Origin of the sequence: Paraburkholderia sp. GAS41 (genome assembly GCF_050436545.1) — a bacterium.
GTDB lineage: Bacteria > Pseudomonadota > Gammaproteobacteria > Burkholderiales > Burkholderiaceae > Paraburkholderia.
Window position 1 is genome coordinate 57,672 of record NZ_JBNDMK010000011.1, and the last position, 113,987, is coordinate 171,658.

At 63.0% G+C, this 113,987-nt stretch carries 105 protein-coding genes and 1 tRNA gene (2 of these 106 cut by a window edge); 48 read left to right on the forward strand and 58 right to left on the reverse strand.

Translation table 11 applies throughout. The features are described 5' to 3' along the window. From P3T43_RS16880 to P3T43_RS16890, 3 genes are all read left to right on the forward strand, one after another. Positions 1-465, forward strand: partial view of a PLP-dependent aminotransferase family protein gene (locus P3T43_RS16880; protein WP_429282178.1) — the final stretch only. 948 nt of this gene lie to the left of the window's left edge; only the last 465 of its 1,413 coding nucleotides appear in the window; the start codon falls outside the window, past its left edge; its stop codon occupies positions 463-465. A gap of 5 nt (positions 466-470) precedes the next feature. After that, entirely contained in the window at positions 471-1,910 is a 1,440-nt protein-coding gene (gene mdtD, locus P3T43_RS16885; RefSeq protein ID WP_429282179.1) for a multidrug transporter subunit MdtD, read from the forward strand. Between the two features lie 262 nt (positions 1,911-2,172). Next, positions 2,173-3,447 carry an EAL domain-containing protein gene (locus tag P3T43_RS16890; protein ID WP_429282318.1) on the forward strand — a complete coding sequence of 425 codons (1,275 nt, stop codon included), beginning with the start codon at positions 2,173-2,175 and terminating at the stop codon, positions 3,445-3,447. On the opposite strand, the gene P3T43_RS16895 is transcribed toward P3T43_RS16890, so the two are convergent. After that, a complete protein-coding gene (locus P3T43_RS16895; RefSeq protein WP_429282180.1) occupies positions 3,403-4,425 on the reverse strand; it encodes a sigma-70 family RNA polymerase sigma factor in 1,023 nt (340 codons plus the stop codon). The genes P3T43_RS16890 and P3T43_RS16895 overlap by 45 nt on opposite strands. Positions 4,426-4,665: 240 nt before the next feature. Between P3T43_RS16895 and clpP the strand changes: the two genes are divergently transcribed. Next, positions 4,666-5,313, forward strand: a complete 648-nt coding sequence (clpP, locus tag P3T43_RS16900; RefSeq protein WP_429282181.1) for an ATP-dependent Clp endopeptidase proteolytic subunit ClpP — start codon at positions 4,666-4,668, stop codon at positions 5,311-5,313. Between the two features lie 76 nt (positions 5,314-5,389). Here the strand turns inward: clpP and P3T43_RS16905 are convergent, their stop codons facing one another. Next, positions 5,390-6,901 carry a purine-cytosine permease family protein gene (locus P3T43_RS16905; protein WP_429282182.1) on the reverse strand — a complete coding sequence of 504 codons (1,512 nt, stop codon included), beginning with the start codon at positions 6,899-6,901 and terminating at the stop codon, positions 5,390-5,392. 280 nt (positions 6,902-7,181) lie between these two features. On the opposite strand from P3T43_RS16905, the gene P3T43_RS16910 reads away from it, so the two are divergent. Continuing rightward, positions 7,182-8,657, forward strand: a complete 1,476-nt coding sequence (locus tag P3T43_RS16910) for an NYN domain-containing protein (protein WP_429282183.1) — start codon at positions 7,182-7,184, stop codon at positions 8,655-8,657. A 280-nt stretch (positions 8,658-8,937) separates the two neighbouring features. Here the strand turns inward: P3T43_RS16910 and sodB are convergent, their stop codons facing one another. Continuing rightward, positions 8,938-9,516: a superoxide dismutase [Fe] gene (gene sodB / locus P3T43_RS16915; RefSeq protein WP_429282184.1), complete on the reverse strand. Its 579-nt coding sequence runs from the start codon at positions 9,514-9,516 to the stop codon at positions 8,938-8,940. Between the two features lie 196 nt (positions 9,517-9,712). After that, on the reverse strand, positions 9,713-11,092 hold the full coding sequence (xseA, locus tag P3T43_RS16920; RefSeq protein ID WP_429282185.1) for an exodeoxyribonuclease VII large subunit: 1,380 nt from the start codon (positions 11,090-11,092) through the stop codon (positions 9,713-9,715). 518 nt (positions 11,093-11,610) lie between these two features. On the opposite strand from xseA, the gene lpxK reads away from it, so the two are divergent. The 5 genes from lpxK to P3T43_RS16945 all read left to right on the forward strand — a co-directional run bounded on the left by lpxK (position 11,611) and on the right by P3T43_RS16945 (position 15,604). Next, complete coding sequence (gene lpxK, locus P3T43_RS16925; protein ID WP_429282186.1) at positions 11,611-12,627, forward strand: tetraacyldisaccharide 4'-kinase; 1,017 nt, start codon at positions 11,611-11,613, stop codon at positions 12,625-12,627. After that, a complete protein-coding gene (locus P3T43_RS16930) occupies positions 12,608-12,829 on the forward strand; it encodes a Trm112 family protein (RefSeq protein ID WP_429282187.1) in 222 nt (73 codons plus the stop codon). Before lpxK ends, P3T43_RS16930 begins: the two co-directional genes overlap by 20 nt. Positions 12,830-12,845: 16 nt before the next feature. After that, positions 12,846-13,655 carry a 3-deoxy-manno-octulosonate cytidylyltransferase gene (kdsB, locus tag P3T43_RS16935; protein ID WP_429282188.1) on the forward strand — a complete coding sequence of 270 codons (810 nt, stop codon included), beginning with the start codon at positions 12,846-12,848 and terminating at the stop codon, positions 13,653-13,655. Between the two features lie 231 nt (positions 13,656-13,886). Next, positions 13,887-14,552 carry an adenylate kinase gene (gene adk / locus P3T43_RS16940; protein WP_429282189.1) on the forward strand — a complete coding sequence of 222 codons (666 nt, stop codon included), beginning with the start codon at positions 13,887-13,889 and terminating at the stop codon, positions 14,550-14,552. Between the two features lie 293 nt (positions 14,553-14,845). Beyond that, a complete protein-coding gene (locus P3T43_RS16945) occupies positions 14,846-15,604 on the forward strand; it encodes a 3-hydroxyacyl-CoA dehydrogenase (RefSeq protein WP_429282190.1) in 759 nt (252 codons plus the stop codon). A 119-nt stretch (positions 15,605-15,723) separates the two neighbouring features. Here the strand turns inward: P3T43_RS16945 and P3T43_RS16950 are convergent, their stop codons facing one another. Together P3T43_RS16950 and murJ are read right to left on the reverse strand one after the other, a co-directional pair. Beyond that, entirely contained in the window at positions 15,724-16,575 is an 852-nt protein-coding gene (locus P3T43_RS16950) for a SirB1 family protein (RefSeq protein WP_429282191.1), read from the reverse strand. Then, positions 16,572-18,122: a murein biosynthesis integral membrane protein MurJ gene (murJ, locus tag P3T43_RS16955; protein ID WP_429282192.1), complete on the reverse strand. Its 1,551-nt coding sequence runs from the start codon at positions 18,120-18,122 to the stop codon at positions 16,572-16,574. The genes P3T43_RS16950 and murJ overlap by 4 nt, the downstream gene beginning before the upstream one ends. A gap of 402 nt (positions 18,123-18,524) precedes the next feature. On the opposite strand from murJ, the gene rpsT reads away from it, so the two are divergent. Next, on the forward strand, positions 18,525-18,803 hold the full coding sequence (gene rpsT, locus P3T43_RS16960) for a 30S ribosomal protein S20 (RefSeq protein WP_429282193.1): 279 nt from the start codon (positions 18,525-18,527) through the stop codon (positions 18,801-18,803). 245 nt (positions 18,804-19,048) lie between these two features. On the opposite strand, the gene P3T43_RS16965 is transcribed toward rpsT, so the two are convergent. Then, on the reverse strand, positions 19,049-19,393 hold the full coding sequence (locus P3T43_RS16965) for a DUF3579 domain-containing protein (protein WP_429282194.1): 345 nt from the start codon (positions 19,391-19,393) through the stop codon (positions 19,049-19,051). Positions 19,394-19,823: 430 nt separating this feature from the next. Here P3T43_RS16965 and argF point away from each other — a divergent pair, with 430 nt between their 5' ends. Then, the gene (gene argF / locus P3T43_RS16970; RefSeq protein WP_429282195.1) at positions 19,824-20,753 is read left to right on the forward strand and encodes an ornithine carbamoyltransferase; all 930 of its coding nucleotides are present in this window, start codon (positions 19,824-19,826) and stop codon (positions 20,751-20,753) included. A 151-nt stretch (positions 20,754-20,904) separates the two neighbouring features. Here argF and murB read toward each other — a convergent pair whose 3' ends face one another. After that, positions 20,905-21,948: a UDP-N-acetylmuramate dehydrogenase gene (murB, locus tag P3T43_RS16975; RefSeq protein WP_429282196.1), complete on the reverse strand. Its 1,044-nt coding sequence runs from the start codon at positions 21,946-21,948 to the stop codon at positions 20,905-20,907. Positions 21,949-22,113: 165 nt separating this feature from the next. Between murB and P3T43_RS16980 the strand changes: the two genes are divergently transcribed. After that, positions 22,114-22,599 (forward strand): YajQ family cyclic di-GMP-binding protein, encoded by a 486-nt coding sequence (locus P3T43_RS16980; RefSeq protein ID WP_074300623.1) that lies wholly within the window; start codon positions 22,114-22,116, stop codon positions 22,597-22,599. Positions 22,600-22,822: 223 nt separating this feature from the next. Here the strand turns inward: P3T43_RS16980 and plsY are convergent, their stop codons facing one another. Both plsY and P3T43_RS16990 read right to left on the reverse strand, forming a co-directional pair. Then, positions 22,823-23,458, reverse strand: a complete 636-nt coding sequence (plsY, locus tag P3T43_RS16985; protein WP_429282197.1) for a glycerol-3-phosphate 1-O-acyltransferase PlsY — start codon at positions 23,456-23,458, stop codon at positions 22,823-22,825. A gap of 129 nt (positions 23,459-23,587) precedes the next feature. Then, the gene (locus P3T43_RS16990; RefSeq protein ID WP_429282198.1) at positions 23,588-24,079 is read right to left on the reverse strand and encodes an aminoacyl-tRNA deacylase; all 492 of its coding nucleotides are present in this window, start codon (positions 24,077-24,079) and stop codon (positions 23,588-23,590) included. Between the two features lie 131 nt (positions 24,080-24,210). Here P3T43_RS16990 and P3T43_RS16995 point away from each other — a divergent pair, with 131 nt between their 5' ends. Beyond that, a complete protein-coding gene (locus P3T43_RS16995; protein ID WP_429282199.1) occupies positions 24,211-25,779 on the forward strand; it encodes a class I adenylate-forming enzyme family protein in 1,569 nt (522 codons plus the stop codon). A gap of 3 nt (positions 25,780-25,782) precedes the next feature. On the opposite strand, the gene xerD is transcribed toward P3T43_RS16995, so the two are convergent. From xerD to queG, 3 genes are all read right to left on the reverse strand, one after another. Continuing rightward, positions 25,783-26,736 (reverse strand): site-specific tyrosine recombinase XerD, encoded by a 954-nt coding sequence (gene xerD, locus P3T43_RS17000; RefSeq protein WP_429282200.1) that lies wholly within the window; start codon positions 26,734-26,736, stop codon positions 25,783-25,785. Beyond that, a complete protein-coding gene (locus tag P3T43_RS17005; RefSeq protein ID WP_429282201.1) occupies positions 26,733-27,203 on the reverse strand; it encodes a methylated-DNA--[protein]-cysteine S-methyltransferase in 471 nt (156 codons plus the stop codon). Before P3T43_RS17005 ends, xerD begins: the two co-directional genes overlap by 4 nt. Before the next feature lie 94 nt (positions 27,204-27,297). Then, positions 27,298-28,551 (reverse strand): tRNA epoxyqueuosine(34) reductase QueG, encoded by a 1,254-nt coding sequence (queG, locus tag P3T43_RS17010; protein WP_429282202.1) that lies wholly within the window; start codon positions 28,549-28,551, stop codon positions 27,298-27,300. A gap of 17 nt (positions 28,552-28,568) precedes the next feature. On the opposite strand from queG, the gene tsaE reads away from it, so the two are divergent. After that, positions 28,569-29,126: a tRNA (adenosine(37)-N6)-threonylcarbamoyltransferase complex ATPase subunit type 1 TsaE gene (gene tsaE / locus P3T43_RS17015; RefSeq protein ID WP_429282203.1), complete on the forward strand. Its 558-nt coding sequence runs from the start codon at positions 28,569-28,571 to the stop codon at positions 29,124-29,126. Then, positions 29,108-30,670, forward strand: coding sequence for an N-acetylmuramoyl-L-alanine amidase (locus P3T43_RS17020; RefSeq protein ID WP_429282204.1), 1,563 nt, complete (start codon positions 29,108-29,110; stop codon positions 30,668-30,670). Before tsaE ends, P3T43_RS17020 begins: the two co-directional genes overlap by 19 nt. An 84-nt stretch (positions 30,671-30,754) precedes the next feature. On the opposite strand, the gene P3T43_RS17025 is transcribed toward P3T43_RS17020, so the two are convergent. Continuing rightward, complete coding sequence (locus P3T43_RS17025) at positions 30,755-31,636, reverse strand: EamA family transporter (protein ID WP_429282205.1); 882 nt, start codon at positions 31,634-31,636, stop codon at positions 30,755-30,757. A 117-nt stretch (positions 31,637-31,753) separates the two neighbouring features. Between P3T43_RS17025 and P3T43_RS17030 the strand changes: the two genes are divergently transcribed. Both P3T43_RS17030 and trxA read left to right on the forward strand, forming a co-directional pair. Beyond that, positions 31,754-32,635, forward strand: a complete 882-nt coding sequence (locus P3T43_RS17030; protein WP_429282206.1) for a pirin family protein — start codon at positions 31,754-31,756, stop codon at positions 32,633-32,635. Between the two features lie 130 nt (positions 32,636-32,765). Beyond that, positions 32,766-33,614, forward strand: coding sequence for a thioredoxin (gene trxA, locus P3T43_RS17035; RefSeq protein ID WP_429282207.1), 849 nt, complete (start codon positions 32,766-32,768; stop codon positions 33,612-33,614). Positions 33,615-33,710: 96 nt separating this feature from the next. Here the strand turns inward: trxA and tcdA are convergent, their stop codons facing one another. Further along, positions 33,711-34,565, reverse strand: coding sequence for a tRNA cyclic N6-threonylcarbamoyladenosine(37) synthase TcdA (gene tcdA, locus P3T43_RS17040; RefSeq protein ID WP_429282208.1), 855 nt, complete (start codon positions 34,563-34,565; stop codon positions 33,711-33,713). A gap of 327 nt (positions 34,566-34,892) precedes the next feature. Between tcdA and pdxH the strand changes: the two genes are divergently transcribed. From pdxH to P3T43_RS17055, 3 genes are all read left to right on the forward strand, one after another. After that, the gene (pdxH, locus tag P3T43_RS17045; RefSeq protein WP_429282209.1) at positions 34,893-35,534 is read left to right on the forward strand and encodes a pyridoxamine 5'-phosphate oxidase; all 642 of its coding nucleotides are present in this window, start codon (positions 34,893-34,895) and stop codon (positions 35,532-35,534) included. 150 nt (positions 35,535-35,684) lie between these two features. Then, the gene (locus P3T43_RS17050) at positions 35,685-36,899 is read left to right on the forward strand and encodes a class I SAM-dependent methyltransferase (RefSeq protein ID WP_429282210.1); all 1,215 of its coding nucleotides are present in this window, start codon (positions 35,685-35,687) and stop codon (positions 36,897-36,899) included. Positions 36,900-36,969: 70 nt separating this feature from the next. Continuing rightward, entirely contained in the window at positions 36,970-38,184 is a 1,215-nt protein-coding gene (locus tag P3T43_RS17055) for a DUF72 domain-containing protein (protein WP_429282211.1), read from the forward strand. Positions 38,185-38,214: 30 nt separating this feature from the next. Here P3T43_RS17055 and msrA read toward each other — a convergent pair whose 3' ends face one another. Then, positions 38,215-38,763 carry a peptide-methionine (S)-S-oxide reductase MsrA gene (msrA, locus tag P3T43_RS17060; RefSeq protein WP_429282212.1) on the reverse strand — a complete coding sequence of 183 codons (549 nt, stop codon included), beginning with the start codon at positions 38,761-38,763 and terminating at the stop codon, positions 38,215-38,217. A 373-nt stretch (positions 38,764-39,136) separates the two neighbouring features. Here msrA and P3T43_RS17065 point away from each other — a divergent pair, with 373 nt between their 5' ends. Continuing rightward, on the forward strand, positions 39,137-39,646 hold the full coding sequence (locus P3T43_RS17065; protein ID WP_429282213.1) for a flavin reductase family protein: 510 nt from the start codon (positions 39,137-39,139) through the stop codon (positions 39,644-39,646). Positions 39,647-39,697: 51 nt separating this feature from the next. Here P3T43_RS17065 and P3T43_RS17070 read toward each other — a convergent pair whose 3' ends face one another. Then, a complete protein-coding gene (locus P3T43_RS17070; protein ID WP_429267841.1) occupies positions 39,698-40,213 on the reverse strand; it encodes an Lrp/AsnC family transcriptional regulator in 516 nt (171 codons plus the stop codon). Between the two features lie 130 nt (positions 40,214-40,343). On the opposite strand from P3T43_RS17070, the gene kynB reads away from it, so the two are divergent. From kynB to kynA, 3 genes are read left to right on the forward strand one after another with little or no spacing between them, the layout of a single operon-like run. After that, positions 40,344-40,991, forward strand: coding sequence for an arylformamidase (gene kynB, locus P3T43_RS17075; RefSeq protein WP_429282214.1), 648 nt, complete (start codon positions 40,344-40,346; stop codon positions 40,989-40,991). 27 nt (positions 40,992-41,018) lie between these two features. After that, a complete protein-coding gene (gene kynU / locus P3T43_RS17080; RefSeq protein WP_429282215.1) occupies positions 41,019-42,269 on the forward strand; it encodes a kynureninase in 1,251 nt (416 codons plus the stop codon). A gap of 10 nt (positions 42,270-42,279) precedes the next feature. Continuing rightward, a complete protein-coding gene (gene kynA, locus P3T43_RS17085; protein ID WP_429282216.1) occupies positions 42,280-43,248 on the forward strand; it encodes a tryptophan 2,3-dioxygenase in 969 nt (322 codons plus the stop codon). A gap of 112 nt (positions 43,249-43,360) precedes the next feature. On the opposite strand, the gene P3T43_RS17090 is transcribed toward kynA, so the two are convergent. Next, positions 43,361-44,098: an SDR family oxidoreductase gene (locus P3T43_RS17090; protein WP_429282217.1), complete on the reverse strand. Its 738-nt coding sequence runs from the start codon at positions 44,096-44,098 to the stop codon at positions 43,361-43,363. Between the two features lie 392 nt (positions 44,099-44,490). Here P3T43_RS17090 and dalD point away from each other — a divergent pair, with 392 nt between their 5' ends. The 3 genes from dalD to P3T43_RS17105 all read left to right on the forward strand — a co-directional run bounded on the left by dalD (position 44,491) and on the right by P3T43_RS17105 (position 48,572). Then, complete coding sequence (gene dalD, locus P3T43_RS17095) at positions 44,491-45,897, forward strand: D-arabinitol 4-dehydrogenase (protein WP_429282218.1); 1,407 nt, start codon at positions 44,491-44,493, stop codon at positions 45,895-45,897. A gap of 164 nt (positions 45,898-46,061) precedes the next feature. Next, positions 46,062-47,543 (forward strand): xylulokinase, encoded by a 1,482-nt coding sequence (gene xylB, locus P3T43_RS17100; protein ID WP_429282219.1) that lies wholly within the window; start codon positions 46,062-46,064, stop codon positions 47,541-47,543. An 81-nt stretch (positions 47,544-47,624) separates the two neighbouring features. Beyond that, positions 47,625-48,572: a sugar-binding transcriptional regulator gene (locus P3T43_RS17105; RefSeq protein ID WP_429282220.1), complete on the forward strand. Its 948-nt coding sequence runs from the start codon at positions 47,625-47,627 to the stop codon at positions 48,570-48,572. 144 nt (positions 48,573-48,716) lie between these two features. Here the strand turns inward: P3T43_RS17105 and P3T43_RS17110 are convergent, their stop codons facing one another. From P3T43_RS17110 to P3T43_RS17135, 6 genes are all read right to left on the reverse strand, one after another. Continuing rightward, positions 48,717-49,826, reverse strand: coding sequence for an ABC transporter ATP-binding protein (locus P3T43_RS17110; RefSeq protein ID WP_429282221.1), 1,110 nt, complete (start codon positions 49,824-49,826; stop codon positions 48,717-48,719). 91 nt (positions 49,827-49,917) lie between these two features. Further along, positions 49,918-50,613 carry an HAD family hydrolase gene (locus P3T43_RS17115; RefSeq protein ID WP_429282222.1) on the reverse strand — a complete coding sequence of 232 codons (696 nt, stop codon included), beginning with the start codon at positions 50,611-50,613 and terminating at the stop codon, positions 49,918-49,920. After that, a complete protein-coding gene (locus P3T43_RS17120; RefSeq protein ID WP_429282223.1) occupies positions 50,610-51,479 on the reverse strand; it encodes a carbohydrate ABC transporter permease in 870 nt (289 codons plus the stop codon). The genes P3T43_RS17115 and P3T43_RS17120 overlap by 4 nt, the downstream gene beginning before the upstream one ends. Continuing rightward, complete coding sequence (locus tag P3T43_RS17125) at positions 51,476-52,411, reverse strand: carbohydrate ABC transporter permease (protein WP_429282224.1); 936 nt, start codon at positions 52,409-52,411, stop codon at positions 51,476-51,478. Before P3T43_RS17125 ends, P3T43_RS17120 begins: the two co-directional genes overlap by 4 nt. 165 nt (positions 52,412-52,576) lie before the next feature. After that, the gene (locus P3T43_RS17130; RefSeq protein WP_429282225.1) at positions 52,577-53,899 is read right to left on the reverse strand and encodes an ABC transporter substrate-binding protein; all 1,323 of its coding nucleotides are present in this window, start codon (positions 53,897-53,899) and stop codon (positions 52,577-52,579) included. 80 nt (positions 53,900-53,979) lie between these two features. Next, positions 53,980-54,765 carry an L-iditol 2-dehydrogenase gene (locus P3T43_RS17135; protein ID WP_429282226.1) on the reverse strand — a complete coding sequence of 262 codons (786 nt, stop codon included), beginning with the start codon at positions 54,763-54,765 and terminating at the stop codon, positions 53,980-53,982. Between the two features lie 352 nt (positions 54,766-55,117). On the opposite strand from P3T43_RS17135, the gene P3T43_RS17140 reads away from it, so the two are divergent. The 3 genes from P3T43_RS17140 to P3T43_RS17150 are packed head-to-tail and all read left to right on the forward strand — an operon-like array spanning position 55,118 to position 57,754. Continuing rightward, entirely contained in the window at positions 55,118-56,056 is a 939-nt protein-coding gene (locus tag P3T43_RS17140; RefSeq protein WP_429282227.1) for a metal ABC transporter solute-binding protein, read from the forward strand. After that, complete coding sequence (locus P3T43_RS17145; RefSeq protein ID WP_429282228.1) at positions 56,053-56,979, forward strand: ATP-binding cassette domain-containing protein; 927 nt, start codon at positions 56,053-56,055, stop codon at positions 56,977-56,979. The genes P3T43_RS17140 and P3T43_RS17145 overlap by 4 nt, the downstream gene beginning before the upstream one ends. Continuing rightward, positions 56,972-57,754, forward strand: coding sequence for a metal ABC transporter permease (locus P3T43_RS17150; RefSeq protein ID WP_429282229.1), 783 nt, complete (start codon positions 56,972-56,974; stop codon positions 57,752-57,754). The genes P3T43_RS17145 and P3T43_RS17150 overlap by 8 nt, the downstream gene beginning before the upstream one ends. A 51-nt stretch (positions 57,755-57,805) precedes the next feature. On the opposite strand, the gene fghA is transcribed toward P3T43_RS17150, so the two are convergent. Next, positions 57,806-58,669, reverse strand: a complete 864-nt coding sequence (gene fghA, locus P3T43_RS17155; protein ID WP_429282230.1) for an S-formylglutathione hydrolase — start codon at positions 58,667-58,669, stop codon at positions 57,806-57,808. Positions 58,670-58,703: 34 nt separating this feature from the next. Then, on the reverse strand, positions 58,704-59,810 hold the full coding sequence (locus P3T43_RS17160) for an S-(hydroxymethyl)glutathione dehydrogenase/class III alcohol dehydrogenase (RefSeq protein ID WP_429282231.1): 1,107 nt from the start codon (positions 59,808-59,810) through the stop codon (positions 58,704-58,706). Positions 59,811-60,274: 464 nt separating this feature from the next. Here P3T43_RS17160 and P3T43_RS17165 point away from each other — a divergent pair, with 464 nt between their 5' ends. Next, positions 60,275-61,690 (forward strand): nucleobase:cation symporter-2 family protein, encoded by a 1,416-nt coding sequence (locus tag P3T43_RS17165; protein WP_429282232.1) that lies wholly within the window; start codon positions 60,275-60,277, stop codon positions 61,688-61,690. Between the two features lie 227 nt (positions 61,691-61,917). On the opposite strand, the gene P3T43_RS17170 is transcribed toward P3T43_RS17165, so the two are convergent. The 9 genes from P3T43_RS17170 to P3T43_RS17210 all read right to left on the reverse strand — a co-directional run bounded on the left by P3T43_RS17170 (position 61,918) and on the right by P3T43_RS17210 (position 71,033). Then, positions 61,918-62,214, reverse strand: coding sequence for an RHS repeat-associated core domain-containing protein (locus tag P3T43_RS17170; RefSeq protein WP_429282233.1), 297 nt, complete (start codon positions 62,212-62,214; stop codon positions 61,918-61,920). Next, positions 62,211-62,567 carry a hypothetical protein gene (locus tag P3T43_RS17175; protein WP_429282234.1) on the reverse strand — a complete coding sequence of 119 codons (357 nt, stop codon included), beginning with the start codon at positions 62,565-62,567 and terminating at the stop codon, positions 62,211-62,213. Before P3T43_RS17175 ends, P3T43_RS17170 begins: the two co-directional genes overlap by 4 nt. A gap of 66 nt (positions 62,568-62,633) precedes the next feature. After that, positions 62,634-62,957: a hypothetical protein gene (locus P3T43_RS17180; protein ID WP_429282235.1), complete on the reverse strand. Its 324-nt coding sequence runs from the start codon at positions 62,955-62,957 to the stop codon at positions 62,634-62,636. Next, complete coding sequence (locus tag P3T43_RS17185) at positions 62,857-63,288, reverse strand: RHS repeat-associated core domain-containing protein (protein WP_429282319.1); 432 nt, start codon at positions 63,286-63,288, stop codon at positions 62,857-62,859. Before P3T43_RS17185 ends, P3T43_RS17180 begins: the two co-directional genes overlap by 101 nt. Positions 63,289-63,463: 175 nt before the next feature. Then, complete coding sequence (locus tag P3T43_RS17190) at positions 63,464-63,730, reverse strand: hypothetical protein (protein WP_429282236.1); 267 nt, start codon at positions 63,728-63,730, stop codon at positions 63,464-63,466. Positions 63,731-64,549: 819 nt separating this feature from the next. Then, positions 64,550-65,014: a tyrosine-type recombinase/integrase gene (locus tag P3T43_RS17195; protein ID WP_429282237.1), complete on the reverse strand. Its 465-nt coding sequence runs from the start codon at positions 65,012-65,014 to the stop codon at positions 64,550-64,552. 51 nt (positions 65,015-65,065) lie between these two features. Beyond that, on the reverse strand, positions 65,066-66,574 hold the full coding sequence (locus tag P3T43_RS17200; protein ID WP_429282238.1) for an efflux transporter outer membrane subunit: 1,509 nt from the start codon (positions 66,572-66,574) through the stop codon (positions 65,066-65,068). Between the two features lies 1 nt (position 66,575). After that, positions 66,576-69,785, reverse strand: a complete 3,210-nt coding sequence (locus P3T43_RS17205) for an efflux RND transporter permease subunit (RefSeq protein ID WP_429282239.1) — start codon at positions 69,783-69,785, stop codon at positions 66,576-66,578. Positions 69,786-69,803: 18 nt separating this feature from the next. Further along, positions 69,804-71,033 (reverse strand): efflux RND transporter periplasmic adaptor subunit, encoded by a 1,230-nt coding sequence (locus tag P3T43_RS17210; protein WP_429282240.1) that lies wholly within the window; start codon positions 71,031-71,033, stop codon positions 69,804-69,806. Positions 71,034-71,463: 430 nt separating this feature from the next. On the opposite strand from P3T43_RS17210, the gene P3T43_RS17215 reads away from it, so the two are divergent. Beyond that, positions 71,464-72,111: a TetR family transcriptional regulator gene (locus tag P3T43_RS17215; RefSeq protein ID WP_429282241.1), complete on the forward strand. Its 648-nt coding sequence runs from the start codon at positions 71,464-71,466 to the stop codon at positions 72,109-72,111. Between the two features lie 29 nt (positions 72,112-72,140). Here P3T43_RS17215 and P3T43_RS17220 read toward each other — a convergent pair whose 3' ends face one another. The 6 genes from P3T43_RS17220 to P3T43_RS17245 form a co-directional block, all read right to left on the reverse strand. Then, the gene (locus tag P3T43_RS17220; protein ID WP_429282242.1) at positions 72,141-72,893 is read right to left on the reverse strand and encodes a CoxG family protein; all 753 of its coding nucleotides are present in this window, start codon (positions 72,891-72,893) and stop codon (positions 72,141-72,143) included. Positions 72,894-72,926: 33 nt separating this feature from the next. After that, the gene (locus P3T43_RS17225; RefSeq protein ID WP_429282243.1) at positions 72,927-73,355 is read right to left on the reverse strand and encodes a DUF427 domain-containing protein; all 429 of its coding nucleotides are present in this window, start codon (positions 73,353-73,355) and stop codon (positions 72,927-72,929) included. Between the two features lie 255 nt (positions 73,356-73,610). Then, positions 73,611-74,108 (reverse strand): carboxypeptidase regulatory-like domain-containing protein, encoded by a 498-nt coding sequence (locus tag P3T43_RS17230; RefSeq protein WP_429282244.1) that lies wholly within the window; start codon positions 74,106-74,108, stop codon positions 73,611-73,613. A 218-nt stretch (positions 74,109-74,326) separates the two neighbouring features. Further along, complete coding sequence (locus P3T43_RS17235; protein WP_429282245.1) at positions 74,327-75,850, reverse strand: DegQ family serine endoprotease; 1,524 nt, start codon at positions 75,848-75,850, stop codon at positions 74,327-74,329. Positions 75,851-75,980: 130 nt separating this feature from the next. Then, the gene (locus P3T43_RS17240; protein WP_429282246.1) at positions 75,981-77,282 is read right to left on the reverse strand and encodes an ATP-binding protein; all 1,302 of its coding nucleotides are present in this window, start codon (positions 77,280-77,282) and stop codon (positions 75,981-75,983) included. Between the two features lie 4 nt (positions 77,283-77,286). Then, entirely contained in the window at positions 77,287-77,949 is a 663-nt protein-coding gene (locus tag P3T43_RS17245; RefSeq protein ID WP_429282247.1) for a response regulator, read from the reverse strand. A gap of 426 nt (positions 77,950-78,375) precedes the next feature. On the opposite strand from P3T43_RS17245, the gene dacB reads away from it, so the two are divergent. From dacB to P3T43_RS17260, 3 genes are all read left to right on the forward strand, one after another. Continuing rightward, the gene (dacB, locus tag P3T43_RS17250; protein WP_429282248.1) at positions 78,376-79,938 is read left to right on the forward strand and encodes a D-alanyl-D-alanine carboxypeptidase/D-alanyl-D-alanine endopeptidase; all 1,563 of its coding nucleotides are present in this window, start codon (positions 78,376-78,378) and stop codon (positions 79,936-79,938) included. Between the two features lie 194 nt (positions 79,939-80,132). Continuing rightward, entirely contained in the window at positions 80,133-81,170 is a 1,038-nt protein-coding gene (locus P3T43_RS17255) for a sterol desaturase family protein (protein WP_429282249.1), read from the forward strand. Positions 81,171-81,252: 82 nt separating this feature from the next. Continuing rightward, positions 81,253-82,485 (forward strand): SGNH/GDSL hydrolase family protein, encoded by a 1,233-nt coding sequence (locus tag P3T43_RS17260; RefSeq protein WP_429282250.1) that lies wholly within the window; start codon positions 81,253-81,255, stop codon positions 82,483-82,485. A 299-nt stretch (positions 82,486-82,784) separates the two neighbouring features. Here P3T43_RS17260 and P3T43_RS17265 read toward each other — a convergent pair whose 3' ends face one another. The 7 genes from P3T43_RS17265 to P3T43_RS17295 all read right to left on the reverse strand — a co-directional run bounded on the left by P3T43_RS17265 (position 82,785) and on the right by P3T43_RS17295 (position 91,063). Further along, positions 82,785-83,927, reverse strand: a complete 1,143-nt coding sequence (locus P3T43_RS17265) for an L-threonylcarbamoyladenylate synthase (RefSeq protein ID WP_429282251.1) — start codon at positions 83,925-83,927, stop codon at positions 82,785-82,787. A 13-nt stretch (positions 83,928-83,940) separates the two neighbouring features. Continuing rightward, on the reverse strand, positions 83,941-85,137 hold the full coding sequence (locus P3T43_RS17270) for a 5-(carboxyamino)imidazole ribonucleotide synthase (protein WP_429282252.1): 1,197 nt from the start codon (positions 85,135-85,137) through the stop codon (positions 83,941-83,943). A gap of 82 nt (positions 85,138-85,219) precedes the next feature. Further along, positions 85,220-85,756 carry a 5-(carboxyamino)imidazole ribonucleotide mutase gene (purE, locus tag P3T43_RS17275; protein WP_429282253.1) on the reverse strand — a complete coding sequence of 179 codons (537 nt, stop codon included), beginning with the start codon at positions 85,754-85,756 and terminating at the stop codon, positions 85,220-85,222. Between the two features lie 31 nt (positions 85,757-85,787). Further along, positions 85,788-86,678, reverse strand: coding sequence for a phosphoribosylaminoimidazolesuccinocarboxamide synthase (locus tag P3T43_RS17280; protein ID WP_429282254.1), 891 nt, complete (start codon positions 86,676-86,678; stop codon positions 85,788-85,790). A 132-nt stretch (positions 86,679-86,810) separates the two neighbouring features. Then, entirely contained in the window at positions 86,811-87,875 is a 1,065-nt protein-coding gene (fba, locus tag P3T43_RS17285) for a class II fructose-bisphosphate aldolase (protein WP_429282255.1), read from the reverse strand. A 193-nt stretch (positions 87,876-88,068) separates the two neighbouring features. Then, a complete protein-coding gene (pyk, locus tag P3T43_RS17290) occupies positions 88,069-89,505 on the reverse strand; it encodes a pyruvate kinase (RefSeq protein WP_429282256.1) in 1,437 nt (478 codons plus the stop codon). 364 nt (positions 89,506-89,869) lie between these two features. After that, a complete protein-coding gene (locus P3T43_RS17295) occupies positions 89,870-91,063 on the reverse strand; it encodes a phosphoglycerate kinase (RefSeq protein ID WP_429282320.1) in 1,194 nt (397 codons plus the stop codon). Positions 91,064-91,544: 481 nt separating this feature from the next. On the opposite strand from P3T43_RS17295, the gene P3T43_RS17300 reads away from it, so the two are divergent. The 7 genes from P3T43_RS17300 to moaC all read left to right on the forward strand — a co-directional run bounded on the left by P3T43_RS17300 (position 91,545) and on the right by moaC (position 96,779). Continuing rightward, positions 91,545-92,468: a branched-chain amino acid transaminase gene (locus tag P3T43_RS17300; protein WP_429282257.1), complete on the forward strand. Its 924-nt coding sequence runs from the start codon at positions 91,545-91,547 to the stop codon at positions 92,466-92,468. Between the two features lie 65 nt (positions 92,469-92,533). Next, positions 92,534-92,728 carry a zinc-finger domain-containing protein gene (locus P3T43_RS17305; RefSeq protein ID WP_429282258.1) on the forward strand — a complete coding sequence of 65 codons (195 nt, stop codon included), beginning with the start codon at positions 92,534-92,536 and terminating at the stop codon, positions 92,726-92,728. 163 nt (positions 92,729-92,891) lie between these two features. Then, on the forward strand, positions 92,892-93,917 hold the full coding sequence (gene waaF / locus P3T43_RS17310; RefSeq protein WP_429282259.1) for a lipopolysaccharide heptosyltransferase II: 1,026 nt from the start codon (positions 92,892-92,894) through the stop codon (positions 93,915-93,917). Between the two features lie 165 nt (positions 93,918-94,082). Continuing rightward, positions 94,083-94,529, forward strand: coding sequence for a nuclear transport factor 2 family protein (locus P3T43_RS17315; RefSeq protein ID WP_429282260.1), 447 nt, complete (start codon positions 94,083-94,085; stop codon positions 94,527-94,529). 40 nt (positions 94,530-94,569) lie between these two features. After that, complete coding sequence (locus P3T43_RS17320) at positions 94,570-95,625, forward strand: hydrolase (RefSeq protein WP_429282261.1); 1,056 nt, start codon at positions 94,570-94,572, stop codon at positions 95,623-95,625. Further along, positions 95,618-96,232 carry a DUF2946 family protein gene (locus P3T43_RS17325; protein WP_429282262.1) on the forward strand — a complete coding sequence of 205 codons (615 nt, stop codon included), beginning with the start codon at positions 95,618-95,620 and terminating at the stop codon, positions 96,230-96,232. Before P3T43_RS17320 ends, P3T43_RS17325 begins: the two co-directional genes overlap by 8 nt. Before the next feature lie 70 nt (positions 96,233-96,302). Beyond that, the gene (gene moaC / locus P3T43_RS17330; protein ID WP_429282263.1) at positions 96,303-96,779 is read left to right on the forward strand and encodes a cyclic pyranopterin monophosphate synthase MoaC; all 477 of its coding nucleotides are present in this window, start codon (positions 96,303-96,305) and stop codon (positions 96,777-96,779) included. A gap of 54 nt (positions 96,780-96,833) precedes the next feature. On the opposite strand, the gene P3T43_RS17335 is transcribed toward moaC, so the two are convergent. The 8 genes from P3T43_RS17335 to recA all read right to left on the reverse strand — a co-directional run bounded on the left by P3T43_RS17335 (position 96,834) and on the right by recA (position 105,438). Continuing rightward, on the reverse strand, positions 96,834-98,618 hold the full coding sequence (locus P3T43_RS17335) for a PglL family O-oligosaccharyltransferase (RefSeq protein ID WP_429282264.1): 1,785 nt from the start codon (positions 98,616-98,618) through the stop codon (positions 96,834-96,836). Positions 98,619-98,728: 110 nt separating this feature from the next. Continuing rightward, positions 98,729-99,367, reverse strand: coding sequence for a pilin (locus P3T43_RS17340; RefSeq protein WP_429282265.1), 639 nt, complete (start codon positions 99,365-99,367; stop codon positions 98,729-98,731). Between the two features lie 141 nt (positions 99,368-99,508). After that, positions 99,509-100,246: a TerC family protein gene (locus tag P3T43_RS17345; RefSeq protein WP_429282266.1), complete on the reverse strand. Its 738-nt coding sequence runs from the start codon at positions 100,244-100,246 to the stop codon at positions 99,509-99,511. A gap of 161 nt (positions 100,247-100,407) precedes the next feature. Then, positions 100,408-101,289, reverse strand: a complete 882-nt coding sequence (gene sucD / locus P3T43_RS17350; protein WP_429282267.1) for a succinate--CoA ligase subunit alpha — start codon at positions 101,287-101,289, stop codon at positions 100,408-100,410. 169 nt (positions 101,290-101,458) lie between these two features. Beyond that, positions 101,459-102,628 carry an ADP-forming succinate--CoA ligase subunit beta gene (sucC, locus tag P3T43_RS17355; RefSeq protein WP_429282268.1) on the reverse strand — a complete coding sequence of 390 codons (1,170 nt, stop codon included), beginning with the start codon at positions 102,626-102,628 and terminating at the stop codon, positions 101,459-101,461. Then, the gene (locus tag P3T43_RS17360; protein WP_429282269.1) at positions 102,625-103,380 is read right to left on the reverse strand and encodes a DUF2889 domain-containing protein; all 756 of its coding nucleotides are present in this window, start codon (positions 103,378-103,380) and stop codon (positions 102,625-102,627) included. Before P3T43_RS17360 ends, sucC begins: the two co-directional genes overlap by 4 nt. Before the next feature lie 263 nt (positions 103,381-103,643). Then, entirely contained in the window at positions 103,644-104,354 is a 711-nt protein-coding gene (gene recX / locus P3T43_RS17365) for a recombination regulator RecX (protein ID WP_429282270.1), read from the reverse strand. Between the two features lie 7 nt (positions 104,355-104,361). Continuing rightward, positions 104,362-105,438 carry a recombinase RecA gene (gene recA / locus P3T43_RS17370; RefSeq protein ID WP_429282271.1) on the reverse strand — a complete coding sequence of 359 codons (1,077 nt, stop codon included), beginning with the start codon at positions 105,436-105,438 and terminating at the stop codon, positions 104,362-104,364. A gap of 231 nt (positions 105,439-105,669) precedes the next feature. Here recA and P3T43_RS17375 point away from each other — a divergent pair, with 231 nt between their 5' ends. From P3T43_RS17375 to P3T43_RS17395, 5 genes are all read left to right on the forward strand, one after another. Next, complete coding sequence (locus P3T43_RS17375) at positions 105,670-106,443, forward strand: response regulator (protein ID WP_429282272.1); 774 nt, start codon at positions 105,670-105,672, stop codon at positions 106,441-106,443. 9 nt (positions 106,444-106,452) lie between these two features. Continuing rightward, positions 106,453-107,994, forward strand: coding sequence for a sensor histidine kinase N-terminal domain-containing protein (locus P3T43_RS17380; RefSeq protein ID WP_429282273.1), 1,542 nt, complete (start codon positions 106,453-106,455; stop codon positions 107,992-107,994). Positions 107,995-108,220: 226 nt separating this feature from the next. Continuing rightward, positions 108,221-109,879 carry an MFS transporter gene (locus P3T43_RS17385; protein ID WP_429282274.1) on the forward strand — a complete coding sequence of 553 codons (1,659 nt, stop codon included), beginning with the start codon at positions 108,221-108,223 and terminating at the stop codon, positions 109,877-109,879. Between the two features lie 110 nt (positions 109,880-109,989). Next, positions 109,990-110,066, forward strand: a tRNA-Met gene (locus P3T43_RS17390). Between the two features lie 16 nt (positions 110,067-110,082). Beyond that, on the forward strand, positions 110,083-111,561 hold the full coding sequence (locus P3T43_RS17395; protein ID WP_429282275.1) for a DUF6538 domain-containing protein: 1,479 nt from the start codon (positions 110,083-110,085) through the stop codon (positions 111,559-111,561). A gap of 228 nt (positions 111,562-111,789) precedes the next feature. Here P3T43_RS17395 and P3T43_RS17400 read toward each other — a convergent pair whose 3' ends face one another. Beyond that, entirely contained in the window at positions 111,790-113,286 is a 1,497-nt protein-coding gene (locus P3T43_RS17400; RefSeq protein ID WP_429282276.1) for a caspase family protein, read from the reverse strand. A gap of 24 nt (positions 113,287-113,310) precedes the next feature. Further along, on the reverse strand, positions 113,311-113,987 hold the 3' portion of the coding sequence (locus P3T43_RS17405) for a hypothetical protein (RefSeq protein WP_429282277.1). 535 nt of this gene lie beyond the right edge of the window; the window shows 677 of its 1,212 coding nt (coding positions 536-1,212); the start codon falls outside the window, past its right edge — the gene reads right to left on this strand; its stop codon occupies positions 113,311-113,313.

Below are 113,987 nucleotides of genomic sequence, written 5' to 3' on the forward strand. Positions count from 1 at the left end.
TCGAAGACGCTGTCGTCGTCGTTGCGGATCGGCGTGGTGGTCGCCGACCACGCGACCATCAAGGATCTCGCCGACATCAAGATGCTGACGAGCATCGGCGGTTCACGCTTTGCCGAAGCGGTAGCCGTCGCCATGCTCGAACGCGGCACTTACCGTAAGTACCTCGAACGGTTGCGCCGGCGCATGCGCGAGGCCCTCGGCGCGACCGTGCAGGCGCTTGAAGCGAGCGGCTGGGAAGTGTTCGAAACGCCACTCGGCGGCAAGTTCGTGTGGGCGCGCGTGCCGCACGTGGAGGACTCGGCGCGGCTGGTCGAATGCGGCATACCGCTTGGCGTCACCGTCGCGCCGGGCAGCTATTTCCGCCCGAACGCGGAGATCAGCCCGTGGATCCGCATCAACGTCGCGTATACCGGCGACCCGCGGGCGAAGGCATTCTTCGACGCGGCAGCGAAGCTCGCACCGTGAAAGTCATGTCCAATCCGCCGCCCACCACCGTCCAGCCCACCGCACGCTCGCTCACCGTGATGCTGTGGATCGTCGCCACCGGCTTTTTCATGCAGACGCTCGACTCCACCATCGTCAATACGGCCCTGCCGGCCATGGCGACGAGTCTCGGCGAGCTGCCGCTGCAAATGCAGTCGGTGGTGATCGCCTACTCGCTGACGATGGCGGTGATGATTCCGGTGTCCGGCTGGCTCGCGGACAAGCTCGGCACGCGCAAGGTGTTCTTCAGCGCGATCCTCGTGTTCACCATCGGTTCGCTGTTCTGCGCCAACGCGCACACGCTGACCCAGCTGGTGCTGTATCGCGTGATGCAAGGCGTGGGCGGCGCGATGCTGCTGCCGGTCGGACGCCTCGCCGTGCTGCGGACCTTCCCCGCCGAACGCTATCTGCCGGCTCTCGCGTTCGTCGCCATTCCCGGTCTGATCGGCCCGCTGATCGGCCCGACGCTCGGCGGCTGGCTCGTCAAGATCGCCTCGTGGCACTGGATCTTTCTGATTAACGTGCCGGTCGGCATCATCGGCTGCGTGGCGACTTTCATCTTCATGCAGGACAGCCGCAACCCCGACACGCCGAGGTTCGACATCAAGGGCTATATCCTGCTGGTGGTGGGCATGGTGGCGATCTCGTTCGCGCTCGACGGCCGCACGGAGCTCGGCATCCAGCAAGCCACCGTGCTGGTGCTGCTGATTCTGAGTCTGGCCTGCTTCGTCGCCTACGCACTGCACGCGGTGCGCGAGCCGCACCCGCTGTTCCCGCTCGATCTGTTCAGGATCAACACCTTCAGCGTCGGCCTGCTCGGCAATCTGTTCGCGCGTATCGGCAGCGGCGCGATGCCGTACCTGATTCCGCTGCTGCTGCAGGTGAGCCTCGGCTACAGCGCCTTCGAAGCCGGTCTGATGATGCTGCCGGTGGCCGCCGCCGGCATGAGCTCCAAACGGCTTGCGACCCGCCTGATCACGCAATATGGCTATCGCCGCGTGCTCGTGACCAACACGGTGCTGGTCGGCCTCGCCATGGCGAGCTTCTCGCTGACAAGCGCCGGCCAGCCGCTCTGGCTGCGGCTCGTGCAGCTCGCGTTCTTCGGCGGCGTAAATTCGATGCAGTTCACCGCCATGAACACGCTCACCCTGAAGGATCTCGGCACCGGCGGGGCCAGCAGCGGCAACAGCCTGTTTTCGCTGGTGCAAATGCTCTCGATGAGCCTCGGCGTCACCGTCGCGGGTGCCTTGCTGACGACCTTCACCGGGCTGATCCACAAGGTCACCGAAGCGAACTCGCTGCCCGCCTTCCATGCGACGTTCCTGTGCGTCGGCATCATCACGTCCTGCTCGTCGTGGATCTTCGCGCAACTGTCCGCGGACATCCGCAGCACGGCGAAGAAAACCGATCCGTCCGAACGGACCTGAAACCTGACACATGAAGCCGGTATAAGTCGCCGCAGCAGCCGTTCCGGCACCGCTGCGCAATGGCTCGCCCGACCCGCAACAGGGCGCGCGGCGCACCAAGGCTGTGCGCGGCGTAGCCGCAGCGCGTATCCCGGCGCACAATGAGCGGTTGACAACGTGCGCAGCGCATTTCCGGCGTGCGCACGGTTCTTGCTCGTCTATCCTGTAAACTTGCGCGTAATGCGTGCCCGCCAGGCCGCCACTCCTCACTCGACTGACCATGATGAGCATGATCGAACTCGATCCTCCCGGCTTCCAGTCCCCGCGCCCAATGGCCGGCGACGAAGGCTCCCGGCGCACCGTCCTGTACGGCGGCTACACGGTGTTCAGCGTGTTCCAGCCCGTGTTTTCGGTGTCGCACCGGCGCGCGATCGGTTATCACGCCTCGCTGCGCGCCCGTGACGAACATGTGCTGCAAGTGCCGTCGCATGAAGTATTCACCCAGGCCGCGCGGCGCGGCGATCTACTGGAGCTTGGCCGGCTTGCGGAATCGCTGCATCTGGGCAACTTCAACGCGTTCGACAGCCACGACGAATGGCTTTTTCTGAGCCTGCATCCCGCCGCGCTGATGGACACCAGCTACGGTGACGCGCTGCTGGCCGGGCTGAAGGCGTTGGGCCTGCCACCGCAACGGGTGGTGCTGGAGGTGTCGGAGCAGGCAGGCGGCGAAACCACGCGCTTTGCGGAGATCGTCGACGCGCTGCGTAAATCGGGCTTCCTGATCGCGTTGGACGGGTTCGGCGCCAAACATTCGAACATCGACCGGGTCTGGAATCTGCGGCCCGATATCGTCACGCTCGACCGCTGCATTCTGGCGCAGGCGAGCGAACATTCGCATATCGAACGCGTGCTGCCTGGGCTCGTCTCGCTGCTGCACGAGTCCGGGCAACTGGTGTTGATGGGCGGCCTGTCGACCGAGCGCGACGCGCTGATCGCACTCGAATGCAACGTGGACTTCGTGCAGGGTGCGTATTTCGCCGGACCGAGCGTGGATCCGGTGAAGCCGCAGGCCGCCGCCGGTTTGATGGATGCGCTGTCGGCCGCGTTGCGCGAGCGCGTGGCTGCGCGCGAACGGGCCCAAGCCACCCGGCTCGCGCCGTATGTGAAGGCGCTCGAGACGGCAAGCGCGCAACTCGTGGCGGGCGAATCGGTGGCGCACGCCACCGCGCCGCTCCTCGCACTCGGCGAAACCGCACGCTGCTTCGTGCTGGACGGCTCCGGCCGGCAGATCGGCGACAACGTACTACCGCCCGGACGCGCATCGCAACGCGCCAAGCGGTTTCGTCCGCTGCTGCATTCGGAAGGCGCAAGTTGGGAGCGTCGGCCGTATTTCATCGGCGCGATGCGCACGCCCGGTCAGGTGCATGTGACGCCGCCCTATCTGTCGATCAACGAAGCGCACCTGTGCGTGACCGCATCGATCGCCGCGCAGACACCGCAAGGCATGCACGTGCTATGCGTCGATATCAACTGGGAAGTCGCCGCACATCGCAACTGAGGTGCGTGGCTCGCGCCCTATGCTGGTGTCGCGGCCACGCAGCGCGTGCAGCAGACGCACTACGGCAGACAAGCCAAAGCGCTGCCGTGCGGCCCGCAGATGCGCGCCATGCGTGACGATACGCAGCGACACGATCCGGCCGCCGCTCGTCGATATATCGAGCAGCGCGGCGATTTCCCCCTCCTGCAGCAAAGCGATGCCCAGCACGCCGTCGATCGATAGCACTTCGGCGTGCGTGACTCTGCTGGCGAACATGGCGTGGGTGGCATGCGTCGGCGCGCCCACCATCGACGTCACCGTGTCCACCCAGTCCGCCGCTGCCACGACCGGTTCGTTCAACCGCAGCGGCGCATCGCTGACAACTTCCGGCGCGTCGCTGAAGAGTCGCAGCAGGCCGGCTCGATCCTGTGTCTCCAGCGCCGCGCGCAGACGCTCCACGAGTCGCGCATGCGCCGCCGGATCCGTCCGCTGCAACGGCGCGCCTTCGCGCCGCAAACGCGTTTTCGCGCGATGCACGATCTGGCGGCAAGCGGCGGGCGAGCGTTCGAGAATTCGTCCAATCTCCGCATAGTCGCAATCGAAGGCCTCGTGCAACACGAAGGCGGCCCGCTCATCGGGCTTCAAACGCTCGAGCAGCAGCATCAGTCCGTACGACATTTCCGCCGAGCGCAGCGCCAGTTCTTCCGCCGACGGCACCAGTTCGTCGACCCAGGGCTCCGGCAACCAGCCCGCGGCGCGCGCAGTGTGCTCGCGTTGCAGATGACGCAGCCGGTCGATTGCGAGCCGCGTCGTGATGGTGGTCAGCCACGCCACCGGCGTACGTAGCTCGCGGGTATCGGCGAGATCCCATTTGAGCCAGACATCCTGCACCACGTCTTCGGCTTCCGCGCGGCTGCCCAACATGCGGTACGCGAGCGCAATGAGCCGCGCGCGGGCGGCCTCGAAAGCCGATGCCTTGTCGATTCCCTGTTCCGTCATTCGCGATGCTCCCAGAAACGTGAAGAATGCCGCGCCTGCCGTGTTCGGGACAGGCGCCGCAACCTGCATCCTCTGTTCGTTGACGTTTGAACAACGTCCGGCGTGACAGCCTCTCGCAAATATTTCTCTGTCACACCGGGGCACGCGTCTTCGTCATACGGGCAGACACTTTGCGACCGCAACGACCGCAACGATGGCCGCGGGTGGTGGTCCGTTCATCCAACAGCAAACGAGGCGCGCATGCATTCCCTTTACCCTTCCTTTTCCGGTCTCGGCCTCGTGCCCACCGTCATCGAACAGTCCGGACGCGGCGAGCGCGCCTACGACATCTATTCGCGGCTGCTGCGCGAGCGCATCGTGTTTCTGGTGGGCCCGGTGAACGAGCAGTCGGCGAGCCTGATCGTTGCGCAGTTACTGTTTCTCGAGTCCGAGAATCCCGACAAGGATATTTCTTTTTATATTAACTCGCCGGGCGGCTCGGTCTACGACGGTCTCGCCATCTACGACACCATGCAGTTCATCAAGCCGGAAGTGTCGACGCTCTGCACGGGATTCGCCGCCAGCATGGGGACGTTTTTGTTGACCGCAGGCCAGCACGGCAAGCGCTACGCGTTACCGAATGCGCGGATCATGATTCATCAGCCCTCGGGCGGCAGCCAAGGCACCGCCGCCGATGTCGAAATCCAGGCACGCGAGGTTCTGTACCAGCGCGAGCGCCTCAACGCGATGATGGCGCAACATACCGGGCGCAGCATCGAGCAGGTCGTGAAGGACACCGACCGCGACAACTTCATGTCGGCGGCCGACGCAAGGACGTACGGCCTGATCGACGATGTGCTGCTGACACGCGACGCGGCAACTGTTGCAGCGAATCGCAATACGATGTGAGCTGGCGGCCACAAACGCGGTCGCGTTTGCAGAGAGCGCGTCGTGCGCCGTCACCACGACGGCGCACTTGCATCGCTTAACGCTCGCCTTGCACGCGCTGTGCAATCGCCGCGAAGTCGCTTTCCTTCATACTCCGAATGATTTTCTCTTCGGCCCGCAGATCGAGCGAGCGGCTCAGCAGCCAGTACACGCCACCCGAGACGATCAGCCCAACCAGCCACGCGATATCCACCCCGCCCAGCAGCCGCGCAAAGTAGCCTACGAACACCTCTTTCTGCGCTTCGGCGTCGTACACGAAGAAGAACGGAATCATCGCGGCGAACCCGATGACATAGGCCCCAATGCCGCGCATCTGCCACGCCCCGTAGATGCCCTTCGGCGTAAAGAAATGCGGAATCGCGTAACGACCTTTGCGCACGAAGAAGTAGTCGACCAGATTGACCGCCGTCCAGGGCACGAGGAAATACAGCATCAACACGAGGAACGTGTTGAGCAGCGCGATGCCGTTGCCCTTGATCGCCAGCACGCAAATCAGCACGACCGCGCTGATGGCCACGATGGACAGGATCCGCGCGCCGCGCGTCGGTTTGACCTTGCGGATCGAATCGACGCCGGTCAGCAGCGTCAACATGGCGCTATACGTGTTGAGCGCGATGATCGGCAGGAAGCCCGCTACCGACACCATCACAATCACGTGGCCGAGACCCGGCAGCATCGACGACCCCACCTGATTCAGCGCCACCAGTGCGTCCTCGGCCTTCAGTTGCTGCGCGAGCCATGCGCCGAGGCCGATCATCCACGTGCCGGAGAGCGACGCGCCGAGAAAGATGGCGGTGATCAGCTTGCGGCGACTGGTGTGCTTAGGCAGATAACGGGAATAGTCCGACACGTACGGTGCATACGAGATGTTGTAGCTGGCGCCGATGGCAAACTGCGTCGCAAAGGCAATCCAGTTGAAGCCCAGCGCCGGCGCCGCCGGCGCTGCTGCCGCTGCAGCCGGTACGCTGTGACCAGCGCCGAACATCAGTGCCAGCGTCACCAGCGCATAGAGCGGCAGGGTTGCAATCAGCGCCCACTTGAATGCCTTGTGCATCAGATCGTGCCCGTAGATCGACAGCAGCGCGCCGGCGGCGATCGCCACCACGGCGGCCAGCGTGGTATTCAGGCCGAACACGTGCTTGAGGCCGTCGGTAATCAGCGAGACGTTGACGACGTTAAAGCCCACGAATACGAACAGCGTGGCGAGCAAGGCGAGAATCACGCCGCGATAGCCGAACTGCGCGCGCGACTGGATCATCTGCGGCAGTCCCATCTCCGGTCCCTGCGAACCGTGAAAGGCCATGAAGATCGTGCCGAACATGATCCCCAGCGCGCCGGCCAACGTCGTCCAACCGGCCGACAGCCCCATGCCCGGGCCCACGAAGCCGATCGAAATCGTGAAGAAATGGAAATTGCCAAGGAACCAGAACGGTCCCTGACTGCCGAGGCGCGCATGCCGCTCCGTCTCGGGAATGTAGTCGATCGACCGGCTCTCGACCTCGATGCCCGCGCCGCCTCCCGCGAGGTTGATCGCTTCTGGTTGATTCATGTGAACCTGTCTCCTGCTTGTCCCGGCTGTTCAATCGCACCGCCGACCTGTCGCGCAAGGCGAGGTCTGCAAGCGTACTTAGTCCTGCTTGTATGGATGACGCCGAATTCTTCCAATGCGGCGACAGGCGTAGTTGTAAGCGGTCAAAAGTCAGAAATGAATAGCGAATTGGGCACGTTTACTTTGATACACGACGATGTATTGGAGGAAGAAAACCGCAGGAGTCGCTATCATGGTCGCGATCCGTCGGGTTTGACGGATGGCCTCATTGGAGAAACACATGGCGTCAGCCAACGAAACCATCAGCATGGCGCTGTTCTGCGATTTCGAAAACGTCGCCCTTGGCGTACGCGATGCGAAGTTCGAGAAATTCGACATCAAGCTGGTCCTGGAGCGCCTGCTGCTCAAGGGCAGCATCGTCGTCAAGAAAGCGTACTGCGACTGGGAACGCTACAAGAGCTTCAAAGGCACGATGCATGAGGCCAACTTCGAGTTGATCGAAATCCCGCACGTGCGTCAGTCCGGCAAGAACTCGGCGGACATCCGCCTCGTCGTCGACGCGCTCGACCTCTGCTATACCAAATCGCACGTCAACACCTTCGTCATCATTAGCGGCGATTCCGACTTTTCGCCACTGGTTTCGAAGCTGCGCGAAAACGCCAAACAGGTGATTGGCGTCGGCGTGCAGCAATCTACCTCAGACCTCCTGATTGCGAACTGCGACGAATTCATTTTCTACGACGATCTGGTGCGCGAAAGTCAGCGGACCGTCGTGAAGCGCGAGACCACACGTCCGGCGCAGCAGCCGGCGGCCGCCGCCAAACGCGCAGCAAATGAAGAAAAGCGCCCTAGGGAAGACCTCGAATCGCGCCGCACCAAAGCTGTGGAAATCGCCGTCGAGACCTTCGATGCGCTTGCATCGGAGCGCGGCGACAGCGGCAAGATCTGGGCCTCGGTGCTGAAAAACGCCATCAAGCGGCGCAAGCCCGACTTCAACGAAACGTATTATGGCTTTCGCGCGTTCGGCAATCTGCTCGAGGAGGCGCAAGCGCGCGGGCTGCTCGAATTCGGTCGCGACGAAAAATCGGGCGCGTATGTGTATCGCAGTACTGCGGCGGTTGCTACGACTGTCAGCGAGTCCGTAAGCGAGGTGACCGAGCAAGCCGAGGATAGCGCAGTCGCGGAACCGGCCGCAGCGGCAGAAGCGGGCCAGAAGAGCGACGCGCGCCGTCGCGGTCGCGGCAATCGCAAGACCGGACGGGAACTGCCAGCCGAGCCGGCGCGCGCAGAAGCTGTGGCTAGCCACGACACGCCAGCAACGCTGGCCAATGAGCCGGAGATGTTCGCCGACGAGCCGGATGTGCAGCGCAATTACGGCGGCCGGTCGCCCTTCGCGTACGAAGAGCCGGTTGAGGAGCAGGTTGGGGACCTGGAGCAGGAGGCGCCCGAACCGGCGATGTTCACGTTCGGCCCGGAACCGGTCGCCGAGGTCGACATCGAGCCGGCCAGCAATCAGCCGATCCAGGAAACCGCAGAGAAGCGCCGCACGGGACGTGGCGGCCGCAAGCCTGCAGCCAAGAAAACCAGGAAAGCAGCCGCACCGGCGGTCGAAGCGGCGCCCGCCAGCGAAGCGCCACAGGAAGCACCCGCTCAACCTGCAGCCGCTGATAAACCCGCTGCCCGTAAGACGGCGCGCAAGTCAGCCACGCGCAGCCGTCGACCGAAGAAAACCACGGCGACGTCGGACGCGGAATAAGCGGACGCCACCGGCGCTGCGCGGTGAATGCAGGCGATTCCCCGTGGCGTCGGCATTTGATTTGGTATCCGAATGATTTTCGCTGTTGCCGAGGTCCCGGATAAACGCGTCAGTCATTCCGTACCACGTCACATGAGAGGCCAGTCCGCCGCGCCAGAAAAACAGAAAGCCCTCGCGATGGAGGGCTTTCGTTGTTACTACCGGTCGCAAACCTCGCGACAACGGCGCAGCGGAATACGGAACATTACCGCTGTTCGCTCACACCGCGCCGCCTGAAACCTTACGCGAAATTCTTCTCAGCAAAGTCCCAGTTCACGATGTTCCAGTAGGCTTCGACGAACTTCGGACGTGCATTGCGATAGTCGATATAGTACGCGTGTTCCCACACGTCGATCGTCAGCAGTGCTTTCGCGTCCGTGGTCAGCGGCGTAGCAGCGTTGCTGGTCGACACGAGGTCCAGCGAGCCGTCTGCCTTCTTCACGAGCCATGCCCAGCCCGAGCCGAACGTGCCGACTGCGGTCTTGGCGAACTCTTCCTTGAATTTGTCGTAGGAGCCCCACTTCGCGTTGATCGCGTCGGCGAGTGCGCCCTTCGGTGCGCCGCCACCTTGCGGCGACAGGCTGTTCCAGAAGAACGTGTGGTTCCACACTTGAGCCGCATTGTTGAACAAGCCGCCCGATGCCTTCTTGACGATCTCTTCGAGCGACAGGTTCTCGTACTCCGTGCCCTTGATCAGATTGTTCAGGTTAGTCACATAGGTCTGGTGGTGCTTGCCGTAGTGAAACTCGAGCGTCTCTTCCGACATGTTCGGAGCAAGGGCGTTCTTTGCAAACGGTAGCGGCGGGAGCGTATGTTCCATGGTGCTTTCCTTCTATCTGTTTGTGGGGGGTCAGTCTGAGGACGACGCTGTAGAGCACTCGATTGTAGGCGAGTTGGAATAACCCCGCAAACCCGCGGACTTTATGTCAGGCATGCTGGAAAGCGCCGCTCAAAGGGCGTAATTAGTGCTGGCGCAACGCCCTTGTCACGGTCAAATGTACGGCTTGCCATCAGCGCTAAAAACCGTCCGCGAGACGTGCCTGCACATCGGCCAACGTGATATCCGCAGCGCCTTCGGCAAGATGCACGGTCAACCGCCGTCCGGGTTTCAGCGAGGCCGGTGCACGCACGGCGCGGCCGTTGCCGGCGTCGAGCAACGCGGCATAGCCGCGCTCCAGCGTGCGTTGCGGACTCAGTACCTCGAGCCGCGCGGCGAGCGTCGTCACGCGTGCGCTCTGGCGCTCATGCTGGCGCAGCACGGCAGCGTCCAGGCGCTCGGCCAACGTCTGCAAGCCCGCACGATGGGCGGCGAGATCAGGACGCCAGCGCTGCCAGCGCATCTGCAGCAGCGCAAACCGCGCTTGGGCGTCGCGCACCGGACGCGCGCCCGCAGAGGCGAGACGCACGCTCAATTGCTGCAGATGGGTGTGTTGCCGCGCGAGCCGCTCGGCCGGCGAGACGAGCCGGCGCGCGAGCCAGTCGAGTTGTTGCGCGCGCCGCTCCATCATGCGACCGAAGCCGCGTGCCAGCGTCGCATGACGGTGATCGAGATCGCGCAACAGCAGCACGCGTTGCGGACTGACGAGTTCGGCTGCGCCGGTCGGGGTGGGAGCGCGCACGTCGGCGGCGAAATCGGCAATCGTGAAATCGGTTTCGTGACCGACACCGCTCACCACCGGCACCCGGCTTTCCGCAATCGCGCGAGCCAGCACTTCTTCGTTGAACGCCCACAGGTCTTCGATCGACCCTCCGCCGCGACACACGATCAGCACGTCGATCTCACGCCGTGCGTTAGCCGTCTCGACCATCGCCGCGAGTTTCGCGCTCACGCCCGCGCCCTGCACCGGCGCCGGATAGACGATCACGGGAATATGCGGGGCACGCCGTTGCAGCGTGGTCAGCACGTCGCGCAACGCCGCGGCCTGCAGCGACGTGACGATGCCGATCGAGCGCGGATGAGCCGGCAACGGCCGTTTGCGCTCGGGGGCAAAAAGCCCCTCCGCTTCGAGCTGGGCTTTCAGTTTCAGGAACGCTTCGTAAAGTCTCCCTTGGCCCGTGCGGCGCACGGCCTCGACATTGAGCTGCAACTCGCCGCGCGGCTCGTACATCGTGACGAGCGCGCGCACTTCGATGCGGTCGCCTTCGCGCGGCGTGAACTCGGCGTGCTGGGCGCGGCCGCGGAACATGACGCAGCGCATCTGCGCCTGCGCGTCCTTGATCGAAAAATACCAGTGACCGCTCGCGGCGCGCGTGAAGTTCGACACTTCGCCCGCCACCCAGACGAGCGGAAAGGAACGTTCGAGCATCGTGCCGATCGCACGGTTGAGTGCCGACACCGGCACGACGACGTCGCCGCCCGACGTGGCAGAGGACGAAAAAGGACTTTCGGAGTTCATGCGAGGAATAGGGGTGACAGGCCGGACAGACGATAGACCGAGCGGCCATCCACGTCCAGCACGTCGTAGGAATTGTCAAAAGTGTCCACATGCCAGGAGAATCTTTCGAAGTGCTGTCAAAGCCAGTGCCAAACCCAATAACATCGAATCAAGCTATTGATTTATATGGATTTTATATCTCATTAATACCGATGAACGCCGACAAGACCCGCGCAGAATGGCCCTCCCCGCCTCGTCGATGCCGGGTTCTCCACAAAGTTATCCACAGGCTGCAGAGACCTCAGGCGTGCCGGCCGGGCGCCTGGGTGCAACCCTGGCGACTTGCCCCGGACGACACCGGCAGGCTAGAGTGCCGGGTTTAAGGGGCATCATGAGTTGCGCGCGGCTGTTGCTGCTCCGCTGTTGAAGCAGCCGCCCTGTTCTGTTGGTTTCGCGTGGAGAAACGCGTTGGTCCTTACCCCTTGTATCGCGTCATCTGAACAGCTGTTGGCGTCGCGACGTGCGCGAGCGTTGAGCGCATGAGCGACATCAAATACCAGATCGAAGCCCGCCTCGCGCGCGAGTGGCAGCAGCGCGGCCCGCTTGCCTGGACGCTGCTGCCGTTCGCCGGCGTGTTCGCTCTCATCGCCGCGGCGCGGCGCGCCGCCTTTGCGCTCGGCTGGCTCAAGCGGGTGAGAGTCGGCGTGCCGGTGGTGGTGGTGGGCAATGTGACGGTCGGCGGCACCGGCAAGACGCCCACGGTAATCGCGCTCGTCGAAGCGTTACGCGGCGCCGGCTTTCATCCCGGCGTCGTATCGCGTGGCTACGGTGCGCGCGTGCGCCGGCCGACCGCGATCACGCCCGCCTCGGCACCGCAGGACGGCGGCGACGAGCCCCTGCTGATCGCCCGTCGCACCGGCGCGCCGGTCTGGGTTTGCCCGGATCGCGTGGCGGCCGCGCAGGCGCTGTGCGCCGCGCATCGCGAGGTCGACGTGATCGTCAGCGACGACGGTTTGCAGCATTACCGCCTCGCCCGCGACGCCGAAATCGTGGTGTTCGACCATCGGCTCGGCGGCAACGGTTTCCCGCTACCGGCGGGCCCGTTGCGCGAGCCGCTGGCGCGCCGCCGCGACGCGACGCTGGTCAATAGCCCCTACGAACGCACGCTGCCGCCCTGGCCAAACACCTTCGCGCTCGCCCTCACACCCGGCGACGCCTGGCACCTCGGCAATCCGGCGTTGCGCCGCCCACTCGCCCAGTTCGGCGGCGACCGCGTGCTGGCAGCCGCCGGCATCGGCGCGCCGGAGCGCTTTTTCGCGACGCTGCGCGCGGCCGGCCTGACGCCCGCCACCCGCGCGCTGCCGGATCACTATGCGTTCAGCAGCAATCCATTCGTCGATGTCGACGCCGACGCGATCCTGATCACCGAAAAGGATGCGGTAAAATTAGGGTCCTGGCACGATGCGCGCATCTGGGTGGTTCCAGTTGAAGCTGCGCTCGATCATCGCCTCATTGCATTAGTTGTGGAGAAACTCCGTGGACGCTCGCCTGCTTGAAATTCTCGTCTGCCCGATCTGCAAGGGCCCGCTCAGCTACGATCGTCCGGCGCAGGAGCTCATCTGTCACGCAGACAAGCTGGCGTATCCGATCCGCGACGGCATCCCCGTCATGCTGGTGGACGAAGCCCGTCAAACGGTCGAAGGCACGCCGGTCGAGCCGCTGAATCCCGGCGCCGGCCAGCCGGCCTCCGGCGTGTGACGCCGCGACCCGTCCGATGAGCCACGCCACCGCTGCGGCTACCCCGCCCTTTATCGCCGTCGTTCCGGCACGACTCGCCTCGACCCGCCTGCCCAACAAGCCGCTCGCCGACATCGGCGGCAAACCGATGGTCGTACGCGTCGCCGAACGCGCGCTTGCCTCCGGCGCGCAGCACGTGCTGATTGCATCGGATGCGCAGTCGGTGCTCGACGTCGCCCGCGAACACGGTATCGAAGCCATGCTCACGCGTGCCGATCATCCGTCCGGTACCGACCGCCTCGCGGAAGTGGCGGCGCATTTCGGCTGGAGCGACGACACCATCGTGGTCAACGTGCAGGGCGACGAGCCGCTGATCGATCCGGCGCTGGTGTGCGGCGTTGCGTCGCACCTCGCCGCGAGTCACGGCTGCGCGATCGCCACCGCCGCTCATCCGATTACCGACCCCGCCGAGATTTTCAACCCGAACGTCGTCAAGGTCGTCCTCGACGCCCGCGGCGTCGCGCTGTATTTCTCCCGCGCGCCGATTCCCTGGGCTCGCGACGCCTATCAGCCGCACTGGCCGGAGATCGCCTCGATGCCCGCGCCGCCGGCTCCGGCAACGGTCTACCGGCATATCGGACTGTACGCATACCGTGCAAAGTTTCTGCGCTCCTACTCGAGTCTCACGCTCTCGCCGATCGAACAGGTCGAGGCACTCGAGCAGTTGCGCGCCATGTGGCACGGCGAGCGGATTGCAGTACTCGTCACTGACGAAGCGCCGCTGCCGGGCGTCGACACGCCCGCCGATCTCGCCCGCGTAAGGTCGTTATTCGGTCCGTCAGCATAAAAACCCATGGCATAATCAAACGACTGTGCGCACCATCTGCAATGATCGTTCGTCAGGGTTTGCCCGGTCGTCCCGCTATCCCCCTTGCAGCGCCGTCGTCTGAGACGTGCCGCGTGAGGCGTATTGCGGTCGGTTCGATGCGGTCTCCCTGAATCTAACGCGCAGATAAGCTCGCAAATGAGCTTCAGGCGTCGCGCCGCGAAAGAATTCACATAGATCTGGAGATATCACATGCGTTTGATCCTGTTGGGTGCTCCCGGAGCGGGCAAGGGCACTCAGGCGACCTTCATCAAAGAGAAGTTCGGCATTCCCCAAATTTCCACTGGCGACATGCTGCGTGCGGCCGTCAAGGCTGGCTCGCCGCTCGGCGTCGAAGCAAAGCGTTTCATGGATGCCGGCGAGCTGGTTCCCGACCAGTTGATCATCAACCTCGTCAAGGAGCGCCTGCAGGACTGCGATTGCGAGAACGGTTATCTGTTCGACGGCTTCCCGCGCACGCTGCCGCAAGCGGAAGCCATGAAGCAGGCCGGCGTCGCAATCGACTACGTGCTGGAAATCGACGTGCCGTTCGACGAGATCATCGTGCGTATGAGCGGCCGCCGCGTCCACGCCGCATCGGGCCGCACGTATCACATCAAGTTCAATCCGCCGAAGGTCGAGAATGTCGACGACGTCACGGGTGAACCGCTGATCCAGCGCGACGACGACAAGGAAGAAACCGTCAAGAAGCGCCTCGACGTCTACGTGGCACAAACCAAGCCGCTGATCGAGTACTACACGACGTGGGCGAAGAACGGCGATGCATCGAGCAGCCTGAAGGCGCCGCAGTATCGCGCTATTTCCGGCCTCGGCAGTGTCGACGAAATCCGCTCACGCGCATTCGATGCGCTGAAATAAGCGACGTGGCGTGTCTGGCTGCGGCCGCGTCGGCTGACGCTGTTGCACGTCGGTCAGATCACACGCCGCAGCAAGCGTTACTAAAGAAAACCCGTCGGAATCGGCGGGTTTTTTACGCCTGTCACCGGTCGATTTACTCAGTTATCCAAATCAAACAGCCTGCGCGGCGGACGCACCGCGCCGATCCGTGCGCCCTTCCCTTGTGCTTTCCGCGCTGCAACACAGCCGTTACAATCGATCATCGAAAAGATATTCGATCATGACGATTACCGAACTGAAGCAAAGGAGAAGACATGGAGATTCGTGACAATGTGTTCCTGATCACCGGCGGTGCATCCGGTCTCGGAGCCGCCACTGCGCGCCTGTTCGCCGCAGAAGGCGGCAGGATCGTGGTCGCCGACCTCAATCAGGACGCCGGCATAGCGCTCGCTCAGGAACTGGGCGGCGTGTTCGTCAAGTGCGATGTGAGCCGTGAAGAAGACGGTATTCAGGCCGTCGAGGCCGCCACGAAGCTCGGCACGCTACGCGGCCTGATCAATTGCGCGGGCGTGGCGCCGGCCATCAAGACCGTCGGCAAGGACGGCCCGCATCCGCTCGACTCGTTCACGCGGACGATCTCGATCAATCTGATCGGCACCTTCAACATGATCCGTCTCGCCGCTGCGGCGATGGCGAAGAACGAGCCGAATGCGCTGGGCGAGCGCGGCGTCATCATCAACACGGCGTCGGTCGCGGCCTTCGACGGGCAGATCGGCCAGGCAGCGTATGCGGCATCGAAGAGCGGCGTGGTGGGTATGACGTTGCCTATCGCGCGCGATCTGTCGCGCAACGCCATCCGCGTAATGACGATTGCACCGGGCATCTTCGAAACGCCGATGCTGCTCGGCATGCCGCAGGACGTGCAGGACGCCCTCGGTGCGATGGTGCCGTTCCCGCCGCGTCTCGGCAAGCCAGCCGAATACGCCATGCTCGCCAAGCAGATTTTCGACAATCCGATGCTCAACGGCGAAGTGATCCGTCTGGACGGCGCAATTCGGATGCAGCCGAAGTAATACGGTGGGTCGGGTGCGGTGCAACCCGCGCATCAGTAAAAACGCCTGCGGTGCGCTCGATGCGCGTCGCAGGCGTTGTGCTTTCGGGACTTGCGTAGGGGGTGAGCGGCGACTCGCCCTCAATCGCGATCGTTATGCTGCGTGCGCTGACGCAACTCGTGCAACTGCGATTCGACCACGGTTGCGTCGTCGGCATCGGGCCGGTCGCCCAGGTAGCGCTCGAGATCTTCCAGCGCCGGGCGGAGGTAATCGAGCCGCGCATACGCAAATCCGCGGTCGCGTATTTCCTCGATGTTCTCCGGCAACAGAATCACGAGGCGTTGCTGAACCGCCAGCAGGCGCTGCCAGCGTTCCGTCTGAAGATAGGTGGACTTCAGATTGCCCAGCATCCGCGCGATGATCTCGCGACGCGTAGCCGGTTGCAGCAGCATCCGCAAGGCGCGGCTGACCGATTCGCCCGCCGACGCCACATAAGGCTCGAGCATTTCGACCATCTCCGATTCGGACAGCGAGTGCCCCGTGGTCGGATCGAGCATCACGTCGCCATCGGGCGTCGTCACGCGTAGCAGAAAATGGCCAGGAAACGCGACCCCGCGCACCGGCACGCCGATCTGCTCGGCCATCTCCAGATACAGCACCGCGAGCGAAATGGGAATGCCGCGGCGCCGTTTGAGGACGGCATTCAGATGGCTGTTGTCGGGGTCGTAGTAGTCGTTGAGGTTGCTGCCAAAGCCCAACTCGCGGAAGAAAAAGCGATTGAGGATGCCGACTTTCTGCTTGATGTCGGCGTCCGCGGGCATGCGGCGCTGCAGGCGCACCACCAGTTCGTCGATCTCGGCGAGCGTGCCCTGCAGATCGAGATCCGGATAGGCATCCTGGGCAAGCGACAGCGCCGCCTCGGTGAGCGGCAGACTGTCGTCTTCTGCGACCAGCGTGCCAAAATAGTCGAGAACCCGCGTCGTCGTGATCACTTCACTCGCCTTCTGAAATACGCGTACTTGAAGCCCATCAGCCAGAGCATACCGAAATATAACGCAGCGAACAGAACGAGGCACGCAGCGAGCAAAACGATCCGCGCCAGCGGCTGGGCATGCAAGCCGATCCAGTCGAAGCTGATGGCAAACCAGTGCATCACGCCCGCGAGGACAAGGCATGCGCCGATCATCTGCACGAAGAACACCGGCCAGCCGCTCGACGGCGTGTAGATGCCGCGCCGGCGCAAACCGATGAACAGCAGCAGTGCGTTCATGCAGGCGCCGAGCCCGACGCTCAACGTCAAACCGGCATGCGCAAAAATCGGCACAAAAATAAAGTTACTCAACTGCGTGACAATCAGCACGCCGACGCCAATCTTGACCGGCGTCTTGATGTCCTGCTTCGCATAGAAACCCGGCGCGAGAATCTTGATGAGAATGAGCCCGATCAGGCCGACACCGTACGCCGCCAGCGCGCGGCCCACCATCACGACCGAGTGGGCGTCGAATTTGCCGTAGTGGAACAGCGTGGCCGTGAGCGGCTCGGCAAAGAAGAACAGCGCGATGGCACTGGGCGCGGCGAGCAGAAACGTGACCCGCAGCCCCCAGTCGAGCAGCGAGGAATACTCGTGCGTGTCGGCATCCACGTGTGCCCTGGAGAGGCTCGGCAGCAGGATCGTGCCGAGCGCGACGCCCAGCAGCGCGGTGGGGAACTCCATCAGCCGGTCGGCGTAATTGATCCACGACACGGCGCCCGGCCCGATGCGCGACGCAATGTTGGTGTTGATGATCAGGCTGATCTGCGCCACCGACACCGCGAACATGGCCGGCACCATCTTCGAGAGCACCCGCTTGACGCCGCGATGCGCGAGAGCGCGCACCGGGTTCCAGCCGATACGCGGCACCATGTCGATCTTCTTGAGGCCCGGCAACTGCACGAGAAACTGCAGCACACCACCGACGATCACCGCCCAGGCCAGTGCGTACACCGGCGTCTTCATATGCGGCGCGACGAACAGCGCCGCGACGATGAACGCCACGTTCAGCAATACCGGCGCGAACGCGGGCAGCGAAAAGTTCTTGTAAGTATTCAGCACGCCGGACGCCAGCGACGTCAGCGAGATGAACACGATGTACGGAAACATGATGCGCGTCATCGTGACGGCGAGCGGATACGCCTGGCCGTCATGCGCGAGGCCCGACGCCACCACGAAGACCACGCCGGAGGCGCCCACCACGCCGATCAGCGACAGGATGGCCAGCGCCCAGGCGAGCACGGTCGACGTGGCGTCGACGAGCGCCTTGGTCGCGTCGTGTCCCTGCTGATTCTTGAACTCGGCAAGAATGGGCACGAACGCCTGCGAAAACGCACCTTCAGCGGAAATGCGCCGCAGCAGGTTGGGAATGCGGAAGGCGACGTAAAACGCGTCGGTGAATTGGCTGGCGCCGAACGCGCGGGCGATCAGCGTTTCGCGGGCCAGTCCGGTCACGCGAGACAGCAACGTGAAGCCGCTGACCGTCAGAAGGGCTCGGAATAGATTCATGGGGCGCTTATTATACGGGTGCCGCGGGTGCGGACGATGAGCCAGGACGCGAGTCGGACCTATTTATGGCGCAGACGTTCGCTTTGCGTGACACCGGGCAGGCCTCGACGCGCGGCGCGCGCCGCCGCCCTACGCGCCGGCCCACGCATTTCCGTTTGCCACGTGCCTGTTTTTGTTGCTATAATCGCCGGTTTCGACGCTCGATCAATTTTCGGACGGCATTGGGGTGCACCTTCAGCCCCCTTTCGGTGCCTGCTGATACGAGCCTCATTTGCGTCGTTGAATCAATAATTTCGACACTTTTTGCGCTCTTGGGCAATCGCTTCCAAGGGTTCGATCTAAAGCAGCGCCCGGCCACTTGAAGGTCAGGTACTGGAAACAGGAACAGGATAAGGAACCGTCATGGCTAACACAGCACAAGCACGCAAGCGCGCCCGTCAGGCCGCGAAAGCAAACTCGCACAACTCGGCGCTGCGCTCGAAGTTCCGCACGGCAATCAAGGCTGTCCGCAAGGCGATCGACGCCGGCGACAAGGCTAAGGCCGCCGAGATCTTCACGGCATCGTCGAAGACGATCGACATCATCGCCGACAAGAAAATCGTTCACAAGAACAAGGCAGCTCGCCATAAGAGCCGCCTCGCTGCAGCCATCAAGGGTCTGCAAGCGCCTGCAGCGCAGTAAATCCGGCCAGCCCGCTTCGGTGGGCTACCTCCTGTTTCCGCTGCGTCATGAAAGCCCGCCTCGGTGGGCTTTTTTGTTTGGCCTTTGTTTGGCGCGATCGGCCCGCATGCCGATCAGGTACAAAAAAACCCGCTGCTGCGGGTTTTTGTCGTTTTGGTTCGGGGTTTTTTTAGCCTCTTCGTAGCGCTTGTTGCCCTAACCCCATCTCGCCCGATCAGATCTGCCTGCCGGCGCCGCACTCCACCCTACTTATTGGCCTTCAGCGCCTGTTGCGTGCCATGTTCCGGGGGCAATTCGCAGGCTTCGGTCACCAGCAGGTCATTGTCTTTGGCGAAGTTCATGACGAAATCAAATGCCATGGGTTCGATGTCGCGCAACCGGGAGTCGAGAATAACGCACTTGAGATCGTCGAACATCGTAGGGCGAACGTAAAGCGAGTACTGCATGTAGGCGTTCGGCCCTTTTCTCACACCCGGCCCGAACATGGACATGACCCCGGCGAGGCGCTCCGACCAGTCGCTCGGCCGAAACTTCTTTCCGTTCGAGGTAATGCCCTGAATGAAATATTCCGTTGGAACTGATTCGGCCATGTAGGGATACCTGTGTGACTGCCCAGCAAAATGCCAGCGAATGCGGCTGCCTGAACGGCTAACTGGACACGTTGTGCCCGAGACCTCGCGAACTTTTCCGCAAGGGCCGCGGCGCCGACAAAGGCCACCCCGGCAATCGTCATGACGGCGCGCCGCGAGGAAAAGCGTGCCGGGCGCGCGAGCCGTGTCCAGCAAGCGTTAAACCCACTTGCCGGGCTTTAGGGAAACCCCGCGATTATAGCTCAGTGGACCTATTTCCGCACCGCACACAGGCCCTCTCCTACACGTCGCCTGCGCGTCGACGCATGAGCACCCGGCCGTCCGGCTGGCTCGTCAAACGGGTCAAAATCCTTTATGCTGCATTGGGTTACCACAAGCGACGGCGGCGCCGTCCGGCAATTTTGCCGGGTGAGAGCGCCGCATTTGTTTCATGACCGCCAAGAAAATTCGTCATTACCTGCAGTTCAACGATTTCTCGCTGGAAGACTACGAGTACGTGCTTGAACGCGCGCGCATCCTGAAGCGCAAGTTCAAGAACTACGAGACTTACCACCCGCTGCACGACCGAACGCTCGCCATGATCTTCGAGAAGAACTCGACGCGTACGCGGCTGTCGTTCGAAGCGGGCATCTTCCAGCTCGGCGGTCACGCCGTCTTCATGAGCACGCGCGACACCCAGCTGGGGCGCGGCGAGCCGATCGAAGACGCAGCGCAAGTGATCTCGCGCATGGTGGACATCATCATGATCCGCACGTTCGGCCAGGACATTCTCAAGCGCTTTGCCGAGAATTCGCGCGTACCGGTCATCAACGGTCTGACCAACGAATATCACCCGTGCCAGGTGCTGGCTGACATCTTCACGTATTTCGAACATCGCGGTCCGATTCGCGACAAGACGGTGGCGTGGGTCGGCGACGCCAACAATATGCTCTACACGTGGATCGAGGCAGCGCAGATTCTCGGTTTCAAATTGCGCCTGTCCACACCGCCGGGCTACAAGCTCGACCATGCCATGGTGGCAGCGGAAAGCGCCCCGTTCTATCAGGAGTTCGACGATCCGAACGAGGCCTGCACCGGCGCCGATCTGGTCACCACGGACGTCTGGACCAGCATGGGTTTCGAGGCGGAGAACGAAGCACGCAAGAAGGCGTTTGCCGATTGGTGTGTGGACGCCGACATGATGGCACGCGCCAATTCAGATGCGCTCTTCATGCACTGTCTGCCGGCCCACCGCGGCGAGGAAGTCAGCGCGGAAGTGATCGACGGACCGCAAAGCGTCGTGTGGGACGAAGCGGAAAACCGTCTGCATGTGCAAAAAGCCTTGATGGAATTTCTCTTGCTCGGCAAGCTGAACCACTAAGCAAGCGCTGCGCGACGCGCGGTGGGGCCGGTTTTCGAGGCTGCCACCCGCGTGCGTGCCGCGAATTCCGGGACGATGCCGTGAAAGCAAACTGACGGCGAGTAACCCGGTGACGCGTGGCTTTGCCTGAACGAAGTCACGCGCTGTCGCCCTACAAACAGACCGGCTCCGCCTCCAGCTCGACCCCAAACCGCTCGCGCACGTCGTGCTGGATAGCGCGTGCCAGCGCGAGCACCTCAGCGCCGCTCGCTCCGCCCTGATTCACCAGCACCAGTGCCTGACGTTCATGCACAGCCGCAGCGCCCATGGCACGTCCTTTCCAGCCGCAGCGGTCGATCAGCCAGCCAGCCGCGAGTTTCACCGCCCCATCCGCTTGTGGGTAGGACACGATCTCGGGCTCGCGCTGCCGCAACGCTTCGAACTGGTCAGCACCGATCACTGGATTCTTGAAGAAACTTCCCGCATTGCCGAGTTGCGCCGGATCGGGCAATTTGGCGCGCCGCACGGCGACGACCGCATCGAATATCGCCTGCGCGCTCGGCGATGTGTCACCATGACCTTCGGCGGCCAGTTCTCGCGCGATGTCCGCATAGGTCGCCCGCGGTACCCAAGCCTTCGGCAAACGGAAGGTCACCGACGTAATCACAAAGCGGTCACGCCCTTCGCGCTTGAAGAAACTGTCGCGATAGCCGAATCGGCAAGCCGCCGCGTCGAGCTCGAGCACCTCGCCGGTGGCCAGTTCGACGGCGCGCAGCGACGCGAAGCGCTCGCACATTTCCAGGCCATAAGCGCCGATGTTCTGGATTGGCGCCGCGCCCACCGTACCCGGGATCAGCGCAAGGTTTTCGAGCCCGGGCATCTCCTGCGCGAGGGTCCAGGCCACGAAGTCGTGCCAGTTTTCGCCGGCGGCCGCTTCGACGTACCACGCCTCATCGTCTTCGCGCGCGACACGGCGGCCGTGCAGCGCCACCAGCAGGACGAGGCCGTCGAAGTCGCCGGTCAGCACGACGTTGCTGCCGCCGCCCAGCACCAGCCGGCGCAGTCCCGCCGCCCGCGGGTCGCGCACGGCGGCCAGCAGTTGCGCCTCGTGCTCGATGCGGTACAGCAGGCGCGCGCGGACATCGAAGCCGAACGTGTTGTGCTGGCGCAGGGGATAGTCGGTGAGGAAAGAACTCGAGTGGGGCTGGTGGGACATCGAAGTGTGAAACACGTCAGCAACAGGCCGAGGCAGTAATCCGCAGCAGCCTTGGGCAAATGAGAACGGCGTCGGTAAAATGACGTCAGGTTCGTGATTATAGCGAGTGCATCGTGCGCAGCCGTCCGGCGGCGCCGTGCATCGCGGCACTATTGGGAGAGAGCAATGCCATCGTTTGACGTTGTCTGTGAAGCGAACATGATCGAAGTCAAGAACGCGATCGAGCAGTCCAACAAGGAAATTTCCACCCGTTTCGACTTCAAGGGGTCGGACGCGCGCGTCGAGCACAAGGAACACGAGCTGACGCTTTACGCGGATGACGACTTCAAGCTCGGCCAGGTCAAGGACGTGATGGTGTCGAAAATGGCCAAGCGCAATGTGGACGTGCGCTTTCTCGACTACGGCAAGATCGAGAAAATCGGCGGCGACAAGGTCAAGCAGGTCGTCACCGTGAAGAAAGGCGTTTCGGGCGATCTGGCCAAGAAAATCGTCCGCCTCGTGAAAGACAGCAAGATCAAGGTGCAGGCGAGCATTCAGGGCGACGCGGTGCGCGTGAACGGCACCAAGCGCGACGACTTGCAAAGCGTCATCGCGCTGCTGCGCAAGGATGTCACGGATACGCCACTCGACTTCAACAACTTCCGCGACTAAACGGGGCAAACTCGAAGGGAACGAAGCCACAGCGCGTTCATTTCGCTCGTGCGCTGGCGTTCCTGAGCAGCGCGCTTGCGCTGGTGTTCCCGAGCACCACCTTGTGCTCGCGTCCCCAAGCCACGCGCTTGCACTGACGCGCCGGAGCAGCGCCCTTACGTCGGCGCCGCGCGGGCCCCGCGTTGGGATCTCGTCGGCGTGCCCTTACGTTGACGCGGCCGCATCAATGCCGCTTCGCGGCCGTCTGGGCTTGAGCCTTCTTCTTGTCGCCGATGCGACTTTCCTGCCCCGCCATCAGCTTGGCGATATTGCCGCGATGGCGCCAGACTAGCAGCGAACTCATCACGACGATGGCAAGTGCAATGACGTTTTCGCCGAACAGAAAGCCGTCGAAGAGCGGCGCGAACACCGCCGCCGCCAGCGCCGCCAGCGACGAATAGCGCGTAAAGAACGCGACGATCAGCCACGTCAGCAACGTGGCGATGCCGAGCACCGGGTTGATTGCCAGCAGCACGCCCGCAGCCGTCGCAACGCCCTTGCCGCCCTTGAAACGAAAGAAAACCGGATACAGGTGGCCGAGGAAAACCGCAATCGCGGCGAGCGCGATCGACGTATCGTCGAGGCCATAGTGCGGCCCGAAGTGACTGACGAGCCAGACGGCGACCCAGCCTTTGAAGGCATCGCCGATCAGCGTCAGAATCGCGGCCGTCTTGTTGCCGCTCCTCAGTACGTTGGTGGCGCCGGGATTTTTCGAGCCGTAGGAGCGCGGGTCGGCCAGACCCATCACGGAACTGACGATCACGGCAAACGACACCGAACCGATCAGATAAGCGACGACGGCAACGATCAGGTTTTGCATCTGGAGACTCTTATAAGTATCGGAAAGCGCAACAGGTGCAACAGCTGCTTGATGCACCCCACCGCACGAACGAAATGGCGAACATTCTACCGAACCCGACCGGCCCAGCCAGCCACTTTCGCTGAGGCTTCAATCCACACTCGCGCATTGGACCGGCTTCGCTTGCAATAACGTGGTCAGCACAGCCGGTGCGATGCTGACGAGAAACCCGCGCCGCCCGCCGTTCAGCCAGATCTGCTCCATTTCGAGGATACTCGACTCGACATACACCGGCATCGCTTTACGGGTGCCGAAGGGCGACGTGCCCCCGATCAGGAAGCCCGAATGGCGGTTTGCCACTTCGGGCTTGCACGGTTCGACCCGCTTCGCGCCGATCTGCCGCGCGAGGTTCTTGGTGGAGACCGTACGGTCGCCGTGCATCAGCACGATCAGCGGCTTGGCATGCTCGTCTTCCATGACGAGCGTCTTGACGACCTGATGCTCGTCGACACCGAGTTGGCGCGCCGATTCCGCAGTGCCGCCGTGCTCCACATAATCGTACGGATGTTCGCCGAACGCGACGCCGTGACGGCGCAAAAACTGGGTCGCGGGGGTTTCGGAGACGTGTCTGGATTTGCTCATCGGCGCATTGTAATAGCGTCGTCGAGCAACGGCTATTTGCCGAATGGCCAATTGTGCGCCCCTGCTTGCTGTGGCACGATCGTTCGCAAATCATCCGGCGTGCGGACCCCTCATCTTTCAAGGAGACAGCGTTGCCCCTCCACTCGCCTGTGCGTAGTGCCATCCACGTTCCTAGCCTGCTGGCCGCGCTGCCCCGGCGCATCTCCGAGATCCCGGCGCTGGCAGCGGCACGCGATCCGCAGCACGTCGCCCTGATCGAAGACACGCGCCGCCTGACCTGCGCGCAATTGCTCGAAGCCGTCGAGGCCACCGCCACGCTGCTGCGCGACTGGGGCGTGCGGGCGGGCGACCGGGTGATGATCGTGGCCGAAAACAGCATCGTGCAGGTTGTACTGCTGTTCGCCACCGCCAGGCTCGACGCGTGGGCCCTCGTGTCGAACGCGCGCCTGTCCGGTGCCGAGCTCGACGCGATCCGCGCTCACGCCAGGCCCCGCCTCGTCGCCTACGCGGTCGAAACCTCGCATGACGCGCAGCAGCATGCGCAGCGCCATGACGCGATGCCGGCGCCCGCGCCCGCGCACCTGCCCGAGATCGGCACATGGGCCTATACCTTCGACGACACCGTCACGGCAGAACCGGTCGAGGCCGCAAGTGAGCATCAATGCGCCGCGCTGATCTACACCACCGGCACCACCGGCGCGCCCAAAGGCGTGATGCTCTCGCACCGTAACCTGCTGTTCATCGCCGCACTTTCGAGCCGCCTGCGCGGCGTGGGCCCGGAAGACGTGGTGTATGCCGTCTTGCCGATGTCGCACGTCTACGGCTTCGCTTCGGTCTGTCTCGGTAGCCTGTATGCCGGAGCCACCTTGCGGCTTGCCCCGCGTTTCGCACCGGAAGCCGTGCGCCGCGCGCTGGCCGACGAAGGCGTATCGATCTTCCAGGGCGTCCCCGCGATGCATGCCAAGCTGCTCGAACATTTGCAGACGCACGGACATGCGTGGCGTGCGCCACGGCTGCGTTTTGCCTACTCGGGCGGCTCGCCGCTCGACGCCGCGCTCAAGGCCCAGGTCGAAAACGTCTATGGCCTCACGCTGCACAACGGCTATGGGATGACCGAAAGCAGCCCGACCGTCGCACAGACCCTGCTCGACGAACCACGGAGCGATTGTTCGGTTGGTCAGGTGATTCCCGGCGTCGAGGTGCGGTTCGTCACGCTCGAAGGTAGGGATGCCGCGCCGGGCGAGATCGGCGAGTTGTGGGTGCGAGGTCCAAACGTAATGCTCGGCTATTACCGCAGCCCGGAGCAGACCCGCGCGGCAGTGACCGAAAACGGCTGGCTCAAGACCGGCGATCTCGCGCGCCAGGATGTCGACGGCGCCCTGCACATCGTCGGACGCAGCAAGGAGTTGATTATCCGCTCGGGATTCAACGTGTATCCCGCGGAAGTCGAGCACGTACTGAATGCGCATCCCGACGTCGTGCAATCCGCGGTGGTCGGGCGCGCGGTCGAAGGCAACGAGGAAGTAATCGCCTTTGTCGAACTCAGGGCGGGCGCCAAGGTGAGCCCGGCGGAGTTGATCGCGTGGTGCGGCGAGCGTCTTGCCCCGTACAAGCGTCCTGCCGAGGTCAGACCGCTCGCGGCCTTGCCGGCCGCATCAACCGGCAAGATCCTCAAGCATCGGCTGCGCGATCTGGTTTGAACCTCACCCGCGCGGATGATGCGCCGCATGTAGCGACTTCAGCCGCTCACGCGCGACGTGCGTGTAGATCTGCGTCGTCGAGATATCCGTATGCCCAAGCAGCAGTTGCACCACGCGCAAATCGGCGCCGTGATTCAACAGGTGCGTTGCAAACGCGTGCCTCAGCGTATGTGGCGAGAGCGGCGCATGCACCTCGGCGGCCGCGGCATGGCGCTTGATGATGTTCCAGAACTGCTGGCGCGTCATGCCTTCGGCGCGCGTCGTCACGAACAGTGCGTCGGTTGCGCGCGCGCCCAGCAACGCAGGCCGCGCCTCGCGCAGATAGCGCTCGATCCACGCATGCGCCTCTTCGCCGAATGGAATCAGCCGCTCTTTCGAGCCCTTGCCCATCACCCGTACAACGCCTTCGTTGAGACCGACTTCCACGGTCTTCAATGTGACAAGTTCGGTGACGCGCAGGCCGCTGGCGTACATCAGTTCCAGCATCGTGCGATCGCGCAGGCCGAGCGGCGTGTCGATATCCGGCGCGCCGAGCAGCGCTTCGACCTGCGCTTCGCTCAGCGTGGCGGGAAAGCGCGCCGGCTGTTTGGCCGAGCGGATGCGCAATGTCGGGTCCACCTGCGCACGATGCTCGCGCACGGCCCAGGCGTAGTAGCGCCGGAACACAGAGAGGCGCCGGTTCGATGAAGTGGACTTGTCTTTCTGGCGCACCACGCTATACGCGGTGAGATCGGCTTCGCTGGCGGTATCGAGCGAGGCATGACGGCTTGGTGCCAGCCATTCGCAAAAGAGGCGCAGGTCGCGCCGGTACGCATCGAGCGTGTTGCGCGACAGGCCATGTTCGAGCCATAGCGCGTCGCAGAACGCATCGATCGAGGCGTTGCTCGCCATGAATAGCGGCGACGCTGCGGGCGTAGTGGATTCGTCAGCAGGATGGGCAAGGATGGCTTCGCTCATGCGTAGGGCACGCCTTCGTGCGCCAGCAGCCAGCGCTTCACGTTACGGAAAAAGTCGTCGTCCGCGTGATGCGCGAAGCCGCCCAGGCCGCTTGACGACACCACGCGATGACACGGAATCACCAGCGGAAAATAGTTCGACCCGCACGCCTGCCCGACCGCACGCGGCGCGCTGGCGACCTCCCTGGCAAGCTGCCCGTAGGTCAAGACCACCCCGGGCGGAATCTCGCAGATCGCCGCCCACACGCGCTTCTGAAATGCCGTGCCGACCGTGGCGAGCGGCAAGTCGAAAGGCGCCGATGCGCGCTCCAGATAGCGTTCGATCTGCTGCGCCGCTTGCCGCGCCAACGCCGTCTCAGGTGCGATGTTGCACACCGATTCCGGCAAATAAACGATCTCCCGCACCCTCTCGGCCTGAAGCCGGATGCCGATCCTGCCGAACGGTGCGTCGATCACTGCATTGAACATGATGTGTCTGCCCGATTTGCTTACCCAACTCGCCCAATCCAGCAGCGGCACAGCGCGCTGCCATGCGCGGACCCCGCTACTGTACGCTGCCTGCTTACGCGGCTTCAAGCGCCCATTCGACGTGCTCGCGCACGAGCGGCGACGGATCGTCAGCACGCCGGCGCAAAGCGTCGACCATCGCTACGCGCGCGTCCGCGGAGAGGCTCGGCGTATTGGCGCGCAGCGCATTGCCCATGCCGACCGCGAGATTGCGCAGCCACGACTCGTAGCCGATGCGGCGAATCGCGCTGCCCTGCATACGCGTGTCGAAGTCGTCGGCGCTCCAGGCGAACAGATCGACCAGCGTCGCGCGATCGAGACCGTGCCGCACGTCGAAATCGGCGACCGGCGCGGCCTGTGCAAACTTGTTCCACGGACAGACCAGCTGGCAATCGTCGCAGCCGTACACGCGATTGCCGATCAGCGGGCGCAGATCGCGGGGAATGCTGCCTTTCAGTTCGATGGTCAGATAGGAAATGCACAGGCGGGCGTCGACCTTATAAGGCGCGACGATCGCACCCGTGGGACACGCCGCGATGCAGCGCGTGCAACTGCCGCAATGCGCACCCGGCGTCTGCGGTGCCTGCTCGGGCGTGGTGTCGGCGTCGGTCGGCAACGGCACGTCGACGTAGATTTCGCCGAGGAAAAACAGCGATCCCGCGTCGCGCTGCAGCAGCAAAGTATGCTTGCCGCGCCAGCCGACGCCCGCCTTCTGCGCGAGCTCCACCTCCAGAACCGGGGCGGAATCGGTGAACACGCGGTAGCCATACGCGCCGATTTCCGCCTCGATCTTTTCAGCGAGCTGTTGCAGGCGATTGCGCATGACCTTGTGATAATCGCGGCCCCGCGCATAGATCGAGACGACCGCTGCGGCTGGATCGGCCAGCCGCGCCTCTTCGTGAGCGCGCCAGTCGAGCGGTTCCGGCAGCGCGCTTGCGCCGACCTCTTCCCCCTCTCCTGCAGCAGGCGCATGTGCGGCGGCAGGAGAGGGCAAATAGGCCATCCGCGCACTTATCACACGTCGCGTATGGGCCACAAGCTCAGCGGGCCTCGCGCGTTTCATGCCATGTTTGGCCATATAATCCATCTCGCCGTGGCAGCCCTCTTCGAGCCATGCGGCAAGATTTGCCTCGGCAGCGGAGAGATCGGTATCGCTGATACCAATCGCCCCGAAACCTAGTTCGCGGCCCCACGTTTTGATACGCAGGGCAAGCGCCGCCAGCGCCACTTCATCGAAATGACGCGTGACGGGCGCATCGTCATCGGACGCAGGCGTGCTGGAAACGGGGGACTCCGGACTTCGGTTCATCACGCCATTTTACGAGAATGCCCGACAACTCCGATCTCCCGATCCAACCGCCCGCCGTCGTCCCGCTCGAGCGTCGCTTTGCGCTCGCGGACGAAGCCGCCACCAGTGCGTTCGGCGTGCGCTTCGCGGAAGCGATCGAGGGCGTGCGTCGAGCACACCGGTCACAGCACGGCGATGCGGCATTTCACGGCCTGCAAGTCCAACTGACCGGCGACCTCGGCGCCGGCAAAACCACCCTCGTGCGCGCCACCTTGCGCGGTCTCGGTCACACCGGGCGGGTGCGCAGTCCCACCTATACGCTGGTTGAACCGTACGCGGTCGAACGACCCGATGGGGAACTTGCGCTCTATCACTTCGATCTGTACCGATTCACCGATCCGGCTGAGTGGGCCGACGCCGGCTTTCGCGAGTACTTCGACGCCGGTGCGGTTTGCCTCGTCGAATGGCCGCAGCGCGCAGGCCGTCTACTAGGCGTGCCGGATCTTGTTTTCTCGCTCGATGTCGACGGTGACGGCCGGTTGCTGATTGCCCGGGCGTACAGCGAATCAGGAAAAGCATGTCTAGAAAGATGTTGATCAAACCATTTCGCTCGATCGAATCTGCTGCTACCGCCACGCATAACTGGCGGCGCCGGCAGATTCTGTGCGCCGGCGCCTCGTCGCTCGTGCTCGGGCTCGTCGCACCGCGGCTTGCCTGGGCCAGTTCGGTGCTCGGCGTGCGGGTCTGGCCGGCGCGCGACTACACCCGCGTCACGATCGAATCCGATCAGCCCCTGCAGAACAGTCAGCAACTGCTGCAAGGCCCGGACCGGCTGGTGGTCGATCTGGACGGTCTCGATCTCGACCAGGCGCTCAAGGAACTGGTATCGAAGATCACGCCGAACGATCCGCAGATCCAGGCCGTGCGCGTCGGCCAATATCAACCGCACGTGGTGCGAATGGTGTTCGATCTGAAAGGCTCGGTCAAGCCGCAGGTTTTCACCTTGCCGCCGGTCGGCTCGTACAAGTACCGGCTGGTGTTCGACCTTTATCCGGCTGTCGCGCCGGATCCGATGATGGACCTGCTCGCGCAGAGCGAGCGCAAGCAGCAGCGCCTCGATGAAAATAGCGCGCCGCCCAGCACGCTGAGCGGCCCCGGCACCACACCGCCCGCCGCCGACAACAGTGAGGCGTTTTTCGACCGCTACGCGCAGGACAACGGTGCCGCGCAGCAAGCGCCTGATCTGCCGCATCCCACGATCCACGCGGCGCCGCTGCCCGTTCCCGCGCCGCACGCCCTCGCTCAGGCGCCGACACCCAGCAAGCCGCTGGCGCCACCGCCGGCCGCACTCGCCAAAAACCAGGGCGACGACAGTGCCGACGACACCTACGCCTTCACTACGCCGAAGTCGGGCAAGGGCGGCAATACGGTGCGCCTGTTGACCGTGGCGATCGACCCGGGCCATGGCGGTGAAGATCCGGGCGCCATTGGCAGCGCGGGGACGTACGAGAAGCACGTTGCGCTCGACATCGCGAAGAAGCTGCGCGCGAAAATCGACGCGCAACCCAACATGCGCTCCATGATGACGCGCGACGACGACTTCTTCGTGCCGCTCAACGTGCGCGTGCAGAAGGCCCGGCGCGTCGGCGCCGATCTGTTCGTGTCGATCCATGCGGATGCCTTTACCACGCCGGATGCGCGCGGCTCGTCGGTGTTCGCGTTGTCGGAGCATGGCGCTTCGAGTGCCGCGGCACGCTGGATGGCGAACAAGGAGAACTCGTCGGACCAGATCGGCGGCATCAACATCAAATCCGACGATGCCGCGGTGAACCGCGCGTTGTTCGACATGTCCACGACTGCGCAGATCCGCGATTCGATGCGTTACGGCAACTTCGTGCTGAACGAAATCGGCGGCATCAACAAGCTGCACAAAGGCTCGGTCGAACAGGCCGGCTTCGCGGTGCTGAAGGCGCCGGACATTCCGTCCATCCTCGTCGAGACGGCCTTCATCAGCAACCCGGACGAAGAGAAACATCTCAACGACGACGCCTATCGCGACCAGATGGCATCGGCGATCCTGAAGGGTATCAAGCGATATTTCGCGGCGAATCCGCCACTGGCGAAGAACCGCATGACGTGAGGTGCTTGCGTCGGCGCAGCAAAACGGCCGCTACGTGCGGCCGTTTTGCATGGTAAGCGGTGCGCGCGGGTCTTGCCACGCGGCTCAGCGCGCCGGCGCGAACCGTCGCACGAACCAGCCGCCGAACACGTTCACCGCAAGCCCTGCCATCACCAGCGCCGCGCCGGCAATCTGCGGCGCGGACAAATGCTCATCGAGAAACACCGAAGCGGACGCGAGGCCGACGATCGGCACGAGCAACGAGAACGGTGCGACCTGACTCGCCGGATAACGCGCCAGCAGGCGGCTCCACAGACCGTAGCCGAGCAGTGTCGCCACGAAGGCGAGATAGACCACGGCGAAGATCGATGTCGCGCCGATGCCCGACAACGCCGCCGCGATCCGTTGCGGTCCCTCGAACGCATAGGACAGCGCCAGAAAAGGCAGCGGCGGAATCAGGCTTCCCCACACGACGAGCCCCGTCAGATCGACCTTGCCCACCTTCTTCGTGACGATATTGCCGAGCGCCCACGAACCGGCCGCACATAAGGTCAGCACGAAGCCCGCGAGCGTCATCGCGTGTCCGCCTTGCACGCCGATCACCGCGAGGCCGCCGGAAGCGATGGCCAGCCCGACGACGTTCGGCATGCGAAAGCGTTCGTGCAGGAAGATCCCGGCAAAGATCAAGGTGAAGAAGGCTTGCGCCTGCAGCACCAGCGAAGCAAGCCCGGCCGGCATGCCGACATACATGGCGGAAAAGAGAAACGCAAACTGGCCGAGCGAAATCGTCGCGCCGTAAGCGATCAGCCAGCGCCACGGCATCTGCGGACGTTTGACGAAAAATACCGCGGGGAGCCCGGCAAGGGTGAAGCGCAGCGCACCGAGCAACATGGGCGGGACGCCGTGCAGGCCCACCTTGATAACCACGAAGTTGATGCCCCAGGCGATCACCACGACCAGCGCCAGCAGCAGGTCTTTCGGCGCCATCGCTGTCTCCTTGCGTTGTTGTAGGAAGGGGGAGTTTAACGGAGCGACCCGGCCCCCACAGCACCATCTCCGGCACACCAGTAGAATGAGCCCATCCACCACCCACCGAGCCTGCCCATGTCCTCCTCGATCAAAGCAGTCCTCAAGCCCCATTTGCGCGACATAGGCAGCCTGACGGTACGCCGCGTGCTGCCCGCGCTGGCGGCACGCCTGATCGGACCGTTCATCTTCTTCGACCACATGGGCCCCGCCACCCTCGAACCCGGCGTCGGTCTCGACGTGCGCCCGCACCCGCACATCGGGCTCGCCACCGTGACCTACCTGTTCGAAGGCGCGATCATGCATCGCGACAGTCTCGGCTCCGAGCAGAAAATCGTCCCCGGCGACGTCAACTGGATGACCGCCGGCCGCGGCATCGTCCATTCGGAGCGTTCGCCCGCCGAAGACCGCCCGATCAGCCAGGCCATACACGGCATCCAGACCTGGATCGCCTTGCCGCTCGACGCCGAAGACGTCGAACCGTCCTTCGAACATCACGCTGCCGCCACGCTGCCCGAGATCGAACGTAACGGCGTCACCCTGCGTGTCATCGCTGGCACCGCGTTCGGCCAGACCGCGCCCGTGACGACATTCTCGGGCACGCTGTACGTGGCCGCGCATTTCACGCCGGGCGGCGCCTTCGCGCTCGAACCTGAGCACGAGGAACGCGGCGTCTACCTCGTGGACGGCGATCTGGAAATCGACGGCACGCCGCTCGAAGCCGGTCAGATGGCCGTCCTGGCGCTCGACGAAACCGTGACGCTCGCCAGCAGCGGCGGCGCCACCGTCATGTTGCTGGGCGGCGAAAAGCTGGACGGCGAGCGCTTCATCGAATGGAATTTCGTCGCCAGTTCACGCGAGAAAATCGAGCAGGCCAAGCTCGCCTGGACGAATCAGGAAATGGGCAAAGTCCCCGGCGAAACGGAGTGGATTCCCCTGCCCGAGCGCCCATCGCACTGACCGGCAGGCGCACAAAAAGACCACTTGAGCCGGGCTCGCGCGAATGGCGCCGCAAACGCGGGGGCGTGCATTGAACCCGCCGCGTTCGCCCCCATGTAGAGGCTCGAACCGTCATACCGATGAGGATGCAATGGAAACAACGCTGGCCACTTTCGAACAAGACGTCATCGCCGCTTCGACGCTGGCGCCAGTGCTGGTCGACTTCTGGGCGCCGTGGTGCGGACCGTGCAAGACGCTCGGCCCGATGCTGGAAAAACTCGAAGCCGAATATGCCGGCAAGTGGCGCCTCGTCAAAGTGAACGTCGACGAGAATCAGGAACTTGCCGCCCATTTCCAGGTGCGCAGCATTCCGCACGTGATGGCGTTTGCTGACGGCCAGGCGGTCGACCAGTTTGTCGGTGTGTTGCCGGAAAGCCAGTTGCGCGCGTTTCTCGACCGGCTCGTGCCGCAAGGTGCCGACGCCGCACGCGCCGAAGCGCAGGCCGCGCTCGCCGAAGGACGCCGCGAAGACGCTTACGACGCGCTCAAAGCCGCACTGGCCTACGACCCGGGCTACGACGACGCGCGTCTCGATCTGATCGAACTGCTGCTGGAAGACAACCGCGTCGACGAGGCACGCAACGAGGTCGATCTGCTGTCGCCGAAGACCACCCAGGGTATCGACGCACGCTTCAACGCAATCAAGACCCGCCTCGACGCCATGGACGCGGCCTCCGACCTGCCGCCCACCGATGCGCTGGAAGCACGCGTCGCCGCAGAACCGGGCGATCTCGAAGCCCGCTTCGACCTCGCCAGCGCGTTGATTGCGCGCCGCAACTATGCCGGTGCGCTGGAACATCTGCTGACCATCGTGCAGCGCGACCGCACGTTCCGCGACGACATCGGCCGCAAGACCATGCTGTCGGTGTTCGATCTGGCCGCCCATCAGCCGGAAGTGGTTTCACAATGGCGCCGCAAGTTGAGCGCGACGCTGTTCTGATCCGCGCGGATCTTCGAGCGCGGTCCGCGCGCCGCGCTCGAGCCGCCGCACGCTTCCTCGGTTCCTCGCCTTAGCCTCTCGACTTAGCCCTTCCAATCAACCCGCCGCGCGCTGCGCCAGCGCGCGCAGCACATGCGCGGCGGCGGCAAATCCGAAGCTCGCCGTCACGCACACGCTCGAACCGAATCCCGCACAGTTCAGCCCCACCGGCCCGACCTGCGTCAGTGAAGACGTGGCGGGCTCGTCGGTGTCGTCGACCGCCGCTTCCGGATAGATCAGCGGTTCATCCGAATACACCGCGCTCACCTTGAATTTCGCCTTCGGTCCGCGCGGGAAACCATGCTGCTTGCGCAATTGCGCGCGCACTTTCGAAAGCAGCGGATCCTGAATCGTCAGCGCGAGATCGTCGATGCGGATGCGCGTCGGATCGAGTTGGCCGCCCGCTCCGCCCACCGTGATCAACGGTTGCTGCTGCTCGACACACCATGCGATCAACGCGGTCTTGGTGCGCACGCTGTCGATTGCGTCGATCACGTAGTCGAAGCCACCGCCCAGCACTGCCGCGAAGTTATCCGGCTCGATGAAATCTTCCACCCGACGCACGTCGCACAGCGGATTGATCTGCGCGATCCGCTCAGCCATCGCGTCGACCTTCGGCTTACCGTAGTTGCCCTCGAGCGCGTGAATCTGCCGGTTCGTATTGCTCTCCGCGACGTTGTCGAGGTCGACCAGCGTCAGGCTGCCTATCGCGCTGCGCGCCAGCGCCTCGACCACCCATGAACCCACGCCGCCAATGCCGATCACCGCCACCCTGGCACCTTCAAACGCGGCGAGCGCCGGCGCGCCATACAGCCGCGCGATGCCGCCAAACCGCCGTGCATGGTCGGCGGTTTCAAAGCCACCGGGGCTGGTAGTAAGATCGGAAGAGGCGGTAGAACGGGGTGCGGACATGGTCAGGGGCTCGTCGGAAACGGACAAAAGGCAGGCAAAAGGCGGGCAAACATCGGATAAAGACGCGGATTAAAGCGCCGCGGGCAAAAACAAGGTACGAGACAAACTAGAATCAGACAAAATCTGTCGAGGCGCATACAGACGGTATTTGGAAACACCGGCGTTAAACACAGGTAGACGCCAATCCGCTATTTTGCCTGATCGCGTCATTACCCATGCTGAAGCGCTACATGAGCCTTGGCTCGAGGCGCCACGCGGGTGTCACGCCGCACGCAGGAAATTTATTCCTTAGCTATACTGACTCAACTGTAGCGTTCGCATAAGAGCATGACCTCACTCGCCGAACTTCGAAAAAACTATTCGCTGGGTTCACTGGACGTGGCCGATGCCGACCGCAACCCGTTTCGTCAATTTGACGCGTGGTTCGCGCAAGCCGTCGATGCCAAACTACCCGAGCCGAATACGATGACGCTTGCCACGGTCGATTCGCGTGGCCGGCCTTCAGCACGCATCGTGCTGATCAAGGGCGTCGACGAACGCGGGTTCATGTTCTTCACCAACTACGAAAGCCGCAAGGGCCGCGAACTCGCGGACAACCCGCATGCGAGCCTGCTGTTTTACTGGATCGAACTGGAGCGTCAGGTACGGATTGAAGGTCTCGTCGTCAAGGCGAGCCCTGCCGAAAGCGACCGGTATTTCGAATCCCGGCCGCTCGGTTCGCGGATTGGCGCCTGGGCGTCGGAACAGAGTCAGGTAATTGAAAGCCGCGCTGTACTCGAAGCGCGGGAGCAGGAAATCAGCGCGAAATATGGCGAGCATCCGCCGCGCCCGCCGCATTGGGGCGGCTATCGCCTGATTCCCGAAGCCATCGAATTCTGGCAAGGTAGGCCGTCGCGTCTGCATGACCGACTGCTTTACACACGTGCGGTAGAAGGAGGCGATTGGCAGATCGCCCGCTTATCGCCCTGAACGTATCTGAACGCCGGGGCGCCCGACCTGCCATAGAAGCAGCGCGCGCACCGGCAAGGTCGCGTGGCCATCGAGGTCCCGGAGTGACGCTACGGCACGCAGCGGCCTGAACAGCTTTGCTTTGTATTTCGTCGGACACGGAGAAATCACATGTTCTGGGAAAAGAAGCTGGCGCAGTGGGTGGAAGACGTCAAAATCAAGGCCAACCTGCCTGCACGTCTGGTGCTATGGGATGGTCAGCAACACGACTTTGGACAGTTTGCCGCGCCCCAGGTCACGTTGCACGTGAAGAGCGCGACCGCGCTGCCTTACCTGCTCGAACCGAGCCTCGACAATCTGGGCGAGGCGTACGTCAAGGGCAAGATCGATATCGAAGGCAAGCTGTCCGACATCATCAATATCGGCTACTCCCTTGCCCGCAGCACGGTGACGAGTGCCAGCAAGCTGGCGCGCGTGCGACGCTACTTCAGTCACTCGAAATCGTCGGACAAGAAAGCCATCCAGTATCACTACGACGTCTCGAACGAGTTCTACAAGCTGTGGCTCGACGAGAATATGGTGTACTCGTGCGCCTACTTCGAGAACGGCGATGAAGATCTCGCTACCGCGCAGATCAAGAAGATCGACCACATCCTTACCAAGATCCAGTTGCAACCCGGTCAGCGTCTGCTCGACATCGGCTGCGGCTGGGGCGCGCTCGTGCTGCGGGCGGCCTCGAAATTCGGCGCCCGGTGCGTGGGCGTGACGCTGTCGCAGAACCAGTTCGATCTGGCTACCGCGCGCGTGAAAGCCGCTGGTCTCGAAGACCGGATCGAGATCCGTCTGCAAGATTATCGCGACGTGCAGGGCCAGTTCGATCGCATCACGAGCGTCGGCATGTTCGAGCACGTCGGCCGCAAAAATCTGCCGGGCTATTTCCAGAAGATGCACGATCTGCTGGTCGACGACGGCATTGCCATGAACCACGGCATCACGTCGAGCGATTCGGACAGTGGCGAAACGGCACTGGGCGGCGGCGAGTTCATCGACCGCTACGTGTTCCCGGACGGCGAGCTGCCGCACATCAGCCTGGCGCTCGAATCGATGCAGCGTGGCGGCCTCGAAGCGGTGGACGTCGAAAGCCTGCGCCATCACTATGCGCACACGCTCGATATCTGGGCGGAGAATTTCGAAACACACGCGGAAGAAGCCCGTACGCTCGTCGACGATGAGAAATTCCGCATCTGGCGCGTGTATCTGGCCGGTTGCGCGTATGCCTTCGAGAACGACGAAGTGTCGATCTACCAGGTGGTGTGCCGCAAGGCGGGCCGCAGCGCGAAGACCTTGCCGTGGTCGCGCCGCTACATGTACGACAAACCGCTGTGACGCGGTCGCGCCGGAGCACTGCACCGTCGCGCTGCCGCTCCGGCGCAACTTTTGACAGCATAAGAAATCGATGGACGAAGGCGGAGCAAGTGAATCCCCGCTGCTGACGAGTGTCGCAGCGGACAAGCTGGACATTGCGGCGGGGCAACTGGATCTGTTCGGCATGCCGGTCGAGGCGCCAGAGCCTGACGCGGCCGGCGCGCTCGACGGCGACACCACCATCATCGAAGCGCAAGCGGCCTTGACGCCCTCATCGCGTGGCGCCGCGCCGGCCAAAAAGCGTCGCGCTCGCGACGTCCTCGCGGCCGAAGCCTCGGCTGAAGTTCTTGAATTCGCCCGCGCGTTGCCGCCGCACATCCGTCTGGGCAGTTCGACGTGGTCGTTCCCGGGCTGGAAAGACATCGTCTACGGCGACGACTACAGCAATAGCAAACTGTCGCGCGACGGCCTCACGGCGTATGGCGCGCATCCGCTGCTACGCACGGTGAGCATCGACCGCTCGTTTTATGCGCCGCTCAGCGTGACGGACTATCTGCGCTATGCACAGCAGGTGCCGGAGCACTTCCGCTTCATCGTCAAGGCGCCCGCCCTCGTCACGGACGCCACCGTGCGCGCCGAACGCGGCGAACCGGTCTCGCTCAATCCGTGCTTTCTGAATGCCCAACTGGCCGCCGACGAATTCGTGCGGCCTTGTCTCGACGGACTCGGCAGCAAGGCCGGTGCGCTGGTGTTCCAGTTCTCGCCGTTGCCGGATCAGATGCTGGCCGACGCCGCGGGTTTCATCGAGCGTCTCGCTGAGTTTCTGGGCGCGCTGCCGCGTTTGCCGGACGGTGCCTGGTATGCAGTCGAAATTCGCGACGCGTGTCTGCTCACGCCGCGCTTCATCCGGACGCTGAAAGCGGCCGGTGTGCGCTATTGCGTGGGATTGCATGCGCGCATGCCCGATCCGCTGCGTCAGGCGGCCGCGCTCGCACTGCTCGACGGCGAGCCGGCCGGGCCGCTCATCGTGCGCTGGAGTCTGCACAGCGGTTTCAAATACGAACAGGCGAAAGCGAAATACGATCCGTTCGACCGCCTCGTCGACGAAGATCCGGCCACTCGGCTGGCGCTGGCGGAACTGGCTGCGCGGTATGCCATCGCTGGTCAGCCGGTGGTGATTGCGGTCAACAACAAGGCGGAAGGGTCGGCGCCTCTGAGCTGCATCGAACTCGCACGGGCGATTGTCGACGCCTGCGCGCGGTTGAAGGACGAAGGCACGAGCCCGGAACCGGCTGAGCCGAATTGACCGTGGGCCCTTCGGCCTCGCCGCCCGCGCTCAGCCTGCCCTTACCCGATGCGCGAACTTCTGACGAAACTTCGCGACCTTCGGCGCTACGACGACCGAGCAATATCCTTGGTTCGGATGCTGCGCAAAATAGTTCTGATGATAGGTTTCAGCGGGCCAGTAGTTACCGTCGAGCGGTAAAACCTGGGTGACGATCTGCCCATCGTAGATGCCTTCTGCTGAAAGCTCGCCGATCGCCTCGCGCGCCGTCTCGCGTTGCGCATCCGACTCGGTGAAGATCACCGAGCGGTATTGCGTGCCGACATCGTTACCCTGGCGGTTGAGCTGGGTCGGATCGTGGATCGCAAAGAAAATATCGAGAATCTCGCGGTATCCAATGCGGGCGGGATCGAACTCGACCTTCACGACTTCCGCGTGGCCGGTGTCGCCGTCGCACACCTGCTCGTAGGTCGGTTGCTGCGTCTTGCCGCCCGCATAGCCGGACTGCACGGCGGTGACGCCCTCGACGCCGAGAAATACGGCTTCGAGACACCAGAAACAACCACCGCCGAGGGTGGCGACTTCACCTGTCTGAGTCATGCTGCCTGCTCCTGATTGATTGCCGCTCGCTGTTTGGGTCGGGCCGCGTAGGTCGGGCTACCTTGCTCACGCCACGTTGGCCCCGCCAGGCGCCTGCGCCGCGTTAGCTGGGCCACGCTAGCCGCGGCACGTTGGCCGGGCCGCGTTGGTCGAGAAAAACTGCGCCACCGCCCTTCGCGCCCTGTCGCGAGATAGCTCACGCGCCGCATGAATCGGGCCACGCGGATGACGCCCGCCAAGGTTCGCGGCCAGTCCGCCCGCGATTCCGTTAAAATTGGGACAAATCGCCGACTTTCCACATGACTTTCGATTCAATCTATTCCATCCGCACCCGCTACGTGGCCGCCCGGCGAATCCAGTGGACCCGCGTCCAATGAAGCGCGCCAGTCCGCCCAACTTCGACCAGCTCGCCTTCAAGAAGGCGCTGGGCCAGTTCGCCACCGGCGTAACCGTCATCACCACGCGGGGCGCCGCGGGTGAGTTGATCGGCATCACAGCGAGTTCCTTCAATTCGGTTTCGCTGACGCCGCCGCTGGTGCTGTGGAGCCTCGCAACGCGCTCGGCGTCGATGCCGGCGTTCCAGGCGAACAGTCACTACGTCGTAAATGTGCTAGCCGCCTCGCAACTCGATCTGTGCAAGCGTTTTGCGACCGTGAAAGGCAACCGGTTCGAGGGCGTCTCCCATGCCGCGGGCGATTCCGGCATGCCCGTGCTCGACGGTGCGCTAGCGTGGTTTGAATGCCACAACCGCAGCCGCTACGAGGAAGGCGATCACGTTATTTTTGTAGGCGAGGTGGAACGTTGCGGCGTGCATGAGCAGGCCGGCGAACTCGCGCCGCTGGTGTTCCAGAACGGCCAGTTTCACGGGCTGAAGTCGTTGTAGATCGTGCCTCGCGGCAGCGGGCCCTTGAGGGCGCCGCGCCCCAGCTTCCCCTCAGTCGCCGGCGACCACACTGCCGCGCGACGCCGCCGCGGCCACCAGCGCCACCGGCACGCCCGAATCTTCCTTGAGCGTCTGCAGCACGATATTCGAACGGATATCCATCACGCCAGGCGCCTTATAGAGCCGCTCCAGCACGAAATCCGAATAGTGTTTGAGGTTATGCGCGAGCACGCGCAGCAGGTAGTGGGTTTCGCCCGTCACCACGAACGCGCCGACCACCTCCGGCCAGTCCCGCAATGCCTCGGCGAAGCGCTCGTGCCAGTTTTGCTGGTCGTTGCGCATGGACACCTGCACGAACGCCTCCAGCTCGAAACCCAGCACCTCGCGGTTCAGGCACGCCCGGTAGCGTTCGATGACACCCTGCTCCTCCAGCAGGCGCAGCCTGCGCAGACAGGCCGAAGGCGAGAGCGAGATACGCTCCGCCAGGTCGAGATTGCTGATCCTTCCTTCTTGCTGAAGCACCGTCAAGATACGGCAATCGGTGGCGTCGAGCGAGATCGCGTTCACATTCGGTCTCCCTTTCCTGTTTGAATCAAATTATGTTCCAAGAGAGATCAAAAAACGAGATTTTTTCGCAAGCACATTTCATAACGCCCCGCCTATCATTCCTGCATAGCTTGCAAGAGACGACGGAGACATGAAGACACTTTGGGATATCACCCCCACCATCGATACCGCGACGCCCGTCTGGCCGGGCGACACGCCGGTTGGCATCGAACGCGTCTGGCGCATGGAAGCCGGTTCGCCGGTCAACGTCGCCCGGCTCACCCTGTCGCCGCACACCGGCGCCCATACGGACGCCCCGCTCCACTACGACGCCGAGGGCGCCGCCATCGGCGCCGTGCCGCTCGACGCGTACCTGGGCCGCTGCCGGGTGATTCATTGCCTCGGCGCCGCGCCCGTCGTCAGGCCCGAGCAGGTGGCCGATGCGCTGGACGGCGTGCCGCCGCGCGTTTTACTGCGCACCTACGAGCGCGCCCCGACCACCTCGTGGGACAGCGCATTCTGCGCGGTCGCACCCGAAACGATCGATCTGCTCGCGGCGCACGGCGTCCGGCTGATCGGCATCGACACGCCGTCGCTGGACCCGCAGGACTCGAAGACGATGGACGCGCATCAGCGGATTCGCGCCCATCGCATGGCGATTCTGGAAGGCATCGTGCTGGACGCGGTCGCCGCCGGCGACTATGAACTGATCGCGTTGCCGCTCAAATTCGCCACGCTCGACGCGAGTCCGGTACGCGCCGTACTGCGCGCCCTGCCCGCGACCGTCAACCCCGCCTGACTACCCGATCTTTCTGACTGGACCATCATGAACAACCGTGACGAAGCCGTAGCGCTCGACCGCGCCGATCCGCTGGGCCCCTTGCGCGACCAGTTCGCGCTGCCTGCGACCACGATCTATCTCGACGGCAATTCGCTCGGCGTGCCGCCCACCGCCGCCGCACAACGCGCGCAGACGGTGATCGCCGCCGAATGGGGCGAAGGACTGATTCGCAGCTGGAATAGCGCGGGCTGGTTCGCCTTGCCGCGCCGCCTCGGCAACAAGCTCGCGCCGCTGGTCGGCGCAGCCCCTGACGAGGTGGTCGTCACCGATACGATTTCGATCAACCTCTTCAAGCTTCTCTCGGCCGCCGTGCGGCTGGCGAACCAGCGCGATCCGAAGCGACGCGTGATCGTCTCCGAACGTTCGAATTTCCCGTCGGACCTGTATATCGCGCAGGGCCTGATCGAGCAGCTCGATCGCGGTTATGAACTGCGGCTGGTCGACGATCCGTCCGAACTGCCGGCGGCAATCGGCGACGACACCGCCATCGCGATGATCACGCACGTGAACTACCGCACCGGCTACATGCACGACATGGCCGCACTCACGCAGCTGATCCACGAGAAAGGCGCACTCGCGCTGTGGGATCTCGCACACTCGGCGGGCGCGGTGCCGGTGGATCTGAACGGCGTCGGCGCGGATTACGCGGTCGGCTGCACGTACAAGTATCTGAACGGCGGGCCGGGTTCGCCGGCGTTCGTGTGGGTGCCGCAGCGTCACCAGAAAGAGTTCGCACAGCCGCTGTCCGGCTGGTGGGGACATCGCGCGCCCTTCGAGATGAACCCGGTCTACAAGCCCGACGACGGCGTGGGCCGTTATTTGTGCGGCACGCAGCCGATGGTGTCGATGGCGCTGGTCGAATGTGGACTGGACGTGTTTCTGCAAACCGACATGCAGACGATTCGTCGGAAATCGCTCGCGCTGACCGACCTGTTTATCGAACTGGTCGAATCGCGCTGCGCGGAGTTTCCGCTCAAGCTCGTCACGCCGCGCGATCACACGCAACGCGGCTCGCACGCGAGCTTTGAACATCCGCACGGTTATGAAGTGATGCAGGCGTTGATCGCGCGTGGCGTGATTGGCGACTATCGCGAACCGCACGTCTTGCGCTTTGGTTTTACGCCGCTGTATACGCGCTTTGTCGATGTGTGGGATGCGGTTGAAACGCTGCGTGAGGTGCTGGCCAAAGAGACCTGGCGGGCGCCTGAATTCGCCGCGCGCGGTGCGGTGACCTGAGGAGCGCGCGATGACCGATCATATGCAAACGCCGGGGATGCCGGGTTCTTATGAAGCCTCTGGGAGTGCGCCGGCGCAGGGTGGTTGTCCCTTTGGGCACGGCAGCGGCGACGCGGCGGCTCACACCACGCATACGCCGCATGTGCCCGCAGCGGACGACGACAGTTGGCATGACGCCCAGCTCGATTTTTCGAAGTCGATGAGCTATGGCGACTACCTGTCGCTGGGTTCGATCCTGTCCGCACAGCATCCGCTCTCGCCGGATCACAACGAGATGCTGTTCATCATCCAGCATCAGACCAGCGAATTGTGGATGAAGCTCGCGCTGTATGAACTGCGTGCCGCGCTGCACGCGGTGCATCGTGACGACCTGCCGCCTGCGTTCAAGATGCTCGCGCGCGTGTCGCGCATCATGGAGCAACTGGTGCAGGCGTGGAGCGTGCTGTCGACCATGACGCCTTCCGAGTACACGGCGATGCGGCCGTATCTGGGCAGCTCGTCCGGCTTTCAGTCGCATCAGTACCGGCAGATCGAATTTCTGCTCGGCAATAAGAACGAGCTGATGCTGAAGCCGCATGCGCATCGGCCCGACGTGTTCGCCGAGGTCAAGGCCACGCTCGAAGCGCCTTCGTTCTACGACGAGGTGATTCGTCTGCTGGCGCGGCGCGGATTCGCGATCGCGCCGGAACGGCTTGAACGCGACTGGACCCAGCCGACGACGCACGATGCGTCAGTGGAAGCGGCCTGGCTCGAGGTTTATCGCAACCCGTCGCAACATTGGCAACTGTACGAGATGGCCGAAGAACTGGTCGATCTGGAAGATGCGTTCCGGCAATGGCGGTTCCGGCACGTTACAACGGTCGAGCGCATTATTGGTTTCAAGCAGGGCACGGGTGGGACCAATGGGGCGGTTTATCTGCGCAAGATGCTGGACGTGGTGCTGTTTCCGGAGTTGTGGCATGTGAGGACGATGCTTTAGGGCTTTCTCCTGCGGCGGCGTGGACCCTTCACGACATGCCGCGCACAAGCGCACAAGCGTACAGACACAGGACACAGGACACAGGGCGCCGCACGCCGGCGCCCGCCGCTTCTCAGCGCGCCGTAAAGCCCCCATCGACCGGCAACGCCACCCCGCTGATCATCGACGCCGCGTCGCTCAACAAAAACAGGATCGGCTCCGCCACTTCGCGCGGCTCGGCGAAGCGCTTCAGCGGAATACCCTGCAACGCCGGCCCGCGCTTGAGCGGATCGCTCCAGGCCAGCTCGGCCATCGGCGTGAGCGTCACGGTCGGATTCACGCTATTCACGCGAATACCGTGTGGCCCAAGCTCGATGCACAGCGCGCGCGTAATCGCATCCATCGCGGCTTTCGACGCCGAGTAGCTCAGATGATCGTCGAGCGCCACCCGCGCCGCCTGGCTCGACACATTGACGATGCTGCCCTGCCGCCCCGCCCCGATCATCCCGCGCGCCACATGACGCGCCACCAACGCCGCGCCGCGCGCATTCACCGCCATCACGTGATCGAAACTCGCGGCCGTCGTATCGATCGCGCGTTCGAGCAAAGCGATGCCCGCGCAATTCACGAGACCGTCGAACGCGTCGAGATCCGCAAGCGCATCGTCGATCGCCACCGGATCGCCGACATCGAGCACCAGCGGCTCGCAACCCGTCTCCTCGGCGAGACGCGCCAGTTCGTTGACGTTACGCGCCGCCGCGACGACACTCGCGCCGCTCGCGCACAGCAACTCGGCGGTGACGCGGCCAATCCCGCTCGACGCGCCCGTGACGAGAATCGAGCGCTCTGAAAAATCGAAAGTGGTCTTCATGGCGATGGGATCCGGTGCATGACCCGTTGATGGGGTGGGATGAACGCATAACGGAAATTAGACCTCAAACCAGCGACACGCCATTAAAAATGAAATCGCGGACCGATACCTTCCCGCGCGGATGTCACCCGGCGTACTTCGCGCGTGGGTTTGATGCGTTGCAGCAGCCCCGCCAGGTCCCTCCCGACAACGATACGCACCCGCAGCACGTCGTCTGGACGACCCGCCACGCGGCGCTGCGCCACAGATTGCCGCGTTTGCCGCCTTGACTTTCGATTCGCCGGGTACGATCATTCGCTCACATGCAGAGCAAATGCTCCGAATCAGAAGACGCGCGCGCAGACCGTGCGGAGAACTTTCGCCACCCGGTGGCATGGGATCAGGAGACGAAGATGAGTAGCGGCCAAAGCGGCGTCGCGGACGCCCAGGTGATCTTGCACATCGGTGCAGGATCGTTCCATCGCGCCCACCAGGCGTGGTATCTGCATCGGTTGAACGAGTTGCGCAAGGAGGGCGAGCCTCGCTGGTCCCTCACAGTCGGCAATATTCGCGGCGACATGAATCCGGTACTCGAAGCACTCGCCGCGCAAGACGGCGTCTACACGCTCGAAACCGTCACGCCCGGCGGCGAGCGCGAGTATGAAACCGTGCGCTCGATCGAGCGCGTGGTGCCGTGGTCCGAGAGCCTCGACGGATTGATCGAGGCCGGCGCCGACCCGGCCTGCAAGATCGTCGCCTTCACCGTCACCGAAGGCGGCTATTACCTCGACGAACACGACCGCCTCGATACCGCGAACCCAGACCTCGCGACCGACCTCGACGGCGGTCACACCACCATCTACGGCGCGCTGGCAGCGATTCTCGAAGCCCGCATGCAACGCAACGCCGGCCCAGTGACGCTGCAAAGCTGCGACAACCTGCGCAGCAACGGCGAGCGCTTTCACGCCGGTATGAGCGAGTTTCTCGAGCGGCGCAACGCCAACGCCTTGCGCGCATGGTTCGACGCCAACACGACCTCGCCGAGTTCGATGGTCGACCGCATCACGCCGCGTCCTACACCGGACGTGCGTGAGCGCGTGCTGGCCGCCACCGGTTTCGACGATGCCGTGCCGGTGATGGGCGAGGCGTTTATCCAGTGGGTCATCGAAGATCACTTCCGCGCTGGGCGTCCGGCCTGGGAGCGCGTCGGCGCGGAACTGGTCGACTCGGTCGTGCCTTATGAAGAGGCCAAGATCCGCATCCTGAACGCCACGCATAGTTGCATCGCGTGGGCGGGTACGCTGGTTGGACTGAGCTACATCCACGAAGGCACGCTCGACCCCGAGATCCGTCAGTTCGCCTACGATTACGTGAGCGAGGACGTGATCCCCTGTCTCACACCGAGCCCGCTCGATCTCGCGCGCTATCGCGATGTCGTGCTGGACCGCTTCGGCAATCCGCATATCCAGGACACCAACCAGCGCGTCGCCGCCGACGGCTTCTCGAAGATTCCCGGCTTCATTGCCCCGACGCTCGCCGAATGCTTCGCGCGCGGCGTCGAACCCGCGGCCACCGCCGTGCTGCCCGCCCTGTTCTTCCGCTTTCTCGACCGCTGGCAGGCCGGCAAGTTGCCCTATCAGTATCAGGATGGCGTGATGGACGAACGTGTCGCGCGTGGCTTCTTTGCCGCATCGGACCCGCTGCAGGCCTTCTGCTCCGACCGGCTCCTGTGGGGCAGCATGGCGCAGACGCCCCAACTGGAGAAGGTGTTGCGCGGTGCGCTCGCCCGCGTGGATGCCTGGCTGGCTACACGCGGCTGATCTCTGGGGGTTTGGGGGTGCGCCCACCGCGCCTCCAGGCCTCCGCCTGTACCTGCATCGCGCGTCACTCCCCCGCTTTATCCCAGGCCAGGTCTAACGCCCATGGCATCGGCCGCCTTGTGCGGCTAAAGTAGCGCATCCCCAACGACGAAGGTTCCGCGCCCATGTATCTCGGCATCGACCTCGGCACGTCCGAAGTGAAAGTCCTGCTGCTCGCGTCCACCGGTCGCGTGATCGGCACAGCGGGTTCGCCGTTTACCGTTTCGCGCCCGCATCAGCGCTGGGCCGAACAGAATCCCTCCGACTGGTGGGACGGCACACGCGCCGCCCTGTCCGCGTTGCGCGCGAAGCATCCCGACGAGTTCGCGCAGGTGCGCGGTATCGGCCTGTCCGGCCAGATGCACGGTGCCGTGCTGCTCGATGCGCACGACCGTGTCTTGCGTCCGGCCATCCTGTGGAACGACATGCGCAGCGTGGAGGAATGTGCCGAGCTGACCGAACGCGCGCCGCAACTGCATCAGATTGCCGGCAACCTGGCCATGCCCGGCTTCACCGCGCCCAAGCTGCTATGGGTGGCGCGCCATGAGCCGGAAATTTTCCGGCAGACCGCGTTCGTGCTGCTGCCCAAAGATTATTTGCGGCTGCAATTGACCGGCGAGAAGGTCTCCGATCCATCGGATGCGGCCGGCACGCTGTGGCTCGATGTCGCGCGACGCGACTGGTCCGACACGCTGCTCGCCGCCTGCGACATGAACCGCGCGCAGATGCCGCGGCTATGCGAAGGCAGCGAATCGTCAGGCATCTTGCGCGCCGACATCGCCCGTGAGTTTGGCCTCGGTGATGACGTGGTCGTCGCGGCGGGCGGCGGCGACAATGCGACCAGCGCGATCGGCATCGGCGCGACGCAACCGGGCGATGGTTTCGTCTCGCTCGGCACCTCGGGCGTGCTGTGCGTCGTAGGCGACAGTTTCCGGCCGAATCCGGCCTCCGCCGTGCATGCCTTTTGCCACGCGATTCCGGATCGGTGGCATCAGATGAGCGTGGTGCTGTCGGCGGCGAGTTGCCTGCGCTGGGTCTGCAAGCTCACCTCGACCGACGAGCCCACCCTGCTCGTCGAAATCGAAGCCCTCGCACCCGACGCGCTCACGAGCGCACCGTTTTTCCTGCCGTATCTGTCCGGCGAACGCACGCCGCACAACGACCCGTATGCGCAGGGCGTGTTCTTCGGCATGAACCACGCCACCGATCGCGCACTGCTCGGTTACGCCGTGCTCGAAGGCGTGAGCTTCGCGCTCACCGACGGCCTCGACGCGCTGCGCGCGGCTGGCACTGAAACGAGCGCGCTGTCGTTGCTCGGCGGCGGTGCCCGCAGCAACTACTGGGCGCAACTGCTCGCCGATGCGCTCAACACCACGACCCGCAAGCATGGCGGCGGCGAAACCGGCGCCGCGCTCGGCGCGGCCCGCCTCGGCTGGCTGGCAGCCGGCGGCGATCCGGCGCAGGTGCTGACCAAGCCGCCGGTGGAGCTGGAATTCACGCCGGATCCCGCCCGGCATGCGGCTTTGCGCGCCCGCCTGGACGGTTTCCGGGCGTTGTACCGGCACGTGCGGCCGCTGTTCGATCCGTCGCGCGAGCGGCTGGCTTAGGGCCTCTCCACGATGCCGACCATGCCGGAATCAGCAGGCTGAACGGCTGCTATCACCGGCGCAAACCACTAGAAGCCTACCGTGCCCAAGTCCAACGAAAAACTCGACCTCGCCACGCGCGCCGCGTGGCTGTATTACGTCGCAGGCAACACGCAGAACGAGATCGCCGAGAAGTTGCAGGTGTCCCGGCCGGTGGCGCAACGGCTGGTCGCCTTCGCAGTCGAGAAGAACCTGATCCGGGTGCGGGTCGACCATCAGCTCGCCGATTGCCTCGCGCTTGCCGAGCGGTTGTCGAAGCGCTATGGACTGTCGATGTGCGAGGTCGTGCCGGTGGACAACGACACCGCCGAAGAAATCGACCGCAAGCTGGCGGTCGCCGGCGCGCAGGTGATGGAACGGTATCTGAACGAAGAAAAGCCGATGGTGGTCGCAGTCGGCAGCGGTCGTACCTTGAAAGCGGCGGTCGATCAGATCGCCCAGCTGGACCGTCCGCAGCACCGGTTGGTATCGATGGTCGGGGCGATCGCCCAGGACGGCTCCTCGAACCGCTATGACGTCGCGCTGCACATTTCGGAGAAGACCGGCGGCAAGCATTTTCTGCTGCCCGCGCCGCTGCTCGCCGATAACGAAGCCGAACGCGCGCAGTGGTGCAATCACCGGCTCTACCGGATCGTCGAATCGTTGACGGGCGAAGCGGATGTCGCGTTTGTCGGAGTCGGCAATATCGGCCCTCACTGTCCGCTGTTCGAAGATGGCTTCATTACCACGGCGGAAGTGAAGGAACTGATGCAGCATAAGGCGGTGGCCGAGATGCTCGGCCTGCCGATCGACGCGCTGGGCGCGCAGGTCGAATCGCCGACCGGTCAGCGCGTCACGAGTGTGGCGCTGGATTCACCGCCGCGGCGGCCGACGATCGGGTTCGCCGGTGGCGAGCGTAAGCGTGAGGCGGTGATTGCGGTGCTGAAGGGTGGGTGGCTGTCGGGGCTGGTGACGGACGAGCTGTGTGCTCGCGCGGCGTTGGAGGCGTAGAGCAACAGCCGGTGTTGCACTACCCTTTTTTCTATAAGCCGCAAAGCAAATCGCGACTCGCCGAAGCAAGCGCTTCGTGCGAATCGCGATAGCCGCATCAGCGGCGCGCGCCGACCTCCCGGTACGCGCCGCGTCTCTTGTGCATCAAGCCGCCAGCACCTCGACGATCTTGCGCTGGAACGCCTTTCCTTGAGCGTCGAACAGATGGCAATGCTCAGGCTTGCCACCCAGCTTCTGCATCTCGCCCTTCGTATGGCGTTCGAGCGGCGGAATCCGCGCGATGATGCCCTCCGGCGATACGCTCGACTCCGCGTACAGATAGGCCGCGTCGCCGAGCGATTCGACCGCCATCGTGCGCGCCGAAATGCCGTCGTCGGCCATGCCGACATGCAGATGCTCGGGGCGAATTCCCACCGTCACCTTGTCGCCCTGCTTGACCGCGCCCGGCTCGACCGCCACGCGCTGCGTTTCGCCCGTTTCATAGCGCACCGTGACGCCATCGTGCGTAACCGACTGCACCACGCCTTCCATGAAGTTCATCTTCGGCGAGCCGATAAACCCCGCCACGAACTTGTTAGCCGGCGCGTGATACAGCATCGTCGGACTTCCCACCTGCTCGACATTGCCCGCCGACAGCACCACGATCTTGTCGGCCAGCGTCATGGCTTCGACCTGATCGTGCGTGACGTAGATCATCGTGGTCTTCAGTTCGTCATGCAGACGCGCAAACTCGAGGCGCATCTTCACGCGCAGCGCGGCATCCAGGTTCGACAGCGGTTCGTCGAACAGGAACACCTTCGGCTTACGCGTAATCGCGCGGCCAATCGCCACCCGTTGCCGCTGCCCGCCGGACAACTGCTTCGGCTTGCGATCCAGCAGGTGGTCGATGTGCAGGATCTTCGCCGCGTTGCGCACCGCCGCGTCGATTTCCGGCTTCTTGGTGCCGGCAAGCTTGAGGCCGAACGCCATGTTGTCGTACAGCGTCATGTGCGGATAGAGCGCGTAGGACTGGAACACCATCGCAATCCCGCGCTTGGCTGGCGGAATATCGTTCACGCGCTGGCCGTCGATACTCAGATCGCCGTTGGTAATGTCTTCGAGGCCGGCGATCATCCGCATCAGCGTCGACTTGCCGCAGCCGCTCGGACCGACGAACACGACGAACTCACCGTCCGCGATGTCGAGATTGATGTCGCGCATCACTTCGTTGTCGTCGTAGGCTTTTCTGATGTTGCGCAGCGTTAAGCTTGCCATGATGTGTCTCCGTGTGTTGCTCGTACTACGTTAATCCAGTGTTGAAAGCCTCTGCTCGCGCGGTGCTGCCGCGTCGTGACTGCAGAGCGCCTCAATGCGATTCCGCGGCAACCCGCTGGGTCCATTGGTTCACCAGCGCCGGCAACTGCGTCATATCATCGAACACGTGGGCCGCGCCGGCCGCCCGCAACGCGCCGATCTGCGATTCGCTCGCGTGCCCGCCGCCGATAAAGGCCAGCACCGTCATGCCTGCCGCGCTCGCGGCGGTCACGCCGGTGACGCTGTCCTCGACCACGAGGCACGCGCTGCTCGCGAGGCCAAAACCGCTCGCCGCCGCCAGATAGACGTCGGGCGCCGGCTTCGGCAGCGCGACCGTATCCGCACAGTAGAGCCGGCCGGCGAACAACCCTGCGAGGCCGGTGCGCGCCAGCACCGCCTGCACATACGCGCTGAAGCTGTTGCTTGCGCACGCCTTGGGCAGCGCAATCTGTGCGAGTGCCTCGGCAATGCCGGCCACGGCCGGCGCCTGCATCGCCGCGGCTTCGACGGCATGGCGAATGGCTGCCATATCGTCCGCGCTCAAACTGCGGCCGAGCTGCGCCGCGGCGTTTTCAAGCACCCGTTCGATGCGCAATCCGAGCAGCGGCAGCACGACCGGTTCGACGTCGCAATCCGGCCAGCGCGCTTCGAGTTCGTGCACCAGCATGCGCGCTGCCACGGCTTCGCTGTCGATCAGGACGCCGTCGCAATCGCAGATCAGCGCGAGCCTGGCTTCGGTCACCGTCATTTAACCGCCCCGAAGGTGAGGCCACGCACCAGTTGCTTCTGCGACAGCCAGCCGACGATCAGGATCGGCGCGACCGCGAGCAGCGAGGCCGCCGAAAGCTTGGCCCAGAACAGACCCTCAGGACTCGAATACGACGCGATGAACACCGTCAGCGGCGCGGCATTGGAACTGGACAGGTTGATGCTCCAGAACGCTTCGTTCCACGAAAGAATCACCAGCAGCAGCGCGGTTGACGCGAGGCCAGGCAAGGACATCGGCATCAGCAGGTAGACGATTTCCTGCCACGTCGCCGCACCGTCGATCCGCCCGGCTTCGAGAATGTCGCGCGGAATTTCGGCGAAGTACGTGAAGGTCATCCACACCGCAATCGGCAGGTTGATCAGCGTGTAGACGATGATCAGGCCCGAGACCGAATCGAGCAGTCCGGAGTTTTTCCACAGCAGATAGATCGGCACCAGCACGCCCACCGAGGGCATCATCTTGGTGGACAGCATCCACAGCAGCAGCTTCTGCGTGCGGCGGGTCGGAAAGAACGCCATCGAATACGCGCACGGCACCGCCAGCAGCAGACACACCACTGTCACGCCCGCCGAGATCAGCACCGAATTCCAGGCGAACGAGAAGTAGTTGCTACGGGCGAACACCTCGCGAAAACTGTCGAGCGTCGGGATAAAGAACAGCGACGACGCGTAAGCCTGCTGCTCGGTCTTGAATGCGGTAATCGTCATCCAGAAGATCGGGAAAAACAGCAGCAATGCGATGGCCCATGCCAGCACGCCGGGAATGACGCGCTTGAAAACAGCCCACGGCCCGTTCTTCGATGAGGTGGTTGTCGTCGAGACAGGTGAAGCGGCAACGTGGCTCATTTTTCGTACTCCCCTTTCAGGTTCTTCGCGAGCATCCGCACGAGGAAGAACGACACGATGTTGGCCAGCACGACCGCGAGAATCCCGCCCGCCGAGGCAAGCCCGACGTCGAACTGTTGCAGGCCGAGCGAATAGATCAGGTAAGACAGATTGGTGGTCGCGGTGCCCGGGCCGCCGCCGGTGGTCGTGTAGATTTCAGCGAAGATCGACAGCAGGAAAATGGTTTCCATCATCACCACCACCGCGATCGCCCGTCTCAGGTGAGGCAGCGTGATGTAGAAGAACATCGAAAAGGCGCCCGCCCCGTCGATCTTGGCCGCTTCCTTCTGTTCCTGGTCGAGCGACTGGATCGCCGTGAACAGGATCAGGAATGCGAACGGCAGCCACTGCCACGCGACGATCATGATGATCGCGGTGAGCGGATAGTCGGCGAACCAGTCGATCGGCTGCATGCCGAGCGCCCGCATCCCCTGGGCGATCAGGCCGTACACCGGGTGTAGGATCATGTTCTTCCAGATCAGTGCACTGACGGTCGGCATCACGAAGAACGGCGCGATGCAGAGCAGCCGCGCGACGCCCTGGCCATAGAACTTGCGGTCGAACAGCACCGACATCAGCACCCCGCCCACCACGGTAATCACCAGCACCGAGACGATGAGTTCGAGCGTATGGCCGATCGAAGGCAGGAACGACGGATCGCTGGCGAGATACTTGTAGTTGTCGATGCCCGCAAAACCCTTCTCATCGGGGTTGAGCAGGTTGTAGTGCGTGAACGAAAACCAGATCGTCATCGCCAGGGGAATCGCCATCCACAGCACCAGCACGGCAGTGGACGGTGTGACCAGCCAGCGTGCGGACGCGGCTTTGCGCGATTCGCGCTCTTTTTCGGTCTGGGGAGTGGCATGCATGAGAGGAAGGCGCAGAGGACGCATGATGTGACCACCTGTTCGGTAAAGCGCGGGATATCGCGGCGGGTTCAGGTGAGCCGGCACCGGCCCAGGTTATCTGGACAGGATGCGCAAGCTCAGCCAGAGAGCCGCGACGGCCCGCTGTGCAGCCAAGGGCCGGCTGACTGGCGTCAGCCGGCGTGTTTCACGTCACTTCAGGTAGCCAGCCTGGCGCACGGCGCGCTCGGCTGTAGCCTGGCCTGCGGCCAATGCCTGATCGACCGTCATCTGACCGGCAACCGCGCCGGAGATGCTCTGACCTACTACCGTACCGAACGACTGGAACTCAGGAATGCCAACGAACTGCACACCGGTGTACGGCACCGGTTTCGCCGTCGGATGATTCGGATCAGCCGTTTCGATTGCCTTCAGCACGAAGTCGGCAAACGGAGCCGCGGCCTTGTACTCCGGACGGGCATACGTCGACTGACGCGTTCCCGGAGGCGCCGAGGCCCAACCTTCGTCCTTCGCGACCATCTCGATGTATTCCTTCGAGGTCGCCCACGCGATGAACTTCTTCGCCGCATCCGCCTGCTTCGACGACTTCGGAATCGCCAGCGCCCACGCCCACAGCCAGTGCGCGCCGTGCGGCGTGACTTCGGTCGGCGCTGCCGCGAAGCCGACCTTGTCGGCGATCTGCGACTGCTGCTTGTTGTAGAGCATGCCGGCAGCCACCGTCGCATCGATCCACATCGCGCACTTGCCCGATGACATCAGCGTCAGGTTTTCGTTGAAGCCGTTCGAGCTCGCTCCCGGAGGGCCGTCCTTCTGCAGCAGGTTCACGTAGAACGTGATGGCCTTCTTCCATTCCGGCGAGGTGAGTTGCGGGTTCCACTTCTCGTCGAACCAGCGGCCGCCGAAGGTGTTCACGACCGTCGTCGCGTACGCCATGTTTTCGCCCCAACCCGCCTTGCCGCGCAGACAAATGCCGTAGACGCCGTTGGCCTTGTCGGTCAGTTTGTCGGCGAACTGCTGGATCTGGTCGTACGTGGGCTGGTCGGGCATCGTGAGGCCCTTCGCCGCGAACAGGTCCTTGCGGTAGTACGTCATCGAGCTTTCGACGTAGAACGGCAGCGCATACAGCGAACCGTTGTACGAGAGCCCTTCGCGCGCCGTCTTCACGACGTCGTCGAGATCATAGGCAGCCGGCAGATTCGTGATCGGGGTGAGCCAGCCGCGCTTGCCCCATTGCGGCGTCTCGTAGGCACCGATCGTCATCACGTCGAACTGGCCGCTGCCAGTCGTGATGTCAGTGGTAGCGCGCTGACGCAGCACGTTTTCTTCGAGAATCACCCAGTTGAGCTTGATGTCCGGATTGGCCTGCTCGAACGCCGGCGACAGCTTCTTCAGCTCGATCATGTCCGGGTTGTTCAAGGTCGCAATTGTCACCGTTCCCGCCGAGGCGTTCAGTGCCGCGCACGCGACTGCGGCGGCGCCGACCGCCTTGAGCGCGGGTTTCATGGCTGCTTTCATCACTTGTCTCCTTTCTGGTACGTTATGTTTTACTGCGTTTGTTATGCAAACGGTGCGGCAAGCCGGTCAGACTCCCTGCCTTAGCTCATCCAGTTGCCACCGTCGACGTTCAGGGTTTGTGCGGTGATGTAATCGGCATCGGCAGAAGCGAGGAACAGTGCCGCGCCGGTCAGGTCTTCAGGCAGGCCCATGCGGCCAAGCGGCACCGCCTCGCCCACCAGGCGCTTCTTTTCGCCTGGCTGGCGATTCTCATAGCGGGCGAACAGCGCGTCGACCTGTTCCCACATCGGCGTATCCACGACACCCGGCGCGATGCCGTTGACGTTGATCTTGTGCGGCGCCAATGCAAGCGCAGCCGACTGCGTATAGCTTAGTACGGCCGCCTTGGTTGCGCAGTAGTGCGAAACCAGTGCTTCACCGCGCCGGCCCGCCTGCGACGACATATTGATGATCTTGCCGCCGTGGCCCTGCTCGACCATCTGCTGCGCGGCCGCCTGCATCAGGAAGAACATGCCCTTCACGTTGACGGCGAACAGGCGATCGAAGACGTCCCACGATTCGTCGAGCAGCGGGCGCATATCGAACAGCGCGGCGTTATTGAAGAGAATATCGATCTGGCCGAAACGTTCCACCGTGCTCGTGACGATCCGCTGGATGTCGTCACGGCGCGTCACGTCGGCACTGAGTGTCAGCACGCGCTCGCTGTCGCTGGCACGCAGCGCCTGCGCAAATGAATCGGCCGGCTTGACGTCGACCAGTACACAGCGTGCGCCCTCGTCGAGATAACGCCGCGCCACCGCTTCGCCGATTCCGCTTGCCGCACCTGTGAGGATCGCCACCTTCCCTTGCAATCGCGCTGCTGCCACTGCTTGTCTCCGGTTCGTTGCGAGTTGTGTCGCGGTGAGCGAACGCTCATTACGCGAACAATTGCTCTGTTAGTGATCGAATGATCGGATACGCGTTCGGTCATGTCAAGGCGCTTCACGAGATTTCGATGGTGCAGCGCGGCAGGACTGACAAATGATCCTGCGCAAGAGATGACGAGGCTGTGACACGAGACAGGCGCGGCGGCGGGAGCACTTCCCGGAGGCTGCGCTCGCTGACAAATCTATTAGATACGTTATATCATTGCATCCCCGCATCACCGCTAAGCGCGCCCGGATCGACGGGAGCCCTCGCCTACCACTCGCGTCCAACTTTTACGCAGCAGGGAAACGGATGAAAAAACTCAGCTTGAAGTGGCATGATGCGCGCCGCGCGCTCAGCCTGTCGAAGTATCTCGTCGCTGGCGCAGCCGTACTGGCCATGAGCCAGGCTGCCTGTGCGCAGGACGCGAAGATCCAGGTGGTGGCCGCGGAAAACTTCTACGGCGACGTGGTACATCAGTTGGGCGGCGCACACGTCGACGTCACCAGCATCCTGAGCAATCCAGATGAAGATCCGCATCTCTTCGAAGCCAGCCCGAAAACCGCACGCGCGCTGCAACACGCGAACCTTGTGGTCTACAACGGCGCCGACTACGATCCGTGGATGGCGAAACTGCTGAACGCCTCGAAGAACGCGAAGCGCACGATCATCGTTGCCGCCGACCTGACCGGCAAGAAGGGCGGCGACAATCCGCACCTCTGGTACGACCCGGCAACGGTGCCCGCCGTGGCGCGCGCGGTCACCGTCGCGCTCGAAACGGCTGACCCGGCGAACAAGTCGGCGTACGATGCGAACCTCGCGAAGTTTCTCGATTCGCTCAAGCCGATCGACGCCAAGGTCGCCGAGTTGCATGGCCGCTATGCCGGCGTGCCGGTGACGGCGACGGAACCTGTGTTCGGCTATATGTCGGACGCAATCGGCCTGTCGATGCGCAATTTGCGCTTCCAGCTGGCGACGATGAACGACACGGAAGCGAGCGCGTCGGATATCGCCGCGTTCGAGAAGGATCTGCGCGACAGACGCGTCCACGTTCTGATCTATAACAGCCAGGCAACCGAAGCCCTGACCAAACGCATGTTGAAACTCGCCCAGCAGTCGCACGTACCGACCATGAGCGTCACTGAAACCGAACCGGCCGGCAAGACCTATCAGGTGTGGATGTTGACGCAACTGGACGCGCTCGGCGCGGCCTTGGCGGGGAGCCAGACAACCACAGGAACCACCCAATGAATCTGACTGGCCGCACGCCGCAAGGAGCCGCGCCGGTTCTCGAACTCGAGGACGTGACGCTGGAACTGGGCGGCCGCGCGATTCTGCGCAATACGAGCCTGCAGGTGAATCAAGGTGAATTCATCGGCGTACTCGGCCCGAACGGCGCAGGCAAAACCACGCTGATGCGCGCGGTGCTCGGCCTCGTGCCGGCAACGAGCGGCACGATCCGCGTACACGGGCAGCCCGTCGTGCGCGGCAATGCGTCGATCGGTTATATGCCGCAGACGCGCAGCGCGCTGGCCGGCCGCCGGGTGCGCGGCCGCGATTTCGTCGCCATGGCGGCCGACGGCCACCGCTGGGGTCTGCCGCACGCCGATGCGCAGACCCGCGCGGATGTCGAACGCGTGCTGGACCTGGTCGGGGGACGTGCGCTCGCGGCGCGGCCCTTGTCGGAACTGTCCGGCGGCGAACGGCAGCGTCTGCTGCTGGCGCAGTGTCTGCTCGGCAAACCCGAACTGCTGCTGCTCGACGAACCGCTCATCAGCCTCGACCCGCATCATCAAAAGAGCGTCGTCGAACTGGTGCGCAATGTGCAGCAGGAACTCGGCATCGCGGTGCTGTTTTCCGCGCATGAACTCAATCCGCTGCTGCATGCGCTCGACCGGGTGCTGTATCTCGGCAGCGGCGTGGCGGCGCTCGGTACCGTCGATGAAGTCATCACGAAGCCGGTGCTGTCGCGCCTCTACGGTTCGCCCATCGACGTGATGCGCGTGAACGGCCGCATCTTCGTGATGTCGGGCGATGTCGAAGTCGAAAAGCACGATCACGAACACGAAGACGACGCCCACGATCACGGCGGCGCGTCGGGCCATACGCACTCACACGGCCACAGCCACGGTCACCATCACGCCTCACGCCACGGACACAAGAACGATGTTTGAATACGACTTCATGGTGAACGCATTCGCGGCGTCGGGGATCGTCGCGGTGCTGGCGGGAATCGTGGGCTATTTTCTGGTGATGCGCGGCCAGACCTTCGCTGGACACGCGCTCTCGCACGTCGGCTTCACCGGCGCGACCGGCGCGGTGCTGCTCGGCATCTCGCCGATCTGGGGGATGATCGGTTTCACGTTGGCGGCAGGCGTCGGCATGGGCGCGCTGGGTGAAAAGCTGGCCGGACGCGATGTGGCGATTGGCGTGATCCTCTCGCTCGCGTTGGGCTTCGGGTTGCTGTTTCTGCACTTCTTCACCGCGTATGCAACCCAGGTCACGGCTCTGCTATTCGGTAACGTGCTGGGGGTGAACGCATCCACGCTGGGCGTGCTGGCGGGACTCGGCATTCTGAGTCTGGCCGCACTCGCCGCCATCATGCGTCCGTTGCTGTTCGCTTCGCTGCAGCCGGAACTGGCTGAGGCCAAGGGCGTGTCGCTGCGGCTCGTATCGGTGCTGTTTCTGGCGATTGCCGCGCTAGCGGTGGCGGCGTGCACGCAGATCGTCGGCGTGCTGCTGGTCTTCACGCTGATGGTCGGACCCGCGGCCGCCGCGCAAAACCTCACGACGCGGCTGTCGATTGGACTGGTGCTTGCCGCGCTGATCGCGCTCGCGCAGGCGTGGCTCGGGCTGACGCTCGCCTTCTATACCGACTGGCCGACAAGCTTCTGGATCACCGCGCTGGCCGCGCTGGTATATGGCGGCAGTCTGCTGGGCCGGCGCTAGCAACGACGGCGCGCGTCGCTTTCCACGCGCGCCGCGTCACCGTCCGGCGCTTCAGGCCAGCAACACCTTCGCGTGATGCGCGAGATGATCTTCGATGAAAGTCGAGATGAAGAAATAGCCGTGGTCGTAGCCCTCGTGACGGCGCAACGTCAGCGGCTGCCCTGCCGCGAGGCAGGCGGCTTCGAACACCTCAGGATGCAGTTGCTCGGCGAGAAACTGGTCCGAGAGTCCCTGATCGATCAGAATCCCCGCTGCGAACTTGTGCGATGCGCTCGCCACCAGTTCACTCGAGTCATACGCCTTCCACGACTCGCGATCCTCGCCCAGATAGCCGGCGAACGCCTTCTCACCCCACGGACAACGCGACGGTGCCGCAATCGGCGCGAATGCCGACACCGAGCGGTAAATCTGCGGATTGCGTAGCGCCAGCATCAGCGCGCCGTGACCACCCATCGAATGTCCAAAGATGCCGAGGCGCTCGCCGTCGATCGGCAGGTTCGCCAGCACCGTCTCGCGCAACTCGTCCCGCACGTACGAGTACATGCGGAAGTGCTTCGACCAGGGCGCTTCGGTCGCATCGACATAGAAACCGGCGCCCACCCCGAAATCCCACGCCGCGCTTTCGCCAGGGATGCCCGCGCCGCGCGGACTGGTATCCGGCGCGATCAGAGCGATGCCGTGCTGCGCGGCGAAGCGTTGCGCGCCCGCCTTGATCGGGAAGGTTTCCTCGCTGCAGGTGAGTCCCGCCAGATAGAACAGCGCCGGCACCTTGGCCGCAACGCCCCCCGATCCCTGCGCGGCCCGCGGCGGCAAGAACACCGAAAAACGCATCGGCAGTCCGGTGATCTTCGAGTCATGCTTGTAGATACGCTGCACGCCGCCATGGCAAGCATGTGAGGCCAGAAGTTCGAGCATCATGCGCTCCCTTGAATGCAACGTGAGTGCGGCATTAGTACAGCACGACGGAGCGGATCGACTCGCCCTTCTTCATCAGCTCGAAGCCTTCGTTGATGCGTTCGAGCGGTAGCCTGTGCGTGATCAGATCGTCGATGTTGAGCTTGCCTTCCATATACCAGTCGACGATCTTCGGCACGTCCGTGCGGCCGCGCGCGCCGCCGAACGCCGAGCCTTTCCACTGACGGCCAGTTACCAGCTGGAACGGACGCGTGCTGATTTCTTCGCCCGCCGCCGCCACGCCGATGATGAACGACTGGCCCCAGCCTTTGTGTGTGCACTCCAGGGCCTGACGCATGATCTTCGTGTTGCCGATGCACTCGAACGAATAGTCGGCGCCGCCGTCGGTCAACTGCACGATATGGTCGACCACGTTCTCGACCTCGTTCGGATTGATGAAGTGCGTCATGCCGAATTTCTTCGCCAGTTCGACGCGACCCGGATTGATGTCTACCCCGATGATCTTGTCCGCGCCCACCATTTTGGCGCCCTGAATCACGTTCAGCCCGATGCCGCCCAGCCCGAACACCACCACATTCGCGCCCGCTTCGACCTTGGCCGAATACACTACCGCGCCGACGCCCGTTGTCACGCCGCAACCGATGTAGCAGATCTTGTCGAACGGCGCGTCTTCCCGCACCTTCGCCACGGCAATTTCCGGCACGACGATGTAGTTCGAAAACGTGGACGTGCCCATGTAGTGAAACAGCGGCTTGCCATCGAGCGAGAAGCGCGAGGTCGCATCGGGCATCAGGCCCTTGCCCTGCGTGGAGCGGATCGCCTGACACAGGTTGGTCTTGCGCGACAGACAGAACTTGCACTGACGGCATTCTGGCGTATAGAGCGGAATCACGTGATCGCCTTTCTTCAGCGTGCCCACACCGGGACCGACGTCGACGATCACGCCAGCGCCTTCATGACCGAGAATCGCCGGAAAGATGCCTTCCGGATCCGCGCCGGATAACGTGTAGTAGTCCGTGTGGCAGATGCCTGTCGCCTTCACTTCGATCAGCACCTCGCCGGCGCGCGGCCCTTCGAGATCGACCTCTTCGATTGTCAGCGGTGCGCCGGCTTTCCATGCGATGGCTGCTTTCGTCTTCATGCTGAATGCTCCTGTAGTTCCCTGAATCGGTCTCTGAATGCCGTACCGTGGCCGGCGCCTATGATCGCCGAAAATGACGTCACGCGTCATCCGGCACTCGCCGTCGCATTGCTCCTGGACGACATTGCTTCGCGCCACGCGCGAGCACCTCGAAACGCGTCATTCGCGGGTTAACCCCGCCTTCCCGCGAGCCGCGTCAAAACAACACTATGTGTCGATTCGAATACACCTCATGGATTCTCACACATATCGCTTTGATCCGGCCCGTTGCCACGCTCGGGCGCCAGCACCGCAGCATGGGGCTCACAGCCGGTTTGCGCAGCATGCGTAGCCAGATTGGCTTACAAAATGCCCTGCCCCATACGATCGTCGCGAAGCCGGGAATAGGCCCCAGTGGGCTTGTTGTGCTTTTTCTCTCCGCATACCTTGGAGTCATCCCAAAACGAGATGTTGGAGAGAGACAAATGCAATCGAACACGGTTCACCCGTGCGACGAGCGACTGCCCGCAGGCCAGTTGCTGACGCTCGGCATTCAGCACGTCCTCGTCATGTACGCAGGTGCGGTGGCGGTCCCCCTCATCATCGGTAGCGCGCTGAAACTGCCCAAGGATCAGATTGCGTTCCTGATCAGCGCCGACCTCTTCTCCTGCGGCATCGCCACGCTGATCCAGACCCTTGGCTTGTGGATCTTCGGCATCCGGCTGCCCGTCATCATGGGCTGCACGTTCGCGGCGGTCGGCCCGATGGTGGCGATCGGCACCAATCCGAGTCTGGGTATCCTCGATATCTTCGGCTCGACGATTGCGGCCGGGGTGATAGGCATCCTGGTCGCGCCTGCAGTCGGCAAGCTGTTGCGCTTCTTTCCACCTGTGGTGATCGGTGTGGTGATTTCCGTCATCGGGCTGTCGCTGATGGAAGTGGGCATCAACTGGGCGGCCGGCGGTGTCGGCAATCCCGACTACGGCAATCCGGTCTATCTGGGCCTGTCGTTGCTCGTGCTGACGCTAATCCTGCTGATCAACAAGTTCGGCAAAGGCTTTATCGCCAACATCTCGGTGCTGCTCGGGATCGTCGCCGGCTTCGTAATTGCTGTGGTGCTCGGACGCGTCAACATGGAAGGCGTGACGGCCGCGCCGTGGGTCGGCATCGTCATGCCGTTTCACTTCGGTCTGCCGCACTTCGATCCGCTCGCCATCGCGACGATGGTCACGGTGATGTTCGTCACCTTCATCGAATCGACCGGCATGTTCCTCGCGGTCGGCGACATGGTGGATCGTCCGGTGGACCAGAAAACGCTGGTGCGCGGTCTGCGCGTCGACGGGCTGGGCACGCTGATCGGCGGGATTTTCAACTCGTTCCCGCATACGTCGTTCTCGCAGAACGTTGGGTTGATCGGCGTGACGGGCGTGAAAAGCCGCTTCGTCTGTGCCATGGGCGGCGTGATTCTCGTGCTGCTGGGCCTGTTTCCCAAGATGGCACAGGTGGTCGCGTCAGTGCCGGCGTTCGTGCTCGGCGGCGCGGGTATCGTGATGTTCGGGATGGTGGCTGCGAACGGCATCAAGGTGCTGTCGAAGGTCGACTTCGTGAAGAACCACCACAACCTGTTCATCGTCGCGGTCAGTATTGGTCTGGGTCTGGTGCCGGTGGTGTCGCCGCAGTTCTTTGCCAAATTGCCGTCCGCGCTCTCGCCGCTGCTGCATAGCGGGATTTTGCTGGCGTCGGTGTCGGCGGTGGTGTTGAACCTGGTGTTCAACGGCGTGAAGGGTGAACGTGCGGCGAAGCGTGATATCCGTCGCGCTGGGCATGATTTTGATGGACGTGGCGCGAATGACGAACCGGCGGCGGGTGATGAGATGATGCGGGCGGTGGATTTGCATTGAGTTCAAGTGGGCGGTCGCCCTTGCAATGCGTGTCAAGTGAGTACCGCGGTCGCCGTCCTTCGTGCGCCGCTCTGCGAGGTCGTAGCCGTATGTCAGATCGCCCAGCACGCTGCTGTTAGCCGGTTTGTATGGGATGTTGGTCAGCTGGCTGGCTGCATCCCACACGTAGGTCGCCGTGATGCCATTCGCCAGCGTCGCCTGGCTGCGCCGGCCGAGTGCGTCAACACTCACCAACCGTTGACTACCATCAACTCATGCGGGAAGCTGATCGTGGCTGACCCACCCACATAAGCATACGCATTCGTCTGCCCACTCGCCCACCCAATCGGATCCTCACTGATGAACCTTGCGGTCGTTGGGTCGTAGTACCGATTGCGATAGTAATACAGCCCCGTCCCATCATTCTCCCGCCCCGTGTACTGCTGCGCGTTGGAATCACCCGCACCCGTTACCGTCGTCGCCCCATACGGCTGATACCTGTACTGCGTCTGGCTCTGCTGGTTCGCATCGGTCAGCGCGATCACATTGTTTTGTTGCCATCGCGCAGCACATACCGATCCCCGTCCGCATCATCCCCAATGCGCCGGTACGTCAGCTCATCAAGACCGCTCTCCGGGTAAGGCGAGAACTGGCGGATACGATGCGCCCAGTCGTCATCCGGAATCGTGAAGCTGAGTTCGTCGCCAATCCAGAACGACTGCATCCGGTGCCCATTGACCATCTGCGCCAGCAGGTTCTGCGCATTCCACCTGTATTCGTTAGCCCCGTCGCTCGCAAGGTTGCCGTTCAGGTCATAACCCAGCGTCTTGCCCGCCCAACGCGTGAGCTGGTTCGCGCCGTTGTACTGCGCGTCGCTTACCGCCTGCGGCAGATCCACCTACTTTCAATCGAAATATATTTCACAATAGACACGATGGGGGAACAGCAGCAACAGATCAATCATCTAATGGCTCACAAAGCCAAGTCCCGTCACCTCTAAGCGTCCGCACCTTCTGGCCGGATGGATAACGTTGCTGTCGCCCGCCGTCGCCTTCGCCCTGGCATCAAACCCGCGCACACGGTAGCGCACCGGATCCAGCGTGAACACGATTTCCAACCCACTCACCTCGCACGGGATATCGAATGCCGGCGCGGCAGGTTCGACGCTCGCGGGCAGCACGCTCTCTTTAGCGGCTACAGAAGTGGGCGGTTCCCCACGCAGAGCCTCCCCTTCCTGGATTCGGATTGGGTACCCAATTTTCACCACCCTTGGGGTCTTGAAATCCATCAGCCGCTGAGGGCTTACCAGGCGCCTTCGGTCCGTTCGGATCGTAGGCATTTGTCGGCGGCTTGATCGACGTAATGCCGTTGACCAGATCTTTGAACCAAGGCGGAACACCACCACCCACCTGTGGCCCCATACCCGGCATCGGACCCGCTGGAATAGGAAATGCCCACTGCAACCCCTCCGGATCGCTGAACTGCACCGGGTTCCCACCCACATAAGCATACGCATTGGTCTGCCCACTCGCCCAGCCGATCGGGTCTTCACTGATGAACCTTGCGGTGTTCGGATCGTAATACCGGTTCCGACAGTAAACAAACGTCCCGACGCGAATCCGCCCTCACATGGGCCGCTTCCCCTTATCAGGCAAGGCTTTGCCGCGTATCGACTTCGCCGGACAGAGAATTTTTTCCAGACGCGATTCTCGATTGATTCGTATCTCGAAACAAGTGTGACTTCAGGGTCGTTACGCGGTAACAGGCGCATGGCCGGCGTTACCGCGTAACGCCTCAGATATCCAGATCCAGCCGGCCAGCGTAGTAATCAGCCTGTCCTTTGGGTAGCTTCCCCGCTCGCCTGAGCGCCGCCTCTTCGGCCTGCACCAGCAGCCGCTCCAGCATCGCCCGCTGCGTGACGCCGTAACACGCAGCGACCCGTTCCAGCGCACGCTTCGCATGCAGGTCAATTACCAGGCTCAGCCGCTCGCCCTTGCCGTTCTCGTCCTTCAGATGCCGCTCCCGATACGCCGCCTGCCGTGCTGCACTACTCATTGCCATGGAGCCTCCTTCTGATCGTTACGCGGTAACACCAGCATGCCAGGTGTTACCGCGTAACGACACCTGGCCGGATGGATAACGTTGCTGTCGCCCGCCGGGTTTGACGGCTCCCGAAGGGAGACGGCAAACCCGGCGGAACAGGGCTGTCGTGCCCCACTGCGCCAGAACCGCGCAGACCCTGGCGTTACGCGGTAACGGCGCATATCCGACTACGCACGCTTGCTCCGTCAAGGCCGCGCACCGCGCGCCGAAGGGCAGCCTTGACGGCCACCGGGGTTCTACGCTCGGACATGCGGTGCAAGACGACATGGCGGCTTGCACCGCATGCGAAGCACGCTTTGCGCTTTTTCGTTCTTCACTTTGGGGAGCCCCATGGGGGCGGACGGGAGGCAGGCTGCGAGCACGGCGCGAAGGCCGCACCGCGGCCGCAGCCCGCGCGCAGCAGACTGACGGGTGGGCGGGGCCCACTCCATTCACTGGCCGCCTCGCGGCCCCTGACTTTGCCCTGCGCGCAGCGCCTTGCCTGGCCTTGTTCGTGCACCAGGTGACTGGCCGCACAGCGGCCCTGATGTATTGCTGTGCGCTTCGCGCACCCGGCCGGGCCGGGGGCGCCAGACATAACGCAAATTAGCACCGTTTGGCGGGCCGGCAAACGCAACGACTGGCGCGATGACGGCCCGCCAAACGGTGCTAATTTCCGGGCGTTATGTTTAATGTTGGGACGGCGCAGCCGGCCCAACATTTACCCCCGGCCCTCGTTGCCTCCGGCCGCAGGCCGCTGGACCTTCTTCACCGTCGGGCCGCCAGGCCCGCACTCCTTTACCCTGCGTCCCCGTCCACTTGGGCCTCGATAGCGGCTAAGAGGGAGAGCGCATCACGCTCCAGCTTCGCCGGATGCGTCGCCGCGTGGATCTCCTTCAGTTTGCCGATCGCCACCTGCGTGTAGATCTGCGTGCTCGACAGGTCCGCATGGCCCAGCAGCGCCTGGATGAACCGGATATCCGCACCGTTCTCCAGCATGTGCGTCGCGCACGCGTGCCGCAACACATGACACGCCCCCTCGCGGATGCCCGTCCTCTCCATGTACCGCTTCACCAGGTCAGACAGCCGCCCCTTGCCGAACGGTTCGCCGTAGTCCGTCAGGAACAGCGTCCATTCGTCCGCCCTCACCGCGAGCGACGGCCGTATCCGGTCGCAGTACCACTCCACCCAGTAGCACGCCCGCTCGCCCAGCGGGATATACCGGTCACGCCGGCCCTTGCCCTGCCGGATCTGTTTGCTCAACGAGCCGCGAATTCCGCAAAAGAATCCACCCTCGCCCGCTTCCTGTTGCTTCTAATTCACCGAAGCCGCCGAGCTGCCCGTCGCACTGTAGTCGACCGGCGCATCAGCCGGACGCGGTTGATCGCCGTTGTGCTCGATCCAGCCTCCGCCCAGCGACTGGTACAGATCGACCAGATTCGTGAGGCGGTTCAGCCGCGCCGCAATCAACGACTGTTGCGCCGCATACAGGTTGGTCTGCGCGGTCAGCACGTTCAGGTAGCTATCCACGCCGTTCTTGTAGCGCAACTCCGACAACGTAAGCGCGCGCTGTTCAGCAAACGTATTGCGCTCGAGCGCCTGGATCTGCTGATCGTAGGTACCGCGTGCCGCGAGACCGTCCGCCACTTCCCGGAAGGCCGTCTGGATCGCCTTTTCGTACTGCGCAATCTGGATGTTCTTCTGGACATGCGCGAGGTCGAGATTGGCCTTGTTCTCACCGCCGGTGAAGATCGGCAAGGTGATCGTGGGCGCAAACGACCACGCCGCGGACCCCGGTTTGAACAGCCCACCCAGCGACGGGCTCAACGTGCCGAAATTGCCCGTCAGCGAGACCTTCGGAAAGAACGCAGCGCGCGCCGCTCCGATGTTCGCATTGGCAGCCAGCAGATTCTCTTCAGCCTCGACGATGTCCGGACGACGCGTCAGCAGGTCGGACGGCAGTCCGGCCGGGATATCCGTGAGGAGATCCTGATCGCCGAGTTGCTTGCCCGACGGCAGATCGTCCGGCAGCGGTTCGCCCACCAGCAGCACCAGGGCGTTTTCCGCCTGCGCCCGCAGACGCGCCTGCGCCTGCTGGTTCGCCAGCGCCTGCTCGACCACTGTCTCGGCCTGACGCAGATCGAGTTCGGAACCCGTGCCCGTTTCGAACTGCAGCTTCGTGATGTTGTACGAGGCCTGCGCCGTATTCAACGTGTCCTGCGTGACCTTCAGCAGATCGTCATCCGAGAGCAGCGTCAGATACTGGTCCGCCACTGACGACACCAGCGCGATTTCCGCTGCCTTGCGGGCCTGGGCCGTGGACAGATACTGGTCCAACGCCTGGTCCTTCAAGCTGCGAATCCGGCCGAAGAAGTCGAGCTCCCACGACGCGTTGAGCCCAACCGAATAATCGGTGCTGAGCTCCTGACCCGGCAGCGAGAGGTTGGCCGGCGTGCGCGTGCGCGTCTCCGAACCCGCCGCATTGACAGTCGGGAACAGGCTCGAGCGTGCGATCCGATATTGCGCCTGCGCCTGCTGGATATTCAGCACCGACACGCGCAGATCGCGGTTGTTTTTCAGCGCAAGCTCGATCAGCCGCTGAAGGCGCGCGTCGGCAAAGAAGTCGCGCCAGCCGATGTCGACCGCTGCTTGCCCATTGGCACTGCGTGCGCCGGCATTCGCCGGGCCCGGCTGCGTCGCGTAGACGCCGCTCGCCGGGAACGCGCCGGAGACCGGCTCGGCGGGTCGATCGTACTTCGGCTCCATCGTGCAAGCCGTAGCGAGGATCGCAACCGCCACTGCAATCAAAGAGTGTTTTTGCATCTCAATGTCCTCCCTTGCCCGAGCCGCTTCCATCTTGACCCTGGCCTTGCGGGTCGTGCGGATGGTGCTGGTTATAGTGTTCGAGCGCCGCATCCGGGTCTTCCTTGTCACCGCCGAACTTCGAACGGACCACGACGAAGAACATCGGGATCATGAAGATCGCAAGGAAGGTGGCGGTCAACATCCCGCCGATCACGCCGGTACCAATGGCGTGCTGGCTCGCCGAGCCCGCGCCGTTACTGATAGCCAGCGGCATCACACCGAGAATGAACGCAAGCGAGGTCATCAGGATCGGCCGCAACCGCAGACGCGCGGCTTCCAGCGCGGCCTCGACCGGGCCCATGCCTTCGCTCTGCTGCAGCTCACGGGCGAATTCCACGATCAGAATCGCGTTCTTCGCCGACAGCCCCACCGTGGTCAACAGACCCACCTGGAAGAACACGTCGTTCTCGAGACCACGCAAGGTGGCCGCGAGCAGTGCGCCCAGCACGCCGAGCGGCACCACCATGATCACCGAGAACGGGATCGACCAGCTCTCATACAGCGCCGCGAGACACAGGAACACGACGAGGATCGAGATGCCGTACAGGATGGGTGCTTGCGAGCCCGACTGGATTTCCTGGAACGACAGCCCGGTCCATTCGTAGCCAATCCCCGCCGGTAGCTTCGCCGCAATCGCTTCGATTGCCGCATTCGCCTGGCCGGTACTCTTGCCCGGCGCCGCCGCACCCTGGATTTCGACCGCGGAAATGCCGTTGTAGCGCTCCAGCTTTGGCGAGCCGTACGTCCACTGGCCGCTCGCGAACGCCGAGAACGGCACCATCGTGCCCGCGCCGTTACGCACGTACCAGGCGTTCAGGTCTTCGGGGTTCATCCGGAACGGCGAATCACCCTGCAGATACACCTTCTTGATCCGGCTGTCCGTATCGAGGAAGTTGTTCACGTACGAGGACGCCCACGCAATCGAGAACGTCTGATCGATCGTGGCGAGCGAAATACCCAGCGCCGAGGCCTTCTCGTGGTCGATCGTCACCTTGAACTGCGGTGTGTCGTTCAACCCGTTCGGACGCACCTGCGCCAGCATCGGGTCCTTCGCAGCCATGCCGAGCAGCATGTTGCGCGCTTCCATGAGCTTCTCGTGACCCAACCCCGCGCGATCCTGCAGTTCCAGGTCGAAGCCGGCTGCGGTACCGAGTTCAGGAATCGACGGCGGGTTGACCGGATACACCAGCGCGTTCTTGTAGCCCGCGAAGTGCATGAAGAGACGCCCCACCAGAGCCTGCACCTTTTCGTCGGCATGCTGGCGCTGCGAGTAGTCCTTCATCCTCACGAACACCAGACCGGCGTTCTGGCCACGACCCGCGAAGCTGAAGCCGTTCACCGTAAACACCGATTCGACAATGCCCTTCTCGGTTGTGAGCAGGTAGTCCGAAATGTCCTTCAGCGCATGGGCCGTGGTTTCCTGGGTCGAGCCCGACGGCGTCTGCACCAGCACGAACATCGTGCCCTGGTCTTCATCCGGCAGGAACGACTTCGGCAAGCGCACGAACAGCATCCCCACCGCCACGATCACCACCAGGTAGATGATGAGCCAGCGGCCCGAACGCTTGATCACGTGGTGCACCCCACTGTGATACTTGTCGCGGCTCTTCTCGAAGTTCCGGTTGAACCAGCCGAAGAAACCCTTCTTCTCTTCGTGATGGCCCTGCGGAATCGGCTTGAGAATCGTCGCGCACAGCGCCGGCGTCAACACCAGCGCCACCAGCACGGACAGCACCATCGCCGACACGATGGTCAGCGAGAACTGCCGGTAAATCGCGCCCACCGAGCCGCCCGAGAACGCCACCGGCACGAACACCGCCGACAGCACGAGCGCCACGCCGACCAGGGCGCCGGTGATCTGGTCCATGGCCTTGCGGGTGGCGTCGCGTGGCGACAAGCCCTCCTCGGCCATCACCCGCTCGACGTTCTCCACCACCACGATCGCATCGTCCACCAGCAGACCAATGGCGAGCACGAGACCGAACATCGACAGCACGTTGATCGAGAAGCCCACCGCGCTCATGATCGCGAACGTACCGAGCAGCACCACCGGCACCGCGATCGTTGGAATCAACGTGGCGCGCAGGTTCTGCAGGAACAGGTACATCACGAGGAACACCAGCACGATCCCTTCGAGCAGCGTCTTGACCACTTCCTCGATCGACAGACGCACGAACGGCGTCGTGTCATACGGGTACTTCACGACCAGACCGTGCGGGAAGTACTTCGATAACTGGTCGACCTTCTCGCGCACCGCCTTGGCCGTAGCCAGAGCGTTGGCACCCGTGGCGAGCTGAATACCGAAGCCTGCCGTCGGCACGCCGTTGTACTTGGTGTCGAAGTTGTAGTTTTCGCCGCCGAGATCGATACGCGCCACGTCTTTCAGCAGCACGCGCGAACCGTCCTGGTTCACTTTCAGCAGAATGTTGCCGAACTGCTCGGGCGTTTGCAGCAGCGTGGCTTCGCTGATGGTGGCCTGCAGCAACTGCCCCGGAACCGCAGGTGTGCCGCCGAGCGAACCGCCCGACACCTGGACGTTCTGCGCCGTGATGGCCGCCTGCACGTCGACCGGCGTCAGGCCGTAGTTGTTGAGCTTGTTCGCATCGAGCCAGATCCGCATCGCGTACTGCGAGCCGAACAGCGTGACCGTGCCCACACCGTCGATCCGGCTGATCGGATCTTCGATGTTCGAGGCGACATAGTTCGCCAGGTCGTACTTGTTCATGCTGCCGTCTTCGGAATTGAAGGCCATGACGAGCAGGAAGCTGCTGCTCGACTTGGTGACCTTCGTCCCCTGCTGCTGCACTTCCTGCGGCAGAAGCGGCGTGGCGAGCTGCAGCTTGTTCTGGACCTGCACCTGCGCAATGTCAGGATTGGTGCCGGCGGCAAACGTCAGCGTGATGGTAGCCGTACCCGAGTCGTCCGAGGTGGACGACAGATACAGCAAGTGGTCGAGACCGCTCATCTGCTGCTCGATCACCTGCGTGACGGTGTTTTCAACCGTCTTCGCCGACGCGCCCGGATAGTTCGCGCTGATCTGGATGGCCGGCGGTGCGATGGTCGGGTATTGCGCGATCGGTAACGTAAAGATCGACGCGATGCCCGCGAGCATCAGGATGATGGCGATCACCCACGCAAAAATCGGGCGATCGATAAAAAACTTTGCCATGAAACAGGCTCCCTGTTATTACGCGCCCGATGCAGCAGAGGCAGCTTGTGCCGGCTGCGCACCGCTGGCGGCCGGCGCACCTTGAGCGGTGGCGTCGGAAGCGGGTGTGGCGGGCAGTTGCGCGGGGACGGTCTTGACCTCCATGCCCGGACGAACCTTGTCGGTGCCCTGCACGATCACGCGGTCGCCCGCGTTCAGGCCGCTATCGACCACCCAGTTCGAACCGTACGTAGCGGAGGTGACGAGCTGACGCAACGCGACCTTGTTGTCGGCACCCACCACCAGTGCGGTCGGTGTGCCTTTCTGGTCATGCGTGATGCCCACCTGCGGCACGACGATGGCGTGGTCGTTCACACCTTCCTCGATGCGCGCACGCACGAACATGCCCGGCAACAGCACGTTGTCCTTGTTCTTGAACAGGGCGCGAACCGTGACCGAACCGGTGCTCTGGTCGACCGTGACGTCGCTGAACTGCAGCTTGCCGGTTTCCGAATAGGTGCGACCGTCTTCGAGAATCAGCGTGACCTTGGCCGCATCCGGACCGCTCGTCTTCAGACGCCCTTCCTGCACTTCGCGGCGCAGCTTCAGGCCGTCCAGGCTCGATTGCGTCAGGTCGACGTACATCGGGTCGAGCTGCTGCACGGTGGACATCAGCGTCGCGGCGCTCGCCTGCACGTATGCGCCCGGCGTGACCTGCGAGATGCCGACCTGGCCGCTCACCGGCGAGACGACATCCGTGTAGCCCAGGTTGATCTGCGCCGTATCGACCGCTGCCTTGCCCGAGGCGACATCCGCTGCCGCCTGGCCTTGCGAGGCCACCGCGTTGTCGTAGTCCTGCTTGCTGACCGCGTTGGCCGCGACCAGCACCTTGTAACGGTTGGCCTGCGCAGTGACGGACACGAGGTTCGCCTCGGCCTTGGCCAGGGTTGCCTTGGCGCTATTCAAGGTGGCGATGTACGGCGCCGGGTCAATCTTGTAAAGACGCTGGCCAGCCTTCACCTGGCTGCCCTCGGTGAATTCGCGACGCAGCACGATGCCGTCCACCCGTGCGCGCACCTGCGCCACGAGGAATGCATTGGTACGGCCCGGCAGTTCGGTGACGACAGGCACGGCCGTCGGCTGGACGGTCACGATGCCGACTTCCGGCGTTTGTTGTGGCGGGACCGATTGTTTTGGTCCGCACGCTGCCAGCAGGATGGCAGCCGTTGCGGCACTGATTAAGCGAAATGGAACCCGTTCGACGCGCATGGAGCGACCTCTGTCAAGGCTGAGAAAATGAAAAAATGCGTGAAAAGTGCGCGCGTCCCTACCCCGGGGAAGCAACGCTCACACGCGTCTCGCGACGCGTGACCGTCAGCCCAATTATGCGAATTGGATGAACAACCCTGAAATGCACCAAATCCGGAAATGCCGCACGACGCCGACCTTTTCGGTACGACGTCAAGCGTTTTGAAAGGCAACAGTGACGGATATTAACCGCTCTCCACTGCTTGGGCTATCCGATCGATGGGGTGCTATTATATATACATGCGCGGATGGATGTAAAAGTGTGTTTCACTATCCGCACGCCCATTGGTCGGCAATAATTGTTCCCAAAAGTCGCAACAGTCGGTTGTATCGTGACGGGCCGGGTTTAAAAGTGTCCGGGTAATCCCGCAAACAGGCAGGTCAGACGAATATGGTCAGAAGGACCAAGGAAGAGGCGCTGGAGACACGTGCCGGCATCCTCGATGCCGCGGAGCGGGTCTTTTTCGAGAAGGGTGTGTCGCGCACATCGCTGGCCGATATCGCTCAGGCTGCGGGTGTTACCCGTGGAGCGATTTACTGGCATTTCGCTAACAAAGGCGACCTGTTCAACGAAATGTTCGATCGGGTGCTGCTGCCGCTCGACGAACTCAAAGCCGCCTCGGTCAATCCCGAAGAGGCCGACCCGCTCGGCCGGCTGATCGATATCTGCACCGTGTGCCTGCGCGATACCGCGGCGGACGCGCGGCGCCGCCGCGTGTTCAACATCCTGTTTCTGAAGTGTGAATTCGTCGAAGAAATGGGCCCGGTGATGGCCCGTTATCAGACCAACATGCGCGAAGGACTCGGCAAGATCGAACTCGGCTTGCGTAACGCCATATCTAAAGGCCAGATGCCCGCCGACCTGAATACGCGGCTGGCGGCGACCATGCTGCACGCGTTTGTGGGCGGTTCGCTGCGCGACATGCTGCTTCTGCCCGAATCCACCGATTTCGAGCTGCACGCGCGGGAACTCGTCGAAGCGATGTTCGACGCATTCAGGCTCAGCCCGGCACTGCGTACGGGCGGCAACCCCGTTTAGCCCCGTCCGGACTCAAGCTCGCGCCGCGCTCAGCTCTGGCTGAACCAGTGCGCCGCGTACATCAGTACGGCCACCAGAAGAATCATGAGGCCCCAGAGCCACTGCGGCATGGCATGCGGCGTCGGCTCGCGATGCGACACGCCATGCGAGGCGCGCGTGCCGAACAGCGTGCTGGTCGCACGTCCGCTCAGGCTGCCGCCGTGATCGTGGTGGCGGGCGCGTCGCGCCATTCCGCCCAGGTTGATCGGCCGCAAAAACACATGCTGGCGCCGGCTGTGGGTGCCGCGCGCGCGGTTCGGCCCCTGACCGTGCTTTGCCTGGACGACCGCGCAGAATTCGGTGAAGAAATCGTCAGCCAGCTCATGCAGCGCGTTCTCCAGCTGACGCGTCGGCAATTCCGCGAGCGGCCCGGTCAGGGTGGCCCACACCGAATAGTCGATGCGCGTGCTGGGTGCCTTGTTCGAGGTGGTTTCGTCCGGACGCAGCGTCACGTCGATCTGTCCGCGCAGCGAGCCGATGCCTTCGGCGCGCGCCTTGAAGTTCAAGGCACGATGCGGCGCGTCGGGTTCGGAAGCATTCTTGCTGGCGACATGCGCCCGCACTTCGTAGCGGGCGCGCAACGGTCCGAGCGGCACGGTCAGGGTCAGCGCGTATTCGCCGCTCGCCAGACGGGTAAACGATTCGCAATTGTCGAGGCTGGCGCGCAGCAACGCGATATCCTGCAGCGCGTCCCAGACATCGGACGGTGCAAGGGCAATCCGTAACGCGTCGTTCAATTGCATGGCTGCCTCCCCGATGAACGCGCGCCCGCGGGATCAGGATGTCTGATCGATGCGGTCGACGCGCGATGCATAAAACGCCAGATACCCTTTGATCTGCCGGGCCCCGTCGAGCGGGTCCTCGTAACACCAGACGGCGTTCTCGACCAGGCCGTCTTCAGTGCGCAGATGGAAATACGACGCCGCCCCCTTGAACGGGCAATGCGACGTATGGTTGGAGCGTTCGAGCCGCGCCATATTGACATCGCCGCGCGGAAAATAAAATACCTCGGGAAGACCGGTCTCGGCTAACGTGAGGGCGGCCTGTGTGTCGGCCATCGTGACACCCTGATGGATCACCCGCACCCGGTGTTCATTGACGGCAATAGCAATGCGGTGAGCCCCGCGCGATGCACCGGCCGCAGCCTCGCCGTGGGAGGCATCGCCACTGGCGGGACTTCCGTTAGGCGTCGAGGCATCGCTCATATCACGGCTCCGTATGCGAAAAATCGGTCAGGCCTTAGTCAGGCGCCTGTCAGGCGTCAGATGGCGGTCAGCGCCGGCGGCGCGGCAGACACCGCAGGCGGTTCAAAGCCCAGTAGCCGCGCGCAGACAGCGAAAACTGTGGCGGTCCGTGGCGGCTTTCAGCATGGATTCAGAATGAAAAAAGCCACGGGATCTCCCGTGGCATCATTATCGGCCAATCTTCGGCCGATTGCGCGACCTTCGCGTGAAGGCGGGTTACTGGGTGTTCCAGTAAAACGCCGACTTCGCGCTGCCCGTGGTCGGGATCGTCACCGCCTTCTGCTGATCGTCGCTCTTGTAGCGCGCATGCACGGTGTAGCGACCGGGGCGCAGCTTCACCAGCATGTACGGTCCGCGAGAGGTCGTCTGCAACACGTCCGAGCCGTGTGCGTCGACGATCTGCACATGGACGTCGGCAAGGAAGTCCGAACCGGGGCCGGTAAAACGCAGCGCCAGCGGCCAGCGGTGTTCTGCGCCCTGCAAGGCTTTGGATTCGTCGCTGCCGACGCCGCCCGACACGAAGGCCACGTCGCCCTGATGCTGAACCTGCGGCATGCCGCCGCCGTTGTCGTTGCCCGCGCTCGTGTCGTCGGAGGTATTGCCGCCCGTGGTATCGGCCGGCTGTTGCGCCCACGCGCCGCCCGCGAGGCCGAGCGTCAGCGCTACGCTGACCGCAGCCGCAACGAGCCGTCGCTGATTGCCTTGAATTTTCATTGCATCGCTCCTTTCAAGAGTCGGGTAGGTCTGCCCGACCAAGAAGTGCAACTGCCGTGCCTGCCTGCCCGCTCGCACCTCCTGCATGGCTGGCGCACCGCCGGGCGCGCCGACGAACACCGCTCGCACCGCAAACTGTCGTCGGCTACGGCACGCCACTCACCTGCAAGGACGCCGGTCCATCGGCAGTTTATGCAAACGGACCGGCAAGTTTTACGTCAGCCCAAGTCCACCGGCACAAAGATCTGTGCGTTATCGCGCTGGATCAGGAGGGCGATGCTGTTGCCCGCCTGCGTGATGATCTGCTTCAATTGATCGACGCTCGTCACGGGACGGCCATTGACCGCCAGAATCACGTCGCCCGGCTGGATGCCGGCATTTTCAGCCGCGCCACCTGACTGTTGCACCAGCAGACCGTGCGAGACGGAGGCGTTGCTCTTTTCCTCCGGCGTAAGCGGCCGCACCGCGACGCCGAGACGCCCCTGCATCTGCTCGGGCGTGTTCTCGCTCTTCGCTGCCTTGGTGTCGGACATCGCGCCGATGGTCACCTTGATGTCCTTGCTGGCCTTGTCGCGCCACACGGTCACGGTCGCCGGACTGCCCGGTGCGAGGCTCGCCACTTGCGCCGGCAGGTCGGTCGAGTCCGCCACCGGCGAGCCGTTCACCGCGGTGATCACGTCGCCGGGCTGCAAGCCGGCCTTGGCTGCGGGTCCGTTTGCATCCACCGAGCTCACCAGCGCGCCGTTCGGCTTCGACAGGCCAAACGAATTCGCCAGCGTCTGGTTCATGCCCTGCACGGCTACGCCCAGACGCCCGCGGCTCACGTGACCGGTCTTGACGAGGTCGTCCTTGACCTTGATGGCTTCGTTGATCGGAATCGCGAACGACAAGCCCTGGAAGCCGCCCGTTTGCGAGTAGATCATCGAGTTGATGCCGATCACTTCACCCTGCAGGTTGAACAGCGGGCCGCCCGAATTGCCGGGGTTGACCGGCACATCGGTCTGGATGAACGGCGTGTAGTTTTCGTTAGGCAGCGAGCGCGATTTCGCGCTGATGATGCCCGAGGTCACCGTGTTGTCGAAACCGTAAGGCGAGCCGATTGCCACGACCCACTGGCCGACCTTGCTCTGGTTCGGATCACCGATCTTGACGGTCGGCAGGTTGCTCGCGTCGATCTTCAGCACCGCCACGTCCGACTGCTTGTCCGCGCCCACCACTTTTGCGCGGAATTCACGTTTGTCGGTCAGCTTGACCGTGACGACATTGGCGCCGTCGACGACGTGCGCGTTGGTCAGGATGTAGCCGTCGTTGCTGACGATAAAGCCCGATCCGAGGCTCGCGCTCGGCTGGTCGCCCTGCTCGCCGCCATCGTCGCCACCGCCACCGCCTTGCATACCGGGCACGCCGCCGAAGAAGCGTTTGTAGAACTGGTAGAACGGATCGCTCGGATCGATCGGCAGTTGCTGCGCATTGCCGCCGTTGTCGCCACCGCTGCGCATCGCGGTCTGCTTGACCACGTGTTTCGCGCTGATGTTGACGACGGCCGGGCCATAGGTTTCAACCAGGCCGGAGAAATCGGGGACGCCGGTTTTCGCGGCCGCCTCGGCAGGCATCATCGCGGCTTGCGCCGGTGCGATCACCTGGGGCGCGGGCACATCGCGATGGCCCGCCACATAACCGACGGACAGCGCGACGGCAACGGCAACGGCGACGGCGCTGCGGGACAGGGTTTTCGCATTCATCGTGTACTCCTGACAGGGAGAAAGGCTCAAGGGGATGGGATGAAGCGTACGTGCTATCGCTTAAAGGAGTCTTAAACAATGGAACGCCGGCAAATCCTCGCCCTTTTCACCTGTCTGCCACTGAACACGCTCAGAAGCGCACGCTGACCTCGAGACCGCCCGCAGGCGAGTCGCCCAGCATCACGCTAGCGCCATGCTGGATGGCGATGCGTCGCACGATGGCGAGCCCCAGTCCGCTGCCCGAGACATCCGTACGGGCACGATCGGCGCTCTCCCCGGCCCGATAGAAGCGGTCGAATACGCGCTCGCGTTCGGCGGGTGGAATGCCCGGTCCGTTGTCGGCGATGCGCACCACCGGATGACCGGCTTCGACAAGCAGGCTCACGTCCACGCGGCCACCGCGCGGCGTGTATTTGGTTGCGTTGTCCACCAGATTGTTGAGCATCACCCGCAGCGCGTCGGGGTCGCCGGTCACGCTGGCGGCTTCATTCGTCTCGACGCCCAGATCGACGCCACGCTGCTGCGCGAGCGGCGTGTAGGTCAAGACGCAGTTCTCGAGCAGCGCGTGTAGGTCGATCGTTTGGGCCTGCACGTGACCATCCGGTTCCGAGCGCGCCAGCGCCAGCAACTGTTCGGCAAGCCGCGTGGCGCGCGTGACGCCCGCCTGCAGATCGGACAGCGCTTCGCGGCGGCCGGCATCGTCGGTGGTGCGCGCCACCAGTTGCGTCTGGATCTGCACCGCGGCGAGCGGCGTGCGCAGTTCGTGCGCGGCATCGGCGACGAACGCCTTCTGCGTGTCGAGCGCCGTGGCGAGCCGCTGCAGCAGGCCGTTGAGCGCACGCACGAGCGGTTGCACTTCGAGCGGCAGACGGCTGTCGGGCAACGGATCGAGCGCTTCCGGATGACGCGTTTCGAGCGCCCCGGTCACCCGGCGCAGCGGTCGGAGCCCACGTCCTACCACAACCCAGACCGCCAGCCCGAGCAACGGCAGCAGCACGATCAGCGGCCACAGTGTGCGTAATGCGACGTTGGCCGCGAGCCGGTTGCGCACCGACACCGGCTGCGCCAGTTGCACGACGTTGTCGCCGACAATCGCGCCGTACACGCGCCAATCGCCACGCTCGGTGCGCTCGGTCGAAAAGCCCAGTTCGGCGCGCGGCGCGAGCGGCGCACGCGGGCGCGAGTAGTACATCAACGCGCCGTTGCGATTCCAGATCTGCAGCACGATGCCTTCGTCGCCAGTATCGCGCGAGCCGAGCACCTGCGAAAACGGCTCGGACGGCAACGCCTCGGCGATCTCCTGCAACTGGTAATCGAATAGCTCGTTGGCCTCGGCGAGCGCCTGGTGGTAGATCAGCCAGCCGGCAATGCCGACGCCCAGCAACACGATAGCGAGCAGCCAGAACAGCAATTGACGGCGAATGGAACGCATCGGCTCAGGCGTCCTTCGCGATCATGTAACCGAGACCTCGCACGTTGCGGATCAGGTCCGCGCCGAGCTTCTTGCGCAGCGCGTGGATGTACACCTCGACGGTATTGCTGCCGATTTCCTCGCCCCAGCCGTACATTTTTTCTTCGAGCTGGCTCTTCGAGAGAACCGCGCCCGGCCGCGCAATCAGCGCCTCGAGCAGTGCGAATTCTCGCGCGGAGAGCGCGACCGGCGCGCCGGCTAACGTGACCTGATGCGAAGCGGGATCGAGCGTGAGCGAACCGTGGCGGATAGTCGAATCGCTGCGGCCCGACTGGCGGCGGATCAGCGCGCGCATGCGGGCGCCGAGTTCGTCGAGATCGAAAGGTTTGACGAGGTAATCGTCGGCACCCGCGTCGAGTCCTTTGACGCGATCCGCCACGGCGTCGCGCGCCGTGACGATCAGCACCGGCAGCGTATGGCCGCGGGCGCGCAGCGCGCGCAGCACATCCAGCCCATCGCGTTTGGGCAGGCCCAGATCGAGCAGCACCAGATCGTAAGGTTCGCCGCCGGCCGCGCTCAGCGCAGCCTCGCCGTCCTCCACCCAGTCAACCGCGAAGCCTTCGCCGCGCAACGCCTTGCGCACGCCTTCGGCAATCATCCGGTCGTCTTCGACTAGCAATATGCGCATGACTCTACGTTTCCGAAACATTCACGATGCCGCATTCTAGCGCCCGGCCCGGGGTCGTGCGATCGGGCCCCGTCCATTGCCGCAGATGCGGTGCAATTTCACCGCATGGTCGCGGCATGTCTCTACAATGAGCGCTTTTGCGTGACGCGCCTTGCGGCCCCGACTCATCGGAGCACGGCGCGGCAAGCCCAGGAGTTGCGCGTGGCACAGGCGGCTTTGCTGCGCGCCGGACGCGCCTCCCTTGAAATGCCCCACATGAGCACGGTGCGCCGCGCGCACTGTGCTTCAGCCGTGATTTTTAGGTTTTTTCGCCCCTTCATGACGCACGTCTTCCTGTCTTCTCTCGTACGCCGTCTCGCGCCGTGCGCCTTTTCATCTATCAAGCCTGTCACCCCTGTCCGCTCTGCCAAGTCTGGCGGGTCTGCTATGTCGACCACGCCCGTCGCACGTAACACCGGCCCGCTGCGCAGCGCCGCGCTTCTGCTCGCGTGTGCCGCGCTCACCTGCGCCGTTCCGGTGCAGGCCCGGGTCAAGGCCAAACATCCGGCGGTCAACGTCAGCACGGTGCTGCCGGCTACGGTCATGACCGCTCTTGCGCGCGCCCATGTGCCGTTGTCCGATATCAGCGTGGTGATCGAAAAAGTCGGCGATCCCACGCCGATCGTCGCCCTGAACGCCGGCAAGCCGATGATGCCCGCCTCGACGATGAAACTCGTCACCACGTATTCGGGTCTGTCGATCCTCGGGCCCGACTACCGCTGGCGCACCAGCGCCTACGCGGACGGCACGCTCGACGCCAGCGGCATCCTGCACGGCAACCTGTACATCCAGGGTACGGGCGACCCGAAGCTCGTGCCTGAAGAACTGATCGACCTCGTGCAGAAGATCCGCAAGGCCGGCATCAACGGGATCGACGGCGCGCTGGTGCTCGACAAGCGCTATTTCGATCCGTCGACGCGCGACCTGCCGCCCTTCGACGACGACGCGAACGCGCCCTACAACGTCGGCCCCGATCCGCTGCTCTACGCTTTCAAATCGCTATCGTTCACGCTCACGCCCGCATCTGACGGCAGCGTGGCCGTGGACGTGATCCCCGCCCTGGCACAACTGCAGATCGACAACCAGTTGCACGCCACCGGCGGCCCGTGCCGTGGCGAACTGCCCACGCCGGCCGTGACGCCGCAGCCGAACGGCACCGTGGTCGCGTCGTTTGCCGGCGACTATGCCGAGCGCTGCGGGCCGCGTACCCTCAACGTCGCCGTGCTCGATCACTCGGCCTTCTTCGCGGGCGGTTTCCTCGCGCTATGGGAGCAAACCGGCGGCACCTTCAAGGGCGCCACCCACGAAGGTGCGGTGCCGCTCGATGCACGGCTCGTCGCCACACACGAAGGCCCGGTGCTCTCCGATATCGTTCGCGACATCAACAAGTTCAGCAACAACACGATGGCGCGCAACCTGTTCCTGACGATCGGCGCGGTCACCAGCAAACCGCCCGCCACGCCCGAGAAGTCCGCGCACGCGATCGAAGCGTTTCTGCAGCGAAGCGGCCTGAACATGGAATACCTGTCGCTCGACAACGGCTCGGGCCTGTCGCGCAACGAGCACATCACGGCGCTCTCGCTGGCCGATCTGTTGCAGACGGCCAACGCGAGTCCGGTCGCCCAGGTATTCGTCGATTCGCTTCCGGTGGCGGGCGTCGACGGCACCATGCGCAACCGGCTCACCTCACAGCCGGTAAACGGCAACGCGCACATCAAGACCGGCACCTTGCGCGACGTGCGCGCGATCGCCGGTTACGTGGCCTCCGCGGATGGAGTGAGCTACGTGGTGGTTAGCATCATTAACGATCCGCACTCCGAAGCGGCGCGCGCGGCGCACGACTCGCTGCTCGAATGGGTTTATCAGGGCCCCTTGCAACCGATTCAGGACGTGGCCGACGAACCGCGCGGCAAGCCCAGGAAAAACCCGCACAAGCACGCCCAGCATTGAGGATTCCTTCTAGCGAAGCCATGCGCGACGAGCCGCAGAGCGTGTACGCTTGCGGCAGTGTTTGAAGCGCGCGTGAAACGCACCACGACGCGCGCCGGTCGCGCGCCACCTCGGTTCGCGTTGCCGGTTCAAACGACAACGACAACGCCCGCTGCGGCATTCGCAGCGGTCAGGGACCACGGAGGAAGACGTCCATGCAATTCGATGCCGAATTGCTGCTACTCGCCATGGCGCCCGTCTTCCTTGCATGTATCGGCTGGGAGGCGTGGCACCTGCATCGCACGCGTCCCGAAGCGCGCCTCTACAGTTGGCGCGACACGCTGTGCAACGCCGCGCTCGCGCTGCAGCAGCAAGCCGCCGACAAGCTCGCGTGGCTCGCGATCATTCCCGTCTATGCCTATTGCTTCAACCACTTCCGCATCTACACGTGGCAGGCGGGCTGGGTTTCGTTCGTTGTGCTGTTTGTCGCGCAGGACCTGCTTTATTACGTGTTTCACCGCTGCAGTCACCGCGTCCGGTGGCTGTGGGCCGCGCACGTGGTGCATCATTCGTCGGAGCGGATGAATTTTTCTACCGCCTTCCGGCAGAGCCTGATGTACCCGATCGCCGGCATGTGGGTGTTCTGGATTCCGCTCGCCATCCTCGGCTTTCCGCCGAAGCAGATTGTCGCCATTGTGCTGATCAATCTCGCCTTCCAGTTTTTCGTGCATACGCAAGTGATCGGCAAGCTCGGCTGGCTCGAATACGTGCTGAACACGCCGTCGATCCATCGCGTGCATCACGCGCGCAACGACCGCTACATCGACCGTAATTACGCCGGTGTTCTGGTGATCTGGGACCGGCTGTTCGGCAGCTTCGTGGAAGAGGATCCGCACGACGCGCCGGTCTACGGCATCGTCGAACCGCTCCATACCTTTAACCCGCTGAAAGCGACCTTTCACGAATGGGCTTCGATGAGCGCCGACGTGCGGCGCGTGCAAGGCTGGCGCAACAAGCTGAGCGCGCTGTTCGGCCCGCCGGCGTGGGCAGCGGCTTACCACGCGTCGCTTGGCGACACGCAGTCCCAGGCATCGAGGAAGGACGACGCCGACGGTGCCCGTCCGGGCACGGCGAATGCGTCCGGCAACGCAGCCCTCCATGCCGTCACGCCTGCAGATGCGCTGGATAACCCGGCATCGGCAAGCAACCCGGCGACGTTTCAGGCACCGCGAACACCGGGGAAGTTTCTGTAAGCTGTCGTCACGCCGCCGACGCGGCGGACGCCGCCTGCATCACATGGCAAAAAGGCCACATACGAGAGGAGATGAAGTCAACATGAAACAACAGGGAATGAAACATCGGGGTCTGGTGCGCCTGACGCAAGTAGCGATCGCGAGCGCAGCCTTCGCGATGCTGGCAGCCTGCGGCGGTGGCAGCAGCAACAACAATTCCAGCAGCGCGACGCCCGCGGGCGGTATCAACCTGCAGGTCGTGTCGTTCGGCGATAGCCTTTCGGACGTGGGTACGTATTCGCCGGTGATTGGCGCCGATTTCGGTGGCGGCCGCTTCACGACCAACCCGGGTGAAATCTGGACGCAAAAGGTCGCGGAATACTACGGCGGCACTTTGACGCCGGCCTACCTGGGCGGCTTCGGCCAGCCGTTGGCGGCAACCGGTGGCCTGGGTTACGCGCAAGGCGGCTCGGATGTCGTCAACGCCGAAGGTGAAGGCTGGGCGCCGAACAACCTGGCGGCCACGACGATTCCGGTGCAGACCCAGGTGTCGCAATACCTGGCGGCCCATGGAAGCTTCAATGCGAACCAGCTCGTGCTGGTGGACGGCGGCGCAAACGACATCTTCCAGTACGCGACGGCCGCCAATCTGACGGCGCTCGGCACTGCGCTGCAGACGGGCCTGATGAACGGCACCATACCGAACACGCAAACGGGGCAGGTCACGTATATCGCCGGTTACCTGCAGCAGACCAACAGCCAGGTCGGTCAGGCCGCGGTCGCGCTCGCGACGCAAATCGGCGCGATCGCCAAGGCGGGCGCGACGCACATCGTGCTGATGACCATCCCCGACATCGGTCAGACTCCGCTCGGCGTCGCCGCGGAAGCCCAATCTCCCGGCTCGGGCGCGCTGCTGACCGGCATCAGCGCGGCCTTCAATGCGACGCTCGAACAGGCACTCGCGCCGTTGATCGCGTCCCACACCGTGATCCTCGCCGATGCGTTCAACTGGTTCGACCAAACCTTGCTACCGAACTACCAGTCGCTCGGTTTCACGGTTTCGAACACGGGCACGGCGTGTAACCTGACGTCGATGGCAAACAACGCTGCGGCTTACGCGACTGCGAATCCGGCCGTCCTGACGAACGGCCTGACCGCTCAGCAGTACGGTGCCCAGTTCGCCTCGTCGCTGTTCTGTTCGCCGCAGACTTACACGGTGGCCGGTGCGGATCAGAGCTACATCTTCGCCGACACGGTCCACCCGACGACGCACACGCATGCGCTATTCGCGCAGTTCGTGGAGAAGCAGATCGCGGCGGCTGGGGTGGGTCACTAAGTGGGGTGAAACGCGGCGGGTCTGGGGGACCTGCCCGCTTTGCTTTCAGTTGTAGATGCGCCTTGGCGTGGATGATTTGACCAGGCCAGAAACGTGTTGTATCTTGGGCTGCTTGAAGCTGAGACCCGCGTCCCAATGGGGATTGCGGGTCTTTTTTTGCCCGAAAGGGTTCCGGGAGTTAGCGGTGCATCAAATTAGAGACGCCAGCTTCTGCAAGACGAAGAAAATCGCATCCAATTGCTGGTCTATAGTGAAGCAAAGCGTTTAATTTTGCGTCGCTATGGCGACGCGGAAATGCGCTACCCCTGCGCCTCGAACGCCGCCGCAGCCCGACCAAGCCGATCGTTCACCGCGATCCATTCGATTGTATCGGGCAGTTTTTCGATCAGGATGCGCGCCACGTTCGCGCGGTCAAGTGCGCGCAGCAAGCTGTACAGCTCGCGTGCATACACATGGGGATCTTCGGGCGCCGCCATGAAGTGCACGCCATCGGCATCGGCCCAATGTCCGGCGCGCGACACCCGTGCCACCAAGGCAACCCGTTCGTTCGCCTCGCGCGCTGTCAGCAGAGGCTCTAGCGCCTCGAACGGCAGCAAGGCGAGCGGCGTGCGCGGCGCGTAGTGCGCCTTGAGCGTGCCCGAGGCGCGTGGCGCCGTGGCATCCGAGCCGTCCGGCAGACGTGGCGCTTCGCCCAGCACCTCGGCGATATCCTGCGGCGTCACGCGCCCCGGCCGCAGCAGCGCCGGAAAACCGCGCGACAGATCGAGGATGGTCGACTCGATGCCGACATCCGACGAGCCACCATCGAGCACATGAATCGTGCCGCCGAACTCCTCGCGCACGTGTTGCGCCTTCGTGGGGCTCACATGTCCGAAGCGGTTCGCCGACGGCGCGGCGACGCCGCCGTGACCGCCGCGCAGCGCGCTGAATGCTGCGAGCAGCGCCTGCGCCACCGGATGCGAAGGACAGCGCAAACCCACCGAGTCCTGCCCACCGCTCACGGCCGCGGGAATATGCGCGGCACGCTTGAGGATCAGCGTGAGCGGCCCTGGCCAGAAAGCATCGATCAGTCGCAGCGCTTCGGGCGGCAGATGCTCGACCCAATAACCCGGATCTCCGTGTGGCGCAAGATGCACGATCACCGGATGATTCGCCGGCCGGCCCTTCGCTGCGTAGATGCGCGCCACTGCGTCGGGGCTTTGGGCGTCGCCGCCGAGGCCGTAGACGGTTTCGGTCGGAAACGCGACTAGTTCGCCCGCGTCCAGCAGCGCCGCAGCGTGCCCGATTTGCGCGGCGTCGACGGCGGGCCCGACGGCGGCCTCGGCGGCAGCCTTGGAAGCGGCCTTGGCGGCGGTCTCGCCGACGGCCTTGGCCGCGGCCTTGGCTGCGACCTCTACGACAGTCCTGGCTGCGGCGTCGGCAGGTTTGGCTTGATCCGGCATGATGGCGCTTGCGTCAGCCCTTCAGGATATGCAGCAGCCGGGCGCAATCGCGCGCAGCCGTGCGGGCTTCGTCGAGCGTCGCCGCAGTGAAGTTGATGTGGCCCATCTTGCGTCCACACCGCGCTTCTTCCTTGCCGTAAAGGTGCAGACGCGCGGCCGGCATCGCGGCCACCTCGTGCCACGGCGGCGTGACGGCGGCACGCTTGGCGCCGTCCGGAAACCAGACGTCGCCGAGCAGGTTCAACATCACCGCCGGCGAATGCTGGCGCGTGTCGCCGAGCGGCATGCCCGTCATGGCGCGGACCTGCTGTTCGAACTGGCTCGTGGCGCAGGCATCGACGGTGTAATGGCCGGAATTGTGCGGGCGTGGCGCCATCTCGTTGGCCACGAGGGAGCCGTCTTCCAGAATGAAAAATTCGACGCACAACACGCCGATATACCCAAGCTTGTCGGCAATCTGCAGCGCGGCCTGTTGCGCCTGGCTGACGAGCGTCGGACTCGCGTCCGGCGCCGGCACGATGGTGTGCGACAGCACACCGTCGCGGTGAGTGTTCTGCGCGAGCGGATAGACCACCGACGCACCGTTCGCACCACGCGCGATCAGCGCCGAGACTTCGAACTTCAATGGCAGCCGCTTTTCCAGCACGCACGGCACGCCGCCGAGCGAAGCATGTGCCTCGCGCACTTCCTCGGCATTGCGCACGCTGACTTGACCTTTGCCGTCATAGCCAAGCCGGGCCGTCTTCATAATGCCGGGCAACACCGCGGCAATCGTCGCGTCGTCGAGCGCGGCAAGCGCGTCCGACGATTCGATCACGACGTGCGGCGCCACGGCCACGCCCGATTCGACGATAAAACGCTTCTCGGCGATCCGGTTCTGCGCCACGGCCACACAGCGGCCAGCCGGACTCACGAAGGTCGTGCGCGCGAGGAAATCGAGACTCGCGGCAGGCACGTTCTCGAATTCCGTGGACACCGCCGCGCACAGACGCGCAAGTTCGGTGAGCGATGCTTCGTCGTCGTAGGCCGCACGCAGGTGGCGATCGGCAACCGCGCCCGCTGGACTGGCTTCGTCCGGATCGAGCACGGCAACGCGATAACCCATCGCCTGGGCGGCAAAACAGAACATGCGGCCGAGTTGGCCGCCACCAACCATGCCAAGCCATGCGCCGGGCAGAATCGGTGAAACCGGTGTATTGTCTGGATTCATCTCAGTGGTCGGTCACGGGCGGCGCACATGAATGCGCACCGCACCGGGGTCAGGCTGGGAACTTCAGGCCAAAAACGCGCGCTTACAGCGCGGGCAAAACCATTGCGTGAGCCGCTTCGTTCTGGCGCACGCGGAACGCGGCAAGCGCATTCGCGTATTCGGTCGAGGTCACGCTCAGGATCGACACCGCGAACAGCGCGGCATTGGCGGCACCCGCCTCGCCAATGGCAAACGTCGCGACCGGCACGCCCTTGGGCATCTGCACGATCGAATGCAGCGAATCGACGCCCTTCAGGTACTTGCCCGCCACCGGCACGCCAAGCACCGGCACGGTGGTCTTGGCGGCCAGCATGCCGGGCAGATGCGCGGCGCCGCCGGCGCCCGCGATGATCGCGCGCAGGCCGCGCTCGCGCGCGCCTTCCGCATACGTGAACATCTCGTCGGGCATGCGGTGCGCGGACACCACCCTGGCTTCATACGGTACGCCGAATTCCTGCAGGATCGCAACGGCGTGCTTCATGACTTCCCAGTCGGAACTGGACCCCATCAGCACGCCAACGAGCGGCGCAGCATGGATATGGGCTGTCTGTGCCGCCTGGGCGGTCGGGAGCTGGCTCATCTTTCGGGCTTCCTTGTCTGCTCTTGCGGCGTTAAGCGAGCGTCTGCCCGGTCAGGCGCTCGAGCGCCTCCTGGTACTTGGCGGCCGTCTTCGTGACCACCTCATCCGGCAACTTCGGCGCCGGCGGCTCCTTCTTCCACGCCTGGGTTTCCAGCCAGTCGCGCACGAACTGCTTGTCGAACGACGGCGGATTGGTGCCCACCTGATACTCGTCAGCCGGCCAGAAGCGCGACGAATCGGCAGTCAGCGCTTCGTCCATCAGGAACAGCTTGCCGTGATTGTCGAGGCCGAATTCGAACTTTGTGTCGGCGATGATGATGCCGCGGGTCGCCGCGTAATCTGCCGCTTCCTTGTACAGCTTGATCGAAATCTCGCGGATCGTAGCCGACAGTTCGGTGCCGATGCGGCGTTCCATCTCGTCGTAAGTGATGTTTTCGTCGTGATGGCCCATTTCGGCCTTGGCAGCCGGCGTGAAGATCGGCTCGGGCAATTTCTGCGCGTTTTGCAGCCCCGGCGGCAGTTCTACGCCGCATACGGAACCCGTGGCCTGATAGTCTTTCCAGCCGCTGCCGGCCAGATAGCCGCGCACCACCGCCTCGACGAGGATCGGCTCGAGGCGCTTCACGACCACGCCGCGACCCTTCACCTGTTCGGCTTCGTCAGCCGCCACCACCGACTCGGGCGCCACGCCCGTCAGGTGATTCGGCACGATGTGCTTGAGCTTGTCGAACCAGAAATTGGCCATCTGGTTCAGCACGCGGCCCTTGTTCGGAATCGGCTCGCCCATGATGACGTCGAACGCCGACAGACGGTCCGTAGTGACGATCAGCAACTGGTCGTTGCCCACCGCGTAGTTGTCGCGGACCTTGCCGCGGCCGAGCAGCGGCAGCGAGCGGAGCGTGGATTCGTAAAGGGTAGACATCGTCGTAGTTCGCTAAAAGTGGGGCAAAAATGAGACCGGAACAAAAGGGAAACGCCGTTCCCCCTATGATGCGGGAACGGCGAGACGGACTGCAACCTGGCCGGATGGCCAGGCTCGTACTGTACTGTCTGCTTAGCGGACGACCTGTGCGAGGCCGCCCGACTTGTACTTCTCCGCAATTTTATCAAGCGCCAGCGGCTTGATCCTGCCCGCCTGGCCTTCGGCGCCAAAAGCGACGAAACGGTCCACGCAGACCTTCTTCGCCGCTTCGCGCGCCGGCTTCAGGTAGTCACGCGGGTCGAACTTGCCCGGATTTTCCGCCATATAGCGGCGGATCGCACCGGTGATCGCGAGACGCAGGTCAGTATCGATATTAACCTTGCGCACGCCGTGCTTGATGCCTTCCTGAATTTCTTCGACCGGCACGCCGTAGGTCTCCTTCATATCGCCGCCGAATTCGCGAATTTCCGCGAGCAGCTCCTGCGGCACCGACGACGACCCATGCATCACCAGATGGGTGTTCGGAATGCGCTGGTGAATTTCCTTGATGCGCTGGATGGACAAAATATCGCCGGTGGGCTTCTTGCTGAATTTGTACGCGCCGTGTGACGTGCCGATGGCAATTGCCAGCGCGTCGCACTGCGTCAGCTTGACGAAGTCGGCGGCCTGCTCCGGATCGGTCAGCAACTGCTCGCGGGTCATCTTGCCGTCCGCGCCGTGACCGTCTTCCTTGTCGCCCGTCATGGTTTCCAGCGAACCCAGCACGCCCAGTTCTGCTTCCACCGTGACGCCGATCGAGTGCGCCGCTTCCACCACCTTGCGCGACACATCGACGTTGTACTCGTACGATGCCACCGTCTTGCCGTCCGCTTCCAGCGAACCGTCCATCATCACGCTGGTGAAACCGCTGCGAATCGCCGCCATACACACAGCCGGCGACTGCCCGTGATCCTGATGCATCACCACCGGAATGTGCGGATACGACTCAATGGCGGCTTCGATCAGATGGCGCAGGAACGGCTCGCCCGCATACTTCCGCGCGCCCGCCGACGCCTGCATGATGACAGGCGCACCGATCTGATCCGCCGCCGCCATGATGGCCTGCACCTGCTCCAGATTGTTTACGTTGAATGCCGGAAGTCCATAACCGTGTTCGGCGGCATGGTCCAGCAGTTGACGCATTGATACGAGAGGCATGCATTACTCCTTAGATTGAAACGAATCCTGTGCCGTCGGCATCTATTTTTAGCAATTTTATCGCGAAGCAATCCGCCCACCCGTGAGCAGCAGGCTCAGGGCCCACCGTGAGGTTTGCCCCAAAAGTCCTGCGCTCCGCCTCTCGCGGGGTGATGCGGCTGCTTCGCCGTGCCGATCCAGGCAGTTTCTCTTATCAGTACGGTTCGCCGACCCGTACGATCTTCAACGTATTCGTTCCGCCGGCCTGACCCATCGGCTCGCCGACGGTCAGCACGACCATGTCGCCGCGCGATGCGTAGCCCTTGCTCACCACCGTCTCGAGCGCCTGCTGCAACGCGGTGTCGCGGTCGCTGCTGGTGTCCAGATGCAGCGACGTGACATTGCGGTAGATCGCCATGGCCCGCTCGCTGCCCACTCGCGGCGTGAGCGCGAAAATCGGCACGTGGGTCCAGTGACGCGACATCCACAGCGCGGTCGAGCCCGACTCGGTCAGCGCGACGATCGCCTTGGCGCCGAGGTGGAACGCCGTGAACAGCGCGCCCATGGCGATGGACTGGTCGATGCGGGTAAAGGTGCGGTCGAGGAAATCCTTGTCCAGCTCCGACTGCTCCGACTTCTCCGCTTCGACGCAAATCGCGGCCATCGTTTCGATGGTCTGCACCGGGTACTTGCCGGCTGCGGATTCAGCGGACAGCATCACCGCGTCCGTGCCGTCCAGCACCGCATTGGCCACGTCCGACACTTCAGCGCGGGTCGGCACCGGCGCGTAGATCATCGACTCCATCATCTGTGTGGCCGTGATGACGAACTTGTTCGATTCGCGGGCCATGCGGATCATGCGCTTTTGCAGCGCCGGCACCGCCGCGTTGCCCACTTCCACCGCGAGGTCGCCGCGCGCGACCATGATGCCGTCCGATGCGTCCAGAATGCCTTGCAGCGCCGGAATGGCTTCGGCGCGCTCGATCTTGGCGATCATCTTCGGCTTGATGCCGTAGGGCGCGCCTGCGATATTGGCGAGCTGGCGGGCCATTTCCATGTCGGTGGCGTTCTTCGGGAACGAGACCGCGACGTAATCCACGCCGAGCGACATGGCCGTGCGGATGTCTTCCATGTCTTTGGCCGTGAGCGCCGGCGCCGTGAGGCCGCCGCCCTGGCGATTGATACCCTTGTTGTTCGACAGCTCACCGCCGATCTTCACGGTGGTGTGGATTTCACTGCCGAGCACGCGCACGACGTCGAGCACGATCAGGCCGTCGTTGAGCAACAGGATGTCGCCCGGTTTCAGGTCGCGCGGCAGGTCTTTGTAGTCCAGGCCGACGCGATCGTCGTTGCCGAGCTCGCATTCGGAATCGAGGATGAACGGGTTGCCCGGCACGAGCATGGTCTTGCCGTTTTCGAACTTGCCGACCCGGATCTTCGGGCCTTGCAGGTCGGCCATGATGGCCACTTCACGACCAGCCTGACGGGCCGCTTCGCGCACGTATTCGGCGCGCTGGCGGTGGTCGTCGGCGGTGCCGTGCGAGAAATTCAGGCGGACCACGTCGAGCCCCGCCTTAATCATTTGCGACAGGATTTCGGGCGTGCTGGAAGCCGGGCCGATGGTGGCGACAATCTTGGTAGCGCGATGCATGAGTCTCCTCGTTGGGAAGGGATCGCTGGAAAGAGCGCTGCGAGTCGGGTGCGGAGGCTGCGCACCGAAGGATGCTGCCAGGGGCTGCGCGCCGGTTGAAACCAGCGTCGCTTTATTGGGTGAAGCGGTGTTCGAAACCAGCGTGCGGGACGCCAGCGGTGCTGCGGATTCTGCGGATACGGTGGATAGTGCGCCGCCGGCATGACCGGCGGGTGAAGCAACGGGACCCGCGGGCGGCGGTGTCCCAACGGAGCGTGCGGCACGCTCCCCTGCTGCTGGATTCGCCGCGCCGGCCGCGCTACGTTTGGCCGGCGACTTCGCACGTGTCTTTGCAGTTTTCACCGACGGGGAGCGTGTCGTCACATCAGGCCCGCGATTCCAGCACTTCGACCGCCGGCAGCTTCTTGCCCTCGAGGAATTCGAGGAAGGCGCCGCCGCCCGTCGAGATGTAGCTCACCTTGTCCTGGATGCCGTATTTGGCGATGGCCGCGAGGGTGTCGCCGCCGCCGGCAATCGAGAAAGCCGGCGAATTGGCGATGGCGTCGGCCAGCGTCTTCGTGCCGTTGCCGAACTGGTCGAATTCGAACACGCCGACCGGGCCGTTCCAGACGATCGTGCCGGCCTTTTCCAGCTGCGCGGCGAGCGCTTTGGCTGTTTCCGGTCCGATGTCGAGGATCAGGTCGTCGTCCTGCACGTCGGCCACGGCCTTGACTTCGGCCTTGGCGGTCGGCGAGAACTCCTTGGCCGTGACCACGTCGGTCGGGATCGGCACCGAGGCGCCGCGCGCCTTGGCTGCGTCGATAATGGCTTTGGCTTCGTTCACCAGATCGGCTTCGGCAAGCGATTTGCCGATCTTCAGGCCGGCCGCCAGCATGAACGTATTGGCGATACCGCCGCCAACGATCAGTTGATCGACCTTCTCGGCCAGCGACTTCAGAATGGTCAGCTTGGTGGACACCTTCGAGCCGGCGACAATCGCCACCAGCGGACGCTTCGGGGCGCCCAGCGCCTTGCCGAGCGCTTCGAGCTCAGCGGCCAGCAGCGGGCCGGCGCAGGCCACCGGCGCGTACTTCGCGATGCCGTGTGTGGTGGCTTCCGCGCGGTGGGCGGTGCCGAAGGCGTCGTTGACGTAGATGTCGCAGAGCTTGGCCATTTTCTGCGCGAGCTCGTCGGAATCTTTCTTTTCGCCCTTGTTGACGCGGCAGTTTTCCAGCAGCACAACCTGGCCAGGCGTGACGTTCACGCCGTTTTCAACCCAGTTCGCCACCACCGGCACGTCGCGGCCGAGCAATTCGGCCAGACGCTTCGCGACCGGCGCGAGTGAATCTTCCGGCTTGAAGTCGCCCTCAGTGGGACGGCCCAGATGCGAGGTCACCATGACCGCCGCGCCGGCGTCGAGTGCAGCCTTGATGGCCGGCGCCGAGGCACGGATGCGGGTGTCTTCGGTGATGTTGCCTTGATCGTCCTGCGGAACGTTCAGGTCGGCGCGGATGAACACGCGTTTGCCTGACAGCTTGCCTTCGGCGATCAGATCGGAGAGACGCAATACCTGGTTCATGAGCGTAGGGTAGCGAGTTGGGTGGAAGGCGGCGATGGACAGCGCGCGAACAGCCTCCGCTCGGGAGCCCCGCAGGGGTGGCTCCTCGAACAGGCGCCGACGGCATCTGCCGCAGCGTCGCGCAGTGATCCGGGAGTCGAGTATTTTAACCGATCCGCATCCCGTTCTGCCCCGCGCCACGGCGAATGTCCCGTATTTGGGAGATACCTCGCGATGCCGCATCGCAGCATAAACGCTTTGTCCATTGGAAAACAAGATGCGGGACCGGAAAGGCCGGCATGCCGGCCAGCCTGCGCCCAAATGCCCGTTCCGTGTGCAAAAGACGCTAAAATGACGGACTTCGCCGCTTGTCGGACCGTCTGTACGGCCTCTCGCCCGGCGCGCCGCGTCTGGCGGGCGCGCGCTCGGTGACCTGCTGAGCCCAGCCGATCGTCCCGGCGGCCTTGCGCAACACTTCACAAACGCACAGCTGGAGAATCGTATGTCAATGGCCGACCGCGACGGCAAGATCTGGATGGATGGCAAGCTCATCGACTGGCGCGATGCCAAGATCCACGTGCTCACTCATACGCTGCACTACGGCATGGGCGTCTTCGAAGGCGTGCGCGCCTACCAGACGGCCGACGGCGGCACCGCCATTTTCCGTCTGCAGGAACACACCAAGCGCCTCCTGAACTCGGCCAAGATTTTCCAGATGGACGTGCCGTTCGACCACGAGACGCTTGCCGCCGCGCAGCGTGAAGTGGTGCGCGAAAACAAGCTGGAGTCCTGCTACCTGCGCCCGATCATCTGGGTCGGCTCGGAAAAACTGGGCGTGTCGGCCAGGGGCAATACCATCCACGTGGCCATCGCCGCCTGGCCGTGGGGCGCTTACCTCGGCGAAGACGGCCTGAAGAAAGGCATCCGCGTAAAGACCTCCTCGTTCACGCGCCATCATGTGAACGTGTCCATGGTGCGCGCCAAGGCGTCGGGCTGGTACGTGAACTCGATCCTCGCCAACCAGGAAGCCACCGCCGACGGCTACGACGAAGCGCTGCTGCTCGACGTGGACGGCTACGTGTCGGAGGGCTCGGGTGAAAATTTCTTCCTCGTGAACAACGGCAAGCTGTACACCCCCGACCTGTCGTCTTGCCTCGACGGCATCACGCGCGACACGGTCATTACGCTAGCGAAGGATGCGGGTATCGAAGTGATCGAAAAGCGCATCACGCGTGACGAGGTCTACACCTGCGACGAAGCGTTCTTCACCGGCACTGCCGCTGAAGTCACGCCGATCCGCGAACTGGACAACCGCACCATCGGCACGGGCTCGCGCGGCCCGATCACGGAAAAGCTGCAAAGCGGCTTCTTCGACATCGTCAACGGCAAGAGCGAGAAGTACGCGCACTGGCTGACCAAGATCTGAATCTGAACATACAGCAGGCCGCGCCGGCGGCGCGCCTGCGCCCTGTCTCCACAGAGAAAGCCCACATGAGCGATATCAAGGAAATGCCGCTGGTCGAACTGACGGCAAAAGACCTGCCGGCCTACTGCCCGAACCCGGCCATGGCGCGCTGGAGCGCCCATCCCCGCGTGTTTATCGACGTGACGCACGGCGAAGCACGCTGCCCGTATTGCGGCACGCGCTACAAGCTGCGCGACGGCGAAGTGGTCAAAGGCCACTGATCGCCGCGCACCGGCTGGGCTCGTTCATCACAATCAGGCTGCAGCCGCGCCGCGACCCGCCATGCGGGTTTCGCGCGCGGCATGCGGCCGTTTCCCTATTAAAACCTGAACGTCGCGCGCAGATACGCGCAGCGCTTCGTTTCGACTTCGGAAATCCACCCTGATGCGTCGCGCGTTGGTTATCGCACCGAACTGGATCGGTGACGCATTGATGGCGCAGCCTTTGTTCTCGCGCCTCGTGAAACTGCATCCGCGCATCGCGATCGACGCGGTTGCGCCCTCGTGGGTCGCGCCCGTGCTCGAACGCATGCCCGAGATCCGCGACGTCTACGCCACGGACCTCGCCCACGGCAAGCTGCAGATGCTGCGCCGCTGGCAGTTGTCCAGCGACCTGCGCGATGTCGGCTATGACGCGGCTTACGTGCTGCCAAATTCGCTGAAGTCGGCGCTGATTCCGTGGATGGCCGGCATCCGGCTGCGCATCGGTTATACCGGCGAAAGCCGCTATGGTCTGTTGAACGTGCGTCATGCGAATCCCCGCAAGGATGCCCGCCCGCCGATGGTCGGTCATTACGCCGCGCTCGCCTACAAGCCGGGCGCCAAGCTCCCCGACGACCTGTCGATGCCGCGGCTCGACGCGGATCTGAACGAAGCCTCGCGCGTGTCGGCCCGCTTCAATCTGGACACGCGCGTCCCGCTGCTGGTGTTCTGCCCCGGTGCCGAATACGGCCCGGCCAAGCGCTGGCCGCCCGAGCATTTCGCGGCGCTGGCGCAAATCGTCGGCCAGTCGTTTCCGTACACGCAGATTGTCGCGCTCGGCTCGCCGAAAGACGCGCCGCTCGCCCAGGCCATCGCCGAGCGCGCGCCGAACGTGCGCAACCTGTGCGGCCAGACCGCGCTTGGCGAAGCTTGCGCGCTCATCTCGCGGGCCAACGCCGTGGTCACCAACGACTCCGGCCTGATGCACGTCGCGGCGGCACTGCGGCGGCCGCTCGTGGCCGTGTACGGCTCGACCGATCCGCGCCACACGCCGCCATTGTCCGAGCTTGCGAAGGTACAATGGCTGCATCTCGAGTGCAGTCCCTGTTTTGAGCGCGAGTGTCCGCTCGGCCATCTGAATTGCCTGCGGCAACTGAGCGCCGAACAGGTGTTCGGCGACCTGCGCGGCATGCTCCTCGCGCAACGCTGAATCGTCGGGCCACCGCGCGCCGCGTCGCGAATTCGCCACACGGCGTCATGCCCGCGCCTTGCGGTGCGGGCATCCTCGCGGTTGTCCCGCCGGGTTGTTCCTGGTTGTCCTGTTTTTACTGCTGCCCCGCAACCGCGCGTGCTGCGCACAAGAGACCGACGAGCCATGCCACGTTTTGCCCACATCTTCGAAGCCGCTGCGGATACCCTCAACGCCTATTACCAGGCGATCGCGGAGGTCAATCTCGACCGTTTGATGGGCCTGTGGATCGACGAGGAATTCGCGAGCTACATCAGCGCCGACGGTGCGCACCTGCATGGTCTGGACACCATCCGCGCGGGCCTCGCCGTGCAGCTCGGCACCACGCCGGTTTCGATCGAACCCGTCGATATCCGTGTGTACGACAGCCTCGGCACGGTGGTGTATGCGATTGCCGAAGCGCATCGCCCCGCCGACCCGAAAGTCGCGCTCACCATGGTCTTCACGACTTACGTAATGGTCCACGAGCGCGGCGAATGGAAGATCGCGCATATCCACGCAAGTGCGATGCCGAACGAAGCGGCCAACCAGTTTGCTGCGAAAATGCGTCATGGTCAGGGGTCGTTGCACTGACGCTCGACGCTACAGGCTTCAGCTTTTTCCGGTCGCAGGTATGAGTACGACGCACAACAAGAACGCTTCCCCCGCAACTGCCGTCGTGGCGGCGGTTGAGGCGAGCGTCGACCTGTTTTATCGCGCGCCGCTGTGGTTGCCCAACAGCCACGTCCAGACCATTATTCCCGCTCTGTTCGCGCGGCTTCCCGTGGTCGCCTACCGCCGTGAGCGCTGGGATACGCCGGATGGCGATTTCATCGACCTCGACTGGCTCGTGCCCGAGCCGCACGCGCAAAGCGAAGCCGCTTCCTCGCGCACCCCGCTCTTCGTTCTGTTTCATGGCCTCGAAGGCAGCTCCGGCTCGCACTACGCCCGCACGCTGATGGCCGCGGCTCAGCAGCGCGGCTGGCATGGCGTCGTGCCGCACTTTCGAAGCTGCAGTGGGCCGCTGAATCTGTTGCCGCGTTTCTATCACCTTGCCGATAGTGCCGAAGTCGATTGGGTGCTGCGGCGCCTGCGCGAGACGCATTCGGGGCCGATCGTCGCGGCGGGCGTTTCGCTGGGCGGCAATGTGTTGTTGCGCTGGCTCGGCGAACGGCGCGAAGACGCGTCGTTTGTCAGCGCGGCCGCGGCGATCTCGGCCCCGCTCGACGTGCATGCCGGCGGCCAGGCGCTGTCGCAGGGCTTTAACCGGATCTATACACGCAGCTTCCTGAAGACGCTGAAAGTGAAGGCGCTGCAGAAGCTCGCACAGTATCCGGGTTTGTTCGACGCCAATGCGATGCTTGCAAGCCGTACCATGTACGAGTTCGACAACGTCGTCACGGCACCGCTGCATGGCTTTCGCGATGCGGACGACTACTGGACGCGAGCGACCACCCGGCCGCTGCTGCCGGAGATCACTGTGCCCACCCTCGTGCTCAACGCGCGCAACGATCCGTTCTTGCCGGGTGCGGCGCTGCCGGCGCGACACCAGGTGTCCAGCGCGATCGAACTCGATCAGCCGCAGCACGGCGGCCACGTCGGATTCATGACGGGGCCGTTTCCGGGCCGCGTCGACTGGTTGTCGCAGCGCGTTTTCAACTACCTCACCCCATTCGTCGACCATGGATGACATCGTTCGCCAGGCGCTCGCCAAATGGCCCAACGTGCCGCATTGCACCGGCTGGCTGCTGCTCGACCGGCGCGGCAACTGGCGCATGCGCGACGAAGATGCCCAGGCGCGTGGCGCGCCCGGCGAAGCGATCCGCCATGTGGCGCTGCTGGCGTTTATCAACCGGAACTACGAAGCGGATACCGGTGGGCAGTGGTTCTTTCAGAACGGGCCGCAGCGGGTGTATGTGGAGCTGGGTTATACGCCCTGGGTGGTGCGGCTTGCGCTGGATGACGGCGATGGCGATGGGGATCGCGGCACGTTGACCTTGACCGATCAGGCGGGCAACGCGTTCGAGCCTGCTGCCGCCTATCTGGATGACGCAGGCGGCGTGCTGTTCACGGACACGAATGCGCCGCCGCGTATCGCCGTACTGCATGACCACGATCTCGATCTGTTTTCGGAGCACGCCGACGTGGCCGATGACGGCCGAAGCGGCCTGTTTCATTGGCGTGATGGCGTGGCGCTGCCGTTGCAGCCTGTCGCGCATGCTGATGTAGCGGCGCGGTTCGGGTTTATCGCCAGCCCGGCACAGGCGGCTCAGCAAGACGCGGGGACGCAACCCTAACCTTGGCGAAGCGCCGATTTGCCTTCGGCCTCACGCTGTTAAGATAAGCGCCCTCAGACGGAGCCCCGCCATGCCTGAACTCACTCACTTCGACGCCGCCGGCCAGGCGCATATGGTGGACGTCGGCGCCAAGCAGGAAACCAGGCGCATCGCCATCGCGCGCGGCTCGATCCGCATGCTGCCGGAGACCTTTGTGTTGATCCGCGACGGCAACGCGAAGAAAGGCGATGTGATCGGGATCGCGCGTATCGCCGCAATTCAGGGCGCGAAGCGCACCGCCGATCTGATTCCGCTCTGCCATCCGCTCGCGCTAACCCGCGTCAAGGCGGACTTCGAACTCGACGAGACGCTGCCTGGCGTGCATTGCACGGTGCAGGTGGAGACGTTGGGGCGCACCGGCGTGGAGATGGAAGCATTGACCGCCGTCCAGGTCGGTCTCTTGACCGTGTACGACATGTGCAAGGCGGTGGATCGGGGGATGACGATCACCGATGTGAAGGTGCTTGAAAAGCACGGCGGGAAGTCGGGGGACTGGGTGGCGGCCTGAGCGCTGCCGCGCCCCAACCGTCCGCCCCCCGAACCGGACAGACAGCGAGCGCGATCAGTCGTCGCTGTCGTCATCGTCCTGGTTGACGTCCTTCGGCGGCGTCCCATACAGCTTGACCAGTTCCGCCTTGAAGCCGGCGAGCGTCTTTTGCTCATCACACAGCTGGTACAGATAGCCCTGTTGCGACGGCCAATCGTGAAGCTCCTCAGCGAAAATCTTCAGGCGCGCCACCGTATCGAAGGCGGCATTCGTGTCGCCGCCCAAGGCCTGCAGCACCGCATAGCGGCGTAATACGGTTTCTCCCGGCAGCAACGCGAGCGCCTGCTTGTGCATGGCCAGCTTGCGATCCAGATCCATCGTGCTCATGGGAAGCAGCGTCGCCATGCCGTATTCGCCCCACGCGCGAAACAGGAACGACGGATCGTCGGAATACTGCTCGGCCGGACGGGCGCCGTAGTACAGAACCTCCGCCCGGTTGTAGTCGCGGCAGATCGGATACAGCGCCACCAGCCCACCCGCCACGACGACCGAATAGACACCGAACGAGACGCGGCTCGACAGCAGTCGCAACGGACGCGTTTCCAGCAAGCCGAACACGAACATCGCCGGCAGCAGGAAGAACATATATTGCTGCGGATACTCGACCAGCGCGTGCATCGCCAGCACACCGATCAGCGCGATACCGAACACCCGCGCCGCGCTGTGCGGCGCACGCACGACCCGCACGAGCCACGCCACCAGACCAAGGAACACGATCGCAAGGCCGATTACGCCGGTTTTGCCGAGCAGATCGAGGAAGATGTCGTGCGAGTTGTTGGCAATCTCTACGCCGCCGAGCGTGCGGACAAAATCGTACTGGTAGCGCGGAAACTCGCCCCAGCCCACACCCAGCAATGGGTGCGTCTTGAACATCGTCCAGCCGTACTTCCACAGGGCGATACGCGGTGCGATCTGGCCGGCGTCCTTGAAGCGGTCGGCCGCCGACACGTCCAGGTCGAGTTGATAGCGCACGTTGGCCCAACGGACCAGCGCATTCACGACAAAAAACAACACGCCCAGCGCCACGGGGATCAACCACTCGCGGTTACTGCGGCGCAACGCCGGGTTACGGCGGATTTCCGCAAATGCCATCCAGAAGCCCGCTACCACGATGACGCCCATCTGCAACCATGGACCGCGCGAAACCGTTAGCGCCAGCCCCGTCGAAAAAATCACCGACAGCAATGCCCACACGATCACCGGCAAGCGCCGTGTCTGTACGAGAAACAGGGCGCCCGCCATAGCAAACGCGATGTAGGTGGCGAGGTGATTCGCCTGCGCCATATTGCCGAACGGCCGCCGATCGACCGTGATGTTGTAAGCGACGACCAGCGGCGTCACTTTGGTTTCCAGATGGAACAACTGGATCACCTGGCAAAACACCGCAAACAGTCCGCCGACGATCAAGGCTCCCGCCATCCAGCGCAATGTCGTCTCGCCCATCTTGACCCGGCTGAACGCGTAGCCCGTGTGCGTCGCCATGAAGGCCGCCAGCAGATAGCCGGCGCCGAGCCAGTTCATCGACGGCTGCGCGACCGGCAGGACAAACGTCTGCGCAATCAGCAGCAAGCCGAACAGCAGTGGCACCAGGGCGACCGCCGGCGACTCGAACGTGACCCGCGAACGTTCCGTCCAGACCAGTAGTACAACGGCGGCGCTGGTCAGCACGTACAGCGTCAGCGCGGTAAACTCCGCGTAAAAGGTCGGGATCGGATAGGTATGGTTGACTACGGCATAAGGCAGAATCAACGCACAAGCCAGCAGAACCAGAGGTAAATAGCGCGCAAATGGGGTGGGCATGAGGAACCGGAGGCGTCAGCAACCGGCGCACTATACAAAAAAATTCTCCTGCTGTGCGCCGGACTGCCTCAAATATCCCGAAATCACCTACTTGCTGGCGTGTGCGGGTATCAACTCCGGCATTCGGGCGGCGCCAGATTGGACGCCAGGGTTGGCGGCTCGGCAGGCGTAGGTCCTGCGCCCGGCGCTGGCAACGAGGATGCACTCTTGCCGCCGGCAAAGCATTCCCAGGTCACCGCGCCCGCCTGGGCAATGCCCTTGGCCAGCGCGATCCGGGCTGTCGGCGTATCGGCGTTATCAGGCACGGATGGCACCAGCAGCAGCGTGTTGGAGCCTGCCGGCGCGACCCGGGTGGTGAAAGCGACGGTGATCTGCCCGGTGTCGTCGTCGACATGGACCGATTCAACGTTGCGGGTGCCCATGGGCGACGCATAGCCGCCGCCGAACGCGCTGCCGCTCGCCGCGTTCTCGGCCACCGCGATCCGCGCGGACGCCGCGAGCGACAGGCCTTCGCCCACGCGGCTGCGAGCCAGATAGTCCTGATAAGCCGGAATCGCATACGCGGCGATGACCCCGACGATGGCCAGCACGATCATCAGTTCGATGAGCGTAAAGCCGAGCTTGCGGCTCACCCGTGCGATCCGTGCGGGCCATTGCACACCGGGTTCGGACACAGGCGCGCCCGCGGCGGGGTCGTCGCGCCGCAACAGCACGCAACGCAATGAAGAGGGGGAAAGACTAATGGTCATAGGCAGGCTCCTGAAACAGAAAACGCCTGCCCCGCGAATCGGGACAGGCGCTTTGATCGTATCCAGAGGCCTTGATGCTGGGCAGTCAGCCAGATGGCTAACGTCAAACCTGGCAGTAGTTCGCGAAGGCGTGCCCTGCCTTTAATGCGAGCCCGGCGGCGTACCAGGCGGCAACTGTCCGGAAGCGCGGCTCGCGTTGCGACGCTTGAGCAGGTAGCCAAGAATGACCACGAACAACGCACCGGCAATACTCATGCCGTACTCGGCCACCGGCGAGTCGAGGATCGGCCAGCGGTCGCCGGCCGGGTCGTTGACGATGAGGCCGCCGGCAATCCACCCCAGCAGTGCCGCTCCGAGCGTAATCACGATGGGAAAGCGGTCCAGCATCTTCAGCACCAACTGACTGCCCCACACGATCAGCGGGATGCTCACGAGCAGCCCGAAGATCACGAGCGCAAGACGATGCTCCGGATCAGCCGCCTCGGCCGCACCGGCGATAGCGATCACGTTGTCGAGACTCATCACGGCGTCGGCGATGATGATGGTCTTGATCGCTGCCATCAACCTGTCAGCGGACTTCACATGCTCGTGCGGATCATGCGCAGGCGCCATCAGGCGCACGCCGATCCACAGTAGCAGCAGCCCACCCGTGAATTTCAGCAACGGCACGTCGAGCAGCACCACCGCGAAGGCGATCAACGCGACTCGCAGCAAAATCGCCCCAGCCGTACCCCACAAGACGCCCTTGACCCGCTGCGACGGCGGCAGGTTGCGACAGGCGAGCGCAATCACGACCGCGTTATCGCCACCTAGCAGGATGTCGATCACGATAATCTGGATAACGGCGCCCCAATGGAGCGTGGCAAAAAACTCGAGCATGGGCGAAGAGTAATGGGACGGCGGAACGAAGCAAAGCGCAAATTCTGGCCGACAAAAAAGCGAGGGAGCAATTGCTCGCTCCCTCGCTTTGGCACTACGCGCTTACGAAAGGACTTCGTAAGAGTAGCAAAAATAAGCCGGTCGAGCCGGCCTATTTTGACTTACAGCATCGCCTTCAGAAGACGCGCCATTTCCGACGGGTTCTTCGTGACCTTGATACCGCACGCTTCCATGATTTCCAGCTTCGCTTCAGCCGTATCGGCACCGCCGGAGATCAGCGCGCCCGCGTGACCCATGCGCTTGCCGGCCGGAGCCGTGACACCCGCGATGAAGCCAACCACCGGCTTCTTCATGTTGTCCTTGATCCACTCGGCCGCATTGGCTTCGTCCGGACCACCGATTTCGCCGATCATGATGACGGCGTCCGTATCCGGATCGTCGTTGAACATCTTCATGACGTCGATGTGCTTCAGACCGTTGATCGGGTCGCCGCCGATACCGACTGCCGACGATTGGCCCAGGCCGATCGCCGTCAGCTGGCCGACTGCTTCATACGTCAGCGTGCCCGAACGCGACACGACGCCGATACGGCCCTTGCGGTGGATGTGACCCGGCATGATGCCGATCTTCAGTTCGTCCGGCGTGATCGTGCCCGGGCAGTTCGGTCCGAGCAGCAGCGTCTTGCTGTTCTTGGCGCGCATGCGGGCCTTCAGCTCGATCATGTCACGGACAGGAATGCCTTCCGTGATACAGATGGCGAGATCCAGGTCGGCCTCGACGGCTTCCCAGATCGCTGCCGCTGCGCCTGCGGGCGGAACGTAGATGACCGAAACGGTTGCGCCCGTTTCTGCCTTCGCTTCCGCGACGCTTGCGTAGATAGGAATGCCTTCGAAATCTTCGCCGGCCTTCTTCGGGTTCACGCCGGCGACGTATGCTTCACGGCCGTTCGCGTATTCACGGCAAGCACGCGTATGGAACTGACCGGTCTTGCCGGTGATGCCCTGCGTGATGACCTTCGTGTCTTTGTTGATCAGAATCGACATGTATTGACCTCTGTTCGTCTGGCGCCGCGAGCGGGGCGGGATTGTTCTACACCCGCGTCGCTCGCGCGCCGCCATTCGTAATCCTGGTTAATTCCTGGCAAACCCGCCTGGCAAACCCGCCTGGCAACCCCGCCTGACGGGCATCGCCTGGTGAGCGCCCGGGCTTGGCTTACGCCTTGCCCGCAGCGGCCGTGACGACCTTCTGAGCCGCTTCTTCCATGCTGTCTGCCGCGATGATCGGCAGGCCGGATTCAGCCAGCATCTTCTTGCCCAGGTCTTCGTTCGTGCCCTTCATGCGCACCACGAGCGGCACCTTCAGCGACACAGCCTTCGAAGCCGCGATCACGCCTTCCGCGATCACGTCGCAGCGCATGATGCCGCCGAAAATGTTGACCAGAATGGCCGTCAGATTCGGGTTCTTCAGCATGATCTTAAACGCTTCCGTGACCTTCTCGGTCGTGGCGCCACCGCCCACGTCGAGGAAGTTCGCCGGTTCGCCGCCGAACAGCTTGATGGTGTCCATCGTTGCCATGGCGAGGCCAGCACCGTTCACGAGGCAGCCGATGTTGCCGTCGAGCGAGATGTAAGCGAGGTCGAACTTCGACGCTTCGACTTCAGCCGGATCTTCTTCGTCCAGATCGCGGTAAGCCACGATTTCCGGATGACGGAACAGCGCGTTCGAATCGAAGTTGAACTTGGCGTCGAGTGCGATGACCTTGCCGTCGCCCGTCAGAATCAGCGGGTTGATTTCGGCGAGCGAGGCGTCCGTTTCCCACGTTGCCTTGTACAGGCCTTGCAGGATCGCGCGCGCTTGCGGCAGCGAGGCAGCCGGCACGCCGATCTTCGTGGCGAGTTCGTCCGCTTCCGCGTCCTTCAGACCAACCGCCGGATCGACGGCGATCTTGTGGATCAGCTCAGGCGTCTTTTCCGCGACTTCTTCCACGTCCATGCCGCCTTCGCTCGAAGCCATCACCACGACTTTCTGCGAGATGCGATCGACTACCAGGCCGACATACAGCTCCTTCTTGATGTCAGCGCCTTCTTCGATCAGCAGGCGGTTCACCTTCTGGCCTTCCGGGCCAGTCTGGTGCGTGACGAGTTGCATGCCGAGGATCTGGTTCGAGAACTCACGAACCTGTTCCAGCGACTTCGCGACCTTCACGCCGCCACCCTTGCCACGGCCACCCGCGTGGATCTGAGCCTTCACGACCCATACCGGGCCGCCGAGCTCTTCAGCGGCCTTCACCGCGTCATCCACCGAGAAGACCGGCTTGCCGCGCGGTACCGCGACGCCGAATTTCCGCAGGATTTCCTTACCCTGGTACTCGTGAATCTTCATGCGTGATTCCCTTCAGTCTGAGAGTTGGGTTGAACTTCGTTTCCGCTGCTGTCGTTCAAACGGGACGTGCCACGGCCGTTGCTGTCTTCGGCGGCGTGGCGTGTTTGCTCGCTTGCTGTATCCGCACGCTCCGCTGAACGCGGCGCGTGGCCATACCAGCGCGGATAAAACTGTCGCACCGCCTCGCCGTCGAATCGCAGCGCGTGGCAGCGACCCAGCTGGAATGGCGGCTTGTCGTTTGAGTGTTCGTCTGAGGCTTTGGGTGAACCGTCCCTCGATGTATCCCCTGCCGCTTCGTGCGGCGGCTTGCCGTCATTCGTGTTCCACACTTCACCGGCGAACGCCTGAATGGCGGCCGTGGGAAGGAAAGCGCACAACTCGGTGAGATGCGTGCAACCTGCCGTGCCTCCCAGCAAACGGGCGGCTTCGCGACGGAAATTGTTGAACAGATTGAGCCCGATGAGGGCCCGATAGGCGGGATTGGTGGCTTCGCACAGACCGGGATAGGGCACCCAGTCGGACGACGCTTGCGCGTCGACAACGTTGAGCTTGCGATCGATCGTAATGCGGAGCCAGAGTTCATGGATCGGCTGACCGTTGGGCCGGACGCCCGACGCAAGCGCCACATCACGTGGCTTTTGGTCGGTTAGACACGCCTCTATATCCCACAGGCCATCCTCACGCTCATAGGCTTCCGCACGAATTGCGCGGCGATGGCGCAACTGACGGGAGACGGGCGGGGAAAGCGGCATGCGGAAGGAAAAGGCCGAATTGGAAAACCCTTTGATTTTAGCATACTGGGTATTTCAGGCAGGCTGGGTTGTGCATAGCACCAATAGGGCGCGAGTGGATGCGGCTTCGTGTCGCGTGGGGGCGGGGTCTGAAGGCGCCTGGCGGCGAGCGCGGGCGTTTGCGGGGTTGCGGGGTTGCGGGGTTGCGGGGTTGCGGGGTTGCGGGGTTGCGGGGTTGCGGGGTTGCGGGGTTGCCGGTTCGTCCGCGCTGGTTGCGTTTGTCGTTAATCGCCGGCCCAGTCGTCCTCGATGCCCTTGAGGATCTTGCCGATTGTCGCCCCCGAGAAGCCCCGTGCAGCGAGAAAACGCCCCTGCTTCGCGCGTTCTGCCTGGGTTTCCGGAAGCTGGCCGTATTTTTTGAGCCAGACGGCCCGCGCGCGCGTCAGTTCGGTCTCACGCAACTGAGCACTCGCCTCTTCGATCAGCGTCTGGCCGACCGCATGGCGCTTCAACTCCCCGACGATCCGGTTGGCGCCAAGACGCGACGCGCGGCGATGGACCAGGCTCTCGGCAAAGCGGGAGTCGGATAGCCAACCCTCGCTTTCGAGCGAATCAAGCAAGGTTTCCAGAGAGTCGTTCTCTTCGACGAACGGTGTCAGCTTGCGCGAGAGTTCGGCGCGGCTGTATTCGCGGCGGGACAGATATCCGAGCGCGCGGCCTTTCAGCGAACGGGTAAGGCCTTGGGACTTTCTGGCGCGGCCATCGTCCGGGCAAGTCTCGCCGGGAGTGCGGCGCGAGCGGGTGTAGGTGGTTTCTGCGGAAGAGCCGGCGGTATCGCCGGTGTCGGCCGAAGCGGAACCGCGCTGAGGTGATGGCGCGCGGCCCGTGGCCTGATCGTGTGCGTCGAAAGACTCGAACGGGTCGAATGAATCGTCGTCACGCGGGCCGTCCGCATCACTTCCTGCATGAGATACAGGCCGGCCCTTGCGTATCACGCGACGATTACTCCTCTTCGCCCGCGACTTCGGCGCTTGCGCCGACAGCGGTTTCTGCCATTGCATTCACGCCGAGCGATTCACGGATGCGGTTCTCGATTTCACGTGCGATATCAGGATTCTCACGCAGGAATTCGCGTGCGTTGTCTTTACCCTGACCAATCCGGTCGCCGTTGTAGCTATACCAGGCACCGGCCTTATCGACGATCTTCGCCGACACACCCAGGTCGATCACTTCACCCTGACGCGAAATGCCTTCGCCGTACAGGATGTCGAAAATCGCCTCGCGGAACGGTGGCGAGACCTTGTTCTTGACGACCTTCACGCGCGTTTCGTTGCCGATCACTTCGTCGTTCTTCTTGATCGAACCGATACGGCGAATGTCCAGACGCACCGACGCGTAGAACTTCAGCGCGTTACCACCCGTGGTGGTTTCCGGATTGCCGAACATCACACCAATCTTCATACGGATCTGGTTGATGAAGATGACGAGGCAGTTCGTGCGCTTGATCGTGCCCGTGAGCTTGCGCAGCGCCTGCGACATCAGACGCGCTTGCAGACCCGGCAGCGAGTCGCCCATTTCGCCTTCGATTTCAGCCTTCGGCACCAGTGCCGCGACCGAGTCGATCACGATCATGTCGATGGAGCCCGAACGCACCAGCGCGTCGCAGATTTCCAGCGCCTGTTCACCCGTGTCCGGCTGCGAAACCAGCAGTTCGTTCACGTTCACACCGAGCTTGCCTGCGTACTGGATGTCGAGTGCGTGCTCCGCGTCGATAAACGCTGCCGTGCCGCCCAGCTTTTGCATTTCGGCGATGACCTGCAGCGTCAGCGTGGTTTTACCCGACGATTCCGGCCCGTAGATTTCGACCACACGACCACGCGGCAAACCGCCAACACCCAGTGCGATGTCAAGACCCAGCGATCCCGTTGAGACCACCTGGATATCTTCGACTACCTCACCTGCGCCGAGCCGCATGACCGACCCTTTGCCGAACTGTTTTTCAATCTGCGCGAGCGCGGCAGCCAATGCCTTGCTCTTTTCAGCAGTCAGTCCAGCCGAGCCTTTCTTGCTTTCTTCCATGAATCGTCCTTTGCTATGATGAACGGCGTCTGAGGCAGATGTGCAGCCCATTCATCACGGACAGCACGCTAAACGCAGACACTGTATAAAAAAACAGTAGTTTTGGCAAGCACGATTCGCACGTGGAAGCATTTATATGCGATCAGGTGCGCCAGACTACCCACAAAAATCTTTGGAGACCGCTGCGCGCCGAGCAATGCCACGGTGGCGGCAAAGCCAGGCTGGCGCATCATGCGAATTCTCATTGCCGAAGATGACAGCATACTCGCGGACGGTCTGGTTCGATCACTCCGCCAATCGGCATACGCCGTCGATCACGTGAAGAGCGGCGTCGAAGCCGACACCGCGCTGTCGATGCAAACTTTCGACCTGTTGATACTCGATCTCGGCCTGCCGCGCATGTCAGGGCTCGAGGTGTTGCGCCGCCTGCGCGCGCGCAATTCGACCCTGCCCGTGCTGATCCTGACCGCGGCCGACAGCGTCGATGAACGCGTCAAAGGGCTGGACCTCGGCGCCGACGACTATATGGCCAAGCCCTTCGCCCTCAACGAACTCGAAGCCCGCGTGCGGGCACTGACCCGGCGCGGCGCGGGAGGCGGCCCGACGGTGGTGCGGCATGGCTCGCTGTCGTTCGATCAGGTTGGCCGGATTGCTTATGTCAACGAGCAGGTGATCGACCTCTCGGCGCGCGAACTCGGCCTGCTCGAAGTGCTGCTGCAACGGATCGGCCGGCTGGTGTCGAAAGAGCAACTGGTCGACCACCTGTGCGAATGGGGCGAAGAGGTCAGCAATAACGCGATCGAAGTCTACGTGCACCGCCTGCGCAAGAAAATCGAGCCGAGCGGCGTGCGCATCATCACCGTGCGCGGCCTTGGCTATTGCCTCGAGAAAGCCACCACGGCAGCGGCGGCCGACGCGCAAGCGGCGCCGTCGACGACGGCAGAACCGGCCGCATCTGCCTCGCCCGCCTCCGCCGCGATGCCCGCGAGCCATCACTTCAAATAGAGACCACCCATGTCCGCACGCGTGGAGCGCGCCACGGCGCAAGCTGCGGACCTTGACGACGAGGCACGCGACGCCCGCTACGCGAACCCGTTCGCCCCGCCCGACGAAACCGAAGCCGCCGCCAAGTCCCGGCCGCGCTCGCTGTTCGGCGAAATTCTCGACTGGATGCTGGCGCCGCTGCTGCTGCTCTGGCCGATGAGTATCGCGGTGACCTATCTGGTCGCCAAGTCCATCGCCAACGGACCGTTCGACCGGGCGCTCGAAACCGATGCCTACGTGCTGGCGCGCCAGATTCATCCGGTGAACGGCGTCGCCGAGCTTTCGCTGCCCGATGCGACGCGCGATTTCCTGAGCGCGGACAATGTCGACAAGGTGTTTTATCAGGTACTCGGCACGCGCGGCGAACTGGTGGCTGGCGACCGCGACATGCCGCTGCCTCACGAAGAAGACCGGCCGCCGCCGGGTCTCGTCGAGTTTCGCGACGATGTCCTGCGCGGCAACGACGTCCGCGTCGCTTATACGACCGTCGAGTTTCCGCAGACGCCGCACGCGCTACCCGTCCTGGTGCAGGTCGGCGAGACGCTCGACAAGCGCAGTCAGCTCGCCAACGACATCATCAAAGGCGTGATCCTGCCGCAGTTCGTGATCCTGCCGCTCGCGATCGTCCTCGTATGGTTCGGGCTTTCGCGCGGACTAGCGCCGCTGCACGCGCTGCAGGCACATATCCGCGCGCGGCGCCCGGACGATCTGTCGCCGCTGGAATCCCATCGCGCGCCGCCGGAGATCGAACCGCTGGTAACGTCGTTCAATGACCTGCTAACGCGCCTCGAACAGAACATGGAACTGCAAAAGCGCTTCATCGCCGATGCGGCTCATCAGATGAAAACGCCGCTCGCCGGCCTGCGCACTCAGGCCGAACTCGCGCTGCGCCAGGATGTGTCCGAGGAAGTGCACCGTTCGCTCGAGCAGATCGCCACGAGCTCCGAACACGCGGCGCGGCTCGTCACGCAGTTGCTGGCGCTGGCGCGCGCGGAAAATCGGCTCTCGGGCCAGATTTTCGCGCCGGTCGAAATCACCGAAGTCGCACGCAACGCGGTGCGCGACTGGGTGCAGGCGGCGCTCGCCAAGCAGATGGATCTTGGCTACGAAGGGCCGGACGAAGCCGTGGAGATAGACGGCAGTCTGCTGATGCTGCGCGAGATGCTGTCCAACCTGATCGACAACGCCATCCGTTATACGCCTGTTGGCGGGCGCATCACGGTGCGGGTGCGGCTGGATGCGGCCACGCGGCGGGTCCTTCTGGAAGTGGAGGATACCGGCCTCGGCATTCCGGTTGCGGAGCGAACGCGGGTCGTTGAACGCTTTTACCGGATTCTCGGTCGCGAAGGCGATGGCAGCGGGCTGGGGCTCGCTATCGTCCGCGAGATCGCAACCATGCATGGCGGCACGTTGACCATCGAAGACAACGTCTATCAAGCCACGCCGCGAATGGCAGGCACGCTGGTGCGCGTCAGCTTGCCGGCGCGAGAAGCGGCCCGGGACTTACCCTAACGGAATGACTTTTCGCGGAGAACGGCGAGCTAGATGACATCAACTTAATAAACGATATCGCCATTTGTCCGCACTTTAGACGACAAAAACCACATCGGACCCTCCCCGCCAAACACCCTCGTTTCGAGATACCGTGTCAGTAGGCCGTAAGTTTCCACTCCAATAATCCGATTTACGGGCACGTCCTTCGGGCGAGCCACGTATATATCAATATTGGAGACGACATATGGCAACCGTTGGCGGGCAAATCTCCCACGTGCCGATGACGCACGAAGAGAAACGGGTGATCTTCGCATCATCGCTAGGCACTGTTTTCGAGTGGTACGACTTCTACCTGGCCGGTTCGCTCGCGGCCTATATCAGCAAGAGCTTCTTCTCCGGCGTCAATCCCACCGCGGCCTTCATCTTCACGCTGCTCAGCTTCGCGGCAGGCTTCGCCGTGCGGCCGTTCGGCGCGATCGTGTTCGGACGGCTTGGCGATATGGTTGGGCGCAAGCACACGTTCCTGATTACTATCGTCATCATGGGTGTATCGACCTTCCTGGTCGGCTTCTTGCCGGGATATGCGGCGATTGGCATTGCTTCGCCCGTGATCTTCATCGCCATGCGCCTGCTGCAGGGTCTTGCGCTCGGCGGCGAGTATGGCGGCGCGGCAACATACGTCGCCGAACACGCTCCCGCGGGCCGGCGCGGTTTCTACACCGCCTGGATCCAGACCACGGCCACACTCGGCCTGTTCCTCTCCTTGCTCGTGATTCTTGGCGTGCGCACCTCGATTGGCGAGGACGCTTTCGGTGTCTGGGGATGGCGCGTGCCGTTCATCGCGTCGATCATCCTGCTGGCCGTTTCCGTGTGGATCCGGTTGCAACTGCATGAGTCGCCTGTGTTCGAGCGCATCAAGGCCGAGGGCAAGACCTCCAAGGCGCCGCTGACCGAAGCCTTCGGTCAATGGAAAAACCTGAAGATCGTGATTCTTGCGCTCGTCGGACTGACAGCTGGTCAGGCCGTCGTCTGGTACACGGGACAGTTCTACACGCTGTTCTTCCTGACGCAGACGCTCAAGGTTGCGGGTTCGAGCGCCAATATCCTGATTGCGCTGGCGTTGCTGATCGGTACGCCGTTCTTCCTGTTCTTCGGTTCGCTGTCGGACCGCATCGGCCGCAAGCCGATCATCATGGCCGGCCTGCTGATCGCGGCACTGACGTACTTCCCGCTGTTCAAGGCGCTGACGCACTTCACCAACCCGGCCCTGGAAGCCGCGACGCAAAAGTCGCCGATCGTGGTGATCGCCAATCCGGATGAGTGTTCGTTCCAGTTCAATCCGGTCGGTACGTCGAAGTTCACCTCGTCCTGCGACATCGCGAAGAGCGCGCTCTCGAAAGCTGGCCTGAACTACGACAACGTCGCGGCGCCGGCGGGCACGCTTGCGCAGATCAAGGTAGGCGATTCGGTGGTCAACACGTTCGACGGCAAGGCGCCGGACGCCAAGGCGCAGGGCAAGGCCTTCGAAGAGTCGCTCGGCTCGACGCTCAAGGCCGCCGGCTATCCGGCCAAGGCGGATCCCTCGCAGATTAACTGGCCGATGAGCGTGGTGATCCTCACCATCATGATGATCTACGTGACGATGGTGTACGGGCCGATTGCGGCGATGCTGGTCGAGATGTTCCCGACGCGGATTCGCTATACGTCGATGTCGCTGCCATATCACATCGGCAATGGCTGGTTCGGCGGGTTCCTGCCGGCTACCGCGTTTGCGATTGTCGCGGCGAAGGGCAACATCTATTCCGGGCTGTGGTATCCAATCGTGATCGCGCTGGTGTGCTTCGTGATCGGCGTGCTGTTCGTCAGGGAAACCAAGGACTCGGATATTTACGCCAAGGATTGAGCGATGGCCGCGGCCGGAGCCTGGACCACGGCTGACGGCGCGGACAAAAATGTTGGGCGGCGGGGGTTGACAGCGCCCGCCACCATCTTCATAATCTCGCTTCTTCTTTAGGCGAATTAGCTCAGCCGGTTAGAGCGACGGAATCATAATCCGCAGGTCCGGGGTTCGAATCCCTGATTCGCCACCAGTTTCAACGGAAGCCCTTGATTCGAAAGAATCAGGGGCTTTTGTTTTATCGCGCCGGTGTCGGGTGCAGCACAAACGTGCAGCACAGGCCCACCATGACGGCGAACTTCCTGCAAAAATCACGACACGATTCTGTCTTCTACTTTCGGCGGCGCGTGCCCGCAGACCTATTTGACTCGATCCGACAGCGCCAGATTTATAAATCGCTCGACACATCCGACCGGCGTGAGGCGATAATTCGTGCCCGCGCCCTTGCGGCACAGACCGATCGACTTTTCGCCTCACTTCGCGCCATGCCGAAGCCCAACACCATTCAGACCGACTACATGGTCGAGATTAAGCTCGACCTCCGTGGGCTTCCGCAAGCCGTCAGAATCGAAGCTGAGCCTGGCGAGCATGAAGCCGCACAGAAAGCCCTTGAAACGGCCGTAGCGGGCTTGGCTGCACTCCGAGAGCCCGCAAGACTCCAAGACGCCCAGAGGGCAAGAGAAAACCCCGGCCCGACTCTGGCCGAGGGTGTTGCTGAATACATGACAAAGGCAGATATAAAGCCGACAACACGTGCCGCCTACAAGACCAAACTTGCCTACCTGGTGGAATACGCGGGCGGCCCAACCCCACTCTTCGATATTGACCAAGCCGGTTTTGTGAAGCTGGCGGAAACTATACTTGCCGACAACGCCCGGCACGACAAAACCAAGATCGGTTACATCACGACTATCGGCGCGTTCCTGAACTGGCATCGCATCCGAAAGGGTTTGCCACAACTCACCGCTGCAACGTTGAAGCCAAAGCGCACCGCGCCCGCGGCGCTGGACCGCGACGCGCACTCGCTCGACCAACTGCGCGCGATCTTCGACCATACGGCGGGCTACCGGGTGACCGAACCCCACAAGTATTGGGTGACGGTGGCAACAGCTTTTCTGGGCTGTCGCGTCGAAGAGCTAGCCCAGGTCAACATGCACACCGACCTGAAGCACGACAAGGAGACCGGCGTTTGGTATCTGGTGTTTGCGGAGACCGAAGATGCTGACGGCGTGCTCCGCAAATCACTTAAGAAGCTATCCAGCTGGCGGAATGTCCCGATTCATAGCGCTCTAGTGCGACACGGCTTCATTGATTACCTGACGAAGCAGCGCAACGCCGGATATGTTCGCCCCTTCGAATCAGGATGGGAACCGCATGTCGGCAAGACAGCAGGCGACGGCATCAAGTGGAGCCACAAGATCACCAAGTGGGGCGGCGACAGGATGAAGGAACTCCGGGACGGCGGCCACCTCCCTAGTGGCACTCAGACCTACTTCCACAGCATGCGGCACACATTCGCAAACACGTTGGCGGTTGCCAAGGTGACCGAGGAATATCGCTCCACCCTACAAGGGCAGGCGTTTGGAGGCATGAACTCGCAGACATACGCGAAGCTTCGATACAACCATAACGCCCTTTCGGAGACCGTAGAGACCGCACTTGCTCCTTACGCAGCCCTGCTCTTGTAAACGTGCCCCGGCAGCAGGCACATGGATCGGTTCAGGTTGAGTAACAGACCATGAGCTGCGCGCCGAATAGGATGCTCGTTTGCGATCGGCATTTCGGTGTCAGGCTAGCACCTTGACCTGGAGCGGGCGCTGAGAATCGAACCCTCCTGACAGACCAACCGCAGGTGGAGGGCCAGCAAGCCTGTCAGCAATTGACTCTTGTATAAGGGCGGATGGCCGGCCCTTATGTTACGCATCTTCGGGCGCAGACAATACGGGCGCCTCGCCGCTACTGCCCATTTCCTGTTGTTCAAGCCCGAGTCGCTCTATGACGTCTTTCTCGACAAATTCTTCCAATTTTGCGAGGAAAGACTCAGATATTGCCGATGCGTCCCTGGTCTCGGACAATTTGCAATTAACCGACTCCCACTCCGATGTTTTCCCAGGTCGATATTCTCCCCAATTTACCTCCTTAAATACAGAAAAGCAATAAAATGCCTGAAGGGTTGTTTTCGACAAAAAATAAGTAAGCCATCCGCCATATTGCGTCAGATTCGGTGAATTTGGGTCAAGCAGGATGAAAAATGAAACGAAGGGAAGTCCCTGCAGTTGCGTATTTACCCCCGCTATAACACGTCTCGTTTTCGTGGTCATCTTTCGCTGGCCACCGTTCTGAATGGACATGAGCGAAAAAATATCGCTTGCCTCTACCTCATAAGTCTCAGTCTCATAAATCGGAGTGGCAAAATATTGTCCATCTGATTTCGACAACCATTTTCCAAGAGCCTCTGGAGATGGAACAGAACGGTAGCTATCTTGAGATTCCGCGCTCGTGGAAAAAAATAAAGCAATATCGGCGGAAAGTTTAAATTTAGAAAGATTGATTTTTAGGTTTTCAATCACGGAAATTGCATCATCCATTGACACGTATTCTTGAGCCGAATCACGAATACGTTCTGCCAATGACATTTTTTTCGCTCCGGGTTGCTGTGCGGTCGGCGTGACATAAAGGCCGATCAGCCGCTCTTTCAGGGCCATTCTTACGGTTTCCGAGAAATTTCCAAGTATCTCCGTAAAATCCGCCTGAACCACAAATAGCGGGCGTTGTTGTGATGCAGTCTGAAATGCATCAGAAATCGTATCGATAACATCGCCATAACGAATCGAGTCCAAAGCGGAATTTGCTACAGCATTTACGAATGCTTTTGTAAAATCACTTATGTTTTCTCCGGCCCATGAAGTTTGATCACTTTGGGAGCTGAAGAGAAAGTAACATTTGGAGAAAGTTGCCTCGGTAGCCGCTTTCATATAATCGCTAAAATTGGAACCATCCTTGATATAAGGCATACCGGAGTAGCATGCATCGACAACCTTAATGGTTAATTTTGGCTGCAAGCTTCTCAAAAAATTATCTAGCTCTGTATTTGACAATGACGTTTGAGCAGGTTTCGATCGAGAATAATCTCGCATTAAATAGCGAAACTCTCCGTCGACGAACTCTCCATGCCCCGTAAAATAAAAGAATAGATCATCTATTTCCTCATTCTTAAATCTCGCGACGATGTCGGCTATTCGCGCCTTGACCGCTTTCCCGTCATCGGATGGGATCGTGTGTATTTCGGAAAATTTCCCAGTTCCTGCAATTAACTGCTGCATGATGTCGACATCGTTTTTGCATGCGGGTAGCGCGCCGATCTCATTTGGATAATCTGTGACGCCAGCGATGATTGCCAAGTTGATGCCCATTTTAGTTCTCTCAGGTTGTTGGACTTATTTGATTTCGAATTCGGCTATCTGGTCTTTTGGGATGACTGTTGCGATGTGCGAATTTTTATCTATTGCAAATAGGTAATTTGAATTTGCATCGATTAGGATGAGCGTGGCAGTCTTTATTTTTGAATCCGGTTTGGGGACTATTGTTATTTTTTCCCTACTTTCCCATTTTCCTTTTTTAATGTCATTTATTTCTTTTAATAGTGATCCAGTTGTGTTTGCAGTGAATACGAGGATCGCGGAAATGTATATGAAGGTGATTGCATTAGGGCGGAAGAACCAATTACAAAGCTTGTTTGATACTTTATATGCAAAAATTGTCCCTAATGCCACGATTCCGTCTCGATCAACTTCACCCTTCCATGCGTGAAAAGCTACACTTGCCATGAGAGATAGAATAATGGCTAGATAAAAGGCTCGCTCTATATTCGCTCTTTTGCTGGTTCGTGTGCGTGGGAGCTGTATGCTGGCGCTACGAAATTCCATAAAAACCATCCCTACAGAAAGTGCAACAGAGACCATCGCGAGTCTGATCTGATCAAGGGCAGTAGAAAGATAGTCCGATATGCTGAAAAACAGACTGGTCTTTATACCAATCGAACCTAACAATGTGCTCGTGTATATAATCCCTGCCACAATCATTACCCCAGAGACAATGCCGAATCCCGAGGTGA

Bases quoted from the DNA above. Each gene is read 5' to 3' on its own strand.
- mdtD (WP_429282179.1), top strand. From the start codon at position 471: ATGTCCAATCCGCCGCCCACCACCGTCCAGCCCACCGCACGCTCGCTC.
- P3T43_RS16890 (WP_429282318.1), top strand. From the start codon at position 2,173: ATGAGCATGATCGAACTCGATCCTCCCGGCTTCCAGTCCCCGCGCCCA.
- P3T43_RS16895 (WP_429282180.1), bottom strand. From the start codon at position 4,425: ATGACGGAACAGGGAATCGACAAGGCATCGGCTTTCGAGGCCGCCCGC.
- clpP (WP_429282181.1), top strand. From the start codon at position 4,666: ATGCATTCCCTTTACCCTTCCTTTTCCGGTCTCGGCCTCGTGCCCACC.
- P3T43_RS16905 (WP_429282182.1), bottom strand. From the start codon at position 6,901: ATGAATCAACCAGAAGCGATCAACCTCGCGGGAGGCGGCGCGGGCATC.
- P3T43_RS16910 (WP_429282183.1), top strand. From the start codon at position 7,182: ATGGCGTCAGCCAACGAAACCATCAGCATGGCGCTGTTCTGCGATTTC.
- sodB (WP_429282184.1), bottom strand. From the start codon at position 9,516: ATGGAACATACGCTCCCGCCGCTACCGTTTGCAAAGAACGCCCTTGCT.
- xseA (WP_429282185.1), bottom strand. From the start codon at position 11,092: ATGAACTCCGAAAGTCCTTTTTCGTCCTCTGCCACGTCGGGCGGCGAC.
- lpxK (WP_429282186.1), top strand. From the start codon at position 11,611: ATGAGCGACATCAAATACCAGATCGAAGCCCGCCTCGCGCGCGAGTGG.
- kdsB (WP_429282188.1), top strand. From the start codon at position 12,846: ATGAGCCACGCCACCGCTGCGGCTACCCCGCCCTTTATCGCCGTCGTT.
- adk (WP_429282189.1), top strand. From the start codon at position 13,887: ATGCGTTTGATCCTGTTGGGTGCTCCCGGAGCGGGCAAGGGCACTCAG.
- P3T43_RS16945 (WP_429282190.1), top strand. From the start codon at position 14,846: ATGGAGATTCGTGACAATGTGTTCCTGATCACCGGCGGTGCATCCGGT.
- murJ (WP_429282192.1), bottom strand. From the start codon at position 18,122: ATGAATCTATTCCGAGCCCTTCTGACGGTCAGCGGCTTCACGTTGCTG.
- rpsT (WP_429282193.1), top strand. From the start codon at position 18,525: ATGGCTAACACAGCACAAGCACGCAAGCGCGCCCGTCAGGCCGCGAAA.
- P3T43_RS16965 (WP_429282194.1), bottom strand. From the start codon at position 19,393: ATGGCCGAATCAGTTCCAACGGAATATTTCATTCAGGGCATTACCTCG.
- argF (WP_429282195.1), top strand. From the start codon at position 19,824: ATGACCGCCAAGAAAATTCGTCATTACCTGCAGTTCAACGATTTCTCG.
- murB (WP_429282196.1), bottom strand. From the start codon at position 21,948: ATGTCCCACCAGCCCCACTCGAGTTCTTTCCTCACCGACTATCCCCTG.
- P3T43_RS16980 (WP_074300623.1), top strand. From the start codon at position 22,114: ATGCCATCGTTTGACGTTGTCTGTGAAGCGAACATGATCGAAGTCAAG.
- plsY (WP_429282197.1), bottom strand. From the start codon at position 23,458: ATGCAAAACCTGATCGTTGCCGTCGTCGCTTATCTGATCGGTTCGGTG.
- P3T43_RS16990 (WP_429282198.1), bottom strand. From the start codon at position 24,079: ATGAGCAAATCCAGACACGTCTCCGAAACCCCCGCGACCCAGTTTTTG.
- xerD (WP_429282200.1), bottom strand. From the start codon at position 26,736: ATGAGCGAAGCCATCCTTGCCCATCCTGCTGACGAATCCACTACGCCC.
- P3T43_RS17005 (WP_429282201.1), bottom strand. From the start codon at position 27,203: ATGTTCAATGCAGTGATCGACGCACCGTTCGGCAGGATCGGCATCCGG.
- queG (WP_429282202.1), bottom strand. From the start codon at position 28,551: ATGAACCGAAGTCCGGAGTCCCCCGTTTCCAGCACGCCTGCGTCCGAT.
- tsaE (WP_429282203.1), top strand. From the start codon at position 28,569: ATGCCCGACAACTCCGATCTCCCGATCCAACCGCCCGCCGTCGTCCCG.
- P3T43_RS17020 (WP_429282204.1), top strand. From the start codon at position 29,108: ATGTCTAGAAAGATGTTGATCAAACCATTTCGCTCGATCGAATCTGCT.
- P3T43_RS17025 (WP_429282205.1), bottom strand. From the start codon at position 31,636: ATGGCGCCGAAAGACCTGCTGCTGGCGCTGGTCGTGGTGATCGCCTGG.
- P3T43_RS17030 (WP_429282206.1), top strand. From the start codon at position 31,754: ATGTCCTCCTCGATCAAAGCAGTCCTCAAGCCCCATTTGCGCGACATA.
- trxA (WP_429282207.1), top strand. From the start codon at position 32,766: ATGGAAACAACGCTGGCCACTTTCGAACAAGACGTCATCGCCGCTTCG.
- tcdA (WP_429282208.1), bottom strand. From the start codon at position 34,565: ATGTCCGCACCCCGTTCTACCGCCTCTTCCGATCTTACTACCAGCCCC.
- pdxH (WP_429282209.1), top strand. From the start codon at position 34,893: ATGACCTCACTCGCCGAACTTCGAAAAAACTATTCGCTGGGTTCACTG.
- P3T43_RS17050 (WP_429282210.1), top strand. From the start codon at position 35,685: ATGTTCTGGGAAAAGAAGCTGGCGCAGTGGGTGGAAGACGTCAAAATC.
- P3T43_RS17055 (WP_429282211.1), top strand. From the start codon at position 36,970: ATGGACGAAGGCGGAGCAAGTGAATCCCCGCTGCTGACGAGTGTCGCA.
- msrA (WP_429282212.1), bottom strand. From the start codon at position 38,763: ATGACTCAGACAGGTGAAGTCGCCACCCTCGGCGGTGGTTGTTTCTGG.
- P3T43_RS17065 (WP_429282213.1), top strand. From the start codon at position 39,137: ATGAAGCGCGCCAGTCCGCCCAACTTCGACCAGCTCGCCTTCAAGAAG.
- kynB (WP_429282214.1), top strand. From the start codon at position 40,344: ATGAAGACACTTTGGGATATCACCCCCACCATCGATACCGCGACGCCC.
- kynU (WP_429282215.1), top strand. From the start codon at position 41,019: ATGAACAACCGTGACGAAGCCGTAGCGCTCGACCGCGCCGATCCGCTG.
- kynA (WP_429282216.1), top strand. From the start codon at position 42,280: ATGACCGATCATATGCAAACGCCGGGGATGCCGGGTTCTTATGAAGCC.
- P3T43_RS17090 (WP_429282217.1), bottom strand. From the start codon at position 44,098: ATGAAGACCACTTTCGATTTTTCAGAGCGCTCGATTCTCGTCACGGGC.
- dalD (WP_429282218.1), top strand. From the start codon at position 44,491: ATGAGTAGCGGCCAAAGCGGCGTCGCGGACGCCCAGGTGATCTTGCAC.
- xylB (WP_429282219.1), top strand. From the start codon at position 46,062: ATGTATCTCGGCATCGACCTCGGCACGTCCGAAGTGAAAGTCCTGCTG.
- P3T43_RS17110 (WP_429282221.1), bottom strand. From the start codon at position 49,826: ATGGCAAGCTTAACGCTGCGCAACATCAGAAAAGCCTACGACGACAAC.
- P3T43_RS17115 (WP_429282222.1), bottom strand. From the start codon at position 50,613: ATGACGGTGACCGAAGCCAGGCTCGCGCTGATCTGCGATTGCGACGGC.
- P3T43_RS17120 (WP_429282223.1), bottom strand. From the start codon at position 51,479: ATGAGCCACGTTGCCGCTTCACCTGTCTCGACGACAACCACCTCATCG.
- P3T43_RS17125 (WP_429282224.1), bottom strand. From the start codon at position 52,411: ATGCGTCCTCTGCGCCTTCCTCTCATGCATGCCACTCCCCAGACCGAA.
- P3T43_RS17130 (WP_429282225.1), bottom strand. From the start codon at position 53,899: ATGAAAGCAGCCATGAAACCCGCGCTCAAGGCGGTCGGCGCCGCCGCA.
- P3T43_RS17140 (WP_429282227.1), top strand. From the start codon at position 55,118: ATGAAAAAACTCAGCTTGAAGTGGCATGATGCGCGCCGCGCGCTCAGC.
- P3T43_RS17145 (WP_429282228.1), top strand. From the start codon at position 56,053: ATGAATCTGACTGGCCGCACGCCGCAAGGAGCCGCGCCGGTTCTCGAA.
- P3T43_RS17150 (WP_429282229.1), top strand. From the start codon at position 56,972: ATGTTTGAATACGACTTCATGGTGAACGCATTCGCGGCGTCGGGGATC.
- fghA (WP_429282230.1), bottom strand. From the start codon at position 58,669: ATGCTCGAACTTCTGGCCTCACATGCTTGCCATGGCGGCGTGCAGCGT.
- P3T43_RS17160 (WP_429282231.1), bottom strand. From the start codon at position 59,810: ATGAAGACGAAAGCAGCCATCGCATGGAAAGCCGGCGCACCGCTGACA.
- P3T43_RS17165 (WP_429282232.1), top strand. From the start codon at position 60,275: ATGCAATCGAACACGGTTCACCCGTGCGACGAGCGACTGCCCGCAGGC.
- P3T43_RS17180 (WP_429282235.1), bottom strand. From the start codon at position 62,957: ATGGATTTCAAGACCCCAAGGGTGGTGAAAATTGGGTACCCAATCCGA.
- P3T43_RS17190 (WP_429282236.1), bottom strand. From the start codon at position 63,730: ATGGCAATGAGTAGTGCAGCACGGCAGGCGGCGTATCGGGAGCGGCAT.
- P3T43_RS17200 (WP_429282238.1), bottom strand. From the start codon at position 66,574: ATGCAAAAACACTCTTTGATTGCAGTGGCGGTTGCGATCCTCGCTACG.
- P3T43_RS17205 (WP_429282239.1), bottom strand. From the start codon at position 69,785: ATGGCAAAGTTTTTTATCGATCGCCCGATTTTTGCGTGGGTGATCGCC.
- P3T43_RS17210 (WP_429282240.1), bottom strand. From the start codon at position 71,033: ATGCGCGTCGAACGGGTTCCATTTCGCTTAATCAGTGCCGCAACGGCT.
- P3T43_RS17215 (WP_429282241.1), top strand. From the start codon at position 71,464: ATGGTCAGAAGGACCAAGGAAGAGGCGCTGGAGACACGTGCCGGCATC.
- P3T43_RS17220 (WP_429282242.1), bottom strand. From the start codon at position 72,893: ATGCAATTGAACGACGCGTTACGGATTGCCCTTGCACCGTCCGATGTC.
- P3T43_RS17225 (WP_429282243.1), bottom strand. From the start codon at position 73,355: ATGAGCGATGCCTCGACGCCTAACGGAAGTCCCGCCAGTGGCGATGCC.
- P3T43_RS17230 (WP_429282244.1), bottom strand. From the start codon at position 74,108: ATGAAAATTCAAGGCAATCAGCGACGGCTCGTTGCGGCTGCGGTCAGC.
- P3T43_RS17235 (WP_429282245.1), bottom strand. From the start codon at position 75,850: ATGAATGCGAAAACCCTGTCCCGCAGCGCCGTCGCCGTTGCCGTTGCC.
- P3T43_RS17240 (WP_429282246.1), bottom strand. From the start codon at position 77,282: ATGCGTTCCATTCGCCGTCAATTGCTGTTCTGGCTGCTCGCTATCGTG.
- P3T43_RS17245 (WP_429282247.1), bottom strand. From the start codon at position 77,949: ATGCGCATATTGCTAGTCGAAGACGACCGGATGATTGCCGAAGGCGTG.
- dacB (WP_429282248.1), top strand. From the start codon at position 78,376: ATGTCGACCACGCCCGTCGCACGTAACACCGGCCCGCTGCGCAGCGCC.
- P3T43_RS17255 (WP_429282249.1), top strand. From the start codon at position 80,133: ATGCAATTCGATGCCGAATTGCTGCTACTCGCCATGGCGCCCGTCTTC.
- P3T43_RS17260 (WP_429282250.1), top strand. From the start codon at position 81,253: ATGAAACAACAGGGAATGAAACATCGGGGTCTGGTGCGCCTGACGCAA.
- P3T43_RS17265 (WP_429282251.1), bottom strand. From the start codon at position 83,927: ATGCCGGATCAAGCCAAACCTGCCGACGCCGCAGCCAGGACTGTCGTA.
- P3T43_RS17270 (WP_429282252.1), bottom strand. From the start codon at position 85,137: ATGAATCCAGACAATACACCGGTTTCACCGATTCTGCCCGGCGCATGG.
- purE (WP_429282253.1), bottom strand. From the start codon at position 85,756: ATGAGCCAGCTCCCGACCGCCCAGGCGGCACAGACAGCCCATATCCAT.
- P3T43_RS17280 (WP_429282254.1), bottom strand. From the start codon at position 86,678: ATGTCTACCCTTTACGAATCCACGCTCCGCTCGCTGCCGCTGCTCGGC.
- fba (WP_429282255.1), bottom strand. From the start codon at position 87,875: ATGCCTCTCGTATCAATGCGTCAACTGCTGGACCATGCCGCCGAACAC.
- pyk (WP_429282256.1), bottom strand. From the start codon at position 89,505: ATGCATCGCGCTACCAAGATTGTCGCCACCATCGGCCCGGCTTCCAGC.
- P3T43_RS17295 (WP_429282320.1), bottom strand. From the start codon at position 91,063: ATGAACCAGGTATTGCGTCTCTCCGATCTGATCGCCGAAGGCAAGCTG.
- P3T43_RS17300 (WP_429282257.1), top strand. From the start codon at position 91,545: ATGTCAATGGCCGACCGCGACGGCAAGATCTGGATGGATGGCAAGCTC.
- P3T43_RS17305 (WP_429282258.1), top strand. From the start codon at position 92,534: ATGAGCGATATCAAGGAAATGCCGCTGGTCGAACTGACGGCAAAAGAC.
- waaF (WP_429282259.1), top strand. From the start codon at position 92,892: ATGCGTCGCGCGTTGGTTATCGCACCGAACTGGATCGGTGACGCATTG.
- P3T43_RS17315 (WP_429282260.1), top strand. From the start codon at position 94,083: ATGCCACGTTTTGCCCACATCTTCGAAGCCGCTGCGGATACCCTCAAC.
- P3T43_RS17320 (WP_429282261.1), top strand. From the start codon at position 94,570: ATGAGTACGACGCACAACAAGAACGCTTCCCCCGCAACTGCCGTCGTG.
- P3T43_RS17325 (WP_429282262.1), top strand. From the start codon at position 95,618: ATGGATGACATCGTTCGCCAGGCGCTCGCCAAATGGCCCAACGTGCCG.
- moaC (WP_429282263.1), top strand. From the start codon at position 96,303: ATGCCTGAACTCACTCACTTCGACGCCGCCGGCCAGGCGCATATGGTG.
- P3T43_RS17335 (WP_429282264.1), bottom strand. From the start codon at position 98,618: ATGCCCACCCCATTTGCGCGCTATTTACCTCTGGTTCTGCTGGCTTGT.
- P3T43_RS17340 (WP_429282265.1), bottom strand. From the start codon at position 99,367: ATGACCATTAGTCTTTCCCCCTCTTCATTGCGTTGCGTGCTGTTGCGG.
- P3T43_RS17345 (WP_429282266.1), bottom strand. From the start codon at position 100,246: ATGCTCGAGTTTTTTGCCACGCTCCATTGGGGCGCCGTTATCCAGATT.
- sucD (WP_429282267.1), bottom strand. From the start codon at position 101,289: ATGTCGATTCTGATCAACAAAGACACGAAGGTCATCACGCAGGGCATC.
- sucC (WP_429282268.1), bottom strand. From the start codon at position 102,628: ATGAAGATTCACGAGTACCAGGGTAAGGAAATCCTGCGGAAATTCGGC.
- P3T43_RS17360 (WP_429282269.1), bottom strand. From the start codon at position 103,380: ATGCCGCTTTCCCCGCCCGTCTCCCGTCAGTTGCGCCATCGCCGCGCA.
- recA (WP_429282271.1), bottom strand. From the start codon at position 105,438: ATGGAAGAAAGCAAGAAAGGCTCGGCTGGACTGACTGCTGAAAAGAGC.
- P3T43_RS17375 (WP_429282272.1), top strand. From the start codon at position 105,670: ATGCGAATTCTCATTGCCGAAGATGACAGCATACTCGCGGACGGTCTG.
- P3T43_RS17380 (WP_429282273.1), top strand. From the start codon at position 106,453: ATGTCCGCACGCGTGGAGCGCGCCACGGCGCAAGCTGCGGACCTTGAC.
- P3T43_RS17385 (WP_429282274.1), top strand. From the start codon at position 108,221: ATGGCAACCGTTGGCGGGCAAATCTCCCACGTGCCGATGACGCACGAA.
- P3T43_RS17400 (WP_429282276.1), bottom strand. From the start codon at position 113,286: ATGGGCATCAACTTGGCAATCATCGCTGGCGTCACAGATTATCCAAAT.